Annotated in this window: 86 protein-coding genes and 1 pseudogene; 33 read left to right on the top strand and 54 right to left on the bottom strand. The window is 65.5% G+C overall.

What is annotated here, in order from left to right:
• Positions 1-110: 110 nt before the first annotated feature.
• The 4 genes from IBJ82_RS32850 (at position 111) to IBJ82_RS32865 (ending at position 5,463) form a co-directional block, all read left to right on the top strand.
• Positions 111-2,228 (top strand): acyltransferase family protein, encoded by a 2,118-nt coding sequence (locus IBJ82_RS32850; protein WP_194829875.1) that lies wholly within the window; start codon positions 111-113, stop codon positions 2,226-2,228.
• 86 nt (positions 2,229-2,314) lie between these two features.
• Complete coding sequence (locus IBJ82_RS32855) at positions 2,315-3,226, top strand: S9 family peptidase (protein WP_194829876.1); 912 nt, start codon at positions 2,315-2,317, stop codon at positions 3,224-3,226.
• 1,422 nt (positions 3,227-4,648) lie between these two features.
• On the top strand, positions 4,649-4,834 hold the full coding sequence (locus IBJ82_RS32860; protein WP_194829877.1) for a hypothetical protein: 186 nt from the start codon (positions 4,649-4,651) through the stop codon (positions 4,832-4,834).
• Positions 4,831-5,463: an HAD family acid phosphatase gene (locus tag IBJ82_RS32865; RefSeq protein WP_194829878.1), complete on the top strand. Its 633-nt coding sequence runs from the start codon at positions 4,831-4,833 to the stop codon at positions 5,461-5,463. Before IBJ82_RS32860 ends, IBJ82_RS32865 begins: the two co-directional genes overlap by 4 nt.
• 258 nt (positions 5,464-5,721) lie before the next feature.
• On the opposite strand, the gene IBJ82_RS32870 is transcribed toward IBJ82_RS32865, so the two are convergent.
• Positions 5,722-6,165: a MarR family winged helix-turn-helix transcriptional regulator gene (locus IBJ82_RS32870; RefSeq protein WP_194829879.1), complete on the bottom strand. Its 444-nt coding sequence runs from the start codon at positions 6,163-6,165 to the stop codon at positions 5,722-5,724.
• 73 nt (positions 6,166-6,238) lie between these two features.
• On the opposite strand from IBJ82_RS32870, the gene IBJ82_RS32875 reads away from it, so the two are divergent.
• Positions 6,239-6,847, top strand: coding sequence for a TIGR03086 family metal-binding protein (locus tag IBJ82_RS32875; protein WP_194829880.1), 609 nt, complete (start codon positions 6,239-6,241; stop codon positions 6,845-6,847).
• Between the two features lie 835 nt (positions 6,848-7,682).
• Positions 7,683-8,012, top strand: a complete 330-nt coding sequence (locus IBJ82_RS32880) for a rhodanese-like domain-containing protein (RefSeq protein ID WP_194829881.1) — start codon at positions 7,683-7,685, stop codon at positions 8,010-8,012.
• Between the two features lie 389 nt (positions 8,013-8,401).
• Here the strand turns inward: IBJ82_RS32880 and IBJ82_RS32885 are convergent, their stop codons facing one another.
• Positions 8,402-9,172, bottom strand: a complete 771-nt coding sequence (locus IBJ82_RS32885) for an SDR family oxidoreductase (protein WP_194829882.1) — start codon at positions 9,170-9,172, stop codon at positions 8,402-8,404.
• An 818-nt stretch (positions 9,173-9,990) separates the two neighbouring features.
• Between IBJ82_RS32885 and IBJ82_RS32890 the strand changes: the two genes are divergently transcribed.
• The 3 genes from IBJ82_RS32890 to IBJ82_RS32900 all read left to right on the top strand — a co-directional run bounded on the left by IBJ82_RS32890 (position 9,991) and on the right by IBJ82_RS32900 (position 13,056).
• On the top strand, positions 9,991-10,350 hold the full coding sequence (locus IBJ82_RS32890) for a MerR family transcriptional regulator (protein ID WP_370585585.1): 360 nt from the start codon (positions 9,991-9,993) through the stop codon (positions 10,348-10,350).
• 403 nt (positions 10,351-10,753) lie between these two features.
• The gene (locus tag IBJ82_RS32895) at positions 10,754-11,194 is read left to right on the top strand and encodes an RICIN domain-containing protein (RefSeq protein ID WP_194829883.1); all 441 of its coding nucleotides are present in this window, start codon (positions 10,754-10,756) and stop codon (positions 11,192-11,194) included.
• A gap of 635 nt (positions 11,195-11,829) precedes the next feature.
• On the top strand, positions 11,830-13,056 hold the full coding sequence (locus IBJ82_RS32900; protein WP_228538035.1) for a glutamate--cysteine ligase: 1,227 nt from the start codon (positions 11,830-11,832) through the stop codon (positions 13,054-13,056).
• Positions 13,057-13,412: 356 nt separating this feature from the next.
• Here IBJ82_RS32900 and IBJ82_RS32905 read toward each other — a convergent pair whose 3' ends face one another.
• The gene (locus tag IBJ82_RS32905; RefSeq protein ID WP_194829884.1) at positions 13,413-13,568 is read right to left on the bottom strand and encodes a DUF6131 family protein; all 156 of its coding nucleotides are present in this window, start codon (positions 13,566-13,568) and stop codon (positions 13,413-13,415) included.
• A 952-nt stretch (positions 13,569-14,520) separates the two neighbouring features.
• Between IBJ82_RS32905 and IBJ82_RS32910 the strand changes: the two genes are divergently transcribed.
• Complete coding sequence (locus IBJ82_RS32910) at positions 14,521-15,312, top strand: trans-aconitate 2-methyltransferase (RefSeq protein ID WP_194829885.1); 792 nt, start codon at positions 14,521-14,523, stop codon at positions 15,310-15,312.
• A gap of 130 nt (positions 15,313-15,442) precedes the next feature.
• On the opposite strand, the gene IBJ82_RS32915 is transcribed toward IBJ82_RS32910, so the two are convergent.
• Positions 15,443-16,654, bottom strand: coding sequence for an oxygenase MpaB family protein (locus tag IBJ82_RS32915; RefSeq protein WP_194829886.1), 1,212 nt, complete (start codon positions 16,652-16,654; stop codon positions 15,443-15,445).
• Between the two features lie 75 nt (positions 16,655-16,729).
• Between IBJ82_RS32915 and IBJ82_RS32920 the strand changes: the two genes are divergently transcribed.
• A complete protein-coding gene (locus IBJ82_RS32920) occupies positions 16,730-17,353 on the top strand; it encodes a TetR/AcrR family transcriptional regulator (RefSeq protein ID WP_194829887.1) in 624 nt (207 codons plus the stop codon).
• Positions 17,354-17,712: 359 nt separating this feature from the next.
• The gene (locus IBJ82_RS32925; RefSeq protein ID WP_194829888.1) at positions 17,713-18,993 is read left to right on the top strand and encodes a cytochrome P450; all 1,281 of its coding nucleotides are present in this window, start codon (positions 17,713-17,715) and stop codon (positions 18,991-18,993) included.
• Between the two features lie 68 nt (positions 18,994-19,061).
• On the opposite strand, the gene IBJ82_RS32930 is transcribed toward IBJ82_RS32925, so the two are convergent.
• The gene (locus IBJ82_RS32930) at positions 19,062-19,886 is read right to left on the bottom strand and encodes an alpha/beta fold hydrolase (protein WP_194829889.1); all 825 of its coding nucleotides are present in this window, start codon (positions 19,884-19,886) and stop codon (positions 19,062-19,064) included.
• 74 nt (positions 19,887-19,960) lie between these two features.
• Between IBJ82_RS32930 and IBJ82_RS32935 the strand changes: the two genes are divergently transcribed.
• Positions 19,961-20,548 carry a TetR/AcrR family transcriptional regulator gene (locus IBJ82_RS32935; RefSeq protein ID WP_194829890.1) on the top strand — a complete coding sequence of 196 codons (588 nt, stop codon included), beginning with the start codon at positions 19,961-19,963 and terminating at the stop codon, positions 20,546-20,548.
• 133 nt (positions 20,549-20,681) lie between these two features.
• On the opposite strand, the gene IBJ82_RS32940 is transcribed toward IBJ82_RS32935, so the two are convergent.
• Genes IBJ82_RS32940 through IBJ82_RS32955 form a run of 4 tightly spaced genes read right to left on the bottom strand, consistent with a single transcriptional unit; the run spans position 20,682 to position 25,336 of the window.
• Positions 20,682-21,755 carry a cupin domain-containing protein gene (locus tag IBJ82_RS32940; RefSeq protein WP_194829891.1) on the bottom strand — a complete coding sequence of 358 codons (1,074 nt, stop codon included), beginning with the start codon at positions 21,753-21,755 and terminating at the stop codon, positions 20,682-20,684.
• Between the two features lie 48 nt (positions 21,756-21,803).
• Positions 21,804-23,177 (bottom strand): MFS transporter, encoded by a 1,374-nt coding sequence (locus IBJ82_RS32945; RefSeq protein WP_194829892.1) that lies wholly within the window; start codon positions 23,175-23,177, stop codon positions 21,804-21,806.
• A gap of 8 nt (positions 23,178-23,185) precedes the next feature.
• Positions 23,186-24,070, bottom strand: coding sequence for a fumarylacetoacetate hydrolase family protein (locus IBJ82_RS32950; protein ID WP_194829893.1), 885 nt, complete (start codon positions 24,068-24,070; stop codon positions 23,186-23,188).
• 39 nt (positions 24,071-24,109) lie between these two features.
• Positions 24,110-25,336 carry an FAD-dependent monooxygenase gene (locus tag IBJ82_RS32955; RefSeq protein ID WP_194829894.1) on the bottom strand — a complete coding sequence of 409 codons (1,227 nt, stop codon included), beginning with the start codon at positions 25,334-25,336 and terminating at the stop codon, positions 24,110-24,112.
• Positions 25,337-25,384: 48 nt separating this feature from the next.
• Between IBJ82_RS32955 and IBJ82_RS32960 the strand changes: the two genes are divergently transcribed.
• Complete coding sequence (locus IBJ82_RS32960; RefSeq protein WP_194829895.1) at positions 25,385-26,182, top strand: IclR family transcriptional regulator; 798 nt, start codon at positions 25,385-25,387, stop codon at positions 26,180-26,182.
• Between the two features lie 209 nt (positions 26,183-26,391).
• On the opposite strand, the gene IBJ82_RS32965 is transcribed toward IBJ82_RS32960, so the two are convergent.
• The 6 genes from IBJ82_RS32965 to IBJ82_RS32990 form a co-directional block, all read right to left on the bottom strand.
• Entirely contained in the window at positions 26,392-27,573 is a 1,182-nt protein-coding gene (locus IBJ82_RS32965; RefSeq protein WP_194829896.1) for a S9 family peptidase, read from the bottom strand.
• Between the two features lie 71 nt (positions 27,574-27,644).
• Positions 27,645-28,637, bottom strand: a complete 993-nt coding sequence (locus tag IBJ82_RS32970; RefSeq protein WP_194829897.1) for a cyclase family protein — start codon at positions 28,635-28,637, stop codon at positions 27,645-27,647.
• Positions 28,634-29,362, bottom strand: coding sequence for an SDR family NAD(P)-dependent oxidoreductase (locus IBJ82_RS32975; protein ID WP_194829898.1), 729 nt, complete (start codon positions 29,360-29,362; stop codon positions 28,634-28,636). The genes IBJ82_RS32970 and IBJ82_RS32975 overlap by 4 nt, the downstream gene beginning before the upstream one ends.
• Positions 29,359-30,336, bottom strand: coding sequence for a fumarylacetoacetate hydrolase family protein (locus IBJ82_RS32980; RefSeq protein WP_228538036.1), 978 nt, complete (start codon positions 30,334-30,336; stop codon positions 29,359-29,361). The genes IBJ82_RS32975 and IBJ82_RS32980 overlap by 4 nt, the downstream gene beginning before the upstream one ends.
• A gap of 27 nt (positions 30,337-30,363) precedes the next feature.
• Positions 30,364-31,302 (bottom strand): VOC family protein, encoded by a 939-nt coding sequence (locus tag IBJ82_RS32985; RefSeq protein WP_194829900.1) that lies wholly within the window; start codon positions 31,300-31,302, stop codon positions 30,364-30,366.
• A gap of 31 nt (positions 31,303-31,333) precedes the next feature.
• On the bottom strand, positions 31,334-32,470 hold the full coding sequence (locus IBJ82_RS32990; RefSeq protein ID WP_194829901.1) for an FAD-dependent monooxygenase: 1,137 nt from the start codon (positions 32,468-32,470) through the stop codon (positions 31,334-31,336).
• A gap of 109 nt (positions 32,471-32,579) precedes the next feature.
• Between IBJ82_RS32990 and IBJ82_RS32995 the strand changes: the two genes are divergently transcribed.
• Entirely contained in the window at positions 32,580-33,521 is a 942-nt protein-coding gene (locus tag IBJ82_RS32995) for a LysR family transcriptional regulator (protein WP_228538037.1), read from the top strand.
• A gap of 86 nt (positions 33,522-33,607) precedes the next feature.
• Here the strand turns inward: IBJ82_RS32995 and IBJ82_RS33000 are convergent, their stop codons facing one another.
• The 15 genes from IBJ82_RS33000 to IBJ82_RS33070 all read right to left on the bottom strand — a co-directional run bounded on the left by IBJ82_RS33000 (position 33,608) and on the right by IBJ82_RS33070 (position 53,178).
• Complete coding sequence (locus IBJ82_RS33000; protein ID WP_194829902.1) at positions 33,608-35,974, bottom strand: SpoIIE family protein phosphatase; 2,367 nt, start codon at positions 35,972-35,974, stop codon at positions 33,608-33,610.
• Positions 35,971-40,242 (bottom strand): HAMP domain-containing protein, encoded by a 4,272-nt coding sequence (locus IBJ82_RS33005; protein WP_194829903.1) that lies wholly within the window; start codon positions 40,240-40,242, stop codon positions 35,971-35,973. The genes IBJ82_RS33000 and IBJ82_RS33005 overlap by 4 nt, the downstream gene beginning before the upstream one ends.
• A gap of 214 nt (positions 40,243-40,456) precedes the next feature.
• Entirely contained in the window at positions 40,457-41,386 is a 930-nt protein-coding gene (locus IBJ82_RS33010; RefSeq protein WP_194829904.1) for an anti-sigma factor RsbA family regulatory protein, read from the bottom strand.
• Between the two features lie 246 nt (positions 41,387-41,632).
• Entirely contained in the window at positions 41,633-42,052 is a 420-nt protein-coding gene (locus IBJ82_RS33015; protein ID WP_194829905.1) for a DUF732 domain-containing protein, read from the bottom strand.
• 213 nt (positions 42,053-42,265) lie between these two features.
• On the bottom strand, positions 42,266-42,769 hold the full coding sequence (locus IBJ82_RS33020; RefSeq protein ID WP_194829906.1) for a hypothetical protein: 504 nt from the start codon (positions 42,767-42,769) through the stop codon (positions 42,266-42,268).
• Positions 42,763-43,413, bottom strand: coding sequence for a hypothetical protein (locus tag IBJ82_RS33025; RefSeq protein WP_194829907.1), 651 nt, complete (start codon positions 43,411-43,413; stop codon positions 42,763-42,765). Before IBJ82_RS33025 ends, IBJ82_RS33020 begins: the two co-directional genes overlap by 7 nt.
• Positions 43,406-44,029: a hypothetical protein gene (locus tag IBJ82_RS33030; RefSeq protein ID WP_194829908.1), complete on the bottom strand. Its 624-nt coding sequence runs from the start codon at positions 44,027-44,029 to the stop codon at positions 43,406-43,408. The genes IBJ82_RS33025 and IBJ82_RS33030 overlap by 8 nt, the downstream gene beginning before the upstream one ends.
• On the bottom strand, positions 44,026-44,781 hold the full coding sequence (locus tag IBJ82_RS33035; RefSeq protein WP_194829909.1) for an ABC transporter ATP-binding protein: 756 nt from the start codon (positions 44,779-44,781) through the stop codon (positions 44,026-44,028). Before IBJ82_RS33035 ends, IBJ82_RS33030 begins: the two co-directional genes overlap by 4 nt.
• Positions 44,774-45,856: a FecCD family ABC transporter permease gene (locus tag IBJ82_RS33040; RefSeq protein ID WP_370585586.1), complete on the bottom strand. Its 1,083-nt coding sequence runs from the start codon at positions 45,854-45,856 to the stop codon at positions 44,774-44,776. The genes IBJ82_RS33035 and IBJ82_RS33040 overlap by 8 nt, the downstream gene beginning before the upstream one ends.
• Positions 45,837-46,907, bottom strand: coding sequence for an ABC transporter substrate-binding protein (locus tag IBJ82_RS33045; RefSeq protein WP_228538038.1), 1,071 nt, complete (start codon positions 46,905-46,907; stop codon positions 45,837-45,839). Before IBJ82_RS33045 ends, IBJ82_RS33040 begins: the two co-directional genes overlap by 20 nt.
• Before the next feature lie 257 nt (positions 46,908-47,164).
• Positions 47,165-47,974 (bottom strand): ESX secretion-associated protein EspG, encoded by an 810-nt coding sequence (locus tag IBJ82_RS33050; RefSeq protein WP_194829910.1) that lies wholly within the window; start codon positions 47,972-47,974, stop codon positions 47,165-47,167.
• Positions 47,971-50,472 (bottom strand): hypothetical protein, encoded by a 2,502-nt coding sequence (locus IBJ82_RS33055; RefSeq protein ID WP_194829911.1) that lies wholly within the window; start codon positions 50,470-50,472, stop codon positions 47,971-47,973. Before IBJ82_RS33055 ends, IBJ82_RS33050 begins: the two co-directional genes overlap by 4 nt.
• Before the next feature lie 62 nt (positions 50,473-50,534).
• Positions 50,535-51,008 carry a YbaB/EbfC family nucleoid-associated protein gene (locus IBJ82_RS33060; RefSeq protein WP_194829912.1) on the bottom strand — a complete coding sequence of 158 codons (474 nt, stop codon included), beginning with the start codon at positions 51,006-51,008 and terminating at the stop codon, positions 50,535-50,537.
• 7 nt (positions 51,009-51,015) lie between these two features.
• Positions 51,016-51,357 (bottom strand): hypothetical protein, encoded by a 342-nt coding sequence (locus IBJ82_RS33065; RefSeq protein WP_194829913.1) that lies wholly within the window; start codon positions 51,355-51,357, stop codon positions 51,016-51,018.
• Between the two features lie 27 nt (positions 51,358-51,384).
• Positions 51,385-53,178 carry a hypothetical protein gene (locus IBJ82_RS33070; RefSeq protein WP_194829914.1) on the bottom strand — a complete coding sequence of 598 codons (1,794 nt, stop codon included), beginning with the start codon at positions 53,176-53,178 and terminating at the stop codon, positions 51,385-51,387.
• Positions 53,179-53,412: 234 nt separating this feature from the next.
• Between IBJ82_RS33070 and IBJ82_RS33075 the strand changes: the two genes are divergently transcribed.
• The gene (locus tag IBJ82_RS33075; RefSeq protein WP_194829915.1) at positions 53,413-54,558 is read left to right on the top strand and encodes a hypothetical protein; all 1,146 of its coding nucleotides are present in this window, start codon (positions 53,413-53,415) and stop codon (positions 54,556-54,558) included.
• 11 nt (positions 54,559-54,569) lie between these two features.
• Here IBJ82_RS33075 and IBJ82_RS33080 read toward each other — a convergent pair whose 3' ends face one another.
• Genes IBJ82_RS33080 through IBJ82_RS33090 form a run of 3 tightly spaced genes read right to left on the bottom strand, consistent with a single transcriptional unit; the run spans position 54,570 to position 57,030 of the window.
• On the bottom strand, positions 54,570-54,956 hold the full coding sequence (locus IBJ82_RS33080; protein ID WP_194829916.1) for an STAS domain-containing protein: 387 nt from the start codon (positions 54,954-54,956) through the stop codon (positions 54,570-54,572).
• The gene (locus IBJ82_RS33085) at positions 54,953-56,230 is read right to left on the bottom strand and encodes a SpoIIE family protein phosphatase (protein WP_194829917.1); all 1,278 of its coding nucleotides are present in this window, start codon (positions 56,228-56,230) and stop codon (positions 54,953-54,955) included. Before IBJ82_RS33085 ends, IBJ82_RS33080 begins: the two co-directional genes overlap by 4 nt.
• On the bottom strand, positions 56,230-57,030 hold the full coding sequence (locus tag IBJ82_RS33090; RefSeq protein ID WP_194829918.1) for an alpha/beta fold hydrolase: 801 nt from the start codon (positions 57,028-57,030) through the stop codon (positions 56,230-56,232). Before IBJ82_RS33090 ends, IBJ82_RS33085 begins: the two co-directional genes overlap by 1 nt.
• Before the next feature lie 144 nt (positions 57,031-57,174).
• On the opposite strand from IBJ82_RS33090, the gene IBJ82_RS33095 reads away from it, so the two are divergent.
• The 3 genes from IBJ82_RS33095 to IBJ82_RS33105 all read left to right on the top strand — a co-directional run bounded on the left by IBJ82_RS33095 (position 57,175) and on the right by IBJ82_RS33105 (position 60,153).
• Positions 57,175-57,375, top strand: coding sequence for a hypothetical protein (locus IBJ82_RS33095; protein WP_194829919.1), 201 nt, complete (start codon positions 57,175-57,177; stop codon positions 57,373-57,375).
• A 49-nt stretch (positions 57,376-57,424) separates the two neighbouring features.
• Positions 57,425-58,222 (top strand): SigB/SigF/SigG family RNA polymerase sigma factor, encoded by a 798-nt coding sequence (locus IBJ82_RS33100; protein ID WP_194829920.1) that lies wholly within the window; start codon positions 57,425-57,427, stop codon positions 58,220-58,222.
• Positions 58,223-59,421: 1,199 nt separating this feature from the next.
• The gene (locus IBJ82_RS33105; RefSeq protein ID WP_194829921.1) at positions 59,422-60,153 is read left to right on the top strand and encodes a histidine phosphatase family protein; all 732 of its coding nucleotides are present in this window, start codon (positions 59,422-59,424) and stop codon (positions 60,151-60,153) included.
• 172 nt (positions 60,154-60,325) lie between these two features.
• Here IBJ82_RS33105 and IBJ82_RS35540 read toward each other — a convergent pair whose 3' ends face one another.
• From IBJ82_RS35540 to IBJ82_RS33120, 4 genes are all read right to left on the bottom strand, one after another.
• Positions 60,326-60,673 carry a site-specific integrase gene (locus tag IBJ82_RS35540; RefSeq protein ID WP_370585590.1) on the bottom strand — a complete coding sequence of 116 codons (348 nt, stop codon included), beginning with the start codon at positions 60,671-60,673 and terminating at the stop codon, positions 60,326-60,328.
• 496 nt (positions 60,674-61,169) lie between these two features.
• Positions 61,170-61,631, bottom strand: coding sequence for an ADP-ribosylglycohydrolase family protein (locus IBJ82_RS33110; RefSeq protein ID WP_194829955.1), 462 nt, complete (start codon positions 61,629-61,631; stop codon positions 61,170-61,172).
• Positions 61,632-61,925: 294 nt separating this feature from the next.
• Positions 61,926-62,411, bottom strand: coding sequence for a nuclear transport factor 2 family protein (locus tag IBJ82_RS33115; RefSeq protein ID WP_194829922.1), 486 nt, complete (start codon positions 62,409-62,411; stop codon positions 61,926-61,928).
• Positions 62,408-62,995, bottom strand: coding sequence for an NADPH-dependent FMN reductase (locus IBJ82_RS33120; protein ID WP_194829923.1), 588 nt, complete (start codon positions 62,993-62,995; stop codon positions 62,408-62,410). The genes IBJ82_RS33115 and IBJ82_RS33120 overlap by 4 nt, the downstream gene beginning before the upstream one ends.
• A 132-nt stretch (positions 62,996-63,127) precedes the next feature.
• On the opposite strand from IBJ82_RS33120, the gene sigJ reads away from it, so the two are divergent.
• Complete coding sequence (sigJ, locus tag IBJ82_RS33125; protein ID WP_194829924.1) at positions 63,128-64,018, top strand: RNA polymerase sigma factor SigJ; 891 nt, start codon at positions 63,128-63,130, stop codon at positions 64,016-64,018.
• A 348-nt stretch (positions 64,019-64,366) separates the two neighbouring features.
• Here sigJ and IBJ82_RS33130 read toward each other — a convergent pair whose 3' ends face one another.
• Positions 64,367-65,005 (bottom strand): hypothetical protein, encoded by a 639-nt coding sequence (locus tag IBJ82_RS33130; RefSeq protein WP_194829956.1) that lies wholly within the window; start codon positions 65,003-65,005, stop codon positions 64,367-64,369.
• 36 nt (positions 65,006-65,041) lie between these two features.
• Between IBJ82_RS33130 and IBJ82_RS33135 the strand changes: the two genes are divergently transcribed.
• A complete protein-coding gene (locus IBJ82_RS33135; RefSeq protein WP_194829925.1) occupies positions 65,042-65,233 on the top strand; it encodes a hypothetical protein in 192 nt (63 codons plus the stop codon).
• An 89-nt stretch (positions 65,234-65,322) separates the two neighbouring features.
• Here IBJ82_RS33135 and IBJ82_RS33140 read toward each other — a convergent pair whose 3' ends face one another.
• The gene (locus IBJ82_RS33140) at positions 65,323-65,763 is read right to left on the bottom strand and encodes a hypothetical protein (RefSeq protein ID WP_194829926.1); all 441 of its coding nucleotides are present in this window, start codon (positions 65,761-65,763) and stop codon (positions 65,323-65,325) included.
• 139 nt (positions 65,764-65,902) lie between these two features.
• Here IBJ82_RS33140 and IBJ82_RS33145 point away from each other — a divergent pair, with 139 nt between their 5' ends.
• Complete coding sequence (locus tag IBJ82_RS33145) at positions 65,903-66,388, top strand: hypothetical protein (RefSeq protein ID WP_194829927.1); 486 nt, start codon at positions 65,903-65,905, stop codon at positions 66,386-66,388.
• Between the two features lie 580 nt (positions 66,389-66,968).
• Here the strand turns inward: IBJ82_RS33145 and IBJ82_RS33150 are convergent.
• Together IBJ82_RS33150 and IBJ82_RS33155 are read right to left on the bottom strand one after the other, a co-directional pair.
• A complete protein-coding gene (locus IBJ82_RS33150) occupies positions 66,969-67,400 on the bottom strand; it encodes a hypothetical protein (protein ID WP_194829928.1) in 432 nt (143 codons plus the stop codon).
• Between the two features lie 162 nt (positions 67,401-67,562).
• Positions 67,563-68,393, bottom strand: a complete 831-nt coding sequence (locus IBJ82_RS33155; RefSeq protein WP_228538039.1) for an SAM-dependent methyltransferase — start codon at positions 68,391-68,393, stop codon at positions 67,563-67,565.
• 611 nt (positions 68,394-69,004) lie between these two features.
• Between IBJ82_RS33155 and IBJ82_RS33160 the strand changes: the two genes are divergently transcribed.
• Entirely contained in the window at positions 69,005-70,246 is a 1,242-nt protein-coding gene (locus IBJ82_RS33160) for a PQQ-binding-like beta-propeller repeat protein (RefSeq protein WP_370585587.1), read from the top strand.
• 1,102 nt (positions 70,247-71,348) lie between these two features.
• Here the strand turns inward: IBJ82_RS33160 and IBJ82_RS33165 are convergent.
• Entirely contained in the window at positions 71,349-71,918 is a 570-nt protein-coding gene (locus IBJ82_RS33165) for a TetR family transcriptional regulator (protein ID WP_194829930.1), read from the bottom strand.
• A 147-nt stretch (positions 71,919-72,065) separates the two neighbouring features.
• Between IBJ82_RS33165 and IBJ82_RS33170 the strand changes: the two genes are divergently transcribed.
• The 5 genes and pseudogenes from IBJ82_RS33170 to IBJ82_RS33185 all read left to right on the top strand — a co-directional run bounded on the left by IBJ82_RS33170 (position 72,066) and on the right by IBJ82_RS33185 (position 77,853).
• Positions 72,066-73,352 (top strand): glycosyltransferase, encoded by a 1,287-nt coding sequence (locus tag IBJ82_RS33170; protein ID WP_194829931.1) that lies wholly within the window; start codon positions 72,066-72,068, stop codon positions 73,350-73,352.
• A 595-nt stretch (positions 73,353-73,947) separates the two neighbouring features.
• A complete protein-coding gene (locus IBJ82_RS33175; protein WP_194829932.1) occupies positions 73,948-74,445 on the top strand; it encodes a MarR family winged helix-turn-helix transcriptional regulator in 498 nt (165 codons plus the stop codon).
• A 37-nt stretch (positions 74,446-74,482) separates the two neighbouring features.
• Positions 74,483-75,994, top strand: a pseudogene (locus tag IBJ82_RS34975) (MDR family MFS transporter); the annotation flags it as partial.
• Positions 75,995-76,042: 48 nt separating this feature from the next.
• Entirely contained in the window at positions 76,043-77,032 is a 990-nt protein-coding gene (locus tag IBJ82_RS34980; protein WP_228538048.1) for a collagen binding domain-containing protein, read from the top strand.
• A complete protein-coding gene (locus IBJ82_RS33185) occupies positions 77,032-77,853 on the top strand; it encodes a YceI family protein (RefSeq protein WP_194829934.1) in 822 nt (273 codons plus the stop codon). The genes IBJ82_RS34980 and IBJ82_RS33185 overlap by 1 nt, the downstream gene beginning before the upstream one ends.
• Here IBJ82_RS33185 and IBJ82_RS33190 read toward each other — a convergent pair.
• From IBJ82_RS33190 to IBJ82_RS33215, 6 genes are all read right to left on the bottom strand, one after another.
• Positions 77,839-78,441: an aldo/keto reductase gene (locus IBJ82_RS33190; protein WP_228538041.1), complete on the bottom strand. Its 603-nt coding sequence runs from the start codon at positions 78,439-78,441 to the stop codon at positions 77,839-77,841. The two genes, IBJ82_RS33185 and IBJ82_RS33190, sit on opposite strands and share 15 nt — an antisense overlap.
• 224 nt (positions 78,442-78,665) lie before the next feature.
• Positions 78,666-79,598, bottom strand: coding sequence for a hypothetical protein (locus tag IBJ82_RS33195; RefSeq protein ID WP_194829935.1), 933 nt, complete (start codon positions 79,596-79,598; stop codon positions 78,666-78,668).
• Positions 79,599-79,705: 107 nt separating this feature from the next.
• Complete coding sequence (locus IBJ82_RS33200; RefSeq protein WP_194829936.1) at positions 79,706-79,909, bottom strand: IPT/TIG domain-containing protein; 204 nt, start codon at positions 79,907-79,909, stop codon at positions 79,706-79,708.
• A gap of 364 nt (positions 79,910-80,273) precedes the next feature.
• The gene (locus IBJ82_RS33205) at positions 80,274-81,386 is read right to left on the bottom strand and encodes an N-acetylmuramoyl-L-alanine amidase (RefSeq protein ID WP_194829937.1); all 1,113 of its coding nucleotides are present in this window, start codon (positions 81,384-81,386) and stop codon (positions 80,274-80,276) included.
• Between the two features lie 547 nt (positions 81,387-81,933).
• Positions 81,934-83,304 carry an ice-binding family protein gene (locus tag IBJ82_RS33210; RefSeq protein WP_194829938.1) on the bottom strand — a complete coding sequence of 457 codons (1,371 nt, stop codon included), beginning with the start codon at positions 83,302-83,304 and terminating at the stop codon, positions 81,934-81,936.
• Positions 83,305-83,786: 482 nt separating this feature from the next.
• Positions 83,787-84,017: a hypothetical protein gene (locus IBJ82_RS33215; RefSeq protein WP_194829939.1), complete on the bottom strand. Its 231-nt coding sequence runs from the start codon at positions 84,015-84,017 to the stop codon at positions 83,787-83,789.
• A gap of 392 nt (positions 84,018-84,409) precedes the next feature.
• Here IBJ82_RS33215 and IBJ82_RS33220 point away from each other — a divergent pair, with 392 nt between their 5' ends.
• The 3 genes from IBJ82_RS33220 to IBJ82_RS33230 all read left to right on the top strand — a co-directional run bounded on the left by IBJ82_RS33220 (position 84,410) and on the right by IBJ82_RS33230 (position 86,049).
• Positions 84,410-84,838, top strand: coding sequence for a pyridoxamine 5'-phosphate oxidase family protein (locus IBJ82_RS33220; RefSeq protein ID WP_194829940.1), 429 nt, complete (start codon positions 84,410-84,412; stop codon positions 84,836-84,838).
• Between the two features lie 205 nt (positions 84,839-85,043).
• Positions 85,044-85,394 (top strand): Lsr2 family protein, encoded by a 351-nt coding sequence (locus tag IBJ82_RS33225; RefSeq protein ID WP_194829941.1) that lies wholly within the window; start codon positions 85,044-85,046, stop codon positions 85,392-85,394.
• A 148-nt stretch (positions 85,395-85,542) separates the two neighbouring features.
• Complete coding sequence (locus tag IBJ82_RS33230) at positions 85,543-86,049, top strand: TIGR03618 family F420-dependent PPOX class oxidoreductase (protein WP_194829942.1); 507 nt, start codon at positions 85,543-85,545, stop codon at positions 86,047-86,049.
• Between the two features lie 160 nt (positions 86,050-86,209).
• On the opposite strand, the gene IBJ82_RS33235 is transcribed toward IBJ82_RS33230, so the two are convergent.
• The 5 genes from IBJ82_RS33235 to IBJ82_RS33255 form a co-directional block, all read right to left on the bottom strand.
• Positions 86,210-86,611 carry a hypothetical protein gene (locus tag IBJ82_RS33235; RefSeq protein ID WP_194829943.1) on the bottom strand — a complete coding sequence of 134 codons (402 nt, stop codon included), beginning with the start codon at positions 86,609-86,611 and terminating at the stop codon, positions 86,210-86,212.
• A 336-nt stretch (positions 86,612-86,947) separates the two neighbouring features.
• Positions 86,948-87,100 carry a hypothetical protein gene (locus IBJ82_RS33240; RefSeq protein ID WP_194829944.1) on the bottom strand — a complete coding sequence of 51 codons (153 nt, stop codon included), beginning with the start codon at positions 87,098-87,100 and terminating at the stop codon, positions 86,948-86,950.
• 88 nt (positions 87,101-87,188) lie between these two features.
• Positions 87,189-87,413 carry a cold-shock protein gene (locus IBJ82_RS33245; RefSeq protein WP_370585589.1) on the bottom strand — a complete coding sequence of 75 codons (225 nt, stop codon included), beginning with the start codon at positions 87,411-87,413 and terminating at the stop codon, positions 87,189-87,191.
• Between the two features lie 67 nt (positions 87,414-87,480).
• Complete coding sequence (locus tag IBJ82_RS33250) at positions 87,481-87,678, bottom strand: hypothetical protein (protein ID WP_194829946.1); 198 nt, start codon at positions 87,676-87,678, stop codon at positions 87,481-87,483.
• A gap of 276 nt (positions 87,679-87,954) precedes the next feature.
• Positions 87,955-88,380: an Hsp20/alpha crystallin family protein gene (locus IBJ82_RS33255; RefSeq protein ID WP_194829947.1), complete on the bottom strand. Its 426-nt coding sequence runs from the start codon at positions 88,378-88,380 to the stop codon at positions 87,955-87,957.
• A gap of 157 nt (positions 88,381-88,537) precedes the next feature.
• Here IBJ82_RS33255 and IBJ82_RS33260 point away from each other — a divergent pair, with 157 nt between their 5' ends.
• The gene (locus IBJ82_RS33260; protein WP_194829958.1) at positions 88,538-88,846 is read left to right on the top strand and encodes a MerR family transcriptional regulator; all 309 of its coding nucleotides are present in this window, start codon (positions 88,538-88,540) and stop codon (positions 88,844-88,846) included.
• A gap of 107 nt (positions 88,847-88,953) precedes the next feature.
• On the opposite strand, the gene IBJ82_RS33265 is transcribed toward IBJ82_RS33260, so the two are convergent.
• A complete protein-coding gene (locus tag IBJ82_RS33265; protein WP_194829948.1) occupies positions 88,954-89,175 on the bottom strand; it encodes a hypothetical protein in 222 nt (73 codons plus the stop codon).
• Positions 89,176-89,900: 725 nt separating this feature from the next.
• Between IBJ82_RS33265 and IBJ82_RS34985 the strand changes: the two genes are divergently transcribed.
• The gene (locus IBJ82_RS34985; RefSeq protein ID WP_228538042.1) at positions 89,901-90,368 is read left to right on the top strand and encodes a triacylglycerol lipase; all 468 of its coding nucleotides are present in this window, start codon (positions 89,901-89,903) and stop codon (positions 90,366-90,368) included.
• The last annotated feature ends 108 nt before the right edge of the window (positions 90,369-90,476 follow it).

The raw sequence follows: 90,476 nt of genomic DNA on the forward strand, positions 1-90,476 counted from the left end.
TTCCTACCGGATGAAACACCGCACGAAAGCAGGTGAGCGCCCCTGATCTGAGCACCCCACCCCCGCCTGGGGGTGGGGACTTCCCGTTGGCCACCAGCGGGGACTTACGAATGGCCGTTGACACCGATTCGATCCACTCGACCGAGCGGACTCGCCTTACCACCGCAACGCGAACCAACCGTCAGTGGGATTACCGCTTCGATTTGGACGGCTTGCGGGGGCTCGCGATCGCATTGGTCGTGGTCTTTCATGTGTGGTTCGGTCGCGTTTCCGGCGGTGTAGACGTCTTCCTGGTGCTTTCGGGGTTCTTCTTCACGGGCTTGCTGCTGCGTCGGGCGGCGTCGTCGGAGCCGTTCTGGGTGTGGTCGGTCGTGCGCCGCACCCTGCGCCGGCTCGTCCCGGCCATGGCGGTCGTGCTGGCGGCCGTCGTCGTCGCGTCAGTGCTGTTGCTGCCGTATACGCAATGGTCGACGGTGGCGGCACAGATTCTGTCGTCGCTGTTCTACTACCAGAACTGGCAACTCGCCCTGACCTGGTCGGACTACCTGGCCGCTGATCCTTCGGTCAGCCCGCTGCAACATCTGTGGTCGATGTCGGTGCAGGCGCAGTTCTACTTGGTGGCACTGCTGGCGGTCGCCGCTGTCGCCTGGTTGTGTGCTCGGCTCTCACGACCGGGTCGGGTTCGCCCTACTGTCGGCGGGATCGTGGTCGCGGTGTCCGTGGCCTCGTTCTGCTACGCCGCGTATGGCACCGCGACGAATCAGGGATGGAACTACTACGACAGCTTCGCCCGCGGGTGGGAGTTGTTGGTCGGCGCCGGGCTCGCCGTCGTCGCGCCTTCACTGGTGTTGTGGCGGCAAGTGCGTGTCGCGCTCTCGGTGTTCGGTGCTCTCGGTGTCGTGCTGTGCGGGTGGCTCATCGTCGACGGCGCCAACCGTTTTCCCGGGCCCGCGGCCCTTCTCCCTGTCTGCGCGACGGCTGCTGTGATCCTGTCGGCGATGCGGCTGCGGTGTGCCGACTGGCCGTTGGCGAACCGGCTACTGGCTCATCCGGCCATGCGGTGGCTCGGCGATATCGCCTATCCCCTGTACCTGTGGCACTGGCCGATCCTGATCTTCTTCCTCACCGAACGCGGAAACACCCACGCCGGGCTCGTGGGTGGCACCGGGGTGATCGGGCTGTCGGTTGTGCTGGCCTGGATGACGCACCGCTGGATCGAACAGCCACTGCGGCAGCGCACTACACGCATCGACACACCTGATGTCGGGCACTCACGATCGCGACATCTGGTCGCCTCCACGGTCGCGGTGTTGCTGGTGGCGACCATCACCGTCACCGTCGGTTGGCAGTTCACCGTGGTCCAGGTCCACCCTCCGGTCGCGGCCTGGGGGCTCGACCCGGCGAAGTACCCGGGTGCGGAGGCGTTGGCCTCCGGCGCGGCGACACCCGACGAGCCGATGCGGCCCGCCGTCTTCGACGCGCCCACCGAAGTCCCCCCGCCCACGGCGGACGGGTGTATCGCGGACTGGGACACCCGCGACGTCGTCACCTGCACCTACGGTGACCCGGAGGCCGATCGGACACTGGCACTCGTCGGGAGCTCCCACGCCGAACACTGGCTGCCCGCACTCGAGGTGCTCGCCATCGAACACTCGTTCCGCATCCAGGTGTACTTGAAAATGGGCTGCCCGCTCACGCTCGCCGAGGACGCCACGTACAAAGGCGAGCCCATCCCCGATTGCCCGTACTGGTCAACCGAAGTGATCAAGCGTCTCGATGCCGACCGCCCCGACTGGGTTTTCACCACCGGAACACGGCCCCGTGACGAGGGCGGTGACGAGACTCCCGCCGACTATCTCGCTGTTTGGGCGGCACTGTCGGATCGTGGTCTCAACGTGGTCGCCATCCGCGACACCCCGTGGCTGCGCCGAGGAACCGTGCGATACAAAGCCACCGATTGCTTGGCAGGCGGCGGAAACCGCAGGAGCTGCGGCATGCGCCGCGAAGACGCGCTCGACCCGATCAACCCAGGGCTGCAACCGGCTTCGGCGTTCCCCAGCGTCTTCCCGATCGATATGACCGACGCGGTCTGCGAGCCCACGCTGTGCGCGGTGGCGGAGGGCAACATCCTGATCTATCACGACGAGCACCACCTCACCGCGAGCTACTCCCGATCCCTGGCCGGACCACTCGGGCGGGAGCTGCAGCCGATACTCGGGTGGTGGTGAGGCGCGCCGTCGGCCATACATCACCGTCGGCCGACGGCGGGAACGATACGGTGCAGGTCAGGATGCCATCGAGAGGAGGCCTACCGATGGCAGGTGGCCGAAAGCGTCGTCTTCTCATTCTCGTCGTGCTGACGGTCTTCACCCTCGGCCTCGGAGATCGCGCCACCGAGCTGTCCGGACCGGCCGAGACGATCGCCGCAGAAGCCGTGGCGGTTCCACGATCCCCGATGCGCATCAGCTACGGGGATTCACCAGAGACTTTCGGCGACCTCTATCTTCCATCGACATCGAATACCCCTCTGCCCGTGGTGGTTTTGATCCACGGCGGCGGATGGGCCCAGAACCGGACTCTCGCACAATTCGACACCCATGCCCGCACCCTGGCAGGCGACGGCGTCGCGGTGTGGAACATCGAATATCGCCGAGTGGACGGTGGCGGTGGATGGCCGGTCACGCTCACCGATGTCGTCGCCGCCGTCGACGCGCTGACCGACATCGTCGCACCGCGTCTCGGGAATCTGCTCGACCTACAGCGAGTCCACCTCGCTGGGCACTCGGCGGGCGGTCACCTCGCCGCCTGGGCCGCCGGACACCGATCCGAGCAACTGCCAAGAGATCCCGCGATTCGCATCCGCAGTCTCACCCTCATGGCCGCGGTACTCGACTTGGATCTGGCCGTCATCGACGGCCGCGACCCTTTTGTCCCGAAGCTCCTCGGCGGTACACCCGCGCAGGTACCCGACCGATACCGCAACGCCTCCCCCATCAACCACCTCCCGGCGAACGACACCCGCATCACCGCACTACACGGAGAAAACGACCGAGTCGTAGTCCCGCTGCAGAGCCACCGCTACGTCGAGGCCGTCTACCGTGCCGGCGGCATCGCCAACCTACAAATCCTGCCCGGCACCGGACACGGTGAATTCGCCGACGCCGCGTCTTCTGCATGGAACACAGCGCGCCAGACCATCATCGGCTACGCGAGCACCATCAGCTGACGCTCCGCTCGCTTTCGGCTCGATGATGGTCCCTACTTTCGAATTACACGTCGGAGGGATACACGCTAGAGGACGAACGATGGTCCCCAGCTACCTCCGATCCCACCCGTTGGCACAGGCCGCTACACAGAGTTCCGGGCTTCAGCCGGGCGCCCCTGGATCGGATCCGCGGCGGTGCCCTTTTATGGCGCCTTCGGAGTTGATCCGGTTCGAGGTTGGCCGAATGTGCCGGTTTCGATCGAGGCCGACGTGTCGCGCATTCTCCCGCGGGGCCGGACTATGCATATCGGCGAACGGTGAACCGGGACGAGTCTGCAATTCGGCGGGATTCGTGGTCAGGAGTTCCTAATCTGTCGTTGTCGCGGCAGGAGTGGCACAGGCCGTCGTCGCAATGTGGGCAGCCGAACGGCTACCCGAACCAGGTCCGGCCCTCGAGGTGGTGCGCGATTGCCGTCTGCTCCAACGCCGGGCGGGCCGCCGGGGCAGCGGCCGCACGAACTCGTAGCACGCTGGGCTATCGGCGCGTTTGAGTGGACCGCTGCATCACAGGACAGCATTTACGTGGTGAATACGCATCCACGCGAGACCCTCAACGATAACCATGTTACTCTGTGGTCCGTCGCTGCTATGCCTGAGGAAACCCAGCGATATACAGCGCAAGTGGCAGATCAGTCCTGCCTCGGGTCGATATGGCGGGCGGAGATCACCTCCGCCGTAGACGGCGGTAAATCATCCGACGATCGGCGAGTCACACGGCCATCGTCCTGCCGCACGCGACCGAACGTATTCACCACCACGTACAAAAAGGCGACGCATGAACACAGAACCTGTGCGCAGATCGCTCACAGCGACAATTTCCCAGCGGCCGCCGGCGAAAGCTGTGGATGGCGGTAGTCCGGATCTGTCGGATGCCACCACCTGGCAGCACTCGACCCAGTCGGCGGTCAGATCGCTGTCGTCTCCACTTACCTGGACTGACCGCCGTATCGACATCGCCTCCGGCGATTCGCGGTGCTTGCACAACGTCGTCGTGCTTGCCCCCGGAGGCCGGGGAAGGTTCTGATGCCACTGCCCCTATCTCCTCGCCCCGCCGAGCCCGACACTCACCTCCGAGTGATCACGGGTGGCCTGGTGGTCGACTTCTGCGGTTGCCGCACCGCCGTGCGCAACTTCCTGCACGACTGGCTTTCCCGCCCTCATCCCTCCATCACTGCCAGCGAGATCAGAGACGGGTTTCTGCCTCACCGACGAATGCCCTGCGAAGCGCTGTGGTTGGACCCGTAATCGCGGCCACACCTGCCGGGTGCTCGGGCTGCGGCCCTGGTGAAGCTCAGTTCCTTGGCCACGGCGAGAACGTATTCGATGAAAAACCGATGATCGGCGCGAAGTCGCCGAGGTGCTCTTCACCATCAGAAGTCGACCATGGAGATCGTCGGCGCGCTCTCCGGCGTGAGCATGCGCGGCGACGGCATCACCCAGGCGATCTCGCAGCGGTTGAACCGGGCCGAGGTGACCGACGCCGATCCGGTGGGCGCGCGCCGCAGCAGTCCCACCGCGCGGGATTCTGAAGATGCGTGGCTCGGTCCGCTGTTAGCGTGCGATAGATGAAACGTGTTACTGCATCGCTCGTCGCCGGTGTCGCGGCCGCGCTCCTAGCTCCACTGCCCGCCGCGGGCGCCGATACCGGTTCGTCGTCCCTGTCCGGCGGGGGCTCGTCCTCGCTGTCGGGCAACCAGTCCGAGCTGCCGCCGTACGCTCAGTGGATCGGCGAGATCACCCCCGTCGTGGCCGAGGCGAAGACCTATCTCGCCGGTCGGCTGCCCGGCGCGACCCGGCCTGCGATCGTCTTCGACATCGACAACACGACGTTGGAGACCTCCTACAACACCGGCCTGATCATCCCGGCGATCCAGCCGGTGCTCGGCTTGGCGACCTGGGCGAAACAGAACGGCGCCGCGATCATCTTCGTCACCGGCAGGCCCGCCCTGGTCAACGCCTACTCGCAGGCGAACCTGACCTCGGTCGGCTACCCCGTCGACGCGCTGTACGGCAGCGCGCCGACCACGCTGTCGGCGGGCAATGCAGGCCTGGCCGCGTACAAGACCGCGAGCCGGGCCGACATCGAGGGCAAGGGCTACACGATCGTCGCCAATATCGGCAACAGCCCGTCGGACCTGTCCGGTGGGCATGCCGAGCGCACCTTCAAGTTTCCGGATTACAACGGCGCACTGAACTGATCCCCGTATTGCCGGCTTCCGGCGCCGGGCAGATCAGTATCCGCGCGGCGCTGGGAAGCCGTCATGGCGCCCGCCGACCAGGGTCGGGGGTGGCGGACGTGACGGTCACCGCGAGCCCGATGGAGTGTGCCGTTTTTGGCGAGACCCCGTCACAACTGCCGCAGGGCAGGCCGGTCGGCCTGCCGGCCGCCGTGCTCGCGGTAAAGCCCGTTCAGATGCCGTGGTCAATATGACCCAAGAGGTGGCCGATGCCGTTCGTCACGGCCGGGAATTGCCGGTTCCGGTGCGGTCCGCGAGTAGTTGCAGCACTCGAAGGAAGGTGCGGCGATCGGCGGCGGGGACCTCGGCCAGTAGTCGCTGTTCTTGCTCTTGGATGTCGCGTTGGGTGTGGTCGCGCAGGCTCGCGCCGTCGGGGGTGAGCCTGATCAGGTTGACGCGCCGATCGGCCGGATCGGGCTCGCGCAGGATCAGGCCGCGCTGCTGGAGGTCGTCGAGGACGGGAATGATCCGGGTCTTGTCCGCCCGGATCGCCTTTGCGAGCGCGGCCTGGGTGTGGACGGGGCCTTCGTCGAGGCCGAGTAGCACCACGTAGGCCCACATCGTGAGCCCGTGCCGGTCGAGGATGGGCCGCTCCGCTTCGGTCAGCACACGGCCGAGTGGTACGAGCATGGCCGCGAGATCCGGGCGGGTCGCTTTCGGCATGCTCGAAATCTACCGCCGAGCTGATCGATCGATAACCCTTGGCAGATCATACGCATAAGCGTACGGTCAGCACATGCGTACTATTTCGGACGAAGATCTGCTGCTGCTCGCCCGGCACGAGCGCGCTGTGCGACTGAGTATCGACGCGGTCGAGGCGGCGTCCGGCGCGTCACTGTCGATCGAAACACCCTGTGCTGGTTGGGATCTGCGTGCGCTGCTGGAACATATGGGCACCCAGAATCGCGGTTTCGCCGCCGCCGCTCGCGGCGGGAACGATCCGGCGGTCTGGGTGGTGCACCGCGCCGTCGATCCGATCGGCGACTACGTTCGGTCAGCGCACGACGTCGTCGAAGCCTTCGCCACATGCCAGGCCCGTACCGTGTTTCTCCCTGAGATCCCACCGGGTCACTTCCCCGCCGCGACCGCGCTCGGCTTCCATCTCATCGACAGCGTCGTTCACGCCTGGGATGTCGCCCGATCAGTCGGCCACGACATCGATGTGGACTCCGACCTGGCTCCAACGGCCCTGCGGATCGCCGAAGCCGTCCCCACCGGGAGGGCTCGCCTGCGCCCCGACGCCGCTTTCGGCCCCGCACTCGAGGTGGCGGACACGACGGTAACCCTGGCCCGCATCGTGGGAATTCTCGGCCGCTCACCCGAGTGGCAGCCGGGCCGCGCGTAAAGCGACGTCAGTCGGAAATCCAGGAAGTGCCGCCCATTCCGTCGCACGCGACCTACGAGCAGATCAAAGACATAGGCCGAGTCGTAGGCCGGGGGTCGGCGGTTGATCGGGCGGTGTCAACCGGTCCCAACACCGCCGTCGGGCTCCAGACTGGAGCAACGTCATATCTCCTGACACAGAAAAACCCCTCGATTCAGTTCAGAGAGGGTTTTCGCTGTCGGGCCGACAGGATTTTAACCTGCGACCATAACGCGCGCTGCAGTTGTCCAGAACCTACCAATCAAGACCTAATAGTGCTCAGCACCAAGTTTTTTCGAGAATCGATACTTCTAAACGATTCGCATTGATTCCAGTCAAAAGTGTGGAGTTTCCGTGGGGCGCATTTCCGCGCCCGCTCCCTGCATCGCCGCATGCAACGTCCCAGGCGCCACTGACCGAAGGAACCCACTCTCTGCCGTTCCGACGGTCGTGGCCACTGCGACCACGGATTCCGCGATGCCACTGAGACCGGCACAGCAGCCAACCGACCCGCGCGCACCGGCCACCTTCACTCTCGGCAAGGTCGGGCAGCTGCCACGCGCAGACTTCTACTGTCGCGAGCAATGCGCTCAGCCACCTGGCGCACTGGTACGCGGCTGTCGACAGTCAATCGCCGCGCAGCACCCCGAATCGATCGAGGCGCTGCGCTCACGTGGCACGGTGATCTCGCAAGGCGAGCGACCTTACCCCCACTCCGACCTTCAGCTAGACTGAAGGTTATGGAACCTCTGCCTCTGTGTCGCGTCAGCATCGCGCCAGGCGCCTTCCCTTTCGCGCGAGGAGAGGGGCGCTGGGCGTGAGCTTCCGTCATTACCTCCGCCGACCTCCAGCCATCAGCGCCGCCGAGGCAGTGCGCCTCGTCGCGGAGGGTGCGGTCGTCGTGGACGTCCGCCGTGACTTCGAGTGGAATCGAGTGCACATCCCGGGCGCCGTGCACATGCCGCTCGAGGCGCTCCCCGCGCGCTGCATGGAACTCCCCGAGGACCGTCTGCTCATCACCTTCTGCACCGGCGGCCTTCGCTCCGCGGGCGCGGCGAACCTCTTGGTCGAGAACGGCTTCGAAGCGGTCAATATGAGCCGTGGACTGATCGACTGGCGCGCCGCCGGTGGGCCGCTCACCCCGTGAGAAGGGCGCCCCGACCAGGCCGAAGCCGGATCTCGGGCGTTCAGAGGTGGCGGTTCAGGACCATGGCCCGGATTCTGTAGCGCTCACAGCCCTGCGACAGCCCTTCAGCGAAAGGCAACGTTCGGCCGCTGGTCGGATCCGATCAGCGACCGAACGAGCCGTCGGCGGTCGCGGGTCACCGATACAGAACGAAACTTGCTGCCGCCGCTATCCCGAACGTCCGGTATACACGATTCCCCTGCATTGCAGCCCATGAACTGCGTTCTGGCACAACCGATCTGGAGACCCGGTGTCGGCCAGGATGGAGACATCTGTCTCGGTCAGCAGTGCGCTGACCAGGAGCACTATCGCGCACCGTAATCGACTGCAGCACAGCAGGTCCTACCCGCTCAGAGGGCAGTGCCACCACTGGCGTCGAGGGTTTGCCCGGTGATCCACCGGGCGTCGTCGCTGACGAGGTAGGAGACGATGTCGGCAATGTCGGCGGGGTGGCCGACGCGACCGAGAGCGACGTTGGACGAGGCTTCACGCTGACCGTCGGGGTTGTCGATGAGCCAGGCGTTCATATCCGTGACTACATACCCCGGGGCGACAGCGTTGACGGTGATGCCGCGCGGGCCGAGGGCCTGGGCGAGGACGCGGGTGAAGCTGTCGATGGCGCCTTTGGTCATGGTGTAGGCCAGGATGTCGGGGATCGCCATCCGCGTGACAGCCGAGGACAGATTCACGACGCGGCCGCCGTCACGAAGCCGGTCGAGGACGCCTTGCACCAGGAAGAACGGGGCGCGGACGTTGGTGGCGAAGAGGGTGTCAAATTCTGCGGGCGTCATGGTGTCGACGCCTTTCATGACGGTCATGCCGGCGTTGTTGACCAGGATGTCCAGGCCGACTGGGGCGCCGAGGCCGGCGAAGCCTGCGTCCACGTCATCGAGGAGGGTGGCGAAGTCGGTGGAGCCGAGATCGCCACGAACCACGAAAGCTCGGCCACCGTCGGCCTCGATCCCGGCGACTACCTCTTTGGCTGCAGCGTCGTTCTGCCCGAAATGTACTGCTACCAGTGCACCGTCGCGAGCCAATCGTTCAGCGATGGCACGACCGATGCCCCGGCTCGCACCGGTTACCAGGGCTGTTTTGGTTGTAGGGGTTTTGGTTTCGCTCATGCAAGCTATTCAACGGACATGACCCTTCGATGTCCGGCTGGATTCGGACATGGCATTCAGGCCCCCCAAACCCCGTGAAACCGACCATCTAGCCAGCCGTGCCCGACGCGCACATGCGTCCCTTCTGGTCGCCACCAGGGTGCTGCGGCCCGGGTCGCAGGTTCGATTACTGCCGTGAGCAGGGCGCCGAGCCACTCGCCGTGTGATGCAAAAAACCTATCGTGGTGGGTGTAGACATTCTCGAAGTTGGCGTATACAGTCGCTGTCGTTCCACAAAATCAGATGGGCCGGGCAGGTGAGCTGCCCGGGACAGTTCGACCGCTTCGCTTGGCGGAGAAGAGAATCCGGTGCAGTCGGCCGGACCACCGGCGGGGCGATGAAGCAAGACAAGTGCAGCACCAGTAAATGCAGTACCAGCAAGTGAAGTACCGAGTAGGTGCAGTACCAGCAAGTGAAGTAAGCGCAGTACCAAGTAAGTGCAGTAGATGCCCGGGCAGGTGAGCTGCCCGGGCAAGTTCGACCGCCCCGCCTGGCGGAGAAGAGAATCCGGTGCAGTCGGCCGGACCACCGGCGGGGCGATGAAGCAAGGCAAGTGTAGTACCCGTAAGTGCAGTACCGCAGGAAGAACCCGACGATCCAGGAGGTGGTTGGCCACTGAGTAGTCCTTTACCAGTTCCGCATCCTGGGAAGTGTCGGATGCGTGTCTCAGACCGGGCCCCCATGGCCGGTGAACACAGTTGAACTCAATACCCCAGTCGTAAATCAAGGCCCCGGCGCACAGCGCGCCGGGGCCTTCCGGCGTTGAACCGAGAGGCCTTGTGCAGCACCCGAACACCCGTCCCGCCGATGGTGCCAGCGCCGCGGACAAGCTCGACGACGACACCTATCCCGCCTACAGCATGGGCCGCGCCGCGGAGATCCTCGGCGTCACCCCAGCGTTCCTGCGTGGCCTCGACGCGGCCCGGCTGCTGACTCCGCAACGCTCCGAGGGCGGGCACCGCCGCTACTCGCGCTACCAGCTACGTATCGCCGGACGTGTGCGCGAACTCGTCGATGCCGGCAACCCCCTCGACGCGTCGTGCCGGCTCGTGATCCTGGAAGATCAGCTCGCCGAAGCGCAGCGTATCAACACCGGTCTGCAGCACGAACTCGACAACCGCGGCGACGATCCAGCGTAGGCCCGAACCGGTCACGGCACTCGAAGTTCGCCCTGGAGGTGTCCGCAAACGACTGTCTACCGAATCGCTACCGGTAGTCAGGCGGGCATGCCGACCTCGTCAGGCGTCTTGTCGGTCCGGGCCCCCCGGAAAACTGGGTGCGCCTGCGCCCGGACAAGCTGCCCAGCCAGATGACCACCGTCGCGCGGCCAGCCGAGTAACTGCACGCGTTGGCAGCGTGTGGTCGGTTCGCGCACCAGAAAACATGCTCCCGGACTTTTCCCATCGATCCAGGGCTCTCGATGCTGTTGTGGCTCTATCGTTTTCCTGGCCCGAGAATCGACCTCCCGCAGGAGATTCGTTGCGGGACAGCGGGTTTCGTAGCTCGTCCAAGCTGACAAACGTGCAGACAAGGGGATTTACCATGGACTTTCCCGAGGGCAGCTTCTTCATCTCCAACGTGGCCAGCGGCCTCGTGCTCGACGTCAAGGGTGCCAGCAAACAACCGGGCACCGCGATCACTTTCGAGGACCGCAAACCCAGTGGCGCAACCAGCTCCCAGCTGTGGAAATACGACAGCGGATTCCTCGTCAACACCAACAGCGGGCTCGTTCTGGAAGTGGAGGGCTACGAGGGCGGCGGGCAGATCAGCCCCGGAACGGCACTGGTTCAAGCCGAGAGACGACAGCAACCCCACAGCCTCAACCAGCTCTGGGCCTATAACTACCAGCACTTGATGCCCTACGACCCGAGGGTCTGCGTCCAGGGCAAGGACGGCAAGGCCGATCCCGCCGGCACCGCGGCCGTCGCCGATACGCTCCGGATGAACGAGCCCACACAGCAGTGGATGTTCAAGCCGCAGTAATCACATCGCAGCCATGCAGCGCTGCCGCTGATCACGATGCCCGGCAGGCCGATCGCTGCCGGGCATCGGCGTGCGGTACTCCGGTCAAGGCCGCCTTCGCCCGCGGCCCGTGATAGCGGGTGGGTGGACCGCTACTTACTAGAAAAATTTGTCTGGTCTGCTGGTTGCGGCACGGCGATGACGCTATCGGACAATGCGGTGAGCCCCTGTGCCACCGCCCGATCGTGAAGCCGCCCAAGCCCTTCGAACCGAGTAGACGGTCTGTCGATTCATGCTGCCGATCGACTATCTGATCGTGGAGGCGCTACGACACAGCGGTGGCGGTGGAGAACCAGCAGTGCATGCTCACGCCGTCGTTTCCTACGCGTGGGAGAGGTGGCGCCCGAGCTCGGTGTGCTGCTCGATGAACGCTTCGCGTGCCTTGTCCACACCCTCGGTCATGTCGCAGGCCACGTTGTAGAGGGTGTCGCCATCCGACCAACCCAGGCCCGTAGCGCGGAACCAGACTACTCGGTCGGATGCGCCCGACTACCTTCGACCTGCCTGGATACTGACTCCGGGGTGATCAGTGCGATCATCGAGCACGCGCCATGCCTGCCCGGCTTGCCGTCGCGACAGGTGAGAGAAGGACCGATATGGCAGAGCACGAGCGAGCCGAGAAGATCGGCACTGTTATGCCTGACGGTGGTGTCCACCCGACGATGGGGGTGGAGGAGGAGTTTCTGCTCGTTGATCCCTCGACCGGGCACCCCATCATGTCCAGTCTCGCGGTTGTCGAGGCGGCGGAAAAGCGTGGTGTCCGGCTTCAATTGGAGTACACCCAGTGTCAGGTCGAGACCAACTCGGCGGTGTGCGGGCACACGCACGAACTACGGACGCAGCTGGCCGAGATGCGGTCGGCGGCCGCCGATGCTGCCGCGCAGTGCGGCGCGCAGTTGCTGGCGGTGGGCGTGCCGGTGCTCGGTTCGGCCGTGTTGCCGATCACAGACCTTCGTCGGTACCGCACTATAGCGAGCAGATTCGACGATCTTGCAGGGACGCGGGGGGTCTGCGCCAGCCATGTCCACGTGGGCGTACCCGACCGGGAAACTGCGGTGCAGGTCAGCAACTATGTGCGTCCGTGGCTACCGGCGCTGCTGGCCCTGACCGCCAATTCCCCCATCCATGGCGGCGTCGATACCGGGTTTGCGAGCTGGCGGTCGATCCTGCTCGCGCGGTGGCCCTGTTCGGGGCCCCCGCCGTGGTTCGCCTCGGTCGAGCACTACGACGCGGTCGTAGAAAAGATGATCGGGAGTGGTGTCATCCTCGATGAGGGGATGATCAATTGGGATGTGCGGCCGTCAGCTCATCTGCCGACCATAGAGGTGCGAGTCAGCGACGTCCCCGCGACTGTCGAGGAGACTGTGCTACTCGCGACGCTGGTACGTGCGCTGGTGATGACGGCGTTGCGGTCTATCAGTAGGGGCGAGTGCGCCCCGAAAATCACCGCGTCGGCGCTGCACGCGGGGTACTCCATGGCCGCCCGCGAGGGATTGACCGGGCGCGGGATCGATTTGGCCTCGGACCGCGTGATTGCGGCGCGTGACCTGCTCAGACTGTTGATCTGCCATGTCCGATCCGCCCTGGAAGAACTGGGCGAATACCACGCGGCGGTGACGATGCTGACCGAGATCCTGCGCTGCGGTAACGGAGCGAGCCGGCAACGCCGCGCCTTGCGCAGCCGCAACGACGTGAGCGATGTGACCGCTATGGCCGCGCAGAGCACCCTGCAGGTCGGCGGGGCCGCCCTCTCCAGCGGTGCCGACGTCTACTCCGTGTGGTCGGACAGCCCGAGAGTTGCAGTGATGAGTGAACTGTCCTGAAGTCGACCGACACAGGCTGGCCTTCGCACCCCTGCCCGGTTGTGGTCGGGGTTCGGTCGGCTGGCCTGACAGTCCGTCAGGGTTGAGGAGGTCTTCGATCCGCCCCGGCGAAGGCACGAACCTGTGACGTGATCTTGATCGGGAAATCCGCGTCGGCGACGGCTGGCCAGCCGTGACGACAGCGTCACGGTCAGCACTTGTCGGCGATTGTTGCCGCACCCGTCATCGCGAACTCAAAGCGCAATTGCCGACTGCCCGAACACACCACTGGTTGGTCTCGATCTGGCGACCCGGCAGACACACTCAAGCCTCAGGGCGCCTCGTTGATCACCCTGAATTTCGTGATCCGCGTACCTCTAATACCAATGCTTCCGGCCGCCGACCACGCGCCCAGTTGTACCGAGCAGGAAGAGGATCACTCCGATGACGATAAGGACGATTCCGATCGTCCAGAGGATCGAGATCCCGGTCAGGAAGCCGATTAACAACAATATCAACCCGAGCACGATCATGGTCGTACCTCATTTCACAGAACCTGAGCGAGAATGCTGTCAGGTAACTCTCCATTAAACACGCATACCCCAACATTCGGAAGACGACGCCCTGTGACCGACGCGGCGCCATACGGTGGTCGGTGAACTACTTCGAGCTCGTGCTGGGCGGAGAATCATCTCCGGGCCGCCGCGCAGCGGGCATCTCATGCTCAGATACGCATATCTATATTAATAGATAATTTTGCAGAGTTGTTCAGACATTCCAATGAGCCAGCTATCGCTGGCGCTCCTCGCCTGCCGGGTACCGCGCCTGCAGGCACAATGGGCGACAACCACGGCTTCGGTTGCGTCGACGTGGCTGCTGTCTTTGCCCCGACAGCGCCATCCGCGCTGCTGGCCCGAGTTTCCGAAAATGGCGTTGACCGGCCGGGTGTTTCGCCGGATTGAGGTCCAGATCCGTCGGCGTCTGCGAAGCCTGCGTGCGCCCGACTGCCAGGTCGTCTGCGCTAGTCGGTTCCGTCATGGCGCGGACTGGGACTACCGTCGACCGGCCGGGAAATTGGCTGGAAATGCACGAGACCGCCTCGCCGAAGCACTGCGCGATTACCGCGAAGCGGATGTGTATTCAGCGCGCCCGAGTCGATCCAGTGAACCTAACCACCCAGGTCGGAACTATTCAGCGCCCGACTCGCACGCCGAACACGCCTGCGTGGTCTTGGTGCAGCTTTCATCTGCGCTGGCGAGCGACAATACGGGTATGCCAGCTCATGAACTGAGTGTCGAAGCTGCATGGCTGACCCACACCGATTTGTCCGCATACCAGCGCCCTGGGCGGGTGCACTGGGCCGCAGTTCGGGGTAAGAAGCCATCGAACACGACCTGGACCCCCAGCGGCTGGTGCGGCGGATCGACAAGCACGGGCGGGGAGCGGCACTGTTCGCATCGGTTATCGCCGAGAGGCGGGTCGTAGATGGCCGACTGGGACGGCGCAGGCTACGCCCACATCAGTGGGCTCCAGCGCGCGATGGCGACGGACGCTGTGGAGTCCGTCTCGCTCGCGGGTGCCGAGCACGTCCTCGACGTGGGTTGTGGCGACGGCTATGTGACTCGCCTGATCGCGTCGCGGGTGCCCGCTGGTTCCGTGCTCGGTATCGACCCGTCGCCGCGGATGATCGAGGCTGCCCGCACGGCCGACGACCAGCTCACGAACATCGACTTCGGAGTCGGCGATGTCACGACCATGACCTTCCCCCGCGACTTCGACCTCGTTGTCTCGTTCAACGCACTGCACTGGGTGCTCGACCAGGAGACGGCCTACCGGCACATCGCCACGGCACTCGAACCCAGTGGACGGGTGCTCGTGCAGTATGTCTGCGGCGGGCCTCGCCCGAGCATCGAGAACGTCGCGATGTCGGTCACCGGCGATGTGCGCTGGTCGACAGCGTTCGCCGGATTCGCGCGCCCCTTCGTGCATATCGACCCCGGCGCCCTGCCCTCGATCGCGGCGAGTGCCGACCTCGAGGTCACCGCGCACTCCGTAACCGACCGGGAATGGGACTTCGGCTCACGCGAGGCCTTCGCCCGGTGGTGCACGGTCGGGTTCGCGGACTGGACAGCCCGCGTTCCCGCCGCCGACATCCCCGCCTTCATCGACGAGGTCGTCGACCGCTACGAAGCCGTCGTCGGCCGACCAGGACTATTCCGATTCCTGCAGTTACGGGCCGAGCTGTCGCGGCGGACCGACTTCCTGGAACACAGGTAGAGGACCAAGGTGAGCCTGCTGGTCACCCTCACCTGAGTTTCCGGATGCGCTCTAAGCGAGGCCGACATAGAGCAACCCGTGGTCTGGATCCGGCCGTGCTGTGTTCGGCCGGATTCCACCCGTTGCGGCGCTAGGCCGCGTGGGCGAGTCGCGCGGCCGCCGCGCCGACGGTCGGTCCGGCGCTGACCAGCGTCGACATGAACCGATCCTGTTCTCGCGCACCGCGATTCGCCGCACGGTCGAGCCCGCCGGGCAATAGTCGGGTGACCGAGCGCGCGACATTGACGGGGATGCGGATCGCCGGGTACCACGGAACGATCGCCGTCGGCAGCCCGAGCGCACGCATCGTGTGGCGGCCGAGGAAGGTCCCCGTCACCGACAGATGCTGGGCATAGGCAAGACGGCGCCGGATCATGGGCAGCCGGTCATAGTTCCACGACAACGGGTCTCGTGACATCGGCACCGCGAGTTGACGGGTCGAATCGTCGGGGTCGGCCAAGGCAGACAGCGTGTGCACCAGGACCCGCACACCGTCGCGGAAGGAGTGCGGCAGCCACTGTTCCTCGACACCGAGCAGCCAGCCGACGTAGCGGACCAGGTGCGCGACAGTGTCAGTTTCGGCGGGGGTGAGCAACAGACCCAGGCCCATGCCACCGATCGCCGGTGCGATGAAGGCGCCGACGAGCGTGGCCGCCATATCCGTCTGGTTGATGGGCAGGCCCCAGTCCTCGGTCCGCCAATCCGGCATGGCAGCCACGTGCCTGCGGACGAAGGCGTGGATGAGCCGTACCCGGATCGTGGACTGGTATCCCAGACCCAGCGGAGACAATCCGTCCTCGGACAGGACGTCCATCGCCCACTGCATCGTCTCGGCCCACCGCTGGTTGGAGCCCTTTTCCAGTGCCCCTGTGCGCAGCAGGGTCTTGTTGAAGCCGGAGAATTGGTAGCCGCCGAGCATGGCGACGTCGCGCGCGATGTACATGCCGTCGGATCCGCCGGTGAGCAGGACCTTGGCCCCACGTACGAGTTTGTCGTGATCGACCCACGCCGGAACGGTCTCGACTGCGGTGAAGAACTCGCGCAGCACATCCGGCGCCTCCGGCACCGCAGCGATACCGTCGGAGAGCGCTCGATCGAACAGCGGACGCATCTGCTTCGAGCCTGTGGCGACCATCCAGTCCACCAGCCGATCCATCGCGGCGTCACCGACGAGCAGGCCCTCGCCGAGGCGCTGCCATTGCTGCGAGTCGGGGCTGTGAACCCCCAGCATCGCCGCGAAGCCGCCGACGACGGCGGGGACGTGGTGGGGACGATCTGGGTGGCGGGCGGGGACGGTGGTCATCGACACTCCTCGTTGAGCGACAATATTTGGATAACGACTGATATCCAAAATATGTCGGCTGCTAAAGTCCTGTCAATGGCGCGTGCAGAGGTGGTCCGGTCCTACCGGGGAATCAGCGCGGCGAATCGACGCGACGATCGCCGCGACAAACTCCTCGCCGCGGGTCGCCAGATCTGGGGCGAGGCCGGCCCGAGCGAAGTCACCGTGCGCCGCGTGTGCGCCGCGTCGGGGTTGACGCCGCGCTACTTCTACGAACATTTCGCCACCCGCGACGCACTGGTCCTCGCCGTCGCCGAGCAGGTGCACGAGGAGCTGTTCACCACCCTCGTCGAGGCGAGCCAGGCCGAGCCGGGCACCCTCGAACGCAAACTCCTGCGGGCACTGACGACCTACCTCGACACGATCGCCGACGACCCCAGCATCCACCGCATCCTCACCAGCGATACACACAGCGTCGCAGGGCTCGAAGAGTTACGCTCCCGTGCCGTCGGCATCGTTACCGACCTCGTGATGCAGTACAGCGCGGAATTCCTCGATACCCCCGCCAATCCGGAGATCCGGTGCCAGGAAGCACTTTTCGTCGTCGGCGGAATCAACCAGCTCGTGGCGACCTGGCTGGGCGACCCCGGTCGGCCGACCACCGAAGTAGCTGCCCTGTGCACCGAACTCGCACTCGCCGTGGTGAACCGAACGCCTTGACAGTCGGGCAGTCGAACGGCTCGTTCACCAAGACGGCCGAGTCGGGACCGAGCGGCCGAATTAGTAGATAGCAGCACAGTATTCGTTCACGGTCCATGTCACCGCACGGAATTCGGGGCGTTTCGAGTCGTCGGTGACGGTAATCGTCGCGCGCGCCACCATCGAACAGATCAACGCGACCCCGCCAGCACCGGAAAGCCTTTTCGTGCTGAAATCAACTACGGAGACTAACGATTCAGACAAAACGGCATTCTGGCGCGCTGCCCGCGAGGTAGCGAACACGCGGATTTCCAGATCGACGCCCGGCCCGAGCTACCGGGGTTACCGTGGAGTGAGGTGTCTAGGAGAGGACCGTCGCCATGTACCCGCCCGGCCCCCGACTACCCGCGATCGCGCAGACGATGCGGTATGTGCAAGCGCGGGAGCGGTTCATGACCGCCACCGCTCGCCGTTACGGCGACACCTTCACCCTGCGCTTGGTGCCGCCGTACGCCCGACATCTGGTCGTGTTCACCCGCCCCGAACACGTCCGCGAGATCTTCGCCGCCTCCCCCACCGACCTGCACGCCGGCGAGAGCAACGGCATCCTGCGTCCGCTGCTCGGCGATCATTCGGTGCTCATCACCGACGAAGCCGAGCACGCTCGCGCCCGCCGCCTGCTGATGCCCGCCTTCACCGGGCCCGCCCTGACCGGTTATCGCAAGATGATCGAGCAGATCGCCGCCACCCACGTGGAGACCTGGCAGGCCGGGTCGACCGTCCGCAGCCTGGACGCGATGACCGGGATCACCCTCGATGTCATCGGCGAGGTGGTGCTCGGTGTCGCCGATCCGCGCCGCCGCGACCTACTCGGTCCACCCATGCGCCGCATCACCGACATCGCCCCGCTCACCCTGCTCGGTTCCCGCTACCCGGTCCTACAAAATCGCGGACCCTGGAAGCGGTTTCACCACGACCGGGCCAGTCTGGACGCCTACCTCTACGCCGAGATCGAGCAGCGCCGCACGGGCAGCGACGCCCCGGGCGCTGACGTGCTGTCGCGACTGATGGCAGCGGGCAGCGGCAACGACACCCCGCTCGCCTCGGACGAACTCCGCGATCAGTTGGTCACCCTGCTCGCCGCCGGGCATGAGACGACCTCGGCGGCACTGTCATGGGCGTTACGCGAACTGGCCGCCGACCCCGCCCAGCAGGACCTCGCCCGCCGAGCCGCGCTCGACGGCGACACCGTCTACCTCGAAGCGGTGATGAAGGAAGCACTGCGCTACCACTGGGTCATCGGAGGTGTCGTGCGAAAGCTCACCCGCGACATGATGATCGGCGGCCACGAACTGCCCGCTGAAACCGTCGTCGCGACCTCGATCCTGCTCGCACACAAGCGGCCCGAAGCCTTCCCTGACGCGGTGTTCCGGCCCGGCCGCTTCCTCGATGGCAGCGTGGCGCCGAATACCTGGTTGCCGTTCGGCGGTGGGGTGCGCCGGTGCATCGGAGCGGGTTTCGCGCTGATGGAGGGTGCTGCGGTGCTCCAAGAGATCCTGCGCCGCCACGTCTTGTCCCTGCCCGCGGCCGCGACGACGCGGGGCCGGGTCCGCAATATCACGCATGTGCCGTCCGACGGGGCACCGATTCTGGTCAACTGAACATCGCACACCCACAACGAAACGCGAACTGGCTGACTTCACATATCGAAGCGTCCCCCACGCCGCAATTATCCTACGAACTCCTGCAATGCCTTTGCCATGGCTCTCGGCTGGTCTTCCGGAATAAGAGTCCACGAATCATCGATGATCAGCTTGGCCGCGTCAGGGAACAGCTCGACCAATCGATCCGCATGCTCGAGCGGCATCATCCGATCTTCGCGTGCCCACACCACGAGCACCGGACGCGTGAATGTCCGCAGCTGATCGGATAATTCGAGCAGTCGGCGTCGAGAGGGCGCTCCGGTGGCGAATTTGACCAGATCGCGGCGGATCGCGGCGTTCTCGATGGCGGGGCGAAACCACTCGTCGTACAGCGAGTCCGGCAGCCCCGTCTTGCTCAGCGCACCGTACGCGCGCCAACTGTGCCGAAAGAACTTCGTGCCGAACATCCTGCTCAGCAGCCAGCCCCCACCGGGCAGGCGGCACAGCAGGGCTGCAGGGCGCGCAGGCTTGGGCGGGTAGTTGTCGAACGCGGTGCACGACGCGAGAACCAGCCTTCCCACGCGTTGATCACGGCCCTCGGAGATCATGAACTGCCCACCGCCCCAATCGTTGAGGACCAATGTCACTGCCTCGAGTCCTAGAACATCGAGGAAGTCCGCGAGGATGCGAGCCACTCCCTGCTCGGTCAGGTCGACGTCAGGATGCATCGGCTCGACGTGCGCGCCCAGGGGCAATGTCGGTGTGATGCAACGATATTCGGGCAGCAACGGAATGACTTTGCGCCATTGCCGACCATCCATGAGCAGGCCGTGGCCGAACACGAGGACGGGTCCGTCTCCGCCGGTGTCCTCGTAAGCGATGGGCCCCGCCGGTACCTGCACTGTAGGCATCCGCATCTCCTAGATAGATCGTTCTACTGGACCACGATATGCTGTCGTCTACCACCGCGCAAGGAGTGATCGCCATGGCAGATCTCGGCACACGTGAACGGATACTCGAGGCGACAGCGGAGCTGTATCGCCGCCAAGGCATGTCCGCCACCGGCCTCAAACAGATCTCCAGCACAGCTAAGGCACCGTTCGGCTCGATCTACCACCACTTCCCCGGGGGGAAGGAATCGATCAGCGTGGAAGTCATCCGACGCGAAGGAGTCCGTTACGGCGATTTCGTCGGCACGCAACTGGCCGACGCCGATCCCGCCACCGCAATACCGCAACTATTCGAGAACGCCGGCAGGCTCATGGAATCTCAGGATTACAGCGAGGCATGTTCGATCGAGACCATCGCGCTGGAAGTGGCGAGCACCAACGAACGCCTCAGAAGCGAGGCTGCGGAGGTCTTTCAGGACTGGCTGACTCGACTCGCGCAATGGTTCGGACAACTCGACATCACCGAGCAACAGAGTCGTGCTCTGGCGATATCAACTCTGACCGCCCTCGAGGGAGCGTTCGTGCTGTGTCGCACACTGCGCTCGATCGAACCCATCATCGTTGCCGGGCATGGAGTCCAGTCCGCGGTGACCGCTACCCTCGCACAAGCACAGACGCCGTGACGCTCTCCATTCGGACGCCGGCGGCTACCGCCATTCATCACTCGGCCCGCTGCGCGCACGGCTGTCGTCGTGCGCAATCGAACTGTCGGCCGACGCCTGCACTCGGGCCATCGTGGTTGCCGAACAGCCGCTTTCATTGCTTCGTCGGGCCGTGGTATCCCAGCTTCTCGACAACAGGAGCATCGGAGAATCGAAACAGGTCGAGCTCGGTCTCCGCTTCCAGGGACCACGGCACCCAGGACGGCACGACGAAGAGATCGCCGGTGGTCAGTGCCAGGCGCTGGTCGCCGAGCAGGACATGACCTGTGCCGTCGAAAACCTGCCAGATGGACGAACCCACCTCGCGCCGAGCCGCGGTGGTCGTGCCCGCCCGCAAGCGGTGGAATTCGCAGCGGATAGTCGGTAGCACATCGCCGCCGTTGGTCGGGTTCGTGTATTTGATCGCTGCGTGACCCGGCTCGACGGTCGCCGGATGTCCTTCCTGCTCCAGCAGCAATTGTTCCCGCAGAGCCCGGTCGGTGTATTCCCAGCGGTACGCGGCGATCGGCGTGGATCGGCGTGACGCACCCGCCGAGAGCGGAGTGAGACCCGGATGACTCCACAACCGCTCCGATCGCGATATCGGCGGGGTCGATGCGTCGGTGACCACTTCGGATCCGAACTCGAAGAAGCCGAGATCGAGGTCGTGCGCGAGTGGCACGTCGAGTCCATCAATCCATGCCATCGGCTGATCGGTCTCGTTGTGGTGCCCGTGGAAACACCAGCCGGGCGTCATCAGCAGATCACCGCGGCGCATAGCCACCGGGTCCCCGTCGACGACGGTCCACACACCTTCGCCCTCGATCACGAAGCGAAACGCGTTCTGGGCGTGGCGGTGCTCCGGTGCGACCTCGCGCGGGCCGAGCCACTGGATCGCGCACCACAGGGTCGGCGTGGCATACGGGGTGGGGGCGAGACCGGGGTTCGCCAGGCCGATCGCCCGACGTTCACCGCCGCGGCCGACGGGGACGAGCTCACCGGAGCGGCGTGCGATGTCGAGCAGCTCCGACCACTGCCACAGGTGCGCGACCGCCGCGGGGGCAGGGCTTTCCGGCATGAGGTTGGCGGTTTGGGTCCACAGCGGGGCGGTGGAGTTGCGGGCGAAGTCGGCGTAGAGACTGTCGAGTTCCGGGCTGGATTCGGGTTCTGTGATGTTGTTGCTGGTCATAGCGATTTCCTCGGAGAGCGGGGCGGCTCGGGGACCGCCGGTCGGAGTTCAGTGCGCCAGTGACGGCGCGGTATCGGTCGCCCCCGGCTCGGTGCGGCTGTCGGTCAGGACAGCGCGCCGGGAACGCAGCGCGAAGATCGCCAGCGCACCCGCGATCAGAGGCAGGCAGAACAGGAAGTAGAGGTTCTTCGGCGCCCAGCCGAGGTCGATGAGGCTGCCGGCGATGATGGGCGAGAAGATCGCGCCGACTCGACCCATGCCGATGACCAGCCCGACCGCGGTCGCCCGCGCCGAGGAGTCGTAGTACATCGGGGCGATGGAGAACATGCCGGCCATCACGGCGCTGGTGGTCATGCCGAGCAGCACGGCCGCGACCAGGGCCGTGTTCAGCGATCCCATCGACACCGCGTAGAGCGCGAAGGCCCCCGCGGCGACACCGAACAGTGCGGTGAGTGCGGGACGCACGCCGAATCGCATGGCCAGCGGCCCGAACACCAGGGCCCCGACAATTCCGCCCGCGCTGAAACACACACCGGCTTGCACGCCGTCGGCGGAGGTGAACCCGCTGCTGGTGACCAGTTTCGGCGTCCAGGAGTTGGCGAAATAGAACCCGGCCATCAACACGAAGAAGCTGAATCCGAGCAGCAATGTCGTGAGCAGGTTCGGGCCGGTGGTGATGTCGCGCCAGTGCCCGGTGATGTCGTTCTTGCGCATCGCAGCCGACGGCATCTCAGTCAGGGCCGGTTGGCGCAGCCGGGTCAGGATGGCGTTGGTGCGTACCAGGGCATTTCGGGGGCGCCGGTTGATCAAGAAATCGACCGATTCCGGCAGGACCGCCGCGGCGAGCAGTGCGACGCACAGTGTTACCACGGCGCCGAAGGCGAAGACCGCACGCCAATCGAACTGTGCGAGCAGGACACCGGCGATGATGCCGCCGAGTGTGCCGCCGATCGGCTGACCGGCGGTGTAGACGCTGATCGCGGTCGAGCGGTGCCGGGCCGAGGAGTACTCGGCCACCATGACATTCAGGCAGGCCTGCAGGGTGCCGACGGCGATGCCGGTGACGATCCGCACCGCGAGCAGCATGGTGAACCCGGTGGCCATCGCCGACAGCCCCATGCCGAGCGCGACGATCAGCGCGGCGACGACGATGGTGCGCCGGCGGCCCACTATGTCGGCCACCTGGGCGACGACGATCGATCCGGCGGCCATGCCGAACAACGCCGAGCTGAGCAGGATGCCGAGTTGCGACCCGCTCAGCGACCATTCGTCGGAGATATGTGAGGCGCTGAATGCCAGCGCGAGCACATCGAATCCGTCGAGCATGTTCAACAGCACGCAGATCGTCACCACCGCGTATTGCAGTGGCTGCATGGGCGCGGATTCGATGCGGGCCTTGATGTTGTGAGCTGCGATTTCCATTGCGTCGCTCACTTACTCGCGAAACGGGCGTCGAGCTGCGCGCCCGGACGATCGGCGTAGGCAATGGCGCTTTCGGCGGTGACGCCGACCTCGAGCACACCGATCCGGTCGATCTCGAGCCGGATCGAGGTGCCGTCGTCCAGTGCGCCGACCCCGGCGGGCGTCCCGGTGGCGATGACGTCGCCGGGGTGCAGGGTCATCACCGAACTCGCATAGGAGACCAGCTCGGCGACCGAGAAGATCAGCTCGGAGGTGTTGGTCTGCTGGCGCAGCTCCCCACCTACCCAGCAGCTCAGCGGCAAGGTGTCGGGGTCGCCGACCTCGTCAGCAGTGACGATCCACGGTCCCAGCGGGGTGAAGGTGTCGAACGACTTGCGGGTCGAGCGGTCCTCGGTGGAACGGACGCTGATATCGAGCAGGCAGGTGTAGCCGACGACGTAGTCGAGAGCTTCCTGCACTCGCACGTGCCGGGCGATGCGGCCGATCACGATGGCCAGTTCGCCTTCCTGGTCGGTGCGTTTGTCGAGGTAGGGCAGCTCGACGGTCTCCCCCGGCCCGATCACCGAGGTGTTGGCCTTGAGGAACACGCCGTACTCGGCGATCGTCTTCTGCTCGTGCATCTCGACCTTGTGATCGAGGTAGTTCACTGGAGCGGCGACGATCTTGCCCGGCCGCGACAGCGGCGCACGGAGCGCGACCGAGCCGAGGCGATGGCGCGGGCACTGCGAGAGATCCAGAGCGCGCAGGTCGGCGACGAGGCCGCCGCGTTCCAGCCACGGCAGCCATGGGCCGCCGTAGGGGCCCGCCGAGGTCGGGAGCAGGTCGGTGACGTCGTAGACGTCGGTGTCGGTGGCAATCGCGGCACGGTCGCCGTCGAGAACTGCGAGTCGCATGGTCGGAATCGTCTTTCGGTGGAAGGAATCGGGGCAGGATCAGGCGACGGCGAGGCGGGCTTGGCGCAGCAGATCGAAGACCGGGCCCCGGTAGAGCCAGTCGGCGTGGCCGTAGAGGTCCTCGGCGCCGAGGGTGGCGAGCAGTTCGTTGCGCACCACGCGGTGGACACCGCCTGCGTGGCAGATGTCGCCGAACATGCGTGCTTTGGTCTGCACCTCGGCGGTGCGGGGGATACGGGAGTCACTGAACCGGCGGATCACCGCCGGCCAGTCGGTGTTCTGGGCATCGGCGGCGACCAGGAACTCGAGCGTCTTGGCGTCTTCGAGTGCCTGGCAGCAGCCCTGGGCCAGGTATTGCAGCATGGGGTGTGCCGCGTCGCCGGTCAGCACAATCCTGCCCTCGCCCCAGGTGTCGGCGGGCATCCGGTCGTAGAGCGGCCACCGGCGCTGCTTACCGATGTGGGTGATCGCGTCGCGCACCTGCGAATGGCAGTCGGCGAAGGCGGCCTCGAGCTCGGCGGTACCGCCGAATTCCGCTTCGCCGCGCACGAAGGAGGGCGACTCGAACACGGCGACCTGATTGAGCACTTCGCCGGCGCGCAGCCGGTATTGGACCAGGTGGCTGCCGGGCCCGACCCACACGACGACATCGTCGAGTTCGCGGTCCTGTCTCGACACGTCGGTGATCGGGACCGTCCCGCGGTAGGCGACGTACCCGGACGCGACGAGGTCGTCACCGACGATCTTATGGCGCAGCACGGAATTGAGGCCGTCGGCGGCGATGGTGGCTTCGGCGGTGAAGTTGCGATCACCTTCGGCGACGACGAGGGTGCCGTCGCCGGTGTCTTCGACGCGTTCCACCCGGACGCCGGTGCGCAGGTCGGCCCCGGCCTCGCGACATGCCTCGAGCAGGATCGCGTGCAGGTCCGTCCGGTGGATGACGACGTAGGGGCCACCGAACCGTGTGCGGAATTCGCCCGTCAGCGGAAGGCGTCCGATCTCCTCAGCGGAGATCGCGTCCCGCATAACGATATTGTTCGGGAGCACGCCGGCCTCGCACACCCGCTCGAGCAAGCCCCACGAATCCAGGATGCGGGTGGCATTCGGGCCGAGCTGCAGGCCCGCACCTATTTCCCCGAACTCGCGGGCTTGTTCCAGTACAACGGCCTTTTTCCCGGCCTTGATCAACCCGAGCGCGGTGGCCAGACCGCCGATGCCGCCACCTACCACGACGGTATGTGCGTAATCTGAGTCACAATTCTGCATGGAGGGAAACTAAGTCCGTGGGCTTGCACGAGGGAATATAATTCCGCTATGCGGAACACTCCCCTGCCCGAGCGACCGACGAGCGCGGTCGGCTCCCTCGACCGCGGGTTGCGGTTGCTGCAACTGCTGCGCGACTACGGCAGCCTGCGAGTGATGGACGCCGCCACCCACCTCGACATCTCGCGGTCGAGCGCACACCGGCTGCTGCAGACGCTGACCTACCGGGGTTTCGCGGTGCAGAACGACAATCACGTTTACCTGCCCGGTCCCTCACTGGACGCAGCCCCTGCCCGACTGGCGTGGACCAAAGCGTTTCGCGCGCTGTGTCAGCCGCATCTCGAGGTGTTGTCGCGTCGCAGCGGCGAATCGGCGAACTTGATGATCCGGGTGCGCGAAAGCGTGCGGTTCCTCGGCACTGTGCGCGCGCAATCGGTGTACGCGACCAACGACCGCGATGGCGTCGTGATGCCTGCGCACCAGGCCTCCGGAGGCAAGGCGCTACTGGCCACCCTGCCCTTCGACGAGGTGGAACGGCTGTATCGGCTCGCCCGCGCAGGCGGCGAGCCGCTGCTCGGCGCCGGGGAATTCCATTCCCTGACAGCGGATTTGGATGTCACTCGGCGTCGTGGGTTCGCGATCAACTACGAAGGCACCGAACGTGGAGTGGCCGCGGTGGGCGTGGCGATCACCGACCGGGACGGTCAGGCCATCGGCGCGGTGTCGCTATCGTGCCACGCCGAGCGCTTCGCACAATTGGTCGACAAAACGCTTGTCCCGCTCGTGCTGGACGCCAGGACCCAGATCGAGAAGGACTTGGCCATCATCGATCTGGGTGCAGGCAGGTAGACGTGTTGCCGCTATCCGATTGCCCTGCGGGATCGTGCGAACGCGACGACCGGCACCGACACGCGTACGCGTGTCGGTGTCGGTCGCTATAGCGCTGCTCGGGCGGTTCGTGGGATCGGGTGATCCATCGCTGGCATTCGTCTGGTGAGCACAGCCAACGGCGATGTCGGGGGCGGCCGGCAGCGCACCGGCCGACATCGCCACGATCCTCAGCCGACGGCGGTCGCCGTCTGCTGTTCTGCCCCCAGTTCGGCGAAGGTTTCGGTGACCCAGTCGGCGATATAGGCACTGACCAGAGGGAAGTTATCCAGCCCGATGTGTTCCGCGCCGCCCTCGCGAGCGGTGAAAACACGCAAGTGCCGTTTCGGGCTGGCGGTTGCCTGCTCGTAGGACCGGTGGGCGTATTCGAGCGGGATCTGCCGGTCGTTCTCGCCGTGCACGATGAGGAAGGGCACGCTGATCTGTTCGACGACGCCGTCGAGGTTGACGCCGTCGGCGTTGTTCAGGAAGGTGTCGAGGTCGTTCTCGCCCCAGACCCACATCACGTGGTTCCAGTAGTGCGGCACGGGCCGTTCGCCTTCGCGTTCGATCCGGCGTCGCTGCACCTTGCCCCAGTCGTGGTTGGCGCCCCATGCCACGCACAGCGCCAGCCGCTTCTCGAAGGCCGCCGCGCGGGGTGCGTAGTAGCCGCCCAGCGACCAGCCGACCAAGCCGATGCGCGCGGGGTCGACGTAGTCGACGGTTTCGAGGTAGTCGACACAGGCAGCCGCCCATTCCTCGGTCTCGATCTGGGCGGTGAGTCCTTGCAGGCGCAGTGCCTCGCCGCTGCCAGGGCAGTCGACCATGAGGGTGGCGATCCCTCGCTCGGCGAGCTCGTGGGCGAAACCGGACAGGTACATGTGTTCCTTGGTGCTGTCCAGGCCGTTCCACACGATCATGCAGGGCACCGGGCCTGCCACGTCGGGCCGGGTGAAGTAGGCCGGAAGTGTGGTGTCGCGGAAGGGAATCGAGACGCGCACGGTGTTCGGATCGACCAGGTCGAAGGACTGCTGCATCAATTCCAGCACCCGGCGATAGATCGCGTTGCGATCGGGCGTCTGCGGGCTCTGCATCCGCTCGGCGTGGATCAGGTAGTTCGCGGCACGTGCGTAAGCGCGGCCCGCCGACCGGGTGCGTCCGACCCCACGGTCACGCCCTGCGGCCTCGACCAGGTCGTCGACGACCGCTGTCCAGGACGCCAGGAATTCCTCGGTGCCTGCGTCCTCACCGCGGGTGGCCGCTTCCCGAATGGGACGGCAGGCCCGATCGACCTCGTCGATGTAACCGCCGCTGTTCAGCGCCGCGACCACACCGAGGTTCCACACGTAGTTTCCGGGAAAGTATTCGAACATCAGGGTTTTCCTCTCATTGACAAGTTTCAGGACGCGACGAGATCCGCGCTCGACGCTGATTTCGTCGGGATTCAGACGACCGCGATCGGGTTGACCGGGGCGCCGACGGCGCCGGTGACCGGGATCGGGGCGGCGACGAGGAAGAACTCGTAGGTGCCGGTGCGCGCGCAGTGTTCAGCGAGCGCGTCCAGGTCCCACATCTCGCCAAGGAACAACCCGATGTGCGGGATGGCGACCTGGTGCAGGGGTTGGAAGGCGTTGTCGAATTCGTTGGGCCGCACCTCGAAACCCCAAGTGTCGGTAGCGATCGCGGCGATCTCGGTGCGGTGCAACCAGTCCGCGGTGGTGAACGACAGCCCGGGGGCCGCGCCACCGGCGTAATCGTTCCAACCCTCGCGCCGGGCGCGGGTGAGCTGGCCGGTGCGCACGGTGACGATGTCACCGCGGCCGACCGCCGAGGAGACGCCCTGCGTGCGGATCGTTTCCTCAAGATGGGCTGTCGTGATGGCGAACCCGTCGGGCAGTTCCGTAGCCGTCCCGTAGGCACGCCCGACGTCGAGCAGCACGCCGCGGCCCACGATCCGATCGGCCACGGTTTCGATGCCGGTGACCTGGTCGCCCTGCGAGGTCACCACCTCGCCCGCGCGCCGCCCGTTCCAGGCCCGACCGTGGTCGAAGATGTGGCCGAGACCATCCCATTGCGTCGAACACTGCAGCGGCATCGACACCACGTCGTCGGCGCCGCCGAGACCGTGCGGGAATCCCTGGATCCCGGCTTCGGCGTCGGTGCCTGTATCGAGCATGGTGTGCACCGGATTCGAGCGACGCCGCCAGCCGCGCTGGGGCCCGTTCGTATCGAAGCTCTGCGCCAGGCTGAAGCTGCGGCCGTGCCGGATCAGCGCCCCGGCTTCGGCCCGCTTGGCGTCGTCGAGGAAGTTCAACGTGCCGTGCACATCGTCGGCACCCCACCGCGCCCAGTTCGAGCAGCGGTGGGCCGCGGCGGCGATCGCGGATTCGGGATCACTGCGGTCCAGTGGTGTTGCGGCGGTCTCTGTTCCGGTCATCTGTGCTCCTGTAGTTCGGGTCGCAGCGCGTCCGAGATCGACTTCACGCCGCCGTGCGAGCTCGCTCCGCCGTCGACGGTGATCTCGGCGCCGGTCATGTAGGTGGAGTCGGCGCCGAGGAGGAAGGCCACCGCGCCGGCGACCTCGGCCGCGGTGCCGGCACGCGCCAACGCGGTCTCATTGATCGACGACTCCCGGAATCGCGCGGGTGCCGATTCCGTCATGGGGGTGTCGATGAAGCCCGGATGGACGATGTTTATCCGAATTCCGTTCTCACCCAAGGAAAGTGCGGCGGTGTGGGTCAAACCGCGCAGTGCCCATTTGCTCGTGGTGTAGGCCACCGGGTAGTGGCCGGTGAGGGCCGCGAGCGAACCGATGTTCACGATTGCCGAGCCGGCGGCCATCACGGGGGCCAGCGCCTGGATCGCCAGCAGCGGTGCCAGCACGTTGACCGCGTAGGCGTCGGTCATGTCGGCGACGGTCACCTCGCCGACTCGCGCGCGTCGGGTGATGCCTGCGCAGTTGACCAGCCCGTGCACCGGTGCGTCGAGAGTGGCTGCCAGTTCTCGCCATTGCCGCTCGTCGGTGACATCGAACTCGCGGACGCTTTCGCTGCCCTGGCGATCGAGCGCGACGACGTGGTAGCCGTCGTCGGTGAGTCGTTCGGCGACAACGCGGCCGATGCCGCCTGCCGCACCGGTGACGACCACGGTTCGGGTTGTCATGGCGCGGTCACCTCGGCCCGGTGCCGCGCTCGATCGCGGAGTCGGGGTGCGGGCACGGCGTGTGGCGCGCTGGTGCGCTCGCCCACCGTATTCACCAGGGTGCCAATATGTTCCACGGTAAGTTCGACGGTGTCACCAGCTGTCAGCGGCGGCGGATCGAGAACGCCGCGTCGGCCCCACAGCTCGGCCAGACAGCCGCCGTTGCCGACGGTGCCCGAGCCGAGTACGTCGCCGGGGACAAGCGCGGCGTCGCGTGAGGCGTAGGCCAGCAGCGTGGGGAAGGTCCAGCCCATGTTGGACAGGACGTCGCGGCCCACTTCGGTCCCGTTGACCTTTGCGGTGCACTGCAGTTCGAGGAAGCCGTCGGCGTCGAGGAACGGCACCATTTCGTCGGCGGTCACCAGCACCGGGCCGAGGGTGTTGGTGAAGTCCTTGCCCTTCGCCGGACCGAGCCCGACCTGCATTTCCAGACGCTGGAGATCACGTGCCGACCAGTCGTTGAGGATCGTGTAGCCGAAGATGTGATCGGCGGCCTGCTCGACGGTCAGGTCGCGACCGGCACGGCCGACGACGGCGGCGACCTCGAGTTCGAAGTCCAGTTCCGCGCAGTGGTGCGGCGCCCGGATCTCGCTGCGCGGACCGTTCACCGTGTGCGGATTGGTGAAATAGAAATGTGGCGCCGTGTACCAGGCCTCCGGCACTCCGCCGCGACCCTGGACACTCGCACGGACTCCTTCGACATGTTCTTCGAAGGTGACGAAATCGCGGATCGTCGGCGGTGCCAGCGGAGCGTCGAACGCGACCTCCTCTACAGGAATCGGCGTGGTCATCGACTGGATCCGGTTGCCCATCTCCAGCGCGGCGGTCAGGCCGGCCCGGACGAGTTCGAGCACCGTGGTGCCACCGGGGAACAGGTACACACTGTCGCCGTCGACGACAGCGGCGACGGGAGCCGCGTCACTCCGGCGAATCATGGCAAAACGCATGGTGGATAACCCCTTTCACACCGGCGGTGCGATGAACAGACCCTTGTCAGGGTCGTTGAACGATTTCGCGGCGACGAATTCGTCCATCGCGTTGGCAGTCCCCCATTGGTCGCTGACCTCGGGCTGGGAGAAGTCGTAGAGGTGCGGGTGCCAGGTGTCCTCATCGAGCGACTCGAGTTCGGTCGTGTACTCCATCGTGTTGCCGTTGGGGTCGAGGAAGTACGAAAAGGTGTTGTTGCCCGCGAGGTGCCGGCCGGGGCCCCAGATCTTCTCGACGCCCGAGCGCAGCATGCGGCCGGTGCCGCGCATGTACTCGTCGAGGCCGCGCAGTTCGAACGACGCGTGGTGCAGCGCGGGATGGGGGCCGCGCGCGATGGCCAGCGAATGGTGCCAACGGTTGGTGCGCAGGAACCACATCATCTTGCCCATGCGCGGATGCATGAGAATGTCGGAAACCTTGAAACCGAAATGCTTCTCGTAGAACGCCACGGTGGTTTCCGGATCAGCGGAGTTCACCACCACGTGCGAGAGACGTACCGGAATGGCCTCACCCGCTTCGACTTTGCGATGTGCGCGGGCTGCGACGTCGGCGGACACCTCGATCGTGCGCCCTTCGTTGTCGAAGAAACGGAAACCGTATCCCCCACCGGGCGTCTGCAATCGGTCCGGTTCGGTGACCAGGGTGGCCCCGCCCCGGCCGAGCTTTTCGGCGACGGTGTCGACCGCCGCGCTGTCGGTGACGCCGAAGGAGATCAGGTCGAGGCGCTTTTCGGCGGCGCGGCGGATGCGCACCACGTACTGCTCGGGCGAGCCCTCCGCGGCCAGATAGGTGACATCGCCGTCGGTCGCGGCGACCGACAGGCCCCAGTGGTTGGTGTAGAAGTCGAGCTGCTTGTCGAAGTCGGGCACAGCCAGTGCCGTGTGCCGCAGGTGGGTGAAGACATGATCGCTCATGAGGAGGCTCCGAAAGACGAGAGGATGGGGTTCAGGCCGGTGTCGCGACGAGCTCGGCGATGCGGCGCATCAAGCCGGGGACATCGGCATCGGGATCGTGGTCGAGCATCCATCGACCGAGCTGTACCGAGGCCTCGACCACGGCTTTCGCCCGCGGCAGTCGGCGGTCGGTGAAGCTCTGCCACAGCTGCGGACCGACCGGTTCGGCGATGAGGAGTTCGCTGAGCACCGCCGCGTCTTCGAGCGCCTGCGCGCCGCCCTGGGCGAGGGTGGGCGGGCACGCGTGCGCGGCGTCGCCGATCAGCACGATGCGTCCGCGATTCCAGGGGCCGTCGATCACGTGCTGCTCGAACCGGGTGTAGTTGACGGCGTCGGGATCGGTCAGCAGCGCACGGACCTCGTCCCACGGTCCGTGGTACTCGGCGGCCAGTGCGCGCATCACCTCGAGCTGCTCGGCTTTGGACAGCGCCGAACGATCGTGGGTGTCCTCGACGATGTAGGCATACATCGAGTCCGGTCCGGTCGGGCAGTATCCGGCGATGTGCGCGACGCCGCCGTAGTAGAGATCGGTGCGGGTGATCGATGCCGGACGCGAGCACACCAACCGCCAGATGCCCATCCCGGTCGGCTGCGGCTCGGAGTCGATTCCGAGGGCGCGACGGGTGGGCGAGCGGACACCGTCGGCCCCGATCACCACGTCGTAGCGTCGGCTGCCGCCGTCGTCGAAGACGACATCGACGCCGGTGTCGTCGGCCTCGAATCCGGTGGCACGCACGCCGAAACGCAGTCGTGTACCGGCCTTTTCCGCGGCGTCGTGGAGCATCGCCGCCAGCACCGGCCGCTCCATCCCGACCGCGGCCGGGAGGTCGGGGCCGCCGGTCTTGGTATCGGGAATCTCGGCGAGAAGGCTGCCGTCGGCGTCGGTCGCGCGGATGCCAAGGGTGTCGAAACCCCAGCTCTCACGGCTGATATCGGACCACAGGTCCAGATCCCGGAGCACGCGTAACGCGTTGCCCTGCAAGGTGATGCCGGAACCGATGGCGTGGCCGCGGCCGCGCGCCTCGACGAGATCGACGTCGAGACCGGCGCGGGCGAGAAAGACCGCGGCCGCCGACCCGGCGAGACCGCCGCCGAGTACGAGGACGGTGCGGGCAGTGTGAGGGTGCATCGAATCACTTCCCTGGGACAGTGCACATAAGCGAGCGTTGTGGTGACTCACTCCACTCTGAGACCCGCATCACCATCAGGGAAGGCGTGATTTCTGATCGGCTGTATAAATGGGAGTTATGCAGAAGCCCGCTCGCCCGTTGGCCAATCTCGACCTCAACCTGCTCGTCACGCTGGAGGCCGTGGTGCAGCACGAGAGTGTGACCAGGGCCGCCGAACACCTCGGTGTCACGCAACCGGCCGTCTCGGCGGCCCTGGCTCGGCTACGCCGCCACTTCGACGACGACATCCTCGAGCGGGTCGGCAACAGGTACCGGTTGACACCCTTCGGCATCGAGCTGCGGCAGCGCACCAGGGCCGCGCTGACGGGCGTCGAGCGGGTGTTCTCCGCGCGCGGCACCTTCGACGCCACCGACACCAGCCGCGAATACTCGGTCGTGACCAGCGACTACACCACCGCCCTGCTCGGCCAACGTCTGGCCGAGCTGCTCACCTCGGCCGCGCCCCACGCCCGCCTGCGCATACTCCCCTCCTCACCTGAACTCGTCGCCCGAGCCGAGCACACCCTCACCACCTACGACGTCATGCTCGTTCCACACGGTTTCGTCACCGATCTACCCAATGAGACTGTCTTCCATGATGATTGGATGGTCGTGACGGATCGGGGCCATGAACCGGGCAGCGGCGAACTGACAGCCGAGGACCTGCAGCGGCGCCCCTGGGTTCTCGTCTATCACTCGCAGACCGCCTCCACCCCGGCCGCGCGCCGGTTGCGGATGCTCGGCATCGAACCGACGCGCCAGATCGTCACCGAGAACTTCCTGACCGTCCGGTGCCTGATCACCGGCAGCGACCGCATCGCCCTGGTTCCCCGCCGCTTGCTCACGGTCCCCGGGATGAGCGAGGGTCTCACGGCCTATCCGTGTCCGGTCGACCTCGGCGAGCTCACCCAGGCGATGTGGTGGCATCCGGTGTTCACCGATGATCCGGAGCACCGCTTCCTACGCCGTCTGATCCGAGAGGCGGCCCAAAACAGCTGCGTGTCACCATAATCGACTTGCTGCACATTCTGTCGTCGTCGAGTACTTGGAAGCGGCGGACTTGTTTCATCTCCGCCTCGTACACGTGAGTGCGGCTGTCAGAGGTTGTCGGTCGGCGGGCCCTGGCTTGTTCCCACCTGGATGCCGACTACGCAGGTGTCGTCATCTGTGTCGGCGTCGCTGCTGTCGAGCAGATAGTCGAGACGGTCATCCAGGCTTCCGATGAATTCGGCCGAGATCGTGAGAAGTCGTTCTATGCAGAGGTCCAGATCTCGGTCGCGGCGCTCGATGAGGCCGTCGGTGTAGAGCAGGAGAGTGTCGTCCAATTCGAGCTGGATTTCGCCTTCCTCGTAGCTTGTTTCCGCCAGCGCGCCGAGGATGATGCCATTGAGTTCAGGCAGGGAGCAGGCGTGGCCGGCTCGGACCAGCACTGGCGGCGGGTGGCCTGCGCGAGCCCAGCGCAGGACCCGAGTCAGTGGGTTGTAGACGCCACAGATGGCGGTGGCGAAAATGCTGTCGGTGAGGTGGTGTGCCACCAGATTCAGCCAGGCCAGCATCTGACCCGGCCCGGCGCCGGTTGCGGCGAGACCACGTAAGGCGTTGCGTAGCACGACCATTCCGGTCGCGGCCGTGATGCCGTGGCCGGTGATGTCACCGACCGATACCAGAATCTCCTTCGACGGCAGCACGATGGTGTCGTACCAGTCGCCACCGACGAGCTCGTCCTGCTCGGTCGGCCGGTAGCGCACCGCGATGCGCAAACCGAACGCGTCGGTGGACGGTTGCGCGTCGGGCATGATGGCCTGCTGGAGCTGCCTTGCCAGACTGCTCTGTTCGGCGGCGCGCATTTCGGTGTCGGTGAGCCGGTCCCGGGTCGCCGACAGCGCGATCTCGGTCCAGTGTTGGGCCGAGACATCCTGGTACGCACCGCGGATGGCGTGCAGGTGCCCGGCCGCGTCGACCACCGGTTCGGCGATGATCCGGACGTGACGGGTCACGCCGTCGGCTCTGGTCAGGCGGCATGCGGTGGAGGCAGGACTGCGGTAGCGCAGCAGTGTGCGCAGAAAGCGTCGCACCGCCTCGGTGTCGGCGTCGTGGACGTGGCCTGGCAGCTGCGCCAGCGGGACAGGGTCGGTGGTCGGTGCCAGCCCGTAGAGCGCGAAAAGCTGGTCGCTCCAAGTGATCTCGCCGGTGGCCGCGTTCTCCTCGAAACCGCCGACGCGGCCGAGCCGTTGGGCGTGCTGCAGCAGCGTCGCCAGTCGCCCCGACTCGTCCTCTATCCGCCACACCATGAGCACGGCGTCGCCGTAGCGGCTGATGCTGAGCGCGGCCGCGACGGTCAAGGGGATCTGGTCGACCAGTTCGGTCAGCATGACCCGGTCGGCGCGGTAGGTCTCACCAGTGGCGAAGACATGCTCGATCCGCTCGAACAGTCGTCCCTCGACCGCGGCCATCGGGTACATCTCGAGCAGTGACGAGCCGCTGATCAGGCCGGGAGGTCGACCGGCCGGGTCGACGAAGCAGCTGTTGAGGTGGTGGATGGAGAAGTCGGCGAGCGAGCCCTCGTCGAGTTGGGGTATGAGCACCAGTGCGGGGTCGAACAATCCGTCGGCCAAGCGCACGAGGTCGGCGACATCGACGCGTTCGGTCGTTCGTACTGCGGCCGAGTCGGACTCGAGCGTGTGCGCACACAGCTCGGCCAGCGCTTCCAATTGCCGGTGGATCTGGCGCGGTTGCACGTCGATCGGCCGAGGCCAGCACACCTCGAGCACCCCGAGTATTTTGCCGGCCGCGCCGACCGGGATCGCTGCTCGGCCGCCGGCACGGTCTCCGATCGACGGCAGCCCCGACACACTCAGGTCCTCGATCCACTGCGCCGTGCGTTGGATCAGCGCCTGCCGTGCCGGAGTCACCACCCCCGGCGGCACATAGCGCCACCGCTGGGCCTCGTGCCCGGCGATCCCGGCGAAACCCGCCAGCGACAGCGACGCGTCGATGCCCGCGGACCAGATCGCGACCGCCGTGGCACCCAGCGGTGACACTGCGTGTTCGAGCACCGACTCCGCTACCCGCTGGGTATCGCCCGCCGCGAGCAGCCCACTCTCGGCGGTGCGCAGCCGCACGACCGCCGTCGGCTCGCCGGGTGGTGTGGCGGTGGCCTGCAGGAACTCCCCGACCACCGCGCTCATTTTGTCCTGCGCCGCCTGGTTCACCAGGTCGACCGCCAGCTCCAGGGGCGCGACCCCGGCTCGGGCGGACAGGATCTCGAGTTGGGTTGCCGCCTGCGCGGGCCCGCAGTGCAGCCGTTCGACCAGCACACCCTTGGCCATCTCGATCAGCGCCCGGCCGTCGGCCGTGGCCTGTGCCTCTCGGATCTGGTTGTGCAACCGCTCCACCGTGGCCGCGAGGCGCGGGACGACCGGGTCCGTCCCGGCATCGGTGTCACCGATTCCGGAATCGGTCATCTGGCACCGAGCCAGTGCACGATGCAGGCGAGGAGCGCATCCGCGTCGACCGGCTTGGTGACGTAGTCGTTGGCACCGGAGGCCAAGCTCTTGTCCCGATCACCCAGCATGGCCTTGGCGGTCACCGCGATGATCGGCAGCTTCTCGTACTGCGACATCTCGCGAATGGTCGATGTCGCGGTGTAGCCGTCCATCTCGGGCATCATCACGTCCATCAGCACCAGATCCGTTTCCGGATGCGTGAGCAGCTTGTCGATGCCCTCGCGCCCGTTCTCCGCGTGCAACACGGTGATGTCGTGCAGTTCGAGAATACTGCTGAGCGCGAACAGATTACGGGCATCGTCGTCGACGATGAGCACAGTGCGCCCGGCCAGCTCACCGAGTGGGCGATGCGGCGTGGTGGCCGGTGCCTCGTCCCGGCGCACCAGAGGCAGTACGTCCCCGGGTGCCTCGGCGGTGACGTGCAGGGCGATCCGCTCGCGCAGTTCATCCAGACTCGACAGCAACTCCAACGGCCGTCGCTGCATACGTTCCTGCAGTAGGCGTTCCTGCTCGGCGTCGAGGCGGCGGTTGTGGGCGAGCACCGGCACGCTGCTCAACGCGGCATCGCCGTCCATCGTCTCGAGGAACTCCAGCGCGGCGCTGTCGGGCATGTCCAGTTCCAGAACTACGCAGTGGAACGACTCGGCCGCAAGAGCTCCGGCCGCTTCCACCACACCGATCGCGCTGACCACCTGGACGGGCCCGCGCGGGTCGTTATTGTCGGCGAGGTCGGCCACCGCGCTCTGCGCGACCAGCGACAGCAGGCCCTGCGGTCGCTCCTCCACTACCAACAGCCGACGCTGCTGTGGCGCTGCCGAGCTCGACGCGAGTTCCAGACGGTCGTGGGTCTGCTGTCGGTCCTCGTGCTCCAGCTCGAGCACTTCCTGGAAGTCCGGGCGAGCGACCGGCAGGTAGAGGGTGAAGGTGCTGCCCTGGCCGAGGGTGCTCTCGGCCGCGATGGCCCCGCCGAGCAGGTAGGCGATTTCGCGGCTGATCGATAGACCGAGCCCGGTGCCGCCGTATTTGCGGCTGGTCGTGCCGTCAGCCTGTTGGAAGGCGCCGAAGATCGATTCCAGCTGATGCTGGGCGATGCCGATGCCGGTGTCGATCACTCGCAGGGCGATGGCCATCCCGTGGCGGCGTACCGCGGCGGGCAACTCCCGCGTCTCCGTCGGCTCGATTCGCAACTCCACCGACCCGCTCTCGGTGAACTTGACGGCGTTGGACAACAGATTGCCCAGCACCTGCCGCAGCCGAGAATCATCGGTGAGCAGCTCGAGTGGCAGACCCGCAGTGGTCGTGATCCGGAAACCGAGACTCTTCTGCGTGGTTACCGGCCGGAAGGTCGCCTCGACGTAGTCCAGCAATTTACGCAGCGGCACCCGCTCGGGGGTGATATCCATCTTGCCCGCCTCGACCTTGGACAGATCGAGGATGTCGTTGATCAGCTGCAGCAGATCCGAACCCGCCGAGTGGATGATGCCGGCGTACTCGACTTGCTTGGGTGTGAGGTTGCGGGTCGGGTTCTGCGCCAGCAACTGAGCGAGGATGAGCAGACTGTTCAGCGGCGTGCGCAGCTCGTGGCTCATATTGGCCAGGAACTCCGACTTGTACTTCGAGGCGAGCGCGAGTTCCTGGGCGCGGGTCTCGAGCTCTTGCCTGGCCTGCTCGATTTCGAGGTTCTTGGCTTCGATGTCGCGGTTCTGCTGAACCAGCAGCGCCGCCTTCTCCTCCATCTCGACGTTGGACAGCTGCAGTTCCTCCTGGCGTACCTGCAGCTCTTCCGAGCGTGCCTGCAACTCAGAAGTCAGGCGCTGCGATTCGACCAACAGTTCGTCGGTGCGCGCGTTGGCCACGATGGTGTTGACGTTGACGCCCACCGTTTCCATGAGCTGATCGAGGAAATCGAGGTGGATGCGGGTGAAGCGATGCAGCGAGGCCAGCTCGATCACACCGAGCACCTGGTCTTCCACCACGATCGGCAGCACAAGGAGATTGACCGGCGCGGTTCGCCCCAACCCCGAGGAGATGGTGACGTAGTCACCGGGAACGTCGTCCACGGCGATCGTGCGGCGGCTGCGCGCCGCCTGCCCGACCAGCGACTGGCCGAAGGTGAGCCGGGGCGCACTGCCCGGTCCGTCCGGGCTGCCGTAGGAGCTGATCAATCGCAGCTCAGGCTGCTCGGCGGATTCGTCGGCCAGGTAGAACGCACCGAACTGCGCCGACACCAGAGGCGCGAGCTCGTCCATGATCAGCTCGGCCACCACATGCAGATCGCGCTGGCCCTGCATCAGGCTCGAGATGCGGGCCAGGTTGCTCTTGAGCCAGTCCTGGTCCTGGTTGGCCATGGTGGTTTCGCGCAACGACTCCACCATCGAGTTGATGTTGTCCTTGAGCTCGGCGACTTCACCGGAGGCTTCGACGGTGATCGAGCGCGTCAGGTCGCCTTCGGCGACGGCGCTGGTGACCTCGGCGATAGCGCGGACCTGGCGAGTCAGGTTGCCCGCCAGCTCGTTGACGTTCTCGGTCAACCGCTTCCAGGTGCCCGAGACGCCCTCGACCTCGGCTTGGCCGCCCAGTCGGCCCTGCGAGCCCACCTCGCGGGCGACGCGGGTCACCTCGGCGGCGAAGGCGGACAACTGGTCGACCATCGTGTTGATCGTGGTCTTGAGTTCCAGGATCTCCCCGCGCGCGTCCACGTCGATCTTGCGGGTCAGGTCGCCCTGGGCGACCGCGGTCGTCACCTGGGCGATGTTGCGCACCTGATTGGTCAGGTTGTTGGCCATCGAGTTGACGTTGTCGGTCAGGTCCTTCCACGTACCCGCCACGTTGGGCACGCGGGCCTGACCACCGAGCATGCCCTCGGTGCCGACCTCGCGGGCCACGCGGGTGACCTCGTCGGCGAACGCCGACAGCGTGTCGACCATGGTGTTGATCACCCCGGCCAGCGCGGCGACCTCACCCTTGGCCTCCACGGTGATCTTCTGGCTCAGATCACCGCGCGCCACCGCGGTGGCGACCTGGGCGATCGAGCGCACCTGGTTGGTCAGGTTGGAGGCCATCACGTTGACGTTGTCGGTGAGGTCCTTCCAGGTGCCCGAGGCGCCGCGAACAGTCGCCTGCCCGCCGAGGTTGCCCTCGGTGCCGACCTCGCGGGCCACGCGGGTGACCTCGTCGGCGAACGAGGAGAGCTGATCGACCATCGTGTTGATGGTTTCCTTGAGCTCGAGGATTTCGCCGCGCGCGTCGACTCGGATCTTCTGAGTGAGGTCACCGCCCGCGACCGCCGTGGTGACCTGCGCGATCGAGCGCACCTGCGCGGTGAGGTTGTCGGCCATGACGTTGACCGACTCGGTGAGGTCCTTCCAGGTCCCCGAGACGCCCTTGACGTCGGCCTGCCCGCCCAACCTGCCCTCGGTGCCCACTTCGCGCGACACGCGGGTGACCTCGTCGGCGAACGAGGAGAGCTGATCGACCATCGTGTTGATGGTTTCCTTGAGCTCGAGGATTTCGCCGCGGGCGTCGACTCGGATCTTCTGGGTGAGGTCACCGCCTGCCACGGCGGTGGCGACCTGGGCGATCGAGCGGACCTGCGCGGTGAGGTTGCCCGCCATGAAGTTCACCGAGTCGGTGAGGTCTCGCCAGGTTCCGGACACGCCCTTGACGTCGGCCTGCCCGCCCAGCCTGCCCTCGGTGCCGACCTCACGCGACACGCGGGTGACCTCGTCGGCGAAGGAAGAGAGCTGATCGACCATCGTGTTGATGGTGTTCTTCAACTCGAGGATCTCCCCGCGCGCGTTCACCGTGATCTGCTGGCTCAGGTCACCGCGCGCGACCGCGGTGGCGACCTGGGCGATATCACGCACCTGGCTGGTCAGGTTGCCCGCCATCGCGTTCACCGAGTCGGTGAGGTCCTTCCAGGTGCCGGACACACCGGGCACCTCGGCCTGCCCACCGAGGCGTCCGTCGGTGCCGACCTCGCGCGCGACACGGGTGACCTCAGAGGTGAACAGCGACAGCTGGTCCACCATGCCGTTGAACACCGTGGCGATCTCGCCGAGCAGCCCGTCGGCGTCGGTGGGCAACCTGGTGCCGAAATCACCGTCGCGCACCGCGGTCAAACCGGCGAGCAGCCGCCGCAGTTCGACTTCGTCCGTGGCCACCGCGGCCTGCTTCGGCGGGGCCTGCTCGGGCACTGCTCGGGCCGGTGCTGCGGTATCCGTCATTGCTGTCCTCGTTGGTCGACCGGTCCGAATCGAACACCTATCCGATCGGTGTGAGGTAGGGCCGACCGTCACCCCACACGACCGTGCGGTGTGTTGCGGATTCGAATGACCACCCGCCCGAAGACTTTACGCTGCGACCGTTCGACGTGAACCCGACTATCCGGGATCGAGCCCGGCTACGGGTGTGTCGACGGTAGGCGAGGCAGATTCTGATTCACACGTCGAGATAGAAGCGGATCGTCGTGCCGTCCTCGCCGGTGTGTATGCGCACCAGATCTGCCAGGTAGTGCACCAGCAACAGGCCCCTACCGCCGAACTGTCCCTGTTCAGGTGGCCTGCGCCCGGCCAGTGGATCGCTCAGGCACCCGCCGTCGCGAACCTCGAACACGAGCTGTCCCGGCTCGGACCACATCGCGAAAAGACCCCGGCCGCCGCCGTGCACCACGCTGTTGGTCGTCAGTTCCGCGACCGCCAGCTTGGCGTCTTCGACCCGTATGGCGTCGAGTCCCCATTTGCTCGCGTGGTCGACGGCGAAGTGCCGGACCGATCGAAGCTCAGCTTCGCCGAAGGGGAAAACGGCGGCATCGGGCGCCGACACCAGTGGCTCGTTGTAGCGAGCCACGATCGCCTGCCAGTCGTAGTCGTTGCTGGCCTGCTCACGCCCCTGACTGATGAGGGTGGGGTGGGTGAGCCGCGCATCGGCCAGGGCCGCCGCGTCCAGGCGGGTTTCGTCGTAGGGACACAGGATGGTCACCGCGCGGCCGTCGAAGGCGGCATTGATCAGCGCTTCGTGCTGCGCGCATGCGGGGTATTCCACGGTGCTACGCCCAGCCCAGATCGGCTCGCCGATGATGCGCACCCGCCCCCTGGGATGCGCGTCGGCGAACCCCCTGAGCACCTTCGGAATGATCCGGCCCGGGTTGCGGCCGACGTCGGTCATGTCGAGAAACGAGATGTCGCGAGCATCGACGCCGAGCTCGTCCTTGATCAGCTCGAGGTTGGGCCCCGGTACCGCGACGGCCATCGGCTCACCCGCCGCCAAACCCTCGCGCAGGAATGCCGTCGTCTGCTGCGTGTATTCCTGCTCGTTCGCATAGAACAGGGCAGGGTGTTCGAACGCCTCGTTGGCGGTCGCTGTGCTCATCGGGGCATTACCGTCGATTCGGTTCGGGCGGACAACGTTGATAGACGCGGCCACCAGAAGGGCGTATCCACGCGACTCCTTCGTCACCGTCGGCCGACTCTCAGGCCGGAATCGGCAGAAGGTAATCGCCTTCCGGGCGCACAGTCTAGCCCGCCGCGTCGAGCACCGATGATCGGACACAGAGTGCCGAGCCTGCTCGATGCGTAAAACACCACCGCGGTCGGGCGGCCGATGGTGCGCATGTGGTCAGGAGACGAAGTCCGGGCACAGATTCGTGGTCGCGGCGCTGACGAACAGCGGGCCCTGATCGAATTGGTAGGTTTGCTCAACCGCGGATGTCTCGTCCAGAACGGATACGCCGCCACGCAGGTGTTCACACGTCGCATAGCCTGCGGCGACCAACTCCTTTGCCGACTTCCCCGGCAGGGCCGCGTCGTTGATCCTGATCTCCTCGAGGAACGACGCTTCGTCGGTGCTGATCTCGGCTGCTTCGGCGGTGCGGGTGTTGGTGACGTCGACACTGCGGGGCTCGGTTGTCGGGTCGCAGCCCGCGACTGCGGCACTGAGAACCGCGACAGCCAGACTGACCGCTACCACGTTGGCTCGCAACTGGATTCGCCCTACGAACATCGTGTTGCCCCTGATCTCGAGCAGAGGGACCAACACTTTGATCGATCCTCTCCGACACCGTTTCCGGTGTGCCATCAACGATCCCGCAGCAGCCGAATGCTCGAAACCCACCCCAGGGTTGGCACAACCCAACCTAGATACAGGGCCTCGGAGGTCTCACTGACCAGCAACGTCTCACCGTCAGAACAAGGTCATCGTCCACGGTGGACGCAACCTCGCAGCCGACTGCATGTTTCGCAGGCCCCTGATTCAGCGCGTCGGCTGCGGCACCTCTTCGTAGACCTCGCCGACCTCGCCGCCCAGCAGCCGATCGGTCATCTCCTGTTTCAGCACGGTGAGTCGTTCGTCGTCGGCCGGAGTGCGGTCGTTACGGGCTCCGAGTTCGATGAATTCGTCGGTGACGAATCCCGCGTCGCGCAACCGCACCAGCACGGTCCGGTCGCGGTAGCGAAATTCCCAGACGTAGCGGGCCAGGGTGGCGCCGCGGTCGGTCGCAGCGAGTTCGGGCACGACGACGAAACGGTCGCCGGTGACCGCACGCAAGGCCATTTCGATCGCGTCTCGTCCGCCGGGGCCGGGGAACGCGGTGCGGACGGTGACCTCACGGCGCTCGACGGGACCGAGCACCGCGACGGCGTGGCGCATCGCGCAGTACGCGTGCGCCACCCCGCCGGGGAAGTGTGGCCCGTGGTACTTCATCAGGTCGGTGAACGAGATTTCGATCGGCGTGCCCGATTCGAGGACTGTCAGCATGTTTTCCTCCGGTCGGCGGTGGCCCAGTACAACGCCGAGTAGAGCAATTGCGTTGCGCCGGGCATGAATCCGGACCCGTGGTGATACACCGGGTCCATGGTGGTGACCAACAGACGCCCGGGGGTCGACTGCTCGTCGAGATAGAGGATCGAACCGTCGCGGGCGCCGTCCTCGGTGTGCAGATCGACCAGGCTCACCGCGCCGGGCGGCGGCTCGAGCAAACCGTGGTAGTGCCAGATCACTGCGCGATCGGCGAAGTAATTCCAGGCTGGATGGTCCGGGGCGCGTGTGCGCAGCCGGTGGTCCTCGCCGGTTCGCCACCACCAGAACACGGTGGGACGGCTCTGTTGGCGGACGCCGGGCACCCAGCCCTCCACGGTGTTCTCGCCGAAGACCAAGACGGTGGCGCCCCGGTCGAGGGCGGCGAGAATGCTTGCGGTCCAGTGCGCCAACAGATCTGGGCGGAGCCGGTCGGACACCACGATCACGTCGATGTCGGTGAGTTGCTCGGGCGTCCCGGTCCGCACATGGATCGGACGGAGCCGGTACGGCGCCAGTGCGGGGTCGGCCAGGGTGGCCAGTTGTGCGTGGCTGCCGCCGTGTAGCAGGGCGATCGAGCAGGCGCCGCGATCGAGGTCAGTCATCGCGACCGCCCAGCCATCGCACGAGCTGGGTGCGCAATCGCTGCGTGCCGCGCGCGGCGGTGGCGAACTGCAGCAGATCGTTGCCGCCGTGCACCAGTACCCGGCCTGCGCCGAGCGGGTAGTCGTAGTCGACCGGGGCGTTGGTCGTCCCGAGTGTGTGCACCACTCGGGCGTCGTCGGGCAGGTCCGCATACCAGCCACGCCCGTAGAAGCCGGCGACGCCGATCCGGGCCAGTTCTTCGAACGGCACAGGTCCCGGCGTTCCGGTGTTGTACAGAAAGGACTTCGGGTCGGTGCCTGCCCACACGGGGTGCTCGTTCACGCGGGTCAACGCGAGATCGCGCGGGTTGCGGAAGTCGAGCTTTCGCCATGTGCTCAGGCCGTCCAGGAAGAGGCGTTGCACGTGCCCGTTGATGACGACGCGTCCGCCGCTGGTGACAAAGGATTCCAAGAAAGGCCGCTGTTCGAGCAAGTACTCCTGATCGACATCGCCGGTCAGGTACACGCCGGTGACCGAGTCGTCGCATTCGGTCGGCAGGTCGTAGACATCGACTTCTCGCATGCCGTCGATCACCTGCCGGTCGCGTGGGGCCATGTGGGCGTTGAGCACCGTCACGAGATTCCCCTGCCGAAATCGGGAACGGTCAGTCGCCGTATCGCACTCGGTGTTTCGATGTCGGCGGTGACGATCGGCACCCCGTACATCTCGGAAAGTAGTGCGCCGGTGAGTAACTCGCGTGTCGGGCCGATGCGCTGGTCGTCGGCGCTCACCATCAGCATCGACCGTTCGGCCACGTGCAGGGCGTGATCGGGGTGGTGGGTGGTCATCACGACCGCCAATCCTTCGTCGGCGAGCGCGCGGAGCACAGTCAGCACCTGAGCCTGGTTGCGGAGGTCGAGGGCGGCGGCGGGTTCGTCGAGCACGATGGTGTCGCAGTCGGAAACCAACGCCCGGGCGATGAGCACCAATTGACGCTCACCGCCGCTGAGTCCGGTGTAGTCACGGTCCGCGAGATGGGAAACGCCGACTCGGTGCAGCGCCTCCCGCGCGGCCTCGCGGTCGGTGGCGGTGGGAGTGCTGTAGATCTTCACCGTCCTCGCCCGGCCCATGAGCACGATATCGAGCACCGAGAACGAGAACACCACCGAATGGCTCTGCGGGACGTAACCCACGCCGCCGGTCGTCGTGACGGAACCGGCTACCGGGCGCGTGATTCCGGCCAGACACTTGAGCATCGTGGTCTTGCCACGTGCGTTCGGTCCGAGCACCGCGAAAACCTGACCCGGCTCGGCGCGTACCGAGACATCACGAAAGATCCACGGCCCCTTGGCCGAATAGCGGAACGACAACGAGCTCGCCTCAAGCATCCGAACCCCACAGGCGGGTTCGGTTGCGGATCAGCAGCGCCACGAAGAAGGGTGCGCCGATGATCGCGGTGAGGATGCCGATCGGGATCTCGGCGGTGCTGATCGTGCGCGAGAGGGTGTCGATCAGGGTGAGGTAGATGGCTCCGAGTAATGCGCTGACCGGCAGCACCATCCGGTTGTCGGTGCCGACCATCATGCGCACCAGGTGCGGCACGACCAGTCCCACCCAGCCGATCACCCCGGCGACCGACACCGATCCCGCGGTGATCAACGCGACGCACACCAGCAGCAGGTTGCGCAGCCGCTGGGGTGAGAGCCCCAGCGCGGTGGCGTCCTCGTCGCCCATCGCGAGAATGTTCAGTCGCCATCGCAGCGCGAGCACCACCAGTCCCGCCGCGACGATCGGGATCGCCGCGGTGAGCACCTTGGTGTAGCTGGCCGTCGCGAGTGAACCCATGAGCCAGAAGACGATCGAGGGAAGTTCGCTGTAGGGGTCGGCGATATAGGTGATGAACGAGACCATCGCCCCGAACATCGCGCCGACCACGGTGCCGCCGAGGATGATCATCAACAGTGGCGCTCCCGGCACGGCCCGAGCGATCGCCACGACCAGCGCCAATGCCGCCACGCCGCCGAGGAACGCCCCGCCTACCAGCGCGGCGCCGCTGAATCCGGCGAGCAGGATCAGCACGCCACCGAATGAGGCACCCGAGGACACGCCGAGGACCTGGGCGCTGGCGAGCGGGTTGCGGAACACTGCCTGCATCACCGCACCGGTGAGCGCGAGCCCGGCCCCCAACAGGATCGACAACAGGACGCGGGGAAGTCGCACGTCGAGCACCACCGTGGCTTCCTGCGGGTACCAGGTCTGCTCGATCGGCAGGAACTGCCCCAACAGGATTCGAACGATCTCGTTCGGCGGGACGGCGTAGCGGCCGACGGCCAGTGCGCCGACCGCCACGACGATCAGCAGCAGGAAGAACCCCGGGACGGCCAGCATCCGCCGATCGAACCGTGCCCGCGGCGGCGCCGGATCCACCGGCGCCGCCGCCTGATCAACGGAGGAACTGGTCATAACCGGCCGCGTCTTTGTTGAGGTCCAGACGCAGCACCTGGTCGATCTCGTCGTCGGTGATCCGGTAGGCGAACAGATTGTCGAACTCGGCGCGAATGTCCTCGCGCAGTTGCCCATCGCGCGTGCCCGGGTACAGGATCTGGTGCATCCACAGCCACATCAGTGGTGATTCCGCGCCCGGCACCTGCCACCGGTAGCCACCGAGTGGAGTCTTGTAGACGCGCTTGTTCTGCACAGCGCTCACATTCGCCAGCCTCGGGTCGGCGTAGATGTCGGCAGGAGTGCTCTGGTCGAAACCGCTGAGCATGATGACCTCGGGGTTCCAGGCCAGGATCTGTTCCGGACCAACCTGTCCGGAGTCGGAGACGAATCCCTTGCTGACCAGATCCCCGCCGACCAGGTCGAACTGGAATCCGTCGTAGCCCTTGGCGCTAGTGGTGCTGTAGGTGTCACCGGTGCGCGACAGGATCATCGCCCGCGGCCGTGGGGCCTGCGTCGAGGCCACCCGGGCGCGCATCTCGGACTGCTCGGCGCGCTGCCAGTCCACGAGTTGCTGCCCACGTTCGGGCTTACCCGCGAGCTGCGAGAACAGCGTGATCCACTGTTCGAGGTCGTCCTGGGTTCCGTATTTCAGTCCGACCACCGGGAAGCCCGCCGACTCGATCGGCGCGATCACGTCGTTGCCCCGATCACCCCACTGCACAACGACATCGGGATCGAGTTGCAGCAGCGTCTCGACATTCGGCACGAAATCGTTGCCCGCGACCACCGCGGAGTCGGCCGAGGCGGGAAACATCGTCGCGAACATGCCACCGCGATTAGCGACCAGCGTCGACTGGTTGAGGCCGACGATGCGGTCGTAGCTGCGGTCCACCGCGGCGAAGATCGACGGTGCGGGCATCACGGTGAACGCCACCTTGTCGGCGGGTCCATCCAGCGTGACAGTGCGGCCGCGCTGGTCGATGATCGTCAGCGCTCCCGCGCCAGCCGCGTTGTCGGCCTGCGCTTCTCGGCTCGAGCACCCAGCGGTCAGAGCGAGGGCTCCGATCATGCCGACAGCCATCCATCGCCGGGCCCGAAGGCTCCCCCGCTGCCGTGCACGCTGCGTATTCGCCATGCGCTGTACCGTCCCACTCTGAAACCATCATCCAATAAGTCAAGTTAGCCTAACCTATGTTTTTGGTTTGCTGGGAAGTGTCGCGCAGCCCGGCCCCACGGCGGGTTGACTGCGTGGCATGGCGCTGCCGATCAGGAACTGCCACGCGGTACGCCCTCGGCGCGCCAACTATCCGCCGAGCCGGGTGCTGCTCATTCCTCGGTTTCGCTATGCGATTCCATACGGGTGAGAATTTCCTCGATCCGGTCGCGCACCCAGTTGGCCAGCCGGTCGCTGCTCATGGCGCTAGCGACCGGGGCAGGGTCGTCGAGCGGCATCACGTAACGCCCGTCGTCGGGAAGGTCGCGCCACAACAGGCCCGTTTCGATCCGTCCGCGGGGTCCGTATTTCGAACGGCCTTGCAGCACTTTGACGATGCCGGTGCTGAGAGCGGGGGTGGCGAAGAACCCGGCGCTGCGGGCGGGGTCGTCGCTGAGGTCGTCATCGTCATCGTCGTCGGCAATGCTGGATACCGGGCGGTCGCGCTCCTGTATCGGTGCGGTGTCGGGGAGTGACAGCGCGATGTCGGCAAGCTTGCCTGCGCCGCAGCGCGGGAGTAGTCCGATCACGGTGTCGGCCAGGGCATACGGGTCGCATTCGACGGCGTCGAAACCGCCGCTGTGCGCGAGGGTTTCACCCGGGCGCTGGGTGATCACGTAGCCGCGTGCCCGATGCCGGATCGCGTGCACCCGGACGCGCGCTGCGGGATTTCCGAAATCCTGGTCGTTCCACGCGTGCGCGACGACGAAGATGTCGGGTTTTGCGATCGCGCCCGCCAAGGCGTCGAGATCGTGGTCGAGTCGGCGTCGCAACTGCTGGCGGACCTGCGATTTCTCCAACTCGTAGTCCTCTTCGAGACGGGTGCGGCTGGTGAAGATGAACGGTGCGGGCAGTTCGCCCCGCCGGACGTCCTCGCAGAGGAGATTGAACTCCAGGTCGGTGAATTCCCAGGTTTGGCTCATGAGTCGGCCACCGGTCGCACTCGGTCGGGCATCGGGCCGAGTGCTTCGTCGAGGTGGACTCTCGACTGCAGATATCTGGCGGGCTTGTGCCCGCCGCCGGCGTTCTGTCCCGCGCCACCGGCGGCGGGCGGCATCATGGGCATCCCGCCGCCGGGCATGCCGTCGGTCCGCGCAGCGGCCGCCGCGGCGGGATAGATCGGCTGTTCGGCGCCGGGCAGTCCTGCGCGCGGGTACAGCGCGGTACTGGCTTGTTGGGTCGGAGATTCCAGTGAAGCGGCACCTACTCCGCCTCCACCGACTCCACCGCCGCCTGCCCCCGCACCGCCTGCGCCCGCACCACCCGCACCGGCGGCATCGACGGGGGAAAGCCCCGCCGCGGCCGCCAACGCGTTCGGATCGAACTGCTGTAGCAGGTCTTGCATCTGCTGTGCGCCTGGTAGTGCGCTACCTAGTTGGGTGAGCGAATCCAGCCCCTGGGTCAGCGCTTTCCCTATCTGGCCGAGGAAGTCGCTACCCGCGGAAGCAAGTGAACTCGCCATTCCCCCGGCGCCCGATGCCGCGTCCTGCGAGGCGATCCCGGCCCCGGCGGACGACAGGCCGTTCGCGCCACCGGTGGCCGCCGCGAGCGCCTGCTCGTCCAACGCCGCCGGGAGATTCTCCAGCACCGAGCGCACCCCCGCCGGGTCCACACCGCTGAGTTCGGCGAGCGCTTTCTCGTCGACCACGTCGGGAATGCTGTCCAGAATCGACCGCACCTGTTCCGGTGGCAGTCCGGACAGCGTCGACAGGGCGTCCTCGTCGAGGAGTCCGGGGAGGTTGTCGAGGACCGACCCCACCTGTGCAGGGTCCGCACCCACCGCTGCGGCGAGGGCGTCCCCGAGGGATGCCGTCTCCGCACCGGAACCCTTGCTGCCCGATTTCGACGGTTTCCCGCCCGATGACCCACCCGCACCGGAAGCCCCCCGCGGCAGCGGAGCCGAACCGAGAGAGGAGACCGATGGCATACCGGCGCCTGCGGCGGATGCCACCTCTTCGGCGGAAGGCAAGCTGCTGCGGGGGAAGGGAGAACTTCCCGATCCGCCTGCCGAACGCGTGGGCGTTGCACCGCCCCCGCCTGCGGGAGCGGCTCCCCCACCCGCGGTTCCGCCCATCGCGCCCGCGCCGGTTCCCGCGCCCGCGCCGGTTCCCGCGCCCGCGGCGTCGTAGCCCGCAGTCTGGGTTTCGGCTCCGGGCAGACCGGCCCCGGACCCGGCGCCGCCACTTGTCTGCTGGCCCGGCAGGGTTTGGTCGCGAAACTCATCGCCGTATCCCTGCGAGCCATATCCTGGGGGGCCATATCCCTGGCCGCCATACTCTTGGCCGCCATACCCCTGACCGCCATACCCTTGGCCGCCATACCCCTGACCGCCATAAGTCTGGTCGCCATAACCTCTACCGACGGGATCCGAGCCGGGGGCGCCCTGTTGTCCGCCGCCCTGCCCGTACTCACCACCGCCCGGCACATTCTGCCCCGAACCCGGGGTGGGCTGTGGGGTGGCAATCGGCCCGTCGACTGCCGGAATCACCGACACCGTGTTCTTCATGCCCTCGCCGTAATGCTTCTGCCACTCGTCGCGATACCGCCTGGTCACCTTTCCGGGGCAGCAGTCATCGGCATCCGACGTCGCGGGCATGCTCACTTTGGTGAGATACAGCCACTGCGCGGTGTAGTCGAGGTTCTGGCTCATGGCGATCATCGAGTTGACCAGCGGTTGCACACCGTTGGAGTAGTTGGTGACCGCGCTCGCGGCCGCGCTCGCGCCCTGGCCCTCCCAGCCATCGGTACCCGCCGAGATCACCGTGACGAAATTGTTCAGCCTGCTGAGCAGGTCGGTCGACAGGGAGTGCCAGGTGCCTGCGGCCGCGAGCACCGGTTGCGGATCGAGATCGCGGCCCAGCTCGTACATCTCGGTGAAGCTGAGACTGTCCTTGTTCTCGATGCTGGCTGTGGCGCCGGTATCCTTCGCGCCCTGGTAATCCTTCAACGACGACGGGAAACTCTCGGCCTTGAAGGGCGACGGATTGCCGAAGGTGGCGTCGGGGGCACCGGGGGCCGCGGTGCCCGGTTTGTACGGGGTCGCCGCGGTCGGCATCCTCAGTTCGCCCAGCGCTTTGATGTTGTCTCTGGAATTGTCGTCGGTGCCCACGTACGTCTTGCCCGCGGCGATGTACGTCTCGCCCATATCGGTGACGATCTTCGCGTGGTCGTTGAGCACGGTGTACAAGCGGGAACCCTTGTTACTGAACGCCATCGCCAGTTGGGTGCCGGAGGTCAGGGTGCCGATGGGACCGAAATTGTTCAGGCGCAGGTCGGTCACCGCGGCGCTCATCCCGAGTAGATCGTCGACCAGATCGGCGCAGGCTTTTGCCGCGGCCAAAGCCTTGGCCGGGTCGAACGCCAGATATCCCGCCTTCGCCTGGTTCTCCAGGCCGGACCACGTGTTCGGTTCGAGGGCCATCGTCGCCTTCCTTCGCCGGGAATCGGGTTCCCGCTTCGTCTGAAAATCCGCGTGCGGGTGTGTCAGTCGTCGTTGTCAGCGACTGCGGAGCGGGGACCAGCGATGCCGGAACCGTCCGTCGGCCACCGTGTGTGATCAGGCAGAACCGTCGGTGGGGCAGGCGCGGTCGGTAGCATCGCGCCCAGATCGGGTGCGCCCTCGATGATCTCGGAAAGTTTCGGCAGCGCGTCGCGCCGTTCGAGCAGTGGCGTCATCAATTCCCTGCTGCGACCGGCTACGTCGGCGGCTGCGGATTGGACGGCCGCCGTCAGGTTCGTGGCGATCTCCTCGAGGCTCAGGTCGAGAACGTCGTCGGCGAATTTCGTGGCGATCAGGAGCCCATCGGCGTTCACTGTCACTTCGATGCGCTTATCGCACGCGGTCACTGTGGCCGTGAGGAGCGCGCGCTGCTTCTGGAGTTCGGCGATCCCGCGGAACTGTTCGCCGAGGCCGTCGAGCATCGTCGCCATATCTGCGCGCAAGCGGTCGTTCAACATGGGGCGCTCACGCCTTCCCTTCGCCGAGGTTCTCACTGGAGGCTTGGTCGGTGCCGGTAAGCGAGTTCGCAGCCTCGCGCTGGCCGTGCGCCATATCGCTGAGGGTCTGCGCGGCCCCGGTGGCACCTTCGAGCAGGTTGTTGCGCGCCGCCATATAGCCCGTGGGGCCATCGGCGAATTTCTTGCCACGCTTGTCATTTCCCCACGGAAGGAAGGTGGGGTCGGCTTCTACTCCGGCGAGCGCGCCGCGAAGTTTGTCGGCGGCTGCCGTCACTTTCGTCGACAGCTCGTCGGTCAATTCCGACGCCTTGCGCAGTTTCTGGGGGTCGATCTCGACGTTTCCGGCCATCGCGCACTCCTTCCGATATCGGTTTGTCTAAAGGGTGAAAGGAACATCGACGTCCGCGTCGGCCGGGTCGGGATCCGAGCTCGCCCAGTCGCTCGGCTCTGAAGCGCCCGCGGGGGGCGGCTTGTAGGGCCCGGGCAGCGGCTCCACCGATGGCACCTGTTTCGGGCGGGGCTTGCCGCGTACGTCTTTGCCCTCACCCAGGAACGGTTCGGCGGCCCCGGCCCGGTGGTGACCGGCGCCGTCCAGGGTCGGTGGCCGACTGCCGGTCGGGGTAGGTGGTTCGCTGCCGACCGGGGGCGGCAGCTGCCCACCCCCGACCAATCCGGTGTTGCCGTGCGGCGGCTGTCCGGTCGGGCCCCAGCCGTCCACCGACGACTCGAACGAGGTCGGTGGCCTGCCGGTGAAGGCGCCGGGTTGGCTGGCAGCCGTCACGAAGCTGGGGGTCGATCCCGTATGCGATCCCGCAACCGTGCTGGCTGCATCGTGATACACCGACTCGGGTGTGCCGGGGCGAGGGGCGGGCCCGCTCGATGCGTCGTGGTACACCGACTCGGGTGTGCCGGGGCGTGGACCGTGCCCGCTCGCTCCGTCGCCGCGCACGGAGGATCCCGAACTCGAGCTTCCGGAAGACGAACCACCGTCGCCGCGACCGGAGTACGTCCCGGCACCACTGCCACCGCCGAACTCCGAGCCGGGGCTCGACGGGGCGACACCGGCGCTGGACGAGGAGCTGGTGGACGATCCATCGGTGACCGGCGGACCGGCGGTACCGCCTGCCGCGGGTTTCGGCATCCACACGTAGGACCGAATGTCTCCGCGCCCCGGGGGAATCGGAGTTCCCAGGGCGAATCCGCCCCGTGCCCCGCCGACGGCTGCGCCGCGCGCGATGCCGCCGGTCCAGCCCGCACCGGAGGCGAACGACGACCAATCGCCGGTGGCCGCGCCCACTGCCAGGTTTCCGAAACCGGTGCCGACGCCACCGGACACACCACCGATCACGATGCCTCGGCCCACTCGTCCCATGGCGTTGTCCAGCTGCTTGCCTGCGACTTTGTCGATGCCCTTGCCGAGGTAGCGACCGACCTCACGGCCGGGAATCATTCCGGCAACGCCCGCCAGGACCGACAACCCGAACTCTTTGCCGTTGAAATGCCGACGCTTACCATCCGCGATCTGGCCGACCTGTACCCCGCCGTTGATCGCGCCGACGATGGCCGCGGCCTCGATCGCCCGCGCACCGTAGACGCCGTAACCCTTGGCGGTGGGCAGTACCGGCTTCAGCCGCACCGCCGCCGACCAGAAGTGCCGTTGAACTGTCGGGGCGCCGAGTCTGGCAGCGATCGACGTGATGGTCTTTTGAACGAAGTCCTCGAACACTTTGAGAAAGGACCGGGTCGTGGTGATCGCGGCCGCCTCGACCGCAGGCGCGGTCGGCGGAAACACCCATGCCCACAGGATTTCCAGCGCCAGCCAGACCAGGGTCACGATGACGGTGATCTTGGTCGCCTGGATTTCGGTGCCCATGTCGAACGCGCTGTCGGAGATCGTTTGCATCAGCTCGGCCAGCGCCTCCACAGACTGATCCCCGGTGCGCAGGATGTCGTAGCGGCTGCCCATCGCGGCGCCGCCTTCACCTTGCGGATAGGCCGCCACGGTGGCGGCCTTGGCCTCGTCGATGCCTGCGAGCAGCGCCTCGATTTCCGCGCTCGCCGTCTTCCATGCCTCCGCGACATCCCAGCACGCGTCCTCGTCGCCCTCCGGCCAAGCCGTACCGGCGACCCAGGCCAGCCACTTCAAGCCGTCCGGCATGATGAGGGTCACGACTGCTCCGCGCGGCGCCGGAGCGCTCTTGGTTCGCTCGGCAAAGCGGTCCTCCTCGGCGTTCGATGTCCTCGGGGATTAGACCGCAAGAAGTTGAACCCGCAGCGACCTGAAAGCGAATTCTGCTCGCGCACAGCATGTGTCGGTCGGCTGGAAGCGAAAGTTCAGTTTCGGCAACACCATTCGTTTCCCGCCAGGTGGTAGCGTGCGCCGCGATCGAGGAGGTGCCCTACCGTGACCGAAACCGAGGACCCGGCCGAGGCCGGACCGCCACCACCGGATGCGGCGAGCCGTCGTATCGCCGCCCTGCTGACCGGACTCGGGCCGGAGCGCGGCGGGGAGATTCACGCAATATTCGTGCTGACGGTCGCCGCTGAACTGGCCTCGGTCGTCGCTACCGACGAGCAGGGCAATCCGGTCCAGATCTTGCCGTCGGAGGAGATCATGGGCCTGGTTCGCTTACACCGGGAGGCATCGGCGGTCCGAGCCGACGGCCCCTGGTGGCGCTACCTGCTCGTGGTCTCGGAATCAGGCGAGGTGCGCACGGACTACGACTTCGGCGAGCAACCATTTCCCGACGAACACCTTTTCCCCGCCGAGGTCTATCGAGCCGATCTCGAGGCCTTCCCACGACGCCGACTGCCGGTGTGGCTCGCCGCCCATATCGGGCACGCCGACAGGCAGTCACGCCCCGCCGAGATGGCGGCGCGGGCCGAGCCGGTCGTGGCGGTCGTAGCGGACGAGCTGCCCGCGCTGCCATTGCTGGTCGCACGGTGGGCGGTGCTGTCCGCGGCCTTCGTCGCGGTCGGATCACCGTGGGGGCCACGGGTGCTGCCCGCGCTCGGCTTGTTCGAGGGGATCGAACGCAGCGGCTCCTCGCTCTGGATCATGCCCGGTGACCGTGCCGTCCTGTCCGGCGGCATATGGAACGATCCCGTTCTCGACGCCGTCTACAACAGCGAAGCGCCGATGCCGGACCTCTACGCGGGCGCGCCGGCGTGGGTCGCGAATGCGACGTTGAACCCCCGTGCGGGCATCGGCCTGCTGTCCTTCTGCTATTGGTGGGACGACGGCCGGTGGTACCGCGCGCCCGGACACACCGCCGGCGAAATCGCCGCAGCTGTACCCGGTGTGTGGAGCGAGGAGAGCGCCGCTGCCATCGTGGCCGCGCTGGTGGCGGAAAAACCCGACGCCCACACCCGTGAGGCTGCGCTCGGGTTGGTCCGCGCCGCCGATCGCGGGGAGGTCGGACGCGGCTTACTCGCAGAGGTTTTCGGCGAGGGCGCCATCGACGACGCGTATCTCCAATTGACCATGGCCGGTATATCTACACCTCGCTCGGCATGGTCGCCGACTGACTCTCGCCATGTCCGGCACTGACTCGGCGTGCCTCAGTCCGACGCTGCGACCGGCTGTGGATCAGGCGGGGGCACGTTCCACTCACCATGGGCCTCGGCAACGCTGGCGTAGCTGGTAAAGACCATGGTCAGGCCGATGAGGGTGAAGATGCGGGACAGGTTGGCTGGGATCGCGGCCAACGCGATCGAAGCACCGGCGTCGGTGGCGCGATTACGCGCGGCCAGCAATGCGGTGATTCCGCTGGAATCGCAGAACTCGAGACCGGACAGGTCCATGACCAGCAACTGACCGGCGGATAGTTCGAGTGTGTTGATCTCCGCACGAGCGGCCGGGGCGGTGGCGGCGTCCAGTTCCCCGCTGAAGCTGAGCACCGGACCCGACGCGGTGCGGAGGCAAATGACAGTGAAGTCGGCGCTCACAGGGATCGGCCTCGGACTGGTGGGATGCTCATGGCCAGCAGGGCAGTATCGTCTTCGACCCCGGCACCGAAACCGGTGAGTAGATCGGTGGCCGCGGCGAGCAGCGTGGAGGCGGTGACCGGGCCGAGGGTAGCGATATGGTCGCGCAGTTGGTCCTCGCTGAATCGTTCCCGGCCGCGGATGCGGGCTTCGGTGAGTCCGTCGGTATAGAACAGGACCGTGTCGCCGGGTCCGAGGTGAATTTCCACGCTGACGAACCTCGGGTCGGGGATCGCGCCCACCAGCATCCCGCCCGGCGTTTCGACCAGAGTCGTTGTGCCATCGGCACGTACCAATAAGGCCGGGGGGTGTCCGCCAGAGGACAGGGTCAGGGTGGCGCCGGTGGTGTCCGGGCGCAGGGAGCCGTAGACGACGGTGCAGAATCCGGGTTCGTCCCGACTGTATTTGTGCAGCAGCACGGCGTTGAGGTTGTCGAGCACCGCTGTCGGGTCCGGGTCGTAAACCGCGGCAGCGCGCAGGGTGTAGCGGGTCAGCGAGGTCGCCGCGGCCGCAGTGGGGCCTTTACCCGAGACATCGCCGAGGAAGAACCCCCAGGTGCCATCGGTCAGGGGAAACAGGTCGTAGAAGTCGCCGCCGACATTGTCGGTGGAGGCGGGGTGGTAGTAGGCCGCGACCTCCATCCCGGGAATCTCGGGCAACTCCGGTGGCAGCAGGGTGCGCTGCAAGGTGGTGGCCAACTTCTGGACACGTTCGTGTTCGCGTTCGGCGACCGCGCGGGCGTGCTCGGCCGCGTCGCGGGCCCGTTGCAGTTCCTGCTCGTAGGAGCGACGGTCGGTGGCATCGAAGATCGTGGTGCGGATCAGTTGCGCGGTGCCGTCCGGGCCGGTCTTGACCACCGAGGTCAGCAGGATCGGCAACCGGGTCCCATCGGCGCGCAACAACTCCAAGGCCAGCCCGCCGGCCTGGCCGTGCATCGACAGCATCGGCGCCAGGTGGGTCTCGTAATACATCCGGCCGCCCACGGTGAGCAGGTCGAAGAAATGGCGTTGTCCCACCAGTTCCTTGCGGCGGTAGCCGAGCCAATCGAGCAGGGTGGTGTTGATCTTGGCGATGGTGCCGTCCATCAGGGTGGAGACGTAGCCACACGGTGCGTTCTCGTAGAGGTCTTCCACACTGTCCTCGAGCAACGCCGAGAACGACGGATTGGTGTCGAGGTCATCGGGCAGCGATGCACCGTCCTCGCCGTCACCGGGCCCGTCGCCGGTCCGGGTCATCACCGGGCGCTCGCGTAGGCGGCGATCACCGCGACGGTGGCCTCGGGGGCACTCAGCTGGGGGCAGTGCCCGATCGCGTCGAGGGTGACCAGGTCGCTGCCCGGGATCTGCTCGTGGACGAACTGGCCGACCTCGCGGGGCGCGATCGCGTCCTGGGCGGTCTGGATCACCAGCGTCGGAACCTTCACCTTGCACAGATCGGCGCGATTGTCGGACAGGAAGGTGGCTTTGGCGAAGACCTGCGCGATCTTCGGGTCCGCACGGCAGAAACTCTCAGTCAACTCCGCGCCCAACTCGGGTCGCTCGGGGTTGCCCATGATCACTGGAGCCATCGCCGCCGACCAGCCGAGATAGTTCGCGTCCAACGAGGCGAGCAGTTCGTCGACGTCGGCGCGGCTGAACCCGCCTCGGTAGTCACCGTCGTCGATGTAGCGCGGCGAGGGGGTGAGGAGCACCAGTTTCGCGAATCGTTCCGGGGCCTGATTGACGGCCAGGACCGCGATCATCGCCGAGACCGAGTGCCCGACCAGAACGACCTCGGTCAGGTCGAGTTCGGTGCAGATCTCCACGATGTCGCCGGCGTAACCGTCCAGACTCGCGTAGCGCTGGGCCGACCACGCTGAGGTGTCGGATCGGCCCGCTCCGACGTGGTCGAACAGCACCACCCGAAACCGCTCGACCAGTGCGGGCACGACCAGGCGCCACATGTTTTGATCGCACCCGAAACCATGTGCGAGCAGCACTGTCGGACCGTCCTGGGTTCCCACGACGACGACATTGTTTTTGACACGCACACTCACCCCGCCATCCTGCCACCTACCGCGCAACGGACCACCAACTCGGTCGACACCTTGTCGCCGGGCTCAGCCAGTGCCCCTGCCGCCGTCTCAACATCATCGACATATTCCGGTTTATTCGCCTCCACGACGGTCAACCCTGCACTCATGACCAACTCACGTCATCGGGCACCGAGCACGCCGAGCACGGATCTGACCAGCACCACCATCGTGTTGGCGACCTGCGTGTTCGTTCTGCTTGGCCTGGCCGCCTTGACCGGGTCGCTGACCGTCGTCTTCCTCGGCGCCCTCAGCCTGGGTGCGGCGATGACGATGTCCTCCAAAATCCTGTCCGTCAACAGCCTCTAGTTGACCTACTCCCACCGTTGAGCACTACGAACGCCAGGAGCTGAACCGCATGTCCACCACCGCCACCCGCCCCACCTACGAACACGCCGAACCCCTGTTCGAACACCTGGCGCTGACCGACCCGCACAGCCCCGAACACAACGCCCTACGCGAGGAAATCATCGAAATCTGCCTCCCCCTCGCCGAGCACATCGCCCGCAAATACGCCGGCCGCGGTGAAGCATTCGACGACCTCCTCCAAACCGCACGCCTCGGCGTAGTCATGGCCGTCGACCGCTACGACGTGAGTACCGGATCACCGTTTTTGGGGTTCGCGGTCCCCACCGCCATGGGCGAAGTACGCAGACACTTCCGCGACCACATCTGGCCCCTGCACGTCCCACGCCGCGAAAAAGAACTACAAGGCAAAGTCCGGGCAGCGACCGACGAGCTGACCCGCCGACTCCACCGCTCCCCCACCGCCCAAGAACTCGCCACCGAACTCGACGTCCCCGTCACCGACATCGCCCGCACCCTCGTCGCGGCCAACGCCTTCCAAACACGCAGCCTCGACACCCCCGCACGCGAGACCGACGGCGATCCCAGCATGACCATCGCCGACACCTTCGGCGACGAAGACCCCCGCTACCAACTCACCGAAGACACCATCACCGTCGCACCCCTGCTGGCACAACTGTCGACAGAAGACCGCCAACTACTGATCTGGCGGTTCTACGACACACTCACCCAAGGCGAGATCGCTGAGCGTCTCGGTGTCTCCCAAATGAGCGTGTCTCGCAAACTCACCAGACTGCTCAATGATCTGCGCGCCCAGACCACCGACGACCAACTCACACTCGCAGGCTGACCGCCCACCTTCGCGCCACCGAGACCACGTGCAGCCCAGGTGATTGTGCTGAACACCCCGACCGCGACCCCGCTCGTGATTTATCCCCGCAACGGGTTCGGTTCCGTCGATCCTGTGCACGATGCGGTCAGCTCTGAACAAGAAAAGTTCGCGTCGGCCGGGCGAGACCATCCGTATAGGTCCGTCCGCCGAATCACTATGTGAGGGGCCGGTTTCCGTAGCGCTCACAACCCTGCGACGGCCCTTCCGCATAAGGCAACGCCCGGTCGCTGGTCGCATCGACCTCGACCGGGCGTGCTCGAAAAGGATGGCCGCCGAGCTGTGACCGGCTTACTCGCCTTCAACCGCGGCTTGCCGTGCAGTCGTGCCGGTCTGGCCGGTGTCGGACGCGTATTTCGACGTCATCATTGCTGCTGTGCTCCGCCGTTGCAGGCCCATCCCTGGACGGCGCCGGTAAGCCTGTGGCCGTCGGTGGTCAGCGCATCCAGACACACCCGTTCGTTCAGGCCATTGGGCATCGTGACACCGACCGCGGCCGAACTCGTAGGCGCGAAGGCCATCATCGACACGGTGTGCGTGATAGCCCAGCAGCCGTAACCCGTCGATCAGCTGAAGTCGCGGACATCATGCGGTTCGAGCGAGTGATCGCGAGGGCGTGCACATGGAGCCATGAGAGTGCGTTACTCACCGCGCCGAGCTGGCGCTGCGGCCGATTCGGTGGAACTGCTTGCCAGGTGCAGAGAAGCGACCCTGGCCCACGCGCGCTGGAGACCAGGTGTGGTATCTGCCAGGCGTAAGCCGCCTCTGCGGATAGGTCGGACTCGTCAGTGAAGCCCGTACGAGGCAGGTTCCTAGGGTCTATGTGTGCCCTGCCGCCGGACAGACTCGTCGCGGCCACCCAGCAGCCAGTTCAGCCACGATCCGCCTGAGCGGGACAGCGTGATCCTTCCAGGTCACCTGACGAGATCGGCGGCATCGAATCGGCCGGGTGAGCGGGTCGCGTGAGTCGACATACCGCTCGCACCTCCGCTACCGGTGGTTTCGCCTGCAGGCGGTCCAGTGCGCGAAAGATCCCGATGAATGGGATACCCCGTCTTTGTTTCGGGCAAATAGCTGCTTCTGTGAGACGCGACACCCCAAATTCCGGTTATTCGACATACCTGAATTGGCGATCGCCACGATGAAAGGCATTCCCACCCATGCGAATCCGATCTCTTCGATTGTCCATTGCGGTGATGGCGGCTGCGGTCGCGGCCACAACCGCTACCACCGGCGTCGCGTCCGCCGATATCGACTTCGGAAGCTCCGGCAGCAGCGGCGAAATGGTCATCACCCTGGTGCGCCATGCCGAGTCCCTCGGTAACGCCTCCGGCCTGATCGACACCAAGGTGCCCGGACCCGACCTGACCTCACGCGGCCGGACACAGGCAGACAATCTGGCCATCCAGGTGGCCGACAAGAATTACGACTGCGCCTTCGCGTCCAACATGGTGCGTACCGAGCAGACTGCGGCACCGACCGTCGCCAAGCAGGACCTGAGCCTCAACATTCAGCCCGGTTTCCGGGAGATCGAGGCAGGCCAGTACGAGGGCACCCCGGAGGCCCAGGCGATGACCGGGTACCTACAGGCGCCGATCAAGTGGCTCTCCGGCGACCTGAACGCACGGATTCCAGGCTCCATCGACGGCAACGAGTTCGACGGCCGCGTCGATCAAGCACTGCTCGATGTGCAGCGCCGCGGCTGCGCCAACCCGGTGATCTTCTCGCACGGCGGCACCATCATGTTCTGGTCGATGATGAACGCCGACAACGCCGACACGAGCAAACTCGGCACCGATCCCATGCGCAACGGCGGCCGCGTCGTCCTCAAGGGCAGCCCACAGAAGGGCTGGACGATCGTCGAGTGGGTCGGCCACCCGGACCTGGGCTGATTCACCCTTCCGCGCCCCGGATGTCACCGACACAATCGATGGCACCGGGGCGCGGTTGTATCTCAGCCCAGGGTCCCCCATGGCGCAGTCGTCCACCGCACCCGATGGGATCACCGTCGTCGAACTGGTCGCCCGCGAGAAGTTCCCGCATCAGCGGCTGCTGCGCCAATGGTCACGCGCCGACGAAGGCGCTGTCGCCCAAGCACTCTCGGCCACCGTCACCGCGGACCTGTCCCCAGATAGGACCGGCTTCCCGGTCTCGAGATTCACCGACCCGGGCTGGGATCCGGAGTTGTTGGAGCGCAGGCGTTGCGGGTTGACCGCCGACCGCATCCCATCCCACCATCGCCTCGACAGCCTCGCGCTTCGCACGATTCCACCGCACATCCAGCACGGCCAGGACCCTCCACCACCGCAGCAGATCGTGGGCATAGGACCGCACCGTCAACGGACTGACATCAGACAACACCAAACTCGACAGAAACGACGAGACAGGGTCAACTTCGGCCCCGTGGACCATCACGATGTACGGCACTACCCCCGGCGGCTCGATACGCCCGTCACGAAACGCGCGCCTTTGCTCCTCCACTCGATGCACCCCCACAAACGTTAGACCCGTAGATCAACGACTGAAGTGCAGTTAACAGGACGGACGGGACGTGGCTGGGGCTCGTGGCTTTCACCGTGGCCACCGGGAACGGTCAGGGGCGTCTCCCGGTCGAACAGTGGTGCCCCGAGCACGCGCTGTCTCCGCAGAACCCTTCGTCTTCGCGACGCTGATCGGACCCGCGCGCTGGCGTCGGGCACCCACTGACGAGCCGCGACTTCGAACTGGCAGCGACTCAGCGGTTTTGCTGGTTTGCGGCAGCTCGGTGGCGTGGATTCGATGGCAGTGCTGCCCGTTTCCCAAACGTCAGGTCTGGGCAGCGGGTCGTCGATCATTCATCGGTCCGGCATGTGCTCAAGTCGTTGTGGGTCGGCTCGGTAGGAGCGAGCATCGATGAGGACGAGGCGAGTCATAGCCTTCCCAATTCTGCTGCGGCAGTAACAGAATCGCTGATGAATTGAGCATCCCTGATCTTGTCGCGGACCGGACCGGCCGGTGTCCGGGAGGCGATCGTATCGAGCAACTCGATACCGTGTACCTGCGGTTGCGTCGAAAACACGGCAGCTGCGAGAGCCACCGCAACCGCACCGGCTACGGCATCGGGGTGGGTATGAGTAACCAGCGCCGAAGCTGCGGCTTCGTCGACGACCCGATCCAAGCCATCCGCGCCCAGCGGCGCCACCCGCATAGCGGAACCATTGCCCCAGGATCCTCGCCCCTCACGTGCCTGTTGAGCGAGTTCACGCCAGTGATAACCCTTTTGGCGCATAAGCCGCAGGATCCGGCTCGTCCCGGGCCCGTATCGGCGATAGGTGTCGTAATGCTCAACGAAAGAACGGGCCGAGCAATGGGGGGCTGTATCGGTACTCAGTCGGGCGCGCGCTCTCGTCCGACATCACTTTGGCCTCGCAAGCGCTCGGTGCCGTACGCATACGTGCTGAGCTCAGTGGCCACCCAGCAAGCCGCACGGCGCGCCGAACCGCGCAACGCATGGCCGAGGACAGTGGCAGTGCAGTGCCCGGGCCCCTACCTCGGCGAGGTCCTCGCGGCGGGTGAGCATCCGATGCTCACCCGCCACGTCCTCGAAGCCGAGGAACCGGATCCCGACATCGAGTTCGCATTCGGCCTAGAGTGCGTGCTAGCCGGTCTGGTCGTTGACCGGTCATTACGGGCGCTCCGCGCCCCCCGGATCGAGGTCGACCACGCCTTTGCCGCTCACAATGTCGAGCGGCACCGAGACCTGGTCGTGTGCGATCAACCAGGTGTCGGCGATCTTCTGTAGTCCGTACGTGACCCGGACCCAAATACCGCTCGTTGCCTCGCCGTTCTTCAGTGTGCCGCGTAGACGTGCAAAGGCGTGCCCGAATGCCACACCATCGCCGACACTGAGCGTCAGATCGCGAACGTCATAGGTCACAACCTCGAAGAACAGGAACACTCTCGCCCAGTTCTCGAGTTTCGCCGCTATCCCGACGTGCCGGTGCGGCGGCTCGAGATCGAAGGACACGACGTCACTTGTGTACAGCGATTTCAGGACCTCGAGATCCTTAGCTCGCACTCCTTCGATCGCCTTGTCGATTTGCCGCCGAATCTCGACTTCATCGGCCTCGATGCGGTCAGCGCGTGACTGGAAATCGTTGGATGCGGTCATGATCGACTCCCCAAGATCTGATTCTGCGCCGCCCGCAGCGGCGCGAGCGCAGCGCTCCAGGCGATGACCTGATCCAGCGTCTTGCTCAGGGCGGCGATGTGGTGGTCGCCCGGTGTGAAGGTGACGTGGTTCTCGAAATCGGTGAGCAGTGAGATCTCTACCGGACGGCTCACATCCGCCATACCGAGCCCGCTGCAGACCACCCGCAGCTGCGCCACGGCACGGGCGCCGCCGCTCACCCCGTCGGAGACGAATCCGACCGCCTTGTCGGTCCATTCCGCGTACAGGTGGTCGATTGCGTTCTTCAGCACTCCGGGGATGCCGCCGTTGTACTCCGGGGTCACCATCACGAAGCCGTCGAACGGGCCGATCCGCTCGGCCCACGCGCGGGTGTGCGCGTGCGCCGACGGGCCGAACATCGGCGGCGTGGACTCGTCCAGATGCGGTAGCGGGTGATCGCGTAAGTCGATCAGGTCGAATTCGGCGTCGCCACGCTGCGATGCCGTGTCCAGAACCCACTGGGCGATTTGCGGGCCATTGCGGTTGGGCCGGGTACTGCCGACGATGATGCCGATCTTGGTCATTTCCGAAACTCCTGCTCTGCTGAAAGCGTTACCACCTTCCGACGACGTAGCCGGGCGAAATGTCAGGCCTCACAATTCGAGTCGCTGTTTCGTCGGATAAGTGAGTGCTGTCGACACGAGGAGCCGAACACCATGACCGATCCGCACCTGCACGCGGTGATCGACGAACGCCGTCAGCTGATCAATCTCGCTTACCGCCTGATCGGCTCGCTGGCCGAAGCCGAGGATGTGGTGCAGGAGACCTACGTGCGCTGGTACGCGCTCTCCGAGCGACAGCGACAAGACGTAGTGACGCCTGGTGCCTGGTTGACGACAGTCGCCAGCCGCATCTGCCTCGACCTGCTCGGATCGGCGCGTGCCAGGCGGGAACAGTATGTGGGCGAATGGATTCCAGAGCCGATACCCGACCACTCCGAGTGGTTGGGTGGTCCCGCCCCTGGCGACCCCGCCGACCGGGTCACCCTCGACGAGTCGATCGGCATGGCCTTCCTGGTCGTGCTCGATTCCATGACGCCGGCCGAGCGAGTGGCGTTCGTCCTGCACGACGTCTTCCGCTACTCCTTCGCTGAGATCGTCGAGATCGTCGGCCGCACCCCCGCGGCATGCCGCCAGCTCGCCTCCAGCGCCCGCCGCCGCATCGATACCTCGCAGCGTCCGTCGAGCGCCCAGCGCGCCGACGTGGTCAGGGACTTCAAACGGGCCTGGGAAACAAGCGATATGGAGGCCCTGATCGGATTGCTCGACCCGACCACAATCGCGACCGCAGACAGCGGCGGTCTCGCTCCGGCCTTCCGCGACCCGATCACCGGCAGCGAACACATCGCCAGCGCCTGGATCGAAATCGCCACCCGCGGCCCCCAGGTAGCGCTGCTCGAGCGCACAGTAAACGGTCAGCCCGGCTTGGTCGCTCAGCTTCGTGACGCCGTCATCTCGGTCTACGCCTTCGACATCGTCGGCAACCGCATCACCCGCATCTGGGCAATCCGCAACCCGGAGAAACTGCGTCTCTGGACCACCGGCTGAACTGTGGCTGCGGAAACGTGACGGTCAGAAACCGCCGACGCAAAGCAGTCGAGAGCCTCCGAAGACTGAGTGCCACCCACGGCTGGTGTTGCTCAGACACCTCGAGTCGCTGGCCGTGACAAGCCACGCTATCGACGACAGATCTCCGAAATCGGTTGCGACCGCGGCAAGGACTGCCCGGAAATGGCTATATCTCCCGGCAAACCGACCTGATCGACGAGTTCGACGGCACCACTTTGTTCGCGGCACCCGCCGGCACAGCCCGACAAGTTGCCCGCGCCGGGATGGGGGCGGGGTCGTGGTCCGTGCACGATGAGGTGGTGTCACTCGTGGCGGAAGTCGCCGAGGTCAGTGGTCGGGTACATGCACCGTGATTTCCCCGCCAAGGTGATACCCCTCAGCCAATCGCAGGTTGTCGCCACTCCAAAATCTGCCCGGGTCATACCAATTCGGGCGTCTCTTCGGCAACAAGCCCATGGCCTCATACGTCATCGCGACGATCTCCGCGCAGTAGGCGTTCTCCAGACCGGCTTGATCGGATGCGCGCTCTTTCGACCGCTTCGGCACCGGCACCCGGCCCAGCAACCAGCGCCCCGCCAGCGCGCCGGTGGAAGGGAAGGGCATGCCGTCCAGCCTCGCCACCACCCGCAGCGCTGCATCCTCCATCTCGCTGGTCACCGGCCGATCCAACTGACGCATCCACGCCTGTTGCCCGTACTCCTGGCTCCATCGGATGACCGCAGCCCGCAAATCGTGTAGCTGGGCTCCGCGATGATGGCTACCCGACCAGATATCCGGCAGTGCCCGACCGAGCTCGGCATGCCATATCAGCGCTGGTAGGTCATCGATGACCACTGCCATGCCGACGTGGTTCACCGGACTGTTGGTCAATCCCCGTATCGCGCGATCGGCGCGAGAATGCCCGCGAAACAGCCATAGATCCCCCGTTCGCGTAAGCGCTACTGCTTCGTCCAAGCCGATACTCATCGGTGTTTCGCGTGACACAGCGACTAGCCTAGGCGCATGCGCTGGTGGAAGATATTGGGTCTGGCCGGGACCGCGGGTGTCGCGGCGACCGGGGTGGTCATCGTACGAGCCGAACGCAAACGTCGCGCCTACACCCCGGACCAGGTCCGCGAACGGCTGCACGCGCGCCTCGGCGATCAATCCAACCGACCGAACCTCACCACGCCAGTCGACGACGGCAAGTCCTGATCGAAGATCGTCGGGGGCATCCCCTATTCGAGGGTCGACAACGACCTGCCATCGGCACCGGGTCTGCGGCCGTTCGCGCCATGTCTTCGCTATTGGCCCTTCAACGCTCGATCGGCACGGTTGACGAAGGTCGCGGTCGTGAAAGTGCCGATGGCGAGGAGGACCATCAAAATCTTCGCGGGCCAAGGCCCTTCGATGATGGCGCCCACCGCTCCCAGCAGGACGAGGCCGCCCGTGGTGACCAACATCGTGGTCGCCCTGGTCGTTCCGTTGATCTCGCCACGCAGAATCCGCCGCGACGCCGTGAGCAGGCTGAGGGCGAGAATCCCGGGCAACAGCGCGACCACGCAGACGACGATCAGGTACTCAGGATTGACCAGCCCGGACACCACGAGTCCGACAGAGCAGGCCGCAAGCGCGAGACCCAGCGCGATTCCGGCGGATCCGGCAAGGCGGGTCAATCGCCGAACCGCGGGCTCGTTAGCGTAGGGCGACTGCACCCCCGCCTGCATCGCATCGATCTGAGACATTCGAAAACCCCCGTGTGACAGTTGAAATGGCGGGCGAAGACGGCTTTCCAGATCTCATGCCGACTGCCCGAATCCCCCGACCCGTAGGCTACCGCCCACCATCACCGCCAAACAACCCGGCACCGAATACATTGTCCGAGTGACCAACTCAGCACCGCTGGCGGATTCGCGGCCGCACGCCGAAGCCGCCCCACCCCGAACCGTCGCTCGCGCGATGGCCTCGGCCGTGGTTGTGCTCGTGCCACTATCGATAGTCGGCGCGGGTGTCATCGGCACGTTGTCGGGATGGTGGTGGAAGGAATTCAGCGTTCCGGTGGGGGCGGTGGCGGCATCGTTCTACGTCTATTCGATGCTGACCCCGATCACCGTGGCCATTGCAATAGCACTCGGCATCACTGTGCCCTGCTCGGCGCTGATTCACACCGAGGCGACACGTGGCCGCATTGCGGCAACCTGGGCCGCCTGCATCCTCGCTACGCTCGTCACCACCGCGTTGCTCTGGTGGGCAACCGCGTCAGCCACCTTGTTCATCTCGCTCCATACCGCGTCATGGGCAGGTGGTGTGAAATCCGAAGTCGCCGAACACTACCTGTGGCAGACACTCGACCTTTCCACGGTCCTCTGATCAGCCGTGCAGACTTCGGTGGTCGCCGGTTTCGTTGTGCTCGCACCCCTGGTCGTCGAACGCCGATGCGGCCCGGCCCAGCCCGCAACGAGAATCCGACGTGTGCGCATCAGTGCCACCGCGGTACTCATCGTCTTCGGCGCCGCCTACGCAGCGATCGCCGTCTACGAAGCGCGCGTCGCCCCTATCTCTTTTCGGTCTGAGCTAGCGTTCGTGCCGCCTCGGGCCCGGACTACAATCGGCAATTCCGCCCGCCCGAACTGCGCGCACCTGACATGTGAACGACACTCGAGCAGCCGGCCAAGCGCGACTCCTGATGATCCAGGCAGTCGCGGTAGATCGCGCAGATCTCGGGTTGGCCGTCGAGTCCGGATCTGCCTGCTGCTCGCGAACTCGCTCGGATTGCCGGCCTGTCGATGAAGCCTGGCTCAGCACTGTCGAACTCGCCGCACACCACCTCTAGCTGGGACCGCGTGAGTGACCCTCGGTCCCGCCTTCAACGAATTCAGCTCGGCCACCGCACGATTCCACACCACACCACAGATCTACCAGCACTACTCACCCGAGAGTCCTTGCAGTCCTAACTCATCGATGCCAACGCGAGCAGGATGATCGGTCCCAAAAGAATGAGTGCGACGGCGAGCAGAAATTCGACACGTTGGAACAGCGGCTTGCCCGGCTGCATGGGGATGCGCGGTCCGCCAGGAATCGGCGGCGGCAGTTTGGTGACCGTCGAGCGGGGGCCGAGATTGATCAGCATGGTGACGGGATTGATCACACCGGACAGGAAGCCCCACCAGCCGATCCACATGCTCTCGACCGTCATCCTGCGATAGGTCGCGAGTCCGCAATCGCGGCAGAACGGGCCGGGGGACTTCAGGAACTGCATGAAGATGATGAAGCCGCGATGCCCCCGAATATCCACCCGCGCCGCTGGTGTCGAACCGCAGTAGGCGCAGTAGACGCCATTGGCGGTAGACGCGAAATAGCCCGATGATTGTGGTGCCGACATGAATATTCCCCCGGTGCGATGATGTGGCCGTCCCTCGGTCGTGGTCCGACGGCAGTGTGCAGGCTAACGACTGTGCGAGACCCAGGCAAACCGGTCACACACACTGCTGGACGCGCCCGTCAGGCCAGAATTTCGCCGTGGCCGCAAGCCGGACGAACCGCCTCAGCGCTTGTCGGCAATGGCCGCCACGATGAGTTCCTCCCACACCGACAACTCATGATCAGGTGAAACGATCGGTGCCGAACCATCAGCGACTCCGAGGTCCCGATTCCAACGGGCCGCCGGGATCACACCGGGTTCCCGCACCGCGAGATCGCCGAACAAGGCGGTGATCTCGTCGTCGGTGCGCCAGCGACCACGCCCGAAAGTCGCCTGCAACTTCGCCTCGGCCTTGATGGTCTCGGCATTGTCACCGGAGCGGAAGTGAGAAATGAACACACTGCTGCCGACGGGCACCTGGTCAGCCCAGTACGCGACCACCGCCTGCGGGTCCTCGTCATCGTTGAGGTGGTGCAGGATCGCACTGAAGATCATCGCGATCGGCTTGTCGAAATCGATGAGCCGCGACACCTCGGGGTTGGCCCGGATGCTGGCGTATTCACGCACGTCGGCGTGGATGACGGTGGTGTTGTCGTTGGTCGCCAGCAGCGCACGCCCGTGCGCGAGCACGATCGGGTCGTAGTCGATGTAGACCACACGTGCGTCGGGATTGATCCCCTGCGCGATCTGATGCACGTTGTCGGCGGTGGGCAGGCCACTGCCGAAATCGAGGAACTGGGTCAGCCCGGCTTCGGCCATGGTGCGCACGGCGCGGATCAGGGCCTGGCGGTTGGTGAACGCGATGGCCACCGATCCGGGCAGATCCACCTTGAAGTGGTCACCGATCGCGCGATCCACTTCGTAGTTGTCCTTGCCACCGAGAATGTAGTCGTAGACCCGGGCAATGCTCGGCTTCGACTGATCGATCACATTCGCGTTGTCGCCCATCGTCATCGACCCCTCATGCTGTGCTGGTATCTGCCGCCGTCCATCGTAGGAGAACTCCGGCGTGTCGGCGCGGCTTCGGTGCGTAGCACGCGCGAAATCGACTCGGGGCGTGGCGGTTCCGTGATGCGGTGGTCGGCCACGGAGTCCGGTCGTCACCTCGCAATCGCAGCGCCGGTCCGTCCGAAGTCTGCGTCGGACTTGCGTTTACGACAACCTGTCCCACGCTGTCGGGGCAAACCGGTTCGCCCGCCGGGTCTGGCAGTGCAGCCGAATCCGAATACCCGGCCAAGAGTCCGAGGAGTGACGCGTGGGACATCGTGGGCCTGGGCAAGCGATGCCTGGGGCAGGTTCACAGCTGGCCCGCTGGACTGTCAAACGATGGGCGAGCGAAGGTTTCGACGCCGACTATTGCTGAGGTCAGGCTTGATACTCTCGATTCGGCCGTGGCGCAGGGCACGGCGTGCGGGGATCAGGGGGCGAAGTTGCGCAGGTTGGCTACTGCTGGAGTTGTCGTTGCGGCATTGAGCATTTCAGCATGTGCGAGCGCCACGGAGCAGCGGGACTATCCCACCCCAGTCCCCACATCATCATCGCCGCCTACTACGACCACCACGACTGTGAACCGACCCGCCGCGTGGTCGATAGAATTCGATGTCGGCGCAGCAGAGGTTGCCGTGCTGGGAGACGTGGTCATCACTCCCCGCAAGACCTCGTTCATCGCGGTGGACCGCGCCTCCGGCCGCGAGCGGTGGCGACGAGATCAGAAGGTCACCGGCGGAGCGGGATTCGAATATCGGATCAGCGGCGAGCTGGTCGTGCTCTCCGAGCGTCGAGCCGCATCCAGTGACCCGACCTTGTTCGAAGTGATCGAGGCAGCCACCGGCCGCACCCTGTGGCAGGACAGTGCGAATTACCTGAGCGTCTATGGTGACGCGGTGTACCAGACCGACTGCACAGCACTGGGTACGCCCGACGTGCAGTGCACCACGATGCGACATGAAATCGGCGATGGAAAGGCGTCGTGGCCGCGCCCCGCGAGCGGCACACTCGGTCACGACGTGATCGGAACCTGGCACCAGCAGGCTCCACCGGAATCGGAATATCTGCCTATTTGGTTGGGGCCATCGAACGCCGGTCCCACAGATCGACCATGGGCCTCGGTAGCGACCGCCACCGGTGAGGTTCTCCCCGGACGCGGCGCCCATCACGCTTGGTACACCTTCAGCGTTGGTGAACTGCTCGTCAACACTGACCACGACAGGACTGAGCACCTCTGCGAAGTTGCCCTGGAGGCAATCAACGGCTCGACCGGAACGCGACAGTGGTCGGCATCTGTACACGGTGGCCGACGCAAGGAGAACGACGATTGCCAGAAAAGGCTGAGCGGGTCGGAGCTCGGCCAGATGATCGGCAATGGCTCGAGGATAGCGGCCGTCACCGCCGACGGAACTCCTCAACTGTTTGATCTGGCAACGGGTTCCACGGTCTGGGCGGCCACCGATCGCGGCACTCCCCTCGACGGTGACGACCGATCGCTGCTGGTCAGTGAATTCGCTGACCAGGGCACCTTGTCACTACTGGATATCGGGACCGGAAAGAAGAAGTGGTCGGTACCCGATCCGGGCTTCGACCCCTACCCGAGCCAACGTACGACGTTTCTGGTCGGTGATCGAGTTGTCGTGGGCGGCCGAATTCCGATCGGCGAATTCGCCGGCCGACCGACCACGATCATCTACGACCGCGAAACGGGTCGGGAAATCGATCGATATGTCGGCTGGGTCCAAGGCGCGGGTGCTGACTGGCTGGCACTGCTGGTGAGCGAGGGCGGCGGGTCCGACGAACTCCAGTTCCATCGCTGATCACAGAGGAAGTTGCGGGCGCGGATTACGGTGAGTCTGCGATCCGGCCGACAGACTTCGCACCGACGCTCCACCGGATCTCCTTGCGCGCATTTCTACGATTTACCCACGAACCCTCGATACGTGTATCACCTATCGGTATTCCCGGATCGGCGACGAAGTGGCCGGCGAGAGGGTCGGACGGCCGAGTCGCTCGGCCGCCGAGATGCTGATCCGGGGCAGAAACGACCCTAATGATTCAGTCGTGGTCGTCATCGCGATGGCTTGACTGCGGTTGAATCGAGCATCACCCTTGAAAGGCAGAGTCTATAATCCAGCGCTCTATTAGAGGAGACGATGGAGCTATGTCCAGCAAAAATCTATCTGAAGAGCCTCAATCGGAACGAGGAGCCAAAGGTTCGCGAGATACCGGGTCGGATACGCCCGGCGGAGGAACGGCCGATCGCCCGGCCGGCACATTCGACCAAGAAGAAGTCACCTCGACTCGCGACCACAACCCGGCGGAAGACAACATCGGCGGGACCGGGACGCGCCCTCCGGAAGACGCGGAACCGGCCATACCTCCCTATGAAGGCCGCCGAACAAGCGCCGAAGGAAGAATTACGAGCACCAGTGCGGGCGAAGGGACCGGCGCTAATACTGCGGGCGCTGTACACCCGGTGACCGACTCGAAGTTCAAAGCACCTGCCCCCGATAGCACCCCCGGGGGCGCCACCACCTCCCCCGCTGACGAGCAACCCGCATCGCGGGCCTCGGAAACCGAGGCCACGGAAGAGGGCGTAGAGGAGGGCCATCACAGCGGCGTACGCAGCGCGGAGGACCGGCCGCGCGAATCCAGGTCGCAGTGACACCGCGTTCGACGACGGGGAACACTTGATCGCTCGACTCGCCGTCGGTCCGAACCAACGGGAGGCGGCCAGGCTCGGGGCTGGTTGTCCGGGGCCAGTCGGGCGACTCCGCATCGGCGTTTCGCCTAACTGCCGACTACACCACGTGACGCCGACTCTGAGACCGATAGCCCGTGTCGAGGTGGACGAGACACTGCCAGGCTGGCGGCTTTCGCGCACCAGGCAGGACCGTCGGCGCCCACCATCGTGCGGTTTCAACGGAACAGCAGGTCGCTCAGCGCCCGGGCCAACCACTGCTCGTAACGCTGGATGCTCCAGCCGAGGCGGCCGGTCAGCTTGTCGTAATTCTCGGTGGAGACCAGCAACCACAGATTCACGATGATTTCGTCGGGTTCGATATCGGAACGCAGCCAGCCTCGACCGGCCAGCAGTTCGACCGCACTGCCGAGATTCGACCTGATCAACGCCTGAACCTGCGCCAGTTCGGCATCCACTTCCGGGTCGTCCGCGGCCGCTGACACGAACGCGCGCCACACGCCCACCGTGCGCGAGGCAAGCCCGGTCAGCAGTCGTGCCGCCGCCAGCGCGAATTCGTCGGGGGTCGAGGCTGCCCGGAGATCATCGGCTTCGGGTGCCGCGAGCACGGGCTCATCGACATCGCGGCCGAAACTGAGAATCCGCACGGCCGCCGCCAGCAAACTGCGCTTTCGGCCTTGAACTCGGACGGTCTCCACCGCCACCCCCGCCGACTGTGCGATCTGGCGCAACGACGTGCGCCCGTAGCCCTGGGCGGCGAAGAGTTCAGCGGCCGCAGCTATCACCATCTGGCGCGTGACCGCCGCCTGCCGAGCACGTAGCGGTGAAACGTATTGCGGCTCAGACACCATATCCCTTCGACAAAGGTTCACTAGTACGTTGTACTGGTCAATACTATCGCATGCCAGTCGACTGCCATCGAAGGAAGATTCATCATGGCTCGCTACCTCATCGCCAGCGTCCCTATCCACGGGCACGTCACTCCACTGCTCGGAATCGCCGCCGAACTCACCCGGCGCGGAGATCAGGTGCAGTTCCTGACCGGCGCGCGATTCGCCGATGCTGTCACGCACAGCGCAAGCGAATTCATCGCGCTACCAGCCGAAGCCGACTATGACGACCGGCTCCTCGGCGCGGCGAACAGCGACCGACCGACCGGAATCGCCGGACTGCGCCATGACGTCGCGCAGAACTTTCTCCGGCCCGCCCGTGCGCAATACGACGCCCTGCGCGCTCTACTGCTGGCTGCTGAAACCCCGCCCGACGCGGTACTGGTCGACCCGACCTTCGTCGGCGCCATGCTGCTGAGCGGACATCCGCGCCACAGTCGACCTCCGGTGATCGTCGCGGGAATGCTGCCCCTGCCGGTCTCCTCGGCGGCGGTGCCCCCGTTCGGGCTCGGGCTCCAGCCATGGCGCGGGCCGCTCAACCGCGTGCGCAACACAGTCCTGCGCGCGGTGGTCGAGAAGTGGATCTTCGCCCCGGTGCAAGCCGACGTCGACGCGTTGTTCCGCTCTGTCCACGGACGTGCTGCCGAAGCTTTTGTCATCAATTGGATGAGCAAGGCCGACGCGGTCGTCCAATTGTCCGTGCCGGGTTTCGAATATCCGCGCCCCGATCTCGCAGTGCCCGTGCATTTCGCCGGTCCGGTCATCACTTCCACGGACGGGGTCCTTCCGCCGTGGTGGGACGAGCTCGGCACGACTCGGCCGGTGGTGCTGGTCACCCAGGGAACCATCGCCAACGAGGACTTCGACGAACTCGTGAAACCCACCATCGAGGCCCTCGCGACCGAGGATGTTCTCGTCGTGGTCACCACGGGCGGGCGACCGATCGAACAACTCGGCGAGCTGCCGGACAATGTTCGGGCGGCGCAATTCCTCCCGTACGACCGACTCTTCCCGCGGCTGGACCTGCTGGTGACCAACGGCGGATACGGCGGTGTCCAGTACGCGCTCGCGCACGGCGTGCCGATCGTCATCGCCGGAGACACCGAGGACAAACCCGAGGTCGCCGCCCGAGTGTCCTGGTCGGGCAGCGGCATCAATCTGCGCACCGGCCGACCGAGCGCCACCGCGGTGCGCCGTGCCGTGCGCAAAGCGCTGGCCTCGCCGCGATATCGGGAGGCGGCCGCCGTGCTGGCCGGACAGATCAGTGCCGCACGGGGTATCGATGAACTCATAGACACCGTCGCCGTCACTTCCGCCGCACGAGTCTCCTAGGCACGCGGTCTCTCGACCGATCACGAGCCGAGCACACCGATTCGCCCGAATCATCCTCATGCACAAGGCTGTTCGCAGCAACGGTCCAGGCCCGACAACTGAACCAGTTCATCGACACTTGTTTACTGGTCGCGGTTTGCCCGGATGAGGCGCTGATCGGCGCCAAATACCCTTTGCCGTTGCATTTGGATTCTCCTCACCCTCGACACCCCGTCGGATCGCCTCGACCGAACGATCCGGCGGGTTCGGGCCGGCGGCGCCGACAACCACGGCCAGCGGCAGGCCGAAGACGAACCGTCCCGCTCTGCGGGCGCAAGCGTTCTCCAGCCGCGTCATCGCGCGCCACCATCGCCGCTCCCCCGTGACATCTCAACGCCCGAGTGATCGTGCCGTTCTCGAAGTCGTTGTAGCAGCCGTCGCACTCCCCCGCGACGAGTTCGCCGACGCTACCCGAGAACCCCAGCCCAGCCGTGTCGCCGCAAGCGGCGACACCCACCGCGCGAGCAGGGACTACCCAGGGCAGCTCGTTGCTTAGCGCAAGTAATGTAATGTATAGTTGCATTCTGCAAGTAAATATTCTCGTCTGGGAGTAGTCATGGCAGTGTCACCCGATACGGCTCAGAGCCTGATCAGAGAGCTCTTTTTCATGGGCCGGGCCATCCGCGCTGCCCTGTCGCATCCGGACGAAGGGGACCTGCTTCCCGGCGGTATCGGCGTGCTGGGCTCGCTCGAGGCCAGAGGTCCGTGCCGGCAGGTGGATCTCGCTGTGGACTTGTGCATCAGCCCATCGACACTGAGCAGGCATGTCGCCGAGCTGGTGCGCTCAGGCAACATCGCACGTCACGCCGATCCCAGCGATGGCCGGGCCACTCTCATCCAGATCACCGACGAAGGAAGCGATCTGCTCCGGCGCGTCCGAATATCGCGGGCACGGGGATTGCAGACCGCTCTTGCCCACTGGAGCGAGGACGAAGCCGAACAGGCCACCTCGGTTGTTCTGAAGCTCAGGAATTCACTGGCCACGGTTGCGCCCCACACCGCGGTGGGCGCGCGCCGGCCGGATTCGACAGAAAGTCAGGAAGCGGATGTCTAATTCAGTCGAGGCGGGGACGCGGCGGGCCCCGGACGCGATGACCCATCGTCAAATCCTGGAAGCCATGACCGGGCTGCTGGCGGCGCTGTTCACAGCACTGCTCAGCACCACGATCGTGGCGACCGCGCTGCCCACGATCATCGGCGACCTGGACGGGTCGCAGACCGCATACGCCTGGGTCATCACCACAGCCCTGTTGGCCAACGCCGCGTCCACCCCGATCTGGGGCAAGTTCGCCGATCTGTTCAACAAGAAGCTGTTGGTCCAGTCGGCCATCGTCATCTTCGTCATCGGTTCGGTGATCGCGGGCTTCGCGGGCAATGTGCCCATGCTGTTGGCGGCACGAGTCATCCAGGGCATCGGCATGGGCGGATTGACCGCGCTCGTCGTCGCGATCATCGGTTCCATCGTCTCGCCGCGTGAACGCGGACGCTATTCCGGCTACATGGGTGCCGTGATGGCGGTGTCGATGTCGGGTGGACCCATCCTCGGCGGCGTCATCGTCGACAGTCCGCTCGGCTGGCGCTGGTGCTTCTTCGTCTGTGTGCCCCTGGCCGTGATCGCCCTGGCGCTGCTGCAGCGGACCCTGCGGCTGCCGACCGAACGCAAGGAGGGGGTGTCGATCGACTGGCTCGGTGCCGCTCTGATGACGGCCGGTGTGTCGGTGCTGCTCATCTGGGTGTCGTTCGCGGGGAAGGCGGATTACTACGCGTGGTTCTCCCGTGAATCGGCCCTGTATGTGGGCGTGGGCGTATTGCTGCTGCTCGCGACCCTGCTGGTCGAATCCCGAGCCAAGTCGCCGATCATCCCGCTGTCGATCGTCACCGAGCGCACCACCGGTCTGGCGATCATCGCCTCGATCGCGGTCGGAATCGGCATGTTCGGCGCGACCACCTTCCTCGGCCAGTACTTCCAGACCGCGCGCGGATACTCACCGACGGTGGCCGGTGTGCTGACCATCCCGATGGTTTTCGGCATGCTCGTCGCGTCGACCGGTTCGGGACAGCTGATCACCCGGTTCGGAAAATGGAAGGCGTTCGTCGTCACCGGCGGTGCGCTGTTGGTGGTCGGTTTCGGGCTGCTCTCGACGATCGATCACGCCACCAACCTGTGGCTGGTCGGCACCTACATCGCCGTTGTCGGGCTCGGTGTCGGCATGATGATGCAGAACCTGGTGCTGGCCGTGCAGAACACCGTGAGCGTGCACAACATCGGCGCGGCATCGAGCAGCGTCGCGTTCTTCCGCACGTTCGGTGGCGCGATCGGTGTCTCGGTGCTGGGGTCGGCGCTGGCTACCCGTGTGAGCGAACTGTCGACCGAAGGTTTCGCGAAAATCGGTGTGACGACCAGTTCCTCCGGCGGCAGCACCCTGAACCTGCACGGCATACCCGCACCGATAGCGACGATCGTGCGCGCCTCCTACGGCGATGCCACCGGTCGGATCTTCCTCATCGCCGCGGGGGCGGCGGTCGTCGCCCTCCTCGCGACCGCGTGGCTTCCGAACCGTCCGCTGCGCAGCACGATCGATATCGATCCGGCCCTCGACCCGACAGCGAAAGAATCTGCCTCGCAAGATAATCCGGCCGAAGATGACAGAATGGCGGCGCTGGATGCCGAATTGGCCGGACTCGCGGAGTCGAGGTGGGAAGAAGACCCGGTCTGGGAAGGCGCCGAGCGAGTGTTGTCCGAGTCGGAGCTGGTATCGACTGCTTCGGCCGGACGGCATGCGCCGGCAGATCAGAACGGCCGTCGGGCGTACCAGGTCGATGCGTCGTCGCAGTCCGCTCCGCCCACCGGCGAGTTGTCCGGGTCGGGCCTCGGCGGTGGAGCGGTGGACGGTCACGTCCGCCGCGAGGATGGTCATCCGTTGCCGGGTGCGGTGTTGACGTTGATCGATCAGAGTGGCCGTCAGGTCGCGCGGGCGAGCAGTGCCGCTGATGGTGGTTATGCGATCAGTGCGCCGGAGTCGGGTTCTCACGTGTTGATCGTGTCGGCGACGGGGCACCAGCCGGCCGCGGTCAATGTGTCGGTCGCTCAGCGGACCCAGCGGATGGATCTGACCTTGGTGGGTTCCGGTGAGTTGTCGGGTGTCGTCCGTACCGCTGCCCACGGGTCGCCGTTGTCGGGTGCGACCGTCACCTTGACCGATATGCGTGGCGAGGTGGTCGGGGCCGCGGTCACGGGCGGCGACGGCACCTACCTGTGCCACGGCGTGGTGTCGGGTCTCTACACCTTGGTCGCGGCCGCTGAGCACATGCGTCCCAGCGCGACCACATTGACGGTGCCCGACAGTGGCGTATTGCGTCATGACATCGAGTTGACCGCGATGGCGGTGCTCGCCGGATCGGCGCGGGCCGACAGCGGGCGGGCGGTGGCGGACGTGTTGGTCACTGTGCTCGATGCCGCGGGTGAGGTGACCGCGTCGGTGCGCACCGATGAGAACGGTCGCTACCTCGTGACTGATCTTCTCGAGGGGCAATACACCGTGGTTGCTCGTGGTTATCCGCCGGTGACCGGGCAGGTCACCGTGACCGGTGGCGAGGCCGCCTACGACGTGCGGCTCGATTACGAGCTCGGGGATCGTTGATGAGTGGGCTGACCGGTCGTGTTCGCACGGCGGAGGGGTGGCCGGTGCCGGACGCGGTGTTGACGGTGACGGATATGACGGGCCGCCAGATCGCCCGTTCGGTTGTCGACGAAACCGGAGCGGTGAGCACCGGCCTGTTGCCCGCGGGTATTCATACCGCGGTGCTCACCGCTGTCGGGTTCGAGCCGGTGGCGCGGATCGCGCAGATCTCTTCTACGGGGACGGGCGTGCTCGGTGAGGTGGTGTTGGTGCCGGCGGTGGGGGCAGTGGCGTTGCCCTCGCCGGGGCCGTGGACGATCGATCCGGCACATTCGACGGTGATCGCCACCGCGCGTCATCTGGGAATCGCGAGTATCAAAGCCCGATTCGCCGAGGTGAGTGGGCGACTCGATATCGCTGAGTCGTTCGAGCGGTCCACCGGGCACGCGGAGATCGAGGCGGCGGGTATCGATACCGGTATCTCGATGCGTGACAACCACCTGCGCTCGCCGGAGTTCTTGGACGTCGACCGGTATCCGATGATCACTTTCACCGGTCACGGGTTTCGTCGTACCGGGGGTGACACCTGGGTGATGCCGGGTGGGCTGGCCATGCACGGGCAGCGCCGCTCGGTCGATCTCGAGGTGGCCTTCGGTGGGTTCGGGCCGGATCCGTGGGGTGGTGTACGCGCCGCGTTCCACGCCGAAACACTGTTGCACCGCAACGACTTCGCGATCGACTACAACGCGATTGTGCGCACGGGAGTGGCCGCCGTCGGCACGACGGTCAAAATTGAACTCGACATCGAAGTCGTACAAGGCGAGCAGCTACCGGCAATCTAGCGGGTCGCCCACGCTGAGCCCCGCCGGTCGCGTAGACGGCATCGTTGGATAGCCGACCCAGACGAGACGATGCGGACCGAACGGGTCGTGATTCTCGTTTTCAGCGCCGCCGCGCAGCGGGCAACAGCTCCTGCGCACGTAACTGTTGTCGTCGGGGTTGACCGTGACACCGGGTGCGACCACATCGTCGATCCGATCCAGCACGTCACCGGCAGGGACAGGTCGGCGGCGGGCAGATAGGTCTGCAACTGCTCCATCGTGCCATCCCGTACCGCTGCACCCAGGCAGCACATCCTCCTCGACGCCACGCACCAGGATCGAGTACGGCGGCTGCTCGGTCACGAACCGTGCCAGATTGCGATCATACAAACCCCATTGCGCCTCAACACTTTTCGATCCCGAGTAGGACGACGAACCGATGTAGCGCACCTTACCGTCGCGCACAAGGTCGCTCAGCGCCGCCAAGGTGATGCTTGCCGTGGCATTGCTCGGCGCTTTGGTGCTGCCCCTGCCCGCCGAACGCGCCATCCGTTCCCGCCCCACCAGCTCCATCGTCGAAGTGGTGGCGCGCTGAAGACGGTAGTCCAACGGTTCGGGGGAACATTTACCGAAGCGATCGCAGTCGGGCACCTTTCGGGTCGGGGAAGAGCGTCTCTTCTACTTCGGCCGACGCTTACTCGACACCGACACGCCCCCAAATGCCGGTCGGCGCTCGCTCACTGCTTGCGCTGAGTTGGACGCTCGAAGCAGTCTCCGGTGCCGCGTTCTCATCCGCAGTGGCAGCTCGGTATCGGGTCAGCCTTCGGTCGAAATCATTCGCCGCTCCCTGTGGCCGGCTGCTCTCGGGATTCCGCGTCCGGCGGGCCGACGATCAGCTTTTCCAGGCCGGAGGTCTGGTCGGAGTACCTGCGGATGGCGAGCACCGCGACGAATTCGTTGGCGCCCACCCACTGATGGAGGGAACTCCAATGGTTGGCGAGAAACCAGCCCGCTCCCGCGGCGCCCCGAGGCGCGAGACCGGCGCAGAGGAACCAGTATCGACCGGGATGTAGGCCGGGGTTCGGCCGGATCCGGGCGAGGAAGCCGATGTGGCGCTTGCCATTGGAGTCGTACCGGGTGCCGTCGCTCAGCTCGAGGTGTTCGACGACAGCCCCGATTGTCGAATTGGTTGTCGACACCGTGAACAACCGCCGGGTGGTACCTCCCGGGGGTGGAGGCACGGTGCCGAGCCCGAAACCGATGTACGCGCGGTCGGTGTAGGCGGCGGCCTCCCTGTCGCCGCAGAAATCCACGCGGATACCGGTGCGGTGCTGCAGGAGTGCGGAAACGTAGAGCAGCCCTCGGAGGTCGTCCTCCGGGACGACGACCGCCGCGTCGCGCCGGGTGGGATACACCAGCGTCACACCTTGGGTGACCATATCCGCGCCAAGGAATGCTTCCAGCCCGCTGTCGACCGGTGCGGACGGATGGAAAGCGCGCTCGTCCGCCGAGGGGGAATCGACAATCTGGAACAGTCTCTCGATGGTCCAGCCGGGAAACATTCGTTGCAGGACCCGACGATGATAGTCTCGGGGCAGCCCGACCATACGGCCCGACAACCATTGGTAGTACTGCGCTTTCGCCGGGCCGTATCCCGGTGGGACCGGGGGATCCAGTTGCGCGGCACATCTGTCATAGGCGACCATAAAATCCGAATGACTCTTGAGCTGTCGTTCTGCCAGCAGCATTTTCAGCATAGTCTGCACCGAAAGTTCCTCCCCCCTGTGAATCCACCTCCATGAATGCCCCGCCGCTCGCGGTCCGACGAGCGACGTGCCACCCGGTCGTCACCGACGGCCGGACCAGCGCCGCCTCAGATGTGGCTGTAGGCAGCGCCGGTACCCGTGCAGGGGAGAGCGACGGCGGTGCGCTGCGTGGCCGACTCGATGGTGAACGGGGTTGCGGTGCTACCGAATCGCGTCCTGGTCGGCCACCCGAAGTCGGTACCGGTGATCGTGACGCTCGCGGCGCCGGTGGCCGGACCCGAGGTCGGCGCAGGGGCGGTGGTGGCAGACATGGCGATGCCTCCTTTTCGTGATGATGACGATTTCCCCGAACCGAGGGGTGCTTGTCGATGAAGCTGCCCCCGGTACTTCCATTAACACACCGCACCGACACACAGGCAATGCATTCACGTTCCGTTTTTGTCTGTTTTCTGATCGCTGCCGGAAAGTCGTCGGCGCGGCGAGATCACGTCCCGCCCGGCATTGCCTCAGGGGCGGTTCGTGACACGGCGTCGCTAGGCATAGGTGTGCTGTGACGACCGTCGTCAGGTCAGCAGAAGGCCGCCGATCCTGTTGTCGCCCAGTACTATCGCGGCTTCGGCAGGCTCCGTGCCGTGTAGGGCCAACCCAGATCCCCGGAAGCATCGGGCCATGCGTTCAGGCGTTGCCCGATGCGCCTTCCTCGGTCTCGAATCTGGGCCAAGACTTCGAACCCCCGCGGTCCGAGACGGGAATGTCGGGACCTTCCGCGTCCAGTAGGGCGATGGTGTCGCGGCGACCGGCCCAGAAGATCCGACCGTTGTCGAACTGCTGGAACGCCTCGCCGCCCGCGAGCAGCTGCTCGTCGCGGACGGGCCAGCCGAACCGACCGCTCTCGAAACCAGTGCGGTTCCAGCGTTCGCGGATCACACCGTGGATCCACACCGTTTGGTGACCGTCGCGGAAGTACAGGGCACCGCCCTGGAAACCTTGGACAAGGCCGCCCGGCAGCTCCGTCGACGCGGTGATCGGGTAACCGAGCGGGCCGTTCTCCCAATCCAACTCGGCGAATTTCGCGAACAGCTGTGTGGGGATCGCGTACGCGCCGGTGGATGGATGCCAGTAGGCATAGCCGAACTCGAACTTCGCGAACCGACCGACGCCGTCCCGGGTCGGCTCCTCCCCCACAGTGATCCGCGTGCCGAGCCATGGTGCGGTGGCGGCGACGACGTCGATGGCGGGCAGAGGAGGCGGCCCGGCGGGAGCACCCCTCGCAAATTCCCTTACATAGGAATCGAATTCGCGCCACGGGAAGTTGTAGCCGACGTCGGTATGGGTTCCGATGCCGAGGCATTCCGTCACGTACTTGTGATCGGAAATGCCGTCGCGGTGGGCGTACGGCGGCGCGATCACGTCCGTGCTGAACCGGTACTTCTTCGCATCGGCGACCGCCAGCCAGGCGGCGATCCGGATATCGTCCTCTATCGCGAGCCACTCGGCCTTGGTCCAGCTCGCGCGGCTGCCCGCGAAGCACAGGTTGATCGTGTGACTATTGGCATCGAGCACCGACCACGACGCGAAGTCGGTGTCGACCACGTCACAGACGATCCGATCTCTGAGCGTGTAGTGGTAGGACACGCCGTTGGCACCGTTGCCGAGATAGGCGGCCAGCGATTCAGCAGTGCCGTTGCCTTCCTGGGTGTGTAGCAGGAAGTTCGTGATGCGCGCTCCCCACCGCTGAGAACGGGAATTGCCGAGCCGATCGAGCTCGGTGTAGATCGGTTTGCTCATTGCTGCTCTGCTCCTCAATCTTCGCGCGGATCGCTGGTGACCAGACCCGCGCACACTCCGGATTTCGAACCTGTCCCGAGGCGATACCGCGCGATGCGAGTCCGCCACCTATCGTTTCGAGCTGCTCGACATCGATGTCGGCAGCATCCGAGCAGCAATCCGGTAAGGGCGTTTGCCCCGCGGTGAATAGTCGTCGAAAGTGGACATCTCACCTCCTCATCGAGTGAAGTGCGACCCTCGTAGAATTGCTGTTTCGATCGGCCCTGTCGCTAGATGGTCAGCCACCCAAAACTTGGGCTGGATCAAAACCGCAACGGAGCATCGCTAATTCCCCGCAACGAACCTCTCAACCGCGGTTTCCGTGGCGACGCAAATTCGGCGGAGTACAACGGTTTGTCTCTCGTGAATGATTTTCAGGAATTACTACCTGCACCCAACAAGCATCAATCAAGGGTGGACAGACCAGCGGCTGGTACACCTGAAAGGCCCTGGGCCGCATACCGAAGAGCACGCGGCCAGGGTCCTGTCCTTTCAGTGAATCATCGACTCAGGGGAGAGCGATGGTGTCGGTGTCGAGGGTGATTGCGCCGTTGAGGGCCAGGATCCTCCCGTCCACGGTGGTGCCGCCGGTCACGGTGACCGAGGTGAAGGCCAGAAGGGTGCCGACGAAGTCGGTGTTGGCCCCCAGCGTTGCCGAGCTACCGACCTGCCAGAACACGTTGTCCGCCGTGGCACCGTTGATGAGGGTCACGGCGCTGTTGGCCCCGGTGATCAGAGTCGTTGCGGCCTGGAAGATGAACACCGCGTTCGAATTTCCTTGCCCGTCGAGGGTGACGGTGCCGGTGAGACCGATCCCCGCGACCGCGTTGTACACCCCGGAGGTCAGGGTTTGTCCCCCGAGATCAGTGGTGATGATTGAGGTGGGTAACCGTCCCGCCGCGTCGAGGTAGGCCGATTGCAGATCGGTGTGAGCCTGCGCCGCGGTCGCATCCCCGGCGTGGATCGTTCCGCTGGTCACCGTTCCCGGCGGGAATCCGGTGATCGCGGTTCCCGGGCTGACGCCCAGGTCACCGGTGATTGCTGTGGCTCCGGTGTTGGTGACCGTCGCGGCACCCAGCACTGCGAACGACGAGGCGGTGCCGAGGTTGACCGGCAGCAGACCCGAAACGTAGGTGAACGCGAGACCGTTGCTGGTTCCGCCGGGGGTGGTGACGGTGACCTGCACACTCCCCGCAGCATGGGCTGGGGCGAGGACGGTGATCTGGGTGGAGGAGTTGACAGTGAACAGGGTCGCCGGTGTCCCGCCGAAACTTACTGCGGTGGCGCCGGTCAAGCCTGTGCCGGTGAGGACTACTACTGTCCCACCGCTGGGCGGGCCCGAGCTCGGAACGACGCTGATCAAGGTGGGCACCGCGATATAGGTGAACGCGACGCCGTTACTGGTCCCGCCGGGAGCGGTGACAGTGACCTGCGCCGCCCCCGCCGCATGGGCAGGGGTCACCGCCGTGATCTGCGTCGAGGAGTTGACCGTGAACGAGGTTGCCGGTGTTCCACCGAAACTCACCGCCGTGACTCCGGTCAGGTTCGTCCCGGTGAGCACGACGGTCGTCCCACCGGCCGCCGATCCCGAACTCGGATTGACGCTGGTCAAGGTAGGAGCGGGGACCCCATAGGTGTAGGGCACCGGGTTGCTCGTGCCGTCCAGCAGAACCTTCACGGTGACGTTCACCGTGCCGGTTCCGGGCGGGACGATGGCCGTGAGTTGCGTATTGGAGTCGATCGTGAATGTCGTTGCCGTCGAACCGAACAGGACACTGATCGGACCGACGTTGGCGAATCCGGAGCCGGTGATTACTACGGAATTGAAACCCGCTGGAGGCCCGAAAGAGGGGTTCAGCGAGGTGATTACAGGTGCCATTTTCTTACTTTCCGAGTAGAAGGAATTTCGTACAGCGGCACGGCTTTGTCCGTTTGATTTACCGCTGATACCATTACCTCTCTCGGGGAGGCACTTCGGCAATGAAATCCCAGTCTGTTTTCGTCCGGTATCGTCCATTTCGAGTCGATCGTCAGCTATTTCTGATCTTGTTGTGCAGACAGTGGGCACTGAAATTCCGGACCTCGCACCCGATCTGCAGATCGAAGCAGCACCGATTGCGGCCGGCGGCATCGACATCTGTTCCTGTACAGAGATTTACAGCTCGCCCCTCGTCCCCGAAGGTGGCCTCGCCTGGCAACTTCGTAGTGTCGCACTTCGTCGCCGATGGCCGGACCATGTAAACGTAGCGATGGAAGCCATGACCGGCACTGCGGCTGATCCCCTTCCTCGCGCCTGCACGGTGGGTTCGCCGGTGAGGATCGCCTCGGACCGCGAGGGAAGCCTGTTCGATTCGGCCTGGGTCAGGTCGCTGCGGCGGGACGCGGCATCGCCTTGGCGGCAGCAACACTCGTCCGCGATCGCGCGCCGTCCCCGACAGCGCCATCGAGATCGGCGGTCAGCGTGCCGAGGCATCCGCCATTCGCGCGATCATGCAGGGTCGCGAGGCCGCCGAGCGCCGACGCCAAGGTCCCGCCGTCGCCGCTTGGGCCGTCGAATCCGACGCCAAGCTCACCTGTCACGTTCTTCGGCATCCCCCGCGTACTTCGGGAACGCACCGAAATTCCATAGCGATATCGCGACCGAACTCGAAGCGTGGAGCTTGGCCGCCACCACATGGCAACTGCCGAGCTGCGCACAGATCAGATCAAGAAGGCCTGCTGCTCCCACACCGGATGTCAAGCACGATCGCGACGTCGGATTTCGCTGATACAGCATCCTGGTCGTCCAGACCGACGCCAGGGTTCGCCGGCGGAGTCATCTGATGGTCGAGTCCGATCCCGCCAGGTAACTGCACGTCGGCGGGTCGGCGATAGTTAGACGAATACACATGAAATCCGGGTTCTCACCTATGGAATTGGCCGAGGTGGCTGCGTTGACTGGGGCCATGATCAGCAACACCCCTCCCTCTTCGGAAAGGATCACGATGGGCACCGAACCACATTCGTTGACCGCCAAGGATATCGAGTTCCTCGAACGCCCCCTCTACGGGTTTCTGTCCGTAGCCGACGGACCGACACCGCCCCAACCTCGGCCGGTGTGGTTCGAGGTCACCACCGAGGGCACAATCCAACTGTTCACCGACCCGGATTCGGTGAAGGTCTCGCGATTGCGGCACGACCCCCGCGCCTCGATCGTCGTCGCTGCCCCAGTGGGTGAACGAGAGCGCTGGGTTTCCGTCGCCGGCCACACCACCATCTCACCCGACGGAGCCCACGACCTGCTCTCCCGCCTGGCCGCTCGCTACTGGGACCTCAACGACGAGGGTCGAGCCGACGAACTCAACAAGATGCTGGCCGACAAGTGGTTTCTCATCACCATCGAGCCCGAAACCGTGAGCCGATTCTCGATATGACGGTCGTACTCTGTCAGGTACCTCGACCAAGGATCGCTGCGCCAACGTCGCGAGATCCTCTGTAGCGCTAGCGCAGTGAATCCGTAGCTAAATCAGCCCGGAACTGCCCAACCGCTGCCAGTGCGCTGGCACTGGGCGCGCTCGACCAGCCACCGGCAACTAGCATCCGTGTGAAACCTTCCGCACTCGAATAAAAAGGATTCCCATGGCTCGCAAAGTCGTTGTCAGCCTTATCGACGACTTCGACGGCACCTCCGACGCCGACGAGACCGTTACGTTCGCATTGGACGGACTCACCTACGAAATCGACCTGTCCGATACCAACGCCACCAAGCTGCGCGAAACGTTCGACCAGTGGCTCCCCTACGCCCGCCGAATCGGCCGCGCCAAGACTTCCACCGGTCGTCTCGCCGGAAGGAAATCCGCGAGCGCACCCGCCTCACGCGACGATCTCACCGCCATTCGCTCGTGGGCCAGCGAAAACGGTCACTCCGTCTCTACTCGCGGACGGATCGCCACAGACGTCATCGCCGCGTATGACGCAGCGTCGGCATAGAATTGGCAATATTTTCCCCGCTTACTGCACGATTCGGCATGCGCCCGATGATCGGCCCGCAGCCGCGCTGACCAGCGAATGATCGCGTTCGGGATCGCCGAGCGCGGTTGCTCGATAAAGTCGGCCGAAACTCGAGTTGGAGGTGAACGTGGGAGTCAAACAGCGGGCTACGGTGCAGATGAGCGCGGAGGAGATCGCGCAATTCCTCGACCGCAGCAGGGTGCTCACCTTGGCTACCCTCGATGCCGAGGGGAAACCGCATCTGACAGCGATGTGGTTCGGGCACATCGACGGCAAGATCTACTTCGAGACCAAGGCGAAGTCGCAGAAGGCGACCAACCTGCGCCGCAACCCGACCCTGACCTGCATGGCCGAGGCGGGCGACACCTACGACCAGTTGCGCGGCGTTTCGATCGAAGGAACAGCGCATCTGATCGAGGACCCCGAGGATGAGGAGTACTGGAACGCCGGAATCGACGTCTTCCGCCGCTACGTCGGTCCCTACACCGAGCAGGCTCGTCCCCTGGTCGAATCCATGATGCACAAACGCATCGTCGTTCGGGTCGAGCCGACGCGGATCCGCTCCTGGGACCATCGCAAACTCGGCCTGCCCGCCATGCCGCTCGGCGGCAGTACAGCTGGCCTTCAACCCTGATCGGTGTTCATCGGCTCAGCTGAGGCGACGAATGTGCCGTACCGACTTCCTCGACGGTGCACCGTGCGCGCCTACAACGGGCCGATGGTCGATCCGAGCGGTACACCGACTCCGCGGGGAGTCGGTGTACCGACAGCTCAGCGACTTCGTGAACTACCGATCACATCGCTTGCGCCGACCCGTAGCCGTAGGTCGAGCGGTCCTCGTCGCGGGCAACCAGTTTGCCGTTCACGTAAATCGCGGCGAACACGTAATGGGCGTCGGTGTGACTGATCGACGACCAGACGAACGATTCCTTAAGGAACTGCGCGTCGACGTTGCGGCACCACCGGTCACCCTCCATGGGCTCGGTCAGCGTGACGACCTCGTCGCGCTTGCCGAGAGAGTCGTAGTAGGTGATCTCGTTGCCTGCCTGCACATCGGAGCAGAAGACGTAGCGGATGCTGCCGTAGGCAGGGACGTCGGCGGCGTGGGCAACACCGGTGCTCGCAACAACGGCCCCTGCTAGGGCGCCCCCCGCTGCGATCATCGCGACAGTGCGCCGGGTAGCAGACCGTGTCATATCGAGTTGTCCTTTCACGAAACGATGTGCCGGCGGAATCCTCCCGCCAGCAGCAGTCCGCACGATGTACTCGCGTCGAGCGAACCGACCATTCAATCACACTGCGGTGCTTACCTTTTCAGGGACCGAGGCGCGGATGATCTACCGTCGAGGCGCAACCGGCTCGCCTTCGACAGCCATCTTCTGATCGGCCTGCAGGCCCAGGTCGACGAAGAACGCGGTGACGGTGTCGAGATCGGCTGGCGCTCAACGTAGTTGGCCACAGCACACCGATCAAGGAAAGGCTCGGGCGGCCTGGCCCCGTAGCCGCACACGAAAACCCGTAGTCGTGGGCGGTCAGCGACGAGATCGCGATTCGTCCAGTGGTGAAACACCATCCATGATCTCGGTCCACCACGTGTCGAGAGGGCTGGGTTCGGGCCACCGGACGACGGTCGTCTCGGTCGGCGTGGCCAGTTCTTGTCGGTCGGTGGCGTAGTCGGTAGGCATTGCTGTTCCTCGCAATAGGTCGGGCTGCGTGCGCTCAGTGGCTGCGGGTTCCGCGAGCCCGCAGCAGCGATCGAACCCAATTCACAGGTCAGGAGGTCGCGACCGCGGTCTCAGTGCCGGACTCGTCGTAGGTCAGCACTCGGCCGGCTTCGGGCCCACGGCCGGTGTCGGTCACGGTGAAGATCACGCGTTGTCCGGCGTGCAGGAGCTTGTAGCCCGGGGTGGCGACGGCGGTGTAGTCGCAGAACACCGCCGGTCCGCCCCGGTCGGAGGTCAAGAACCCGAACCCTTTCGCCTCGTCGAACCAGCTCACGTGACCGGGCTGCCAGTATCGGCATTCCCCGGCCTCGTGCTGGTGCGGGTCCGGGTGCGTGCGGTTCTCAGCAGGCAAGACACGAGAGGTCGTCGTCGGCATCGGGGACGCTCCAGGCTTGGTCGATACAGTCGGTGAGATCGGCGCCGCGCTCAGCCTCTTGGGGCACGGCGGTGACGTCGAGGCCTGATTCGCGGTCCGAATCCAAGACGAAGGTCTCCTGTTCGACGCGATCGGCCTCGGAACCACTCGGTAAGACGGTCATCGGGTCCTCCTCGAATCGGCTAGCAGGCGGGGGTGGAGGCGGTGGCCGGGTCCACAGGCCCGGCCACCGGACTGCGGGGAGTCGAATTCAGCTCATTCACAAGGGCTTCGGAGATCGTTCGATACGCACCACCTCACTTCGGTGTGGCACCGGTCGCGAACCGGTACGGCGGCTGCTACGAGATTGTGTGCGTGGTGAAGGGCTGCGCGCCGAGTGGGCGCTACCGACTGTCTGCCTCGGTGATCGAGGCAGACATCGCCGACCTCTCTCACGGACTCAGGCGTTGATCACCTGGGGTTCGCGGTCGTGATCGCGGGCGATCTCGATCTTGCGGGGTTTGGCCTTCTCCGCGACCGGGATCGACAGCCGCAGGACACCGTTGCGGTAGTCGGCGCGGATCTGGTCGGTGTCGAGGCTCTCGCCGAGGAACAACTGACGGCTGAACACCCCGCGCGGGCGCTCCGCGGCGATCATCGACCGATTGGCGTCGAGGCCGGGCCGCGACGCGCGCACGGTCACCACATTGCGTTCGACGTCCAAATCCAGCGATTCCGGGTCGATTCCGGGCAGATCGAACTCGACCACGAACTCATCGCCGTCGCGCCAAGCATCCATCGGCATCGCTGTCGGCTGTGCCGCTGTGCCGAACATCTGCTGGGTCCACCGGTCCAGATCACGGAAGGGATCGGTGCGCATCAACATGGTCGCCACCTCCAACTCACTCCATTCTCACTAGGATGATGATCAGATAACCTCTGTCATCTGACATAGATATTTTCTAGCACTCTACCTAGATGAGTGCAAGTACTGGAAGCAAGTAATCTAGGAGAGAATCCTAGGAATCGAGGTGAGGACACAGATGGTCTCCCCGCACAACTCAGGGCCGTCACCAGCACAGGCGGTGTATGCGATCTCCGTTGCCGCGGAGTTGGCCGGCATCGGGGTCCAGACCCTGCGCCTGTACGAGCAGCACGGACTGGTCACGCCCGCGCGTAGCGCCGGTGGCACCCGCCGCTACAGCGGCGAGGACCTGACGCGCCTGCACCGCATCACCACCCTTACCTGCGACGGGGTCAATCTGACCGCGGTGGCTCGCATCCTCGAGCTCGAAGACACCGTCGCTCGCTTACGCGCGGAACGGGATCGACTACGCGCCAAGTCGACCTAGCCTGCGTACCCACCAGCCAGTCGGCGGCGTTCGGCCCTGCCACCTCGCCGCGCTGGGCTGCTCGGAGCCAGCGACGCAGCCGAGTCTTTCGACGCAGCTGCCTCCGGTCATGCAGCAGCCGTGCGGATTACGCGGCGGCCCGCCAGCGCGGTCACGCCGAGAGTGATGCCCGTGCCAACGGCGATTGCGAGCGAATACGGCAGCGGTGCCAGCGCTGCGAGTGGGTCGCCGGTCTTGGCGATCGCGAAAGGTACGGTTCCCGCGATCGCACCGAGGCAGCCCGCGACGGCGCTGACAGTGATGGCTGCGACGGCTTCACAGATCAACATCCGCCGCGACTGCTCGACCGTTGCCCCGATCAGGTGATCCGCGCGACAACGACTAACCGTTCCAACCGCGCCTCGTGTGATTCGCGGTACCGAATTCGTCGCGCCCGGCAAACAGACGTCGGCGAAATTCTCAGCTATTCGAGTCCATCTCGAGAACTGGGGCACAGCCGGTCGACAGCGGCCGCGACCATCTCCACGGTGATCACGTGACATAAGCAGGCAGTTCCGAAAAGTCACTTTTGGCGCCGTTGACAACATGTGTCGCGCGATTTCGTCCCTCAGTGGAGTGACTGATCAGACCGCCCGGTTCAGACTTTCCCTACCACCGCCATACAGCGATGTGAGTCACATCAACCCGTGATCGTGGTTCACATCACAGCTGCTCTCCGGCCGGTGGATGATCAGATGGGACTTCACACATGTTTGCAACGAAGCAACGAATTCGGCGGACTGCCATAGCCACAGCGATCGTCGCCGGGCTATCGGTCGCCGGGCTCGCGCCTATATCGGCGAGCGCGGAGCCTGCCGTCTCGGACCTGCAGGCACTTGCGGATTCGGTGACTGCCGGTTTGACGCCTTCGGTCGACGGCCGACAACCCACAGCGATCGTTGACCCAGGTAGCGGCGCAGGAAGCGAAGCAGGTAGCGGCTCCGGTGGCTCCTCTGGCAGCGGCACTGCATGGGGAAAGAGCACAGCGGCAGCCCCAACGGGCGAAGGCCCGGAATTGACTGCTCCTTTGGCCGCGTTCGCCTACGGGCTCGCCAATCCTGATGTCGCACCGGTCGGTGCCAACAAGTGGGATTGCAAGCCGAGCGCAGCGCACCCGCGCCCGGTAGTTCTGCTGCATGGCAGCTGGCTCAACGTCTTCGACACTTTCAGCTCCCTGTCACCGCAGTTGTCCCGCGCCGGCTTCTGCGTCTTCGCTCTCAACTTCGGACGCTCCGGACTCATCGAGGGCGGGGGCCTTGCCGGCGTTCTCCCCGGCCGTTACGGCGTCGGCCCCATCGAGGATTCCTCACGTCAGGTCGCCGACTTCATCGAACGCGTACGCAACGCCACCGGCGCGGACCAGGTCGACATCGTCGGCCACTCACAAGGTGGCACAGTCGCGAACCACTATCTGAAATTCGAAGGCGGCGCCGACAAAGTCGGCAAGCTTGTCACCTTCGGGGCTGTCAACGGCCATTCGTAAGTCCCCGCTGGTGGCCAACGGGAAGTCCCCACCCCCAGGCGGGGGTGGGGTGCTCAGATCAGGGGCGCTCACCTGCTTTCGTGCGGTGTTTCATCCGGTAGGAATCGC

The sequence above is a fragment of the Nocardia sp. XZ_19_231 genome (assembly GCF_015355705.1).
GTDB classification, from domain to species: domain Bacteria; phylum Actinomycetota; class Actinomycetes; order Mycobacteriales; family Mycobacteriaceae; genus Nocardia; species Nocardia salmonicida.

Coding starts and splice junctions, on each gene's coding strand:
- IBJ82_RS32850 (WP_194829875.1), top strand. CDS start 111: ATGGCCGTTGACACCGATTCGATCCACTCGACCGAGCGGACTCGCCTT.
- IBJ82_RS32855 (WP_194829876.1), top strand. CDS start 2,315: ATGGCAGGTGGCCGAAAGCGTCGTCTTCTCATTCTCGTCGTGCTGACG.
- IBJ82_RS32860 (WP_194829877.1), top strand. CDS start 4,649: ATGGAGATCGTCGGCGCGCTCTCCGGCGTGAGCATGCGCGGCGACGGC.
- IBJ82_RS32865 (WP_194829878.1), top strand. CDS start 4,831: ATGAAACGTGTTACTGCATCGCTCGTCGCCGGTGTCGCGGCCGCGCTC.
- IBJ82_RS32870 (WP_194829879.1), bottom strand. CDS start 6,165: ATGCCGAAAGCGACCCGCCCGGATCTCGCGGCCATGCTCGTACCACTC.
- IBJ82_RS32875 (WP_194829880.1), top strand. CDS start 6,239: ATGCGTACTATTTCGGACGAAGATCTGCTGCTGCTCGCCCGGCACGAG.
- IBJ82_RS32885 (WP_194829882.1), bottom strand. CDS start 9,172: ATGAGCGAAACCAAAACCCCTACAACCAAAACAGCCCTGGTAACCGGT.
- IBJ82_RS32895 (WP_194829883.1), top strand. CDS start 10,754: ATGGACTTTCCCGAGGGCAGCTTCTTCATCTCCAACGTGGCCAGCGGC.
- IBJ82_RS32900 (WP_228538035.1), top strand. CDS start 11,830: ATGGCAGAGCACGAGCGAGCCGAGAAGATCGGCACTGTTATGCCTGAC.
- IBJ82_RS32905 (WP_194829884.1), bottom strand. CDS start 13,568: ATGATCGTGCTCGGGTTGATATTGTTGTTAATCGGCTTCCTGACCGGG.
- IBJ82_RS32910 (WP_194829885.1), top strand. CDS start 14,521: ATGGCCGACTGGGACGGCGCAGGCTACGCCCACATCAGTGGGCTCCAG.
- IBJ82_RS32915 (WP_194829886.1), bottom strand. CDS start 16,654: ATGACCACCGTCCCCGCCCGCCACCCAGATCGTCCCCACCACGTCCCC.
- IBJ82_RS32920 (WP_194829887.1), top strand. CDS start 16,730: ATGGCGCGTGCAGAGGTGGTCCGGTCCTACCGGGGAATCAGCGCGGCG.
- IBJ82_RS32925 (WP_194829888.1), top strand. CDS start 17,713: ATGTACCCGCCCGGCCCCCGACTACCCGCGATCGCGCAGACGATGCGG.
- IBJ82_RS32930 (WP_194829889.1), bottom strand. CDS start 19,886: ATGCCTACAGTGCAGGTACCGGCGGGGCCCATCGCTTACGAGGACACC.
- IBJ82_RS32935 (WP_194829890.1), top strand. CDS start 19,961: ATGGCAGATCTCGGCACACGTGAACGGATACTCGAGGCGACAGCGGAG.
- IBJ82_RS32940 (WP_194829891.1), bottom strand. CDS start 21,755: ATGACCAGCAACAACATCACAGAACCCGAATCCAGCCCGGAACTCGAC.
- IBJ82_RS32945 (WP_194829892.1), bottom strand. CDS start 23,177: ATGGAAATCGCAGCTCACAACATCAAGGCCCGCATCGAATCCGCGCCC.
- IBJ82_RS32950 (WP_194829893.1), bottom strand. CDS start 24,070: ATGCGACTCGCAGTTCTCGACGGCGACCGTGCCGCGATTGCCACCGAC.
- IBJ82_RS32955 (WP_194829894.1), bottom strand. CDS start 25,336: ATGCAGAATTGTGACTCAGATTACGCACATACCGTCGTGGTAGGTGGC.
- IBJ82_RS32960 (WP_194829895.1), top strand. CDS start 25,385: ATGCGGAACACTCCCCTGCCCGAGCGACCGACGAGCGCGGTCGGCTCC.
- IBJ82_RS32965 (WP_194829896.1), bottom strand. CDS start 27,573: ATGTTCGAATACTTTCCCGGAAACTACGTGTGGAACCTCGGTGTGGTC.
- IBJ82_RS32970 (WP_194829897.1), bottom strand. CDS start 28,637: ATGACCGGAACAGAGACCGCCGCAACACCACTGGACCGCAGTGATCCC.
- IBJ82_RS32975 (WP_194829898.1), bottom strand. CDS start 29,362: ATGACAACCCGAACCGTGGTCGTCACCGGTGCGGCAGGCGGCATCGGC.
- IBJ82_RS32980 (WP_228538036.1), bottom strand. CDS start 30,336: ATGATTCGCCGGAGTGACGCGGCTCCCGTCGCCGCTGTCGTCGACGGC.
- IBJ82_RS32985 (WP_194829900.1), bottom strand. CDS start 31,302: ATGAGCGATCATGTCTTCACCCACCTGCGGCACACGGCACTGGCTGTG.
- IBJ82_RS32990 (WP_194829901.1), bottom strand. CDS start 32,470: ATGCACCCTCACACTGCCCGCACCGTCCTCGTACTCGGCGGCGGTCTC.
- IBJ82_RS32995 (WP_228538037.1), top strand. CDS start 32,580: ATGGGAGTTATGCAGAAGCCCGCTCGCCCGTTGGCCAATCTCGACCTC.
- IBJ82_RS33000 (WP_194829902.1), bottom strand. CDS start 35,974: ATGACCGATTCCGGAATCGGTGACACCGATGCCGGGACGGACCCGGTC.
- IBJ82_RS33005 (WP_194829903.1), bottom strand. CDS start 40,242: ATGACGGATACCGCAGCACCGGCCCGAGCAGTGCCCGAGCAGGCCCCG.
- IBJ82_RS33010 (WP_194829904.1), bottom strand. CDS start 41,386: ATGAGCACAGCGACCGCCAACGAGGCGTTCGAACACCCTGCCCTGTTC.
- IBJ82_RS33020 (WP_194829906.1), bottom strand. CDS start 42,769: ATGCTGACAGTCCTCGAATCGGGCACGCCGATCGAAATCTCGTTCACC.
- IBJ82_RS33025 (WP_194829907.1), bottom strand. CDS start 43,413: ATGACTGACCTCGATCGCGGCGCCTGCTCGATCGCCCTGCTACACGGC.
- IBJ82_RS33035 (WP_194829909.1), bottom strand. CDS start 44,781: ATGCTTGAGGCGAGCTCGTTGTCGTTCCGCTATTCGGCCAAGGGGCCG.
- IBJ82_RS33040 (WP_370585586.1), bottom strand. CDS start 45,856: ATGACCAGTTCCTCCGTTGATCAGGCGGCGGCGCCGGTGGATCCGGCG.
- IBJ82_RS33045 (WP_228538038.1), bottom strand. CDS start 46,907: ATGATCGGAGCCCTCGCTCTGACCGCTGGGTGCTCGAGCCGAGAAGCG.
- IBJ82_RS33050 (WP_194829910.1), bottom strand. CDS start 47,974: ATGAGCCAAACCTGGGAATTCACCGACCTGGAGTTCAATCTCCTCTGC.
- IBJ82_RS33055 (WP_194829911.1), bottom strand. CDS start 50,472: ATGGCCCTCGAACCGAACACGTGGTCCGGCCTGGAGAACCAGGCGAAG.
- IBJ82_RS33060 (WP_194829912.1), bottom strand. CDS start 51,008: ATGTTGAACGACCGCTTGCGCGCAGATATGGCGACGATGCTCGACGGC.
- IBJ82_RS33065 (WP_194829913.1), bottom strand. CDS start 51,357: ATGGCCGGAAACGTCGAGATCGACCCCCAGAAACTGCGCAAGGCGTCG.
- IBJ82_RS33085 (WP_194829917.1), bottom strand. CDS start 56,230: ATGACCCGGACCGGCGACGGGCCCGGTGACGGCGAGGACGGTGCATCG.
- IBJ82_RS33095 (WP_194829919.1), top strand. CDS start 57,175: ATGACCAACTCACGTCATCGGGCACCGAGCACGCCGAGCACGGATCTG.
- IBJ82_RS33100 (WP_194829920.1), top strand. CDS start 57,425: ATGTCCACCACCGCCACCCGCCCCACCTACGAACACGCCGAACCCCTG.
- IBJ82_RS33105 (WP_194829921.1), top strand. CDS start 59,422: ATGCGAATCCGATCTCTTCGATTGTCCATTGCGGTGATGGCGGCTGCG.
- IBJ82_RS35540 (WP_370585590.1), bottom strand. CDS start 60,673: ATGGTCCACGGGGCCGAAGTTGACCCTGTCTCGTCGTTTCTGTCGAGT.
- IBJ82_RS33115 (WP_194829922.1), bottom strand. CDS start 62,411: ATGACCGCATCCAACGATTTCCAGTCACGCGCTGACCGCATCGAGGCC.
- IBJ82_RS33120 (WP_194829923.1), bottom strand. CDS start 62,995: ATGACCAAGATCGGCATCATCGTCGGCAGTACCCGGCCCAACCGCAAT.
- sigJ (WP_194829924.1), top strand. CDS start 63,128: ATGACCGATCCGCACCTGCACGCGGTGATCGACGAACGCCGTCAGCTG.
- IBJ82_RS33130 (WP_194829956.1), bottom strand. CDS start 65,005: ATGAGTATCGGCTTGGACGAAGCAGTAGCGCTTACGCGAACGGGGGAT.
- IBJ82_RS33135 (WP_194829925.1), top strand. CDS start 65,042: ATGCGCTGGTGGAAGATATTGGGTCTGGCCGGGACCGCGGGTGTCGCG.
- IBJ82_RS33140 (WP_194829926.1), bottom strand. CDS start 65,763: ATGTCTCAGATCGATGCGATGCAGGCGGGGGTGCAGTCGCCCTACGCT.
- IBJ82_RS33150 (WP_194829928.1), bottom strand. CDS start 67,400: ATGTCGGCACCACAATCATCGGGCTATTTCGCGTCTACCGCCAATGGC.
- IBJ82_RS33155 (WP_228538039.1), bottom strand. CDS start 68,393: ATGACGATGGGCGACAACGCGAATGTGATCGATCAGTCGAAGCCGAGC.
- IBJ82_RS33165 (WP_194829930.1), bottom strand. CDS start 71,918: ATGGTGATAGCTGCGGCCGCTGAACTCTTCGCCGCCCAGGGCTACGGG.
- IBJ82_RS33170 (WP_194829931.1), top strand. CDS start 72,066: ATGGCTCGCTACCTCATCGCCAGCGTCCCTATCCACGGGCACGTCACT.
- IBJ82_RS33175 (WP_194829932.1), top strand. CDS start 73,948: ATGGCAGTGTCACCCGATACGGCTCAGAGCCTGATCAGAGAGCTCTTT.
- IBJ82_RS34980 (WP_228538048.1), top strand. CDS start 76,043: ATGGCGGCGCTGGATGCCGAATTGGCCGGACTCGCGGAGTCGAGGTGG.
- IBJ82_RS33185 (WP_194829934.1), top strand. CDS start 77,032: ATGAGTGGGCTGACCGGTCGTGTTCGCACGGCGGAGGGGTGGCCGGTG.
- IBJ82_RS33200 (WP_194829936.1), bottom strand. CDS start 79,909: ATGTCTGCCACCACCGCCCCTGCGCCGACCTCGGGTCCGGCCACCGGC.
- IBJ82_RS33205 (WP_194829937.1), bottom strand. CDS start 81,386: ATGAGCAAACCGATCTACACCGAGCTCGATCGGCTCGGCAATTCCCGT.
- IBJ82_RS33210 (WP_194829938.1), bottom strand. CDS start 83,304: ATGGCACCTGTAATCACCTCGCTGAACCCCTCTTTCGGGCCTCCAGCG.
- IBJ82_RS33215 (WP_194829939.1), bottom strand. CDS start 84,017: ATGCCGAAGAACGTGACAGGTGAGCTTGGCGTCGGATTCGACGGCCCA.
- IBJ82_RS33220 (WP_194829940.1), top strand. CDS start 84,410: ATGGGCACCGAACCACATTCGTTGACCGCCAAGGATATCGAGTTCCTC.
- IBJ82_RS33225 (WP_194829941.1), top strand. CDS start 85,044: ATGGCTCGCAAAGTCGTTGTCAGCCTTATCGACGACTTCGACGGCACC.
- IBJ82_RS33235 (WP_194829943.1), bottom strand. CDS start 86,611: ATGACACGGTCTGCTACCCGGCGCACTGTCGCGATGATCGCAGCGGGG.
- IBJ82_RS33240 (WP_194829944.1), bottom strand. CDS start 87,100: ATGCCTACCGACTACGCCACCGACCGACAAGAACTGGCCACGCCGACC.
- IBJ82_RS33250 (WP_194829946.1), bottom strand. CDS start 87,678: ATGACCGTCTTACCGAGTGGTTCCGAGGCCGATCGCGTCGAACAGGAG.
- IBJ82_RS33255 (WP_194829947.1), bottom strand. CDS start 88,380: ATGTTGATGCGCACCGATCCCTTCCGTGATCTGGACCGGTGGACCCAG.
- IBJ82_RS33260 (WP_194829958.1), top strand. CDS start 88,538: ATGGTCTCCCCGCACAACTCAGGGCCGTCACCAGCACAGGCGGTGTAT.
- IBJ82_RS33265 (WP_194829948.1), bottom strand. CDS start 89,175: ATGTTGATCTGTGAAGCCGTCGCAGCCATCACTGTCAGCGCCGTCGCG.